Raw genomic sequence first — 109,330 nt, 5'->3', positions numbered from 1 at the left:
GCGTTGCCGCTTTTCTCTCCGTCGAGATAGCCTCCTGAGCTTATGATACTTATGCAGGGCTGATGCAAGCCGGGCAGGGGATGATTTTATTGCTGTCTCTACGCGAGGGCGGCAAAGACTAATTGGATTCGTCTTTCACTATCTTCCCGTTTTTCCTCATGCGATATATTTCATCATGGGTAGTAAAAGAAAGGCCCATGTTTTTACTGTCACTAACTGAGAAAACTCTGTTTTTTTCTATACAGTTTTTAGGTGGTTTCATATCTTCAAAGCAACGCCTGTCATATTTCCCTTCTTCTTTGTAGCCATCACCAAAATCCCAAAATACTATGGAGAAAAACCCGTCATCTGCAGGTTTTGGAATATTATATTTTACTTTTAAAATATCCTTATTTTTTAGCCACCAGCTTATTTTACCCCGATCAGTAAAAGGAAAGTTTCTTACAAGAACAGAGCTAAACTCCCCATCCTCATGAACCGCTACAACCTCTACCGAACGTAACGACAGCCACAGGAAGACGCCCAACAGGGCGCAGCCAATCAGTAACAGAGAATAAAGCATTTTTTTATTTATTACTGTCATTTCGCCCCCCTGTGATTTCTACGGTTGCTTCCATATTGGTCATAAAAGGTTTAAAACCGAACTGATTGTATCGCTGGAGTACAAACCAGATGCGGAAGAAATGAAACTGGCTGAATTTTGTTTTCAGTATATCATCGCTGTCGAGGCCGAAGTGATCCTGCACCTTGTAATGCACCACTGCCCGGTATCAATCATTTTCAATGTGCAGTGAATTTATAGTGATATGCGTTGCCCAGGTATCATGAACGGTAATACCCATGCCGTTGAAATTATCCTGGAACCTGTCAAATTTGGGTAATCTGCCATCCAGAATGACTTTTCTTAGCCTGTCTTTCTCCTCTGCTGGAAAGAATTTACGTTCCCAATCGATATAGGTATTAAATGCTTCTTTCAATAACAAACGTGTGCTATTTTTTGTCCTGTCATTAAGAATATGCTCTTTCAATGCCCTGTCCAGTGCCATATCCCGGAAGGGCGTACTATTGCCGTTCTGCATGTGAGTGATCATCTTTTCGTTCAGATGGCGGTATGGCCCATATACCGAAAACAGGCGGGATAGCTGACGAAACTCATCAAACAGGATAGCGGCACACTGCTGGCGGGTAATTTTCTCACCTGCTGGACGCAGATTACAGCAGAACATGGACTGAGGACGATCCATTGGAGAACGCCGGGTCAGTGTATAAGGGTCAACCCGGTCAGAAATGTAATCCAGGCGGTAATATGATTTTAACTGTGCCTCGGTCAGATCGCCGCAGCGCATATCACTGGCGCTGTAGTCGTCCATCCACTTCTGGGTTTTAAATAGGGTGCAGGGAAACTGTAGCCCGGTCATCGTGACACATTCCTTGTGTTATCGTCCGTGGAGTTCCTCACAGGGAATAATACGCGGTGAAAGGTCAGAGTGTAAACATTGTACAGCCTCTGCCCGTAATTTTTTTGCAGATTCCAGGCAGGGGGATAGTGGTCGCTTTACGCTCTCAGGCCAACATTAAAATACCATGTGGCATCTTTAAGATTTCCGGGAATCTCCTGCGCTATAACTTTCGCATCAGTGGCCTGCGTCTGGATCTCGATATTGTCGATCCGCACGCCGGTACGCTGTGAAACCTGCCGGGATGAATTGCTGATAGCGTTGCTGGTCATGGAGGCAATCGGATTGCTGGCCGCTGCCTGTAACTGCACCTGACCGCCATACGTCATATCCTGTGCTGGTGGCGCTGGCGTTCTACATCATTGCTATCCCCGCAGTATAGCTTCTTCAAAGTACTGATCGTGTCACTTGTTACATATTTTGAAATGGATGAGTAATCAGTCAGATGAGATTTATCCTGCATAAGCTAATCAACATACCCTTTGTTGAAATTCAGCGCGGCTGTTTCCGCACCTTTAACATTAGAATCGGCAAATGATAAAGGAGTAAAAAGCATTAATGCTAAAAGTATTTTTTATTTTCAATTGTGCCTTGGATTACATGGCTTACTTTTTATAAATTATAGCTTTATCATTACCGGTTTGAAGATAAGTTTTACCGTCTATTGTTATAAAAACTTTACCATTTAGGCTACCCCTAACGACTAACGCTATGCTGTTATAAACACATTTCTTATGCTCGCCATTAGTATCATTAAAGCAAGTATAGTCATCAATTGAACCATCTCTGGTTCCGGTTGGTAATTTTTCATAACCACCGAAATTCATGACGGTAACTGTGAAGTTATTAGGGGTATTGAAGATGTGATATTTATTCTCAAGTAACTCTCTGTTTTTCAACCACCAGTTTAGTTTCCCTTCTGTAGTCATCGGTAAATGTTCTACAAAAACCGCACCATTATCAATTCTGACTATTTTAGCTGGTCTTATAATAATCCATATGCAGTATGCTATTATTAAAGAAACTAAAATTACTCCAATCCTTTTATAGTTAAACATTGTTTTCTCCTGTCAATGTTATAGTGGCTTCGAAATTTGTGAAAAATGGCTTTTGAGTCAAATGCTTAGCCCTCTGTAAAACGAACCATATTCTAAAGAAAGTAATAGAGTTGAATTTAGCCTTTAATATATCTTCTTTATCTAAGCCAAAATGGTCTTGTGCTCTGTATTTGACAACCGCAGTATATTTATTTCCCTGGAAGGTCAAGCTTTCGATAGAAATTTCTGTGCTGTTTATGTCATGGACGGTAATCCCCATACCATTGATGAAATCTTTCCATCTTGTGTATTTAGGTAAATGGCTTTTAGATAACACAGCTGAAGAATGTTCTTTCGTCAATTCGGACTTGTTGAAATCAAATTGCTCGATAGTGTTTTTAATTATGGATAATGTGCTATCGGCAGAGTTGTCACTCAAAATGAGATTTCTGTAGGCATTGTTCATAGTCGGATGCTGATAATCTTTTCCATTACTGCGCTGCATATGATTGAAAAGATCTATGATCAAGCCCTGGTATGGTCCTCGGAAAGAAAAGACATAGCCCTGAGATCTCAGTTCATCGTATAACATCCCTATGGCTCTTTCTCTACTAACTGGCCGGATGGAGTTAGTAGCGGGATGCTGATAAGAGGGACCAAAAGTATTCCAGTCTATGAAAGTTGATACTTGTCCAAGATGATAATGCTTTTTCAGTGTATCAACATCCATGTCGCCACTTTGCATGTCATCGGCATTTCTGTCATTGAATCTTTTTTTTGTGGTGAAGATGATTAGTCTTTTATCGATTCCTTTCATTCCAAATCAATCCCTTTCAGTTAAATAAGTAACTATCATACAATTTTACCGCAATCCTGAAATTAATATTTTCCTTAACGTTCAGTTATTCGAAAAGGTTATGGCGTTTTTCCCATCAAAGTAGAGTGCCTTAACAAGTAAGCAACTATTCTTTATCAATTGCGCTTTGCTTTTGGACAAAGTGAATCAATAGATAAGAAATTTATTTAGAATGTAAATCTCAAGAAGTTCCTGTTTACAGGATAATTATCCGTCTCAAAATCCTGAACCTTTTGAAAAGGAGAAAGGTGTTAGTGCCCCTTTTTTACATGCTTCGAGGTAGTCAGCCCACCATTGCAACATAAGTCTCCGTTCTTCCAAATGCTCCGCTTGATGTATGTATGCAGCTCGGACACTGTTGCGTTCCTGGTGGCTGATTTGTCTTTCCACAGCATCTCTCGACCATAACCCCGATTCGATTAAGGCACACGCTATAGTCCTGACACCATGCCCGCAGGCTTCTGCTTTCGTATCGTAGCCCATCGTCCTGAGTGCTTTGTTGAGGGTGTTTGCACTGACAAGTTTGTCGTCCCTGGTAAAACTATTGAACATAAGTTCTTTATCACTACTGATCGAGTGAAGCTCTTCCAGGAGCGCTTTAGCTTGAGTGCTTAGTGGAGCCAGATGTGGGGTTTTCATCTTTGCCCCTCTTGCAGAATATTTTACCCCCTTCATAGGTTGTCGCTTTCCGGGAATGATGCATACCATTACCGTCTGTCAATTTGACAGGTTTATCAGAAGGCTTTGTATTTCTTATTGTTAACTCAGTGAGCGCCATACTAAAACCCATCTTCTGATGGTATCTGCATTTTCGAACTTAAAATACCAACACAGGTACCAACAAAACAGCGTGGGTTTTGAAATATGACGGTGTACGTTAACGGGCTACAAAAGGAAGGTAAGTATTTGAAGTTGAAGAGTTGACTGGACTTTAAAATACTTAGGTGGGCTAACATATGGCGCCCTGCAGGATTGAATAATAAAACATATGTATATGTTATATAATGTTTTTTATGCATTATATAATTCCACATACCCCCAAAAGTACCCCCAAATGTTTTTATGACCTCAAAGTCAGCCCATTTTTTAAACAGCGATTAATGACTGCGTCACACTTCTACTTTGACGCTGACCTAGATAGCTGATCCAGATGTTTTGATATGTCTTATAGATACTGAAAGATCTGGATCATCAAATAGGAAAGCGCATGATGAGCCTTAGGCCGCGCTTGCGTTATATATATGCAAAAACATGTAGTTCAGTTGGTTCAGTTGGTTCAATTTGTAAAGATTCTTGTTTTGTAAGGTTTATTTTGGAAAAAGTGAACCAACACAGCCCCCAATTGAACCAACAACGGGACAGTATGAACCAACAATTTTTCATGTCTTACACTGTCTTACGATGCTAAAATGCTCACTTCTCCCCTGATGCTGGTGACCTATGAGCAAATCCCTTTCCGTTACTTTCCGTGTACCAGCCGAACTAAGCGAAGCTTTTACTGATGCTGTTAGCGCTGCTGGTGGTGATAAAACAGCATGGCTGGTCGATGCTATTCGGCAGAAGATGAGCCTGCCAGAGACTAATCCTAACGCTCGCTTAATGTCGCTGGTGGAACGTATGGAAGTGGCCGCGGCTGCTCTTATCATCGGTAAGCAGGGTGTGCCGGGTTTGCCATACGATGAACAGGAGGTGATCCGCATCATTGCAGAGACTATCAATCAGGGCTTTGACAATGGTCGCATCATCGCAGAACGACTTAACGATGCAGGCTATCAGACGAAAGCTGGTAAGGCGTGGACTAAAGATATATATAGCGCATGGAAACGTCAGGCAGACCATAAAGCTAAAGTCGATGCGGCCATGCTCAGAAATTAGTAACCTGAACGGGTAGGCTTATTGATGTTGCATGGATGAAAAATGAAAAAACGCTTTTGGCTAGTTCCAGGTATTGTGTTTGTTACTGTGTTTTTTGGAATGAAAGCTTTATTGGGTGGTGGGTGTTCAGATGGCTGGCAGTCACCTTCAATTGGTATACAGGGAGCTTGCTCACACCATGGCGGCGTAGGAAGCGGAGGGGGAATATCGCTTATTTGTGCCTTAACTCTGGCTGGCTATAACTTTTACAGATTAGACAAAAAGGAAGCCGAGAAAAACCGCAGGAACTATCCATTATCAAAGCAGAATGAATGGCTTAGGCTTGATCTAACCTCGGCGCCATTCAATCAACAGGAATACTATTCAATTACAGGAAATGCCCTTTCATATACCTACGTAAGGCGCATTGGTTCTGAGCCTGAATCTTTAACGGTTACCATTAGCGATGCGGATTCAAGCAAAATAGAGAAGTTGTCCCTAGCTTTAGCTTCACAGAGCCATGCCACGTCTATGCTGGTTCTCGATGGTATTGATGTTTCCCTAACCATGAATATCGGCAAGTTAACAACCTTCCAAGCACACCAGATTTCAGATATTGGTTCCTTGGGGAACACAGCTGTCCTTCTAATTAAGACGCTCAATAATCATCTGCACCCTGACGCTTAATATTTCTTCTTCCAGCCGGTTTCTGCCATTTGAACTCTGACGCTGCCATCCTTTGACGGTGGCGCTCTTTCGCCTGTAGGGCCTGTGCTACTCCGTTTCGGATTGTGTAAAGCGTGTGCCTGTCCAACGGCTCTCCATTCTGGTGGGCAATCTGTAGCAGCGTCATCTCAATAGTACGTCGGTCAATCATTTCTAACCCGCCTGTTTACAGTAAACGTCAGGCCTTTTTTATGCTAAATGCTGCTGGTGGCGTCAATCTACTAGCGATCATTACATTCAGCTTTTGGTTGTGCAATCCGCTCCTGTAAATTAGGTTTTATGGGGTTCTGTATGCGATAATCGGTGCGGTCTTTTCACTGTAACCAGCCCGATAGCCGCTAGCGTGGCGTTCAAATCAATAGGGTGCTCGCGGCAGGACATCTCTTTGTATTAATGAGTTCCCTTCTATACTCTGATAAGGATGAGCGATGACTGATAAAAATCTTTTTGGCTTGTCTAGCGCCGGCCTAGAAAACATGCAAGCCATAATGGACAACATGAACAGGCTCCCAGTAATTCACCCACCTAAAAATCACAATCTTGCAGATGAGTTTCACCGTCGATTGATATGCTGGATAAACGACTTTCACCGTGACCTCGATAACGAGCACGAGGTAGGCGGCCAATTAGCTAGCTTTGGCAGAAGTATTGAATTCCACTTTACAGATATCGGCTACTGGAACCCCTCTCTTATTTCTTTCATAGGCCAACTTGAAGATGGTAGCCCTGTTGAACTAGTACAGCACGTCAGCCAGATTAATGTTTTGTTGATAAAGAAAAAGCGTTTAAATCCTGAGGAGCCCAAGAGACCAATAGGCTTTGCAGCATGGGATGAATACGATCTCTTTAAAGGAAAAAATTAGTACTACTGCCACACTGTCAGCGCAACTTTGCCATACGATGAACAGGCGGTGATCAGTGTGGTGAAAGAGACAATCGCACAAGGCTTTGACAATGATCGCATCATCGCTGAACGGCTTAATGAGGCTGGTTTACAGACTAAGACAGGTAAGGCATAGGATAAGGATATTTATAGCGCTTGGAAGAAAAAAAGCAGGTTTTGCCTCAAAATTACGAACCAATAATTTTTATTCCTTCTTGGCCGGCAATACGGAATTTGCAGCCTCATCTGCCCGATCTTGTTTCGAGACATGACGTTTAACCATGTCTGGACCGATTAAGCTAAACAAAACCGTTAAAAGCTGCCATAAAGTCAAAAAAACCAGCAGTCCATAGGATAGCCCTCGGAATATTTCTCGGTGCGACAATACCCAATCAAATTGTTTGAGCAAAGGTGCCACAACGCCTGTAACTAGAACTGTGGCTAGGATCGCAGTTGAGTGAACAATCGGAGTGAATAGTCTATGTATGCCTGGTCCACTATTTTCAGCTGTACCTCCCCGAAAAGATTTTTTTAACCTTTCAGGGTAGATGATTGCAAACCAAGCGCCTACCACAGCAAAAATAATTGATGCTGTCGTCCTAAGTGCTTCAAATAGCGGCCATTGGAGTACAAAGGCAACGTTTCTTCCTAGGTATCCCGCAAGAAGCACAATTGCTATACATGTTAATCCTATGACCGCTTTTAAATTCATAACAATCCGGCACCTTTTAAGATAGTATTTTTCTTCTTCACTAAATCGTTCAGCAGAGATTCCAGCTGTACAAATTCTACGTTTTCTCGCTCAAGCTCTAGCTCAAAATCCATACGGGCAAGCGATTTACTTAACCAGTATGGCTTATTGGTTTCACCTTCGAAATAGAAGCCGTAATCGTTAACCTCGCTTGGGTCAGCTTCCCAGTCGTCAATCATTGCGTTGACATCTTTGAGCGTGATGTCTGGTGCTACTGTATATCTGACTTTAGTACTGATCCCTGCACCTTGAGGGGCATCTAAATGGACAACCTGAAGCATTTTTTGCCATAAGCCAAGCTGCTCTGGTTTAGCTAAGTCAAGCTCAACAACCCTCTCAATTTTCTTAATTTTCTCGGCATTCTGTCGTATGACCTCATGCTTTCCTCCATTCCTAACCAAGCTGGAACTAAATCTGGGGTTGTAGTGCTTTTTCTCTTCATCAGGATCTGAAGGGTCGCTTTTGTATCCTGTTATCTGGACTTCAACGCTTCCGTCTTCATTCGTGAAGGGTTTAGACACAACATGCTGAGAGGACTGTTTAAGAAAACACTGAAGGTAATACTGCAGGGAAGCCTGCGAAGTTAGTTTGTTATGAAGTCGTACCGTTGCCAAAAGGTTCTTGTCTGGAAGCAACCAGAAATAAGTGGCGTAGCCGGGAATGCTGCCCTGCTGTAAAGGGTTCAGAATAACTTCAGGATCAGCTCCGAATTGAGCTGTTTCACTTATTGAAGGCACCTGTTGACCATTAGAAGGAATTTCATTCCACATCAGAAGAGCCCAGTCATCACCGTTCTTTTTCGCATCCACAAGATAGCAAGGATATCGTTCTTCATTAGCCTCGTAAGTTTTTGTCTGCTTTAACTTTTTAGGCTTCGCCCAGCGTTGCAAATCACTCAGCGTCTCCAACACACCGCCAAAAGCTGGTTGCTTACTACCTTGTGCGTAATAACCAGCTTTATTGATATTATAAAAAGTAATAACTGCCTTTTCCGATAGCATAGATAGACATCCGGTTTAATATGAAAAATCCTAATGTAATATCTTTTGCAGAGATTTGGTTACTGATCGTTTAAACAGTTAATACTGTTTAAATATACAGCATATAACTACGAACACAAGAGCTCATAGTCTGAATGGTAATCTGCTATGGTGCCATCTCGATCGTCTATCGTTCAAGGGTTGTGTACTCATCAGTTTACAGTGAATGTTCAGGCACTCTTTATGCTGAATGTGGCTACCAGTGTCAGCGCACTAACTATCCAAAAACTAGTAATTAACCTCGTAACTCATTGATATTCACTTATAAAGAAATTAATTAATCGTGTGGATTTTAAACACTCGTACACTTTAGCGCATTTTTATTTAGTATGAGTAAGGCGCTCTTACTCCCATGACACTCTCAACGAGGTGCTACCTATGAAAGTTAAAGAAAGTATCTTTTTCCATGGCAATGTTAATCGTATTGTTGAAATGGATGGCGAAGGAATGGGGGCAAACGCTATTGCCGGGACTTTTCAAGACAATGGGATTCCCCTGAATGCTGATGATGTTCGCTTCATCCTTAATCGCGTTCCTGTAATTGCTAGTAAGCCTCTGCCAAAAGCTAAAGCCAAAGCTGCGATTGCTGGCAATAAGGCTTTCAACGGTAAGCCAGCGTAATATATATGCGCCATCAACACCGATGGCGCTACCTTTTGGGTGGAGTGGTCATCTTGTTGCGTTTGTATTTTTCATGGCATCCCGAGAGCAACTGACTTCTTACGCAGCCTTGGCCAGCTTCCGTGCCTTTCGCTCGAAATAATCATCAGCTACCTGCTCGTACTCTTCCCGCGTAAAGCCCTTCTGATCAGGATACTTGGCCGCCAGCAGCATGGTGAACTCGGTCATGGTAAGCTGTTCCGCTTCATCTCTGCTCATACCAAAGTGATTACGAGCGGCGCTGATGTACTCGAATGCGTTGAATTCGCTGGTGGTCTGCCCGTCCTCATGGCGCTGAAGCCGGCGCACTTTAGCCTTGCCGATAATGCCGTGTATCATCAGGGACTGCGCAAAGATAATCATGTCTGTGGCTGGCATCTTTCCGCGACGATGCAGGAAGGTTCGCTTTTTGGTTTTGCTCGGCACCAGCACACCCACCAGCGGTGAAGCGTCACGATTACAGCAGGCGGTTAACACATCCATAGCGGCATATATTGCTGGCTTGGTGAACTCAGGCCGCTTAGCGTACTCGGTCACCCAGTGGGGAATGGCTCCATAAGCATCATAGGCTCGGCGCAGTAATGTCGTTGCCTCGTTGCTGTGTAGCGCATGGAACGTTGAAACAATCTCGCCGGGCTCACCAATACTCGACATGGCTATCAGGGACGGACGGAAAAAGTATTCATCATCGCCGTCAATTACCAGGCATTCGCCAATCTCTTTCAATGGTGTCATGTCAGTTAGAAATCCTCAGCTTCTGCGATCTCTTCGGCCACCAGCGCCAACGGCTTGCCAAATACCTCGATGCTCCATTGGTCAGTCGCCGCTCTGTAACCAACATGATCAAAGGTGCCATCCTCGCGCACATAGTCCGCTCTGACGGGTGGCTGTGGCCCGTCAATGGATTTGCTGCCTTTATCTCTAGCTACCTTCTCCAGCGCAGCCAGGCGAGCTTTAATGTTCATCGTTACCGCCCATTAGCAACACTCTCAGTTCTGGTGACTGCGGGAAGTTATGCCCGCGCAGTGACAGGCGCTCTATGGCCCTCTCATACACTCCTGCAGGGGCATTGCCTGCTAACTCATCCATCAGGGCTGAAATCACCTGTGTATCGCCATCCTTGGGCGTCATGGTCTTTTCCAGCCGGTTCAGTCGCGCCAGCAGGCTACCCATGATGATCCCACTGCAGGATAAGCTGATTATGTCGCTGTGCTTCTTCAGCTGTGGCGTTGCGGAAAAGCCCTTCATCCTTGACCCAGCCGCCCCTACACTCGCGTGAACCGTCAGGGCTAACACCGATTAACCATATTTCATCAGGGCCGCCGCTGTTGGTCTGGGCGCTGCTGGTGGCTTCCAGTGCTTCAATTCGTCTTAACAGGCTCATTGTCCGCTCTCCTGTGCTTTCTCCAGCTCAGCTACACGCTCAGCCAGTTCTGTAATTTCGATAATCTTCGCCATGTTCGCCAGGCCATCCAGAATCATTTTCCCTTGGTCGGCCGGCAGTTCTCCCGCGGCTATCGCCTTAATTACCGAACGGGCTGCTGCAGGTAAATCGCTGTCGTCCAGCTCAAACGAAACAGGCTGATAAACCGGCTTACTCGGCGGGACAACTCTGTCCAGGATGAGGCGACAAGCAGCCATATCGCCTTCTTTAGCCGCGTCCATGATGGTTTTCACAGCATCATCAGCGCCACCTTCCAGCACACGCCTCAGTTCAGCTGCTTTGCTGCTGCGCCCACCGGGATTACCCGATGCGCCTTTCTTCCATTTGCCGCCTTTATCACGGCTGGCCTGTTCTTTCGTGCTGTCAGGCATCTGTCTGCCACCTTTCGCTATTTCTCATACCCGTTTCACCTTGACCAAACTCAACATGATCGCGTCCCTGCGACCGTTCAATTACTTCCTAATCCGCTTTTGAAGAAAGCCCCCATCACGCGTGCTTTGCTCCCGCGCGACTTTCAGGGCAACTATTTCCATTTGCTGGGCCATTTGCTTCTGTGTGGCTTCATCAATACCGTTAGTGGTAGTGATGTTGAAATTGACTTCCAGGCTCACACCACCACTACCATTAGCGTTGCCAATATCCTTATTGCTGATAACAGAGCCGTTATCACCCGGGATCATGTACTGGCTGCCGTTAGACGCCTTGAAGATTTCGGGCTTACCGCCTTCACCTACCCGGTACATTGAGTTAGCCAGAACAGGCCCGCCATGCTCACGGGCTCCAGCTACTGCCAGCCCTTTGGAAGCCATCAATGCGGTTGAGTAGGCCGTTGTGCCAACAGTTGAGGCTGTACCCATAGTGGCGATAGAGGCGCTCACAGCTGCTGGTCCCCACATGCCCGCAGCGGCAGTAGCCTGAGTTGCTGTTGCTCCAAGTGCCGCTGATGCCGCCACCTGCCCCATAACCATGTTTTTCACATACTGTAGGCCCATCTCCACCAGCCCACTCACAACGCTGTTGAGGATCGTGCTTCCGATGTTGGCGAATGCTTCACTAAGGCTCTGAGTGCCATTCAGAAGGCCGGTAATGGCATTTGTCGCGCCACCTTGAAGAGAATCAACCGCGTCAGCCAGCAGGCTGTTAGCGGCGCTCTGGTTGCGGTATATCTCCCACTGAGCAGCGATGCGCTGTTGCTCATACTGCGTGTTAGCAGCATTCATCAATGCCAGACCATTGAGGGTGATTTGCCCCTTAGCGGTTTCGAACTCCTGTATTAATGCGAGCTTTTTGGCGTTCTCATTAGCCATTGCCTGAACAGGATCGATAGCGCCTTGTGCTTCCTGCAGTGGGGTAACTCCGACGTTCTGCGTGGCCCTTATTCGGGCTAAATTTACCTGGTGCTGTTGCTCCATCTGCTCGGCAGCCGTGTCGTGCTGCTTCTGTGTGATGGTCTTTTGTTCCAGGGCGGTTTTGAGATCGGCAACATCTTGTTTGTATCGAGTGTTCTCTGCCTGCTCCGGGATTAGCTTCATAGCCGCTGCCTGAGCGCGTATTGCGGCGGCTTTATCCCACGCTGCGCCAGCATCCTTCTCTACCTGCGCTATTTGAGCTGGTGTAGGGTTTACCAGTTTCTGACGTGCCTGAAGAACTGCCTGAGCACGGGATAGTCCATCAACCGAATCAGCAGAAAGCTCGGCCTTTTGCCGATACTGTTCCAGTACCTGAGCATTACGGGATGCCTGGCCGGCTGATTTCTTCTGCTCAGAGTTAAGCTGCTTCGTCGCTTCTAAATTTTTATAAGTGGCGGCCGCATCATCTTCCGTCTTTTTGGCGTGAGGGTCGTCTTTAGCAAATCCTGCATCTTCAGCAGCATATTGGGCTGCGAGTCGGGCGCGAGCTTCTCCCTGAAGTTTTGACAGCGAGAGGTTTCGTTCTGCCTGCTTTAACAGGTTTTTCTGCCCGTCAGTTAGGTTGTCAGTGGTGCGCTTGAGGCTATCCATGTTTAATTTAGCGTTGGTAGCTTCTACAGCTAATCCTACTAACGTCTTAGACAGACTGGTGATTTGTTCCTGTCCCTCCTTGCTAGATGAGGTCATATTTTGCAGGCGAATAGCTAAGGTAGTTAATGCCTGTGGAGAAGGGTTTTTACTTAGGTCATTCAGCTGTTTTGCCAGTTCAAAAGCAGCTTGATCAGTAATACCCAGCCGGGAAGATAATGCCCCAACGGTGTTTGTAAATGTTGAGATAGTCGCTTCGTTCGCAATGCTGCTTTTGCTTATCTCATTGAACGCATCGGTGAAGTTATTGGTTTTGACTTCAGCGGCGTCAAGGATAGTGCTAAGCAACTTAACACTGACTGTGCCGCCAGACAGTGCGGCTTTAGCTGTATCGCCAAAGGAGAAAAACTCGCTGGTGGTATCAGATATAGTCTTTGAAACCTTCGTCATTGCCTGGTTGTATTCCAGCAGCACCTGATTTCTCATCAGCGTGGCAACTTCTGCGTTTACCCTGGCAAGATTTGCATACTTATCTGACAGCGCGGCTACCCCATTTTGTGAAATGGTGATCACCTTATCCATTGCGTCTGCTGCTTCTCGGAGAGCATCCATTGCGTTTTTACCGCCGTTTAAAGCGGTAATTAACGTGCCTGCGATTACTGTACCCAAAGCAATCACCGCGCCCACAATGGCACCACCTGGGCCAAATGCTCCCGCCAATTGAGAACCTTGCTGACTGAAAGCGACCAGTGCAGATTGTCCGCCCTGAACCTGTACGATGAAATCCTGAATCTGATAACCGGCTTGCTGGAACTGGCTGCGGAAAGCGCCTCCTGCTTTAGTGGCTTGGTTGACCGCTGTGGCAGTGGTTTTGGCCTGTGTCTCAAGCGTTTTGATTCCACCTGCGGAGTTCTTGGCATTGTCACTTAGTGCCTTCAGCTCTCGCTTGAGTTGCTGATTTGCTTCAAGGGCCTTCTCCAGATCAATATCAACTTCGTAATAGACGCCCCCTAATTTGGTATCAGCCATTCATCCCCCTTAATGATTGACGCGGGGCGTGGCTTTAACCAGCGCTATGCGATGCATATGTTCGATTACGTTCAGGCCGTGGTCTGTTACCCGGTACTCTCTGCCGTCCAGAGAAATCATCTCCATTAGCATTGAGTATGCCTCCTGTTCATAATCGGCCTTGCCGCTATTTCGGGCAGCATAAACGCAGTTATCCACCAGCCCGGACGCCAGTAAATCACGGCGAATTTCACCTGTTTTTCCGTCATGCGAAAACTGAGTATTCCCATGCTCTCGGAGCCGATTACGAAGGTAAGCGTCCGCAACAGCTTCGGCCAGGCGTTGTAATTGTTCCATTACGCCTCCTGAGCAAGTTGAGCCAATGCCTTATCCATCAGGCCGCGAGCGATAACGTGAATTGTTGGGGCAACACCTAGAGGGGATTTTGCTCGCTCTTTTTCCTGTAATTTACGGAGTTCTTCATACTGTTCGACTTTAATGAGGACTGTTTTTACTGTGCACTTTTGCATAACCACCTCCTGATAAATATACAGTGATTATAATTGCAAAAAGTGAAACGATCTCTATTTATATGCCGATTTATGAAATGATGATTGGATCGTTTTGATCGAATATTTTGCTCATAAAAAACCTCGCCGGAGCGAGGTGTGGTTACAAAATTTTATAAGCGTTTATATAGCAATATAGAGGAAAGGTTTATAACGAGCTTTTCTTAGCTTCTTCAATTTCTGCGTTGCAAGCATCTATGTTGTCAAAGTCATACTGAAGGAAAACATATCCCTCGCTAGAGCCATTGGCTCTTGCTTCCATAGATACTGATGCAAGCTTGTTTTTAAGAGGTGTTGCGGGAGATCCTCCCCATTGGGCTGAGAGGAAACGTTCCTTTTTGTTCAGCGCCATCATCCAGTCTTGAGGTTCTTTCCAGATTGAGCCTGAAAGTAAAAAATCGGTACTTTTAGGTTTGCCATAGATTGAAGATAGAGAATCTAAGAGCTCTTTGAATTTTGATTGGAGCGCAAGTCCATAGCTGTCTGTATCAATGTTTTTACCTAACGCTCTAATTTGGCATAGGCCAGATTTTGGAGAAATGAGTAGACCAAAACCCTCAAATTCAGCGTTCTTTTTCGGTGGCGATTTTATCGTGTAGAGATTCGGCACGCCCTCATAAGGCTTAAGCTCTTCACCGGTCATATCTTCGATATTCTTTTTGCTTAAACCTGACTCCAGGCCAAATGGCCCATCTCCCGGCGGAAGCAATGGCTGGCTATTGCTAGCCTGGGCTGGCTTCTCGATTTGCTTTGCTTCAGCAACGTTGCTCTGCTTCAAATCAGATGGCATAGCGTTAGCAAGTCCATACTTGGCTGACAAATATCGTTGTTGAAGCATCGCCATGGTTTGCTCCTGAGTTGCGATTGCTGCCAGTTTCATCGCAAGAACCAGGCCACCGCTATATTGGTTGGCTTCTGCTTTAGCCTGAGAAATCTGAGCATTTAACGCATCTATTTCGCTCTTAACTGACTCAGCCGCCACCTCATCCGGCTTTGTTCCGGGTACATCCATTGTTATTTTTGCGCCTGACTCAATACCATCAATTCGCTGCTTAATCAGCGCCTGGTTTGTTTTGAGAATCTCAACTCTGGCGCTGATTAAAGTCTTGATCAGCCCGCCAGAGTAGTTCTGATTGGCGGCATTCGCAGATGAAATCTCACTTTCTGTTTGTGATAATTCCACCTTGAGTTGTTCTACTTTTTGTTTCTCTTCCGGAGAAAGCTCTTTTGGACCACATCCTGTCAAAATGAACACAGATATAAAACATGCCAGAATAGACTTTTTCATTTCCTTGCCCCCTAGAAAAAAGCCACCCGAAGGTGGCTTGCTATCAGATGTGGTTTTCACATCCCATCTGTGATTTGTCGATAATTTGCGTACCCTCAACACGGAAACCGTATGTGCCGAAGAGGAAGGCGTGGTTTAACTGGTAGATAACCACATCGCTCAAGCCAACTGCACACTTATCTTTCTCAATAGCGTGATCCATAGCCGTTTTAACGTTCGGAATACCTAAAGGGAAAATTACGATTGGCGCTTTATCTTCGCCGGTCACGCGAGCACCTTTCTCAAACTTAGCTGCGTTCAAGTTGTAGTTTTTGGTGCTTGCGACAGTCATATCAGCGACACGCACAGTACATCCTGAAAGTAACAACGCCCCAAGCGCCACTGCCAAAACCTTTTTCATTTTTTATATTTCCATTGATTGCAATCGGAAACATCCTATCAATAATTATTAACATTGCAATTGTTGTTACTTTCTTTGTTTTCCGACCTTCCTTGATTGATAACTCACTTCATCTTTCAACCTGAAGGCCTCGCCGTCTGGTTTGGCTAACCCCATTCTGCGCTGTGTATCGACTGCGGCCTTGGTCACATCTCCAAAGGTGTCAATAAGCACAGTGGGGCGAACACGCTTCGCCAGACACTGATTGCGGCGGGATCTGAGTCACTCTCGGCCTGCTTCTGAGTCGCAATTGTCGAACACCTCCAGCCAGCGAGAAGCTGCCCTGCTGTAGAGGCCTTTCGCCTCAAGTTCTTCAGCTATCTTGTCATTCACCATCTGTACCGTCTTGAAAAGCATGTTTTTCCGCTGAGGATGTTGGTTCAAAACAGCCCTTTGTTGGTTCAGTGTTGGTTCACTTTTAAATTTAAATTCCTTATAAATCAAAGGTGACGAGGAATTGAACCAACTGAACTAACTGAACCAACACTAAAATCCTCACATGTGAGGCTTACTCTTCCTGAGCCTCATCCTCTGGCCGGTACTGGATTACATAGACGTTGTACTGACGTTTGTTAATCCGCGGAGACTTACGCTGGAATCCTCTGCCGCTGGTCGGTGGTGTCAGCATGCCGCTCTCTGCCAGCACCCGGGCGAACTGCTTGGGGTTGAATCCACTGGCTATCTCCTGCTCGAACGTTGCCGGGAAGGTGTAAAAGACGATCGGATCATCGTCATGGTTGCCGCTGGCGCGATAGCCAGCCATATCGCGGATAGGAAGCGATTGAGGGTCATACGGGAAAGGGGCAAACCGGCTGTAGCCATTGGCGTTTAAAAACGCTTCACACTGGGCGATGATCTGCTGATGTTCTTTGTTGCCGGTACCAAACTCTCTCACCCAGGCGTTATAGCTGTGCTGAACGGCGTCGCGGCACGTCTGCTCGTCCCATCCAGTGATAACGCGGCCCAGCAGTAGCGCAGCCTCAAGAATGGCGAAGCGTGCGCCTACGCGATGAACCTGCTCGCCATATTCTGCCGGTATCAGACCGCGCCAGCGCGCCTCTGCCTCTCTGACTGTTTCAGTAGCCTGCTGTTGATTGCCGGCTAGCCATTTAATCCACTCCCGGCCTGCTACGCCGTGGTGATTCTGCCAGGCATCCTTCAGCGCGTCGGCGTGCTGCTTGCCGTTCTCGTGCTGGTGGAATCTCACAGCCTTACTCAGTGGGATATTCAGCAGCCTGACCAGTTGCCCGGCCTTCGCTTTACGGCCCGCCATAGCGATGAAGGTTTCTAAATCCATCTCGCCGGTGCTGATCGCCACTGTGCGCCAGCGCTTCAGGTCACGGTTACCGCCTTCTTTGGCTCCCTGCAGTTTCCCCACGCCGTTAAAGAGCGCATAGGCTGACTGTGAGACGCTAACCGGATCAGCGCCTTGCCCCACCTCATCCAGTGGCATCAGCGCATCATTATGGGCGGCAGCTTCGTTAGCCAGGCCTAACGCGGTGCCGTACCACGTCAGGCGCAGCTGGTCAGGATTACCGTAGAGGCTGCTGGCCACATTGGCGGTGGTGGTTTTACCGGCGCTTGATTGCTCGTAGAAGTGAATGCCGAAGCCATCAGCACCCGCCAGGCCAATCAGCGGGGCAGCCAGCGCCGCAGCAACGCCAGTCATCATTGAATAGTTACCGGCGGCCAGCGCTCCAACGCTTTGGCGCCAGCTTTCAGCGCTTCCCCTGCTGGTGTAACCGGCTGCGGCAGAACTGCGGCCATTGAACAGTACCGGCTTATCAGGCGCACCGATGATCTCCCCGTCAGGCATGATATAAGCGCCGCACTGCCACCCTGTAGCGTGCGCCACTCTCCAGACCTCCTTTGACCCGTTCCGCTGTAGCCAGTCCGCCAGAATTGCTCTCAGGCCGCTTTTAGTTGTTACGTTCACGCCACCAGCTTTGAGCGTTCTCCATCCTTCTCGCTCACCAATGTCAGCAAGCGGAATAGCCTGTGTGGTTTCGCTGTCTGAACCCCACGCCAGCCAGCGAAGTATCAGGTACTGGTCTTTGTCATCGCGCCCGGTACCGATCACCTGCAGAGGAGAGCACAACCAGCTTTCACGGTTGATGATTTCCCCGGTCTGCTTATCGGTGTTTGGCTCAACCCAATACACACCATCCTGACGGCTTTCAATCCGGGGTTTTAGCGAGTCGCGATCCGGCGCTGTTGCTTTGCCGCCTTCAATCACTTCCAGTTGAGCGCCCATGCTTTCCCCCTGCGGTTGGTACAATGATTCGTTAAATGCTGTAGTGGTGTTATCCAGCCCGTTTTGCTGGCGGTAATCATCCCAGTCAGCCTTGTAGCTGGTGGGGGGTAATGAGACAGAGCCATTAACGGCTTCAGCAGCTTTTAGGGCGAATATCTTTCCCCCGTTAACTTTCGGCCTGCCGTGGTCGTCGAGCTCACCCGGTTCATGCCAGTCGTTATCGCCGGCGATGATGATTGAGGCTTCCGGGTACCGCTGGCGCATAGCTTGAGCGACGGGCAGCAGGTTACCGGCATCAAGAGCCACGACAGCGAGCGCTGTGGGGCGTATCTGGTGAGCGGTGAGCGTCGTAGCCAGACCTTCACCAATGATGATTTCGCTTACGTCCTGCGGCTGGTTAACGAGGTGCCACGCCCCGCGCTTTGCAGAGCCATAGAGCACCTTTTTTTCGCCCTGAGGCGTAATGGTCTGAGCTGCTGCTACATCGCCGGATTCATCCACCAGCGAAAGCAGAATTGATCCATCGGGCAGGCACGGCAGGGTGAAGGCGTCGAGCCCTTTGGCAATCAGGTATTCGCTTTCACGTAGAGTGGATTGCTCTGCCAGCCTCTGGTAGTGGCTCACAAAATTATCGCGACGGTGTGCGGCCTCAGCTGACTCTTTCTGCTGGCGCTCCTGCTCCTGCTGGTGGCGCTGCTCATCAAGCTGCTGCCTTCTCTGGCTGGCTGCTTTCTGGTCAGTTTCTGTTGCCCGGTAATCAATACCCAGCACATCAGCAGCCATGCGTGCGGCCTCAGTTACCCCGCACTCGTTAACTTTCTGGATCAGGTCTAAGCCATCACCCGCACCGCATTGATTGCAGAAGAAGCTGCCACGCCCTTTGTCATCGAAGCGAAAGCGGTCAACACCACCGCAGGCCGGGCAGGGCGCGTGCTGGCGGGGCGAGCGGGGGACTTTAATTCCCAACTGGCTCAGCACCAGCGGCCAGCGGTTAGCCGCTGCGCTTGTCGTCTCCCGGATAAGGTCATAATTACGCATTGAAGTTACTCCCTTTATTCGAGAGGGTGGCGCTCATGTCGTTAATCATGCCTTGCCAGATATTTTCCCCTCGCTCGCTCAGTTCGGCGCCCTCTATACAGAGGGGCAACAGATTGACAGCCAGAGCCTCCCAGCGTGGATGTTCCTGCTTCAATGCCTCCAGCAGAAAGCTGTCCACCAGCAACCTGATACCGGATGAACCATCCACAATAGCAACCTCAATCCTCCGCCCGCTGATTTCCATCGGGAACCAGTCGCCCCCGTTCAGCTGCCTGACATGGTTATAAATGGCCGCTGAATACTGGTTGGCCAGCGCATTAAGTCGGAAGTTTTTAGTGATAATTGTCATGACTATCTCCCTTAGTGCGCTATCGGTGCGGCTGGCATACCTTCGGTATTCAGCATTTCGATAAATCCGTCGTGGAGCATTGTCATAGCATCACGGCCCCACGTGGATAACGTCATGCCGCCATCTGGGGCTGCTTCCAGCATGGATTGGTAAATCATCAGGGCTTTCTGGTGAGGGTTGTCATGGGTGAACTGCTCAAACGCCAGTTCCTCAATATTTCTCGTCAGAGAGAATCGCTCGGTTGCCGGATAAACTACGATGCCACCATGCTCACCCACGTAACGCACCGCATAAGCCGTTGTGCCGTCACCCTGATCCACTTCGACGGTGCCATTGGCTTGCATCTGCTCAACGATAAATACGCCTGCCACCATCCAGCGCCAGACGTTAACCTGCTGCTCTATGCTGGGTTGAAACCAGCCACGGATTTCAGCAAGAGATAACTCGGCAATCACACCAAAACCCTCCGAAATCGGCTTATCGAAGCGCCCTTCATCCAATTGTCGAATGATGGATGAGAAACCTATAAGCCGGCTGCCAATGCGCACCCCATCAGGGGTGGCCTCGGCTGAGAAAGAGCCGGATTTCTCCGGCATTTTCGAGAATTTAAGAATGTTATTCATGGTTTGGCCGGCGCTCCTTTACCACGAGAATTAAGATCGGCATCAACTGCTGCCTCCAGCGCCTTAATGGTGTCGTGAACGGTGCCGTGGGCGAGATTGATGAGCCAGGTGTAATCCTCGTTAACGTCGTTGCCTGGCATCGTCTCAAGCAGGATTGATAGAACGGCGCGTGCCTTCTTCAGATTGGCGGCCTGTGAGTCAATTTCAGCGAATGAAATAGCCATTACTTTTCCTCCATCTGCTGAGCAATAGCGTCAGGCAAGCCGTCCAGAATCGTGAGAACGGAATCAACCATATCGGGCACGAGGCCATCATCTGTGGTCATTGTTTTCAGCCAGACAGTAAGCACTGTTTGGGCTTGCTGGATGCGGCACATAACGTCACTTAATTCGATTAACTGTGCTTTCATGCCAACACCTCCCGTGCATGACTGATGTGAGGTTGCTTCAGCCCATCAAGGCGTGCTTTTTTCAGCGCGTGGGCTTTGGCATAAGCGCTTGAGGAGGTAATCACCTGATAATTTATCGCTACGGTATCGCCACGGCGGTTGAGTCCGCGCGCTTGAATCTGGAAGTAACTACGCATGGTCACCCTCCAGGCTCTTTTGAGCATTTCGGGCAATATCTTCGATGATGTTCAGCAGCTCGCTTTGCGTTTTACGCTCGTCGTCATTTGATGTGAGGAACTGCGCAGCAATGACCAGGCTCTCGATTTTATTCATGGCGTCAATGAGTTCGATCGGGTTACGCATTGCGGCTCTCCTCTTCAGCAACCATTTCAACGAGAAACGCGGCCACGTCACCTGTAAGTTGGCGCAACAGTGTTGAAATTGCTGTTAAATCACCTTCCCCGATCTCGTCTGAGCTGAGTTCGATTAAGCGGGAGATAATTTCTGCCTGGTGAGCACGCTCGGCGGCTTGCTTGAGGGTAATTTCATAAACGGGATTAAACATGCGCCACCTCCTGAACTGGCAGGCGTGCGGCTAATGACAGGATGAAATGAGGGGCCAGAACGCGGCGAGCTTCTTTCTCGCTGATGGCCTCAACAGATACGCGGCAAGGCTTGGCCTTCATGTCAGCGCGTGACAGAGCCAGAAAACGAAACTCAAAATTGGGTGTGACTTGGGTGAGGGCAGTAGCCATGATGGCAGCCTCCGATAACTGGTATTTGATACCACCACCGGAAACGCCAATTTCACTGGTGGTGGACTGAACAGGGTTGGCGTAACCGGCGTTATCGGAAACCGGCGCGGATTTCTCCGCCCCCATCCAGCCCACCATTACTTCGTGAGCGGCACGGATTATAACCGCATCGCTGAAAAATGGGTGAGTTAGATTAACGACATAAAAAAAGACGCTAGGCGCGTCATATGTCGCCGATAACATAACCAGGACGCCAATCCTGTCACCGGATTTTGCCGGTGAAGGTTGAGCATAGTCCGAATATTGTGACCTGAGCAAGCTGTTTTTTGACGGATTGTGATAGCAGGCATAACTAACGTAAGACCATGTCTTACGGCTCGGCATGTCAGGTTTTGACAGGTTTTCAGCCGAATCTATGGCTGAGTAGCCGTTAAGATTGGTTAAGGTCTGGCTAAGTTTGGCTAAGCCCAAATGCGGCTTTGCACGCAGCTGTGATCCACACCATGACGCAGCATTCATTGAGCCACCTCCGTGAACTCCCGGATGAAACGCTCAACTGAGTATGTGCATGGAGACTCATACCCGGTCCTATAGAACGTCACGCGATTAGATAGCACACTGTGTACTTTCACTATGGCGCCGCTGGCGTCCTGATAACGCTGATTGGGTTCTGGTTGGCTGGTTGGTTTAGTCATGTGCAGCCTCCAGACGTTTGGACAACCAACGCTGAGAAAGCCGCATTAGTTCTGCTTTGCGTTGGTCGTATGCCATGCCCATATCAATCAGCGTGATGTTGGTGCTTTCGAGATAGGTTAGGTGCTCGAGCTGGGCAGAATTCATGCCGTCACGTGGCTCACCATCTATTCCGTTAACCTGCGCCCACTGTTTGGCTGTTAGTCCACCCAGCACGATGCGGGCAATCATGTTGCTTTCGTTGCTGTAATGACGGTGTAAAGTCTGTTTACCCTGTTCAGCACGGGCAGCATCCAGAGCGGCGCACATCGGTTTAAACATATTCGCGGCACTCAGGCGAGCTTTAAGCTGGCGGCGATACTGTGCGGCAATTTCCGGCACGCTGAGCTGTAATGCCTCTTCACACTGGATGAAGTAACGGCGCACGGCGCGACCCTGCTCGCTGCGCTCTACCATTGCCAGCTCTTTGGCCATATTCAACGTGGTCAAATATTCATGGCTGACTTGTCGGCGAGATTTTGAGCTACTCAAATTTGAGGAGCGCAAAGTTTCAGCAATGATGTAATCCGTACCCTCCTTAAATCCATACTCACTGATGCGGCGCTTGATCCAGTCGGTCATTCTGGTTTCTACCCCCAGCGCTTTATGTAACGATGTTCCGCTCACAATATTGCTTTCTCGTCCGCCAATCTGGCCGGGAATCACCGGGACAATAGCGGCAAAGTCGTTGCCAGAAATATCGTTGATGCTGGTGGTGGGTTGAGGGGAGGCCTCAGAAATTAATCTGCTTTTTTCAGTTCTCATTTTTAGGCTCCGTTAAGCGGCGTTGAATGCGTCAGGGTAGAGAGAAAGAATGTCGTTAACCTCGAGCGTGGAAAGACCGGTATACCCACCAGCGGCAGCGTTTTGATTAACTAGCTGAATCACTCGCATCACGTCGGCGCGGCAGGTAATGCGATAGCGGAAGTGGCTACCAATGCCGTCGCCATTGGGCTCGTCGAGGCGCTCTAGGCGTATATCAAGCCTTCTTTCCAGCTCAGTCGCATAGTTTCTAGCGCTGGACAAGCGGCAATAACGGAGGATCTCATTCTCAGTGAAGCCGTTAACGCCCGTGCGCATCATGTAGACGCGAGCTCGGTGTTTCTTGGGTGATGGCTTAATGATTTTGGCTGGCTTAATATCAGGGCTGTCACCATCCTGATTAGCCGCCTGTAATTGGCGGTTTTTCATTTCCATCAGGCTACCTCATCACGTGAATCAGCGATGCGCTGATCAATCCACTCATCTATCTCACTTTCGACGAAGGCAATTGAGCGCGAACCAATCTTTACTGATGGAGGGAAACGGCCTTGTGAAATAAGTTTATAAATCCATGCTCGGCTGTAACCAGTTCTACTTAAAACCTCTGATAGACGAACTAACTTTTTAGATGGAGTCATGACATTTCCTTTTCTTTGGGCATAAAAAAAGCCCCATCTAATAAGAAAGGGCTTTTTTATTTCCAGATTTTATAAATGGTAAAAGCCACAACATGATAAACATGTGCGGTAATTTATTGATTTAGATTGATTTTTGGCGACTAATGCTGATTAGTTACCGATTGCGGTAGCTATTATACGAAGGGACGAAACATCCCAAACCATTTGGCAGCAGCTTGTATAAATGAAACCAAAGGGTTTCATAAATGTGCGCCATATTTTGAAGAACTAATACCCTCTCCGATAACAAATGGAGTCTCCAGAAGGGCGGAGAGCGGGCGCATGATTTTAAAGTGCATGGCTATGTTCTGACAGTGCCATTATTACTGTCCTTGCCCATTATCGGGTGAACATTGATCATATTTCGATGATCTTTCCGGTATTCCGGAGTGCCGCGGCTTTAAAAGAGCCTAAATTCTTTGCAGCATGAAGAAGCGTCTAAACCCATATTTAACATACAAAACGATATTCATGGATTTGGCCAGACACCTTTTCGGCATTAGGCAAAGAATTCAGATTATAAAAGAGCGAAGTGATGAACGTTTGAAGTCATATTCACGAAAACACGATTCGTTTTTCAACGACGTAGGCTAAAGCCTTTTTTAAAGAACAAAGCTCTTACTCAGAGCGAGCTTTTAAAGAACAATAAATCATCTACTGATGTGCAATATAGATCACTACTGTTTACTTTTCCAGTGTTTTTACGCTCGCTTACCAAACGTGCCATGAACCACATTTTCACCCTTTTCCAGCGCATCCATATAGTCGGCATACCATTGAAGCATTTCCCTGCGTCCGTCCAGATATTGGGCGTGGTTGTAGGTGCCGCGAATGCTGTTTTTATCAACGTGAGCAAGCTGCGTTTCAATCCAAGCTGTGTTGTATCCCTGTTCGTGCAGGATGGTACTCATGGTGTGCCGGAAACCATGCCCGGTGGCTTTGCCGTCATACCCGATACGTTTGATCACCTGATTGATGCTGGCCTCACTCATTGGCTTCCCGGCATCGTTTCTGCCAGGAAAGACATACTTCCCACGCCCGGTGAGCTGGTGGATTTCTTCTAAGAGTGATTTAGCTTGCCTGGAAAGGGGTACAAGGTGAGGGCGTCTCATCTTCATTCGTTCGGCGGGGATCTGCCAGACGCCTTTTTCGAAATCGATATCGGTCCACTCTGAGGCGCGTAGCTCAATCGTACGCAATCCGGTGAGCATCAACAAACGTGCGCCGTTACGAGTCAGCAAACTACCGCTGTAATCATTTAACGAGGATAGGAATGCCGGCATCTGGTCAACGTTAAGGTGAGGGAAGTGGTTTTGTTTTGGAGTTAGCAGCGCTCCAGACAAGTCAGAAACCGGGTTTAGCTGAGCCTTGCCAGTAATGATGGCAAAGGTGTAAATCTGCTTACACGCCTGCCTGACTTTTTTCAGCTTGTGAAGAACGTTGCGCGCTTCCATCCTTTGCAGCACACCAAGCATATCGGTAGGGGTAAGGCTGGTAATATCTGCTCTACCAATAAAAGGGAATACGTCCATTTCAAGACATGCCAGCATTGAATCGGCATACTCTTCCGTCCACTTGGCAGATTTATAAGCGTGCCATTCTAAAGCCACCGATTTGAAAGTAGTTACGACAGCCCGCTCCTTCTCTCGCTTTTCTTCCTGCTTTAATACCCCCGGATCGCCACCAGCAGCGATCACCTTTTTTGCTTCGTCGCGCTTTCTTCGCGCATCAGCAAGTGACACATCAGGATATACCCCGACGGCCAGAAGCTTTTCTTTGCCTGCAGCACGGTACTTTAGTCGCCAGTAACGGGAGCCATTGGGGTTAACCAGTAGATACAGGCCACCGCCATCAGAGAGCTTATAAGGCTTATCCTTTCCCTTGGCAGTATCCACCTGGCGGGCGTTGAGTTTCATATTGGGGGTATCTCTTTTCATTGAACAGGCATCTACCCCCAAATGTACCCCCATGTGTGAGTAGATTTCAATAGACGTTAATAGACGTTGAGATAATGAGTTTGGGCTAGGGTGGCTGTATTTACTGGGTTTTGTAGACTTGAGAAGACGGTGGGAGATGTTCGAATGGTGTCCCCTGCAGGAATCGAACCTGCAACTAGCCCTTAGGAGGGGCTCGTTATATCCATTTAACTAAGGGGACATCGTTTCGACGAGTTCAACGATGTTCGAACTGGTTTCTATACTACCGGAAAACCTGAGTTTTTAACAACCTTTACCTTTCACTTCATCTTACTTTGTTTCAATGTAAACCATCTTGAAATAGGTTCGTTCACTTGCCTTTGCGTACACATTGAGTACAGAATGCGTTAGACCAATGTGTACAGGACATAAGGTAGTGGCGCTCAGCGATACCAAACTCAGAAGCATTAACGGCAAACCCTATACCGGCCCAGCTGAAGTAACCGATGGGGATGGTCTGAGCGCACGCATTACACCTACCGGCACGATCTCATTTCAGTTCCGTTTTCGCTGGAACGGCAAGCCTGTACGCCTCACTGTTGGCCGCTATCCGGGAACCACACTCAAAGACGCGCGCGTCATTGTCGGCGAGATGCGCGGATTGTACACGAAGGGCATCCACCCTAAAACCTACTTTGCCAGTAGTAAGGGTGAGCTGACGCTTCAGGAGTGTCTCGATCAGTGGTGGGAAAAGTACGTCGAAGGGCTAAAACAAAACACCCGCATCTTGTACAAATCCGTCGTGTACAACACCATGTACACAGAATTTAAAGATATGCCTGTGGCCAATGTTCCTGTCTCACAATGGGTCCTGTTCTTCGATAAGCAGGAAAAGCTAAATAAGAAAAAGGCGCGCGTTCTTTTGCTTCAGCTGAGATCTGTCATCAACTGGTGCATCAGCCGGCAGCTGATTCCCTCATGTGAACTCACAAAGCTAAGCGTGAAAAACATCGGGAAAAAGCCTGATGTAGGTGATCGCGTGCTGACTTATACCGAGCTTGCAAAAATCTGGCTGGCGCTTGATAACAGCAAAATCGTGACCTCAAACCGCGTGCTTCATCAGCTGCTGTTGCTTTGGGGTGCGAGGCTATCAGAACTACGCTTGGCAACGGCGTCAGAGTTCAATATGGACGACCTGATTTGGACCACGCCGGCCGCACATTCGAAGATGGGGAATGTTATTCGGCGCCCAATATTCGAACAGGTGAGGCCTTACATCGAGCAGCTGCTGGCCACAAAAAATAACGTGCTTTTTCCGGGGCAGGAGTTAGATAAGGCGATAGACAGATCGTCATCTAACCTCTACATGAAGAAGTTACGCAGCGGGATTGAAATACCCGAATGGCGCACTCATGATTTCCGGCGCTCCCTTGTGACTAATTTATCCAGCGAAGGGGTGATGCCTCATGTTACGGAGAAGATGCTGGGGCATGAACTGGGCGGGGTGATGGCGGTATACAACAAGCACGACTGGTTAGAAGAGCAGCGTAAAGCCTATGAGCTCTACGCTGATAAGATATTCTGGCATGTCAAACAGCTCGGTTAACGCCGCCTGACTCGATCCAACGCTGCACAGCTTTGCGACTGTAACGCGCCGGATGGGTAAGAACTGGTGACGGGAAGCCGTGGCATTTACGTAGCCGCCAGAGTGCTGTCCGTGCTTTTCCGATCTCCTGCATCACTTCCTGCTCGCTCATAAAATCTGAATTCATTATTTTCTCCACTCCTGCTGCAACAGGTTAAGCATCCGTGACATGTCACGGCATGATGTTTAATTTTGTCTCAAGCCAGCCGCTGGTGGCCCAGCACTGCGAATCACCCTGGCAGGGGCACGCGCTGACAGGCAGACGATCCCCACACTTCCTGCACTGACGCTTCGCTAGCGCTTTCATCTGCTGCGCCAGCTCAGCCGCGTCCTTGCGGATAAGCATCGTGATGTACTCGTTCAGCTCATACGGCTCGCGGCCGGGGCGCCGAGCGGCGCAGTTCTGCGCCAGCATCTCCAGTTCCTGGCTATCCAGCACCAGTTCTAATTTCTGCTCACCGGCAGCGGCCTGTCTGGCACGCTGGGCGGCTTTGCGTTCTGCGGGGGATTTAGGCATCAGTCGATATCCTTCCCGTAGTCAGCCATCGCCTGGCGCAGAAGTGGTAACCCTTCGGTCCAGGGAAGTTCAATAGCAGCTTCGATAGCACGATAGAGACCGATAGCATCGCATTCCCAGCTTTCGGCATCGTTTCTCCAGTCTCCTTCCTCATCGAGCTGGCATTCCAGGTCATCTATTTGCCCTTGATAATCGCCGCGCACCTCTTCCTCAACCTCAGAGCGAACCCTTTCTTTAAGAACCTCCATCACCTCTTCAACTGACAGAGTTCCGAGCAGCTGGTCCGGCTCTGCATTACTAAATTTCAGGGCTAGAACGTTACTCATTGCTACACCTCCAGCGCCATTTGCAGCGAAATACGGTCTCGTTGCTCGCAATAGACGAGTGAGCCGGGGCTGTTATGCGATTCAATACGCTCAACCAACAATGCCGCGCGGGTCTCTTTGGATGCTGGCGCGTATGCTCCAGACCATGCTTTATCGATACCGATGTTGCGCGCGACGTTTGTACTGTCAGCGCTAGCCAGCGGGAGCTTTGTGAAAATCTGCGGGTTGAGCATGCGAAGCCCGTGCAATTTAGCGATTGGCTGACCGTGAGCGTCGGTCACATGGCGAATGAGGTCTTTCATCCGTGCGACAGCAAGGTTTGGCCGTTTAACGTCATACTCGCCGCAGCTGCCAATCGCTACCCGCGGATACTCATTGCAAAGTCGAATAAAACGTTCGTCGCTCTCGTTCATATGCCATACAGGTACGCCGTAGAAATCGCCATGTGGCCACTCATCCAGTAGCGCCTCGTTCTCCGCTTCTCCGCCGTCGATTACGTCAGGGATGATCGCAAAATCGAAGCCTGGATGATTTTTCCAGCGCGCTACGAACTCGTAATAATCGGCCCATTCTATTTTGTTGCGGCCAGCTGCTTTCCACGCCGTAAACGCGCCGTTGTCCAGCGCAAAGGACTGGCATGCTTCAGACGCCAGCCCAAGCTGCTCTGGATGGGCGAACGAGATAAAGGCGTGCCTGCCGCGCCAGGCTTTCAGCGCAGCAAGGTCAGGCGTGATAGGCCCGCCGTGATAGTGGATCATCACTCACCATCCTTACTGGCACTGGTGCGCAACATATCCATCTCCAGCTTCGAGATGAGGTTAATAACGTGAGATACGCCTGGCTGCTGGTGGTTGGTCATGGTCTGGACGTATTTCCGCGTCTGCACGACTGCTTCAGCCTGTAGCGCCTTAATCCACTCGTTAGCGGCTGGTGTCACCATGGCGGAGTTAAGGTTGGCAACGAGGCTCATATGGTTGCCGGTGGCATTCAGCGCGGCGATAGCGTCCGGCATGATGCTGTTAATGCGCAGGACTTCACCTGCCATCACACTGGCGCGCGCGTTCGCGACGTCGAGACGTGTAGCGAGCTCGCTTACCATCTTGGCCATATCCATCAGGCCGGTATCGGCTGAGAGGTTTTTGGCAAAGGAATGGCCAGCGGCAACAATTTCTTTATTCGATTTTGCGTTGAGCATGTTGGTCGCCTCAGTGGATGGTGATGTTTCGGTACATTTCCTCAGCCATGCGCTGAGCTTTAATCGGGTTCTTTACCAGCTCTCCATCCGGGGCGATCCAGCCGCGTAAAATGCTGGAGTAGGGAAAGATGATGATCCCGACTCTGATGTCGTCGTTAGGCTTCTGCATATGTTCTCCACACGATTTTTGATTGCATGAATCCCTTGCCAGTGACGGCAATAAAAAACTGAGGGATTCGCTTAAAGGGCTGGTGGGTTACTGCAATAACCCACAGCCTGATTTCTCCACACCGAAACATCGAAGGGTATTGTGGTGCCGGGTGCCTCCCGGTGCTCTGGCCAAGCTGGCGAACTCCAGAGCGGTGACCTTTAAACTCTGAGCATCGCACGATAATCAGGATGCCAGCTCTCCGCGTGCGCTAGCCGCATTCACCACAACGGAAAGAGCATTGATACGGCCGGCTTTTGCCTCCGGATCGGTTTACGGCTTGTGTGCTGGCCCGTTCACCGCCAATGCTCTTACCGTTGTGTGCTGACCTCCCAGCCAGCTTGGTTCGGGTAACACGCAATCACGTGGTTTACGAACTGGCAGACTTTTACGGTGCTGCCCCCGCTTGTTGTGTTCACAGGCCTATGCGATTCCCCGCCGTTCTATGGGTTCCTGTAGGCCATGCTGGCGCTTAGCGCCGAACTGTTCCGCATTAACTGTATCTCCACAACGAGAAGGGCATTCACTCCACGTCTCTAAAGCGTTCGAAAACACCCGCTTTGCAAACGCCCTTTTCGTTGTGAAAAAAGAGGGCGGTTAAATCAGATTGCGAACTGAAGAAACCGCCAAACAACACACCGTCTTCCATCAAAAAACCGGCTTCGCTGCCGGACTATCGACACAGCACTCCAACAACACGATCCCCACATCCCCATCGCAAACCAGTTCGGCATCCGGGAACAGGTAAAGAAAAGTGATCAGGTCCCAAAACTTAGTGTTGCTCATGTTCTTGACCATTCTCATCTCAAAATCCGTAAGTAACCGCTGATGAGGAAAACAATAATGCGGATATGCATATAACGCAAGTAATAAAATGCGCTATTTGCAAACGATAAATGTTAAAGACGCAAAAAAGCCCGGCAGAACCGGGCTTATCAGGTTTGTTAGGAAGGGTTAGCCGTGTCGTTTGAAGGATTGCGACTGGCTGATCATGACCTTGCCGAAAATATAAAAGCGGTGCTCATTCGATTCATCAATGAACCAGTCACGATATCGGGTATTGTCAGAAATGACGACGATTTTATCGGGAACCATCTGTAAGCGCTTTATGTGAATCTTTCCATCAAAACCAAACACATAAATCCCATCACCATCAAACTGATTCACTGAAACATCCACGAAAACCAGATCTCCTGGCTCGATAGTGCCCGACATACTGTCACCGCGGACATTAACCATCTTGACCGTAGTCGCAGGTTTACCGCCGAAGAAGTTCTTGGCGTGCTCTGTGTTGTACTCAATAGAGCGAATGATATCAATTATGTCACTACCAACAAAGGCTCCTGGGCCAGCACTTACATTTACATCAAGCAAATCCACACGATACACATCCCCCCCTTGTATAACCTTAACCATATCCTTACTGTTATTATATACAGTATTTTTTGGATCGGAGGGAATAAATAATTCACCGAGGCTCACATTTAGCGCATTAGCTATTTTATTAAGCGATTGCTCGGTAAAGGATTTTTGCTTTCCTGTCTCAAGGCGTGAAATGTTCGCCTGGTCAACGCCTACGGCATCAGCCAGATCGTTCATTGTAAGCCCGCGCGCAAGCCGCAGTTCTCTGATTCGATTTCCTATGTTCATGTGCCTATTTAATGGCTGGTTTGCATGAAACGCAAATTAACTTGCGCAATCCGCTAGCATGAAATAATATGCGAATTACGCAACTAAGGGGGTTAAAAATGTCTTCACCGTTACGAAACTTGCGTAAATCGCAAGGAAAAACACTAAGTGAAGTAGCCGGCGCCATCCATCTGGATGTAGGCAACCTGAGCCGTATTGAGCGCGGTCTGCAGGTGGCATCACTGGATGTAGCAGAGCGCCTGGCTTTGTTCTTTAAAGGCGAGATCAGCGAGCTGGAAATTCTTTATCCCAAGCGCTACCTGACCAGCACCGAGACTTTAACAGCTACGCCATCCGTAGCGAAACCACAGTAGAGAGGGCTTAGCCGTGGGTAAACCTGAGTGGCAAATAGAAAAGCAACCAGCCTGGCTTGTGGCTGCGATCCGTAAAACCATAACCAGTATGCCTGGCGGTTATGCAGAAGCAGCTGAATGGCTGGGCATCACAGAGAACGCGCTCTTTAACCGCCTGCGCCTTGAGGGCGACCAAATATTCCCTATGGGCTGGGCGATGGTTCTTCAACAGGCCAGCGGCACGAAATACATCGCTGACGCGGTTTCGCGGCAGTCGAACAGCGTAAATGTCCCGATGGTTGAGATCGAGGATGTTGATAACGCCGACATCAACGAGCGCCTAATGGAGTCGGTTGAGTGGATCGGCAAGCATTCCGCCTATCTGCGTAAAGCCACAGAGGACGGCGTAATTGATGCGGCTGAAAGGGAGCAGATTGAGGAGAACAGCTATCAGGTAATGGCTAAGTGGCAGGAGCATCTGACGCTGCTGTATCGCGTTTTTTGCCCGCCAGATAAGGCGAACGCCCCAGGTTGCAGCCCGGAGCGTTCAGTTGCGACCAAATCACTTGGTGTGGAGAAATAATCGCATGGTCAATTTAAACAGATTCCATCCTGTTCCGCAATTTAGGTGCCTGCCGTCGGCTGGTGGCCGTTTCAATCAGGAGCCGCTGCGGTATGTGCTTAATGTACCCGGATGCAGCGAAGAGGTGAACCACAGCTTTGTAGAGTGGGCTGTGGGTGAGTCACACCGTCAACTGGGGTTAACCAAATGCGCGAGCTCAACCGAAGGTTTAAAGACAAGCGCGGCGTTATCGTCCGTGTCGTTCGCTGGGAGCCTGAAACAAACCGCGTTATCTACCTGCGCGACAACTATGAACATGGTGAGTGCTTCAGTCCACTTGACCAATTTCAGCGCAATTTCAGGGAAGTAGGTGCCGAGCATGAGTCTACTTCTGAAAGTAAAGCCGCTAGTCATCAGCCCTGTGCTGGCATGCCGGATCGGCCTGAATGAAGCCATAGTGCTTCAGCAAATCTGTTACTGGCTGGAAGACACCAACTCTGGCGTAGAGCATGACGGTCGTCGATGGGTTTATAACACCATTGACGAATGGAATGAGCAATTCCCGTTTTGGTCTTCTGATACTGTTAAGCGCGCCCTGACTTCGCTTAAAAAGAGCGGTCTCATCTATGTTGAGCAATTGAAAAAGTCTCAGCACGACCGTACTAATTTTTACGCAATCAACCACAAAAACCCACTGCTCACCGATGAGGGCAATTTGCACTCATCGAAGGGTGCAACTTGCACTCATCGAAAAGGGCAGGCTGCACCAGTCGAAAAGGGCAACTTAAACCCATCCATAGGGGCAAATTGCACTGCTCTTACAGAGAATACAACAGAGATTACTACAGAGATTACAACAGAGACTGTTAGACAGGCTTCGCCTGCCCAGCCGCCTCTGGATTACCAGTCTGTTTTGGGCGCTTATCACCAAATCCTCCCAGAAATGCCACCGGTAGCTGACTTAACTAAAGGCCGCCGAGACAAGCTGCGCACGTTCTGGCGTAAGTTCGATTTCACTCAAGAACGCTGGGTTGCTTACCTGCGTTATATCGCGAAGAACTGCCGCTGGATGTGTGAAAACAGAGCAGATAACGCATCAGGGCGTACCTGGCGCAAAAAGAATTTCGATTACCTGATTACCGAGCGCTGCTATCTGGCCGTCAAGGAAGATCGCGCTAACGACCTACCCAAAGCTGGTGGACAGCGTGACATCACTGCCGTGCCATCTGCTGATTACGCAATCCCGCCTGGCTTCCGTGGCGCTTAACAGGAGACGCAACGATGAATACTGAGCAAATGATTCTGGCGTACCTGAAAGAGCATCCGGGCCTGACAGCTTCCGAACTGGCGAAGGGGATGAAGGCGAACGTGCGAACTGTACGCGAAGCAGGGAAAACTCTGCTAGCAATGGGCGAAGTCTACATGGACATAAAGTTCCGCTACTACCTGGTTGAAGAAGCAACAGCTGTAGACGCTGAATACGCGCGCCTGAGCAAACTGGCTATGTCCCTTCAGGCTCGCAACTGCTGGAGCCGAGCGGCAACGGTATGGCTGAACGCGATGGACGCCACGGCTAAGCCTCGCTTTCGTGATCAGGCTGTAGCGCGCCGGCGGATGTGCATGCAGAAAGCAAAGGCATTAAGGCCGAAGCCGAGCGCCGACGCATAGGGTGGCATCTGATGAAAGCCCGTGTGCTGCGCCATTACGAGCGCAACGTGATTTTTTACCAAAGCATTCGCACTGCGGCCCTGATGATCGCCGCGCTGATCGTTACCCTGTCCTGGGAGCTGGCAAACAAATGACTAACTTAGCAAGAATTTACGACAACAAAGCAAAGACCGAAACCAACATCACTACCCGCAAAACTTACCTGCTGGGCGTTGATGAGCTGTATGTCGAAAGTGGTTACAACATCCGTGAAATTGACCAGACGCACGTCGAAGAATTCCGCGATGCCTTCATCGCTGGCGAGCATGTGCCTCCGCTCGCTGTGCAGGTCACTGAGCAGGGCATTAAGATCATCGACGGTCATCATCGTTACCACGGCGCTCTGCTGGCGAAAGAAGCTGGCTATGACATCCGCCTGGAGTGCAAAGATTTCGTAGGGTCCGAGGCCGATCGCATCGCCTTCATGGTCACGAGCAGCCAGGGGCGCGCGCTGGAACCGCTGGAGCGCGCAGCAGCCTATCAGCGCATGAGCAATCAGGGTATGGAACCGGCAGAGATAGCGAAGAAGGTGAAGCGCTCTATTGCTGACGTGGAGCATCACCTGCAGCTGCTTACCTCCGGTGATGAGCTGATCGCCATGGTGAAAAACAGAGAGGTCGCGGCGACTACTGCAGTGGCGCTGGTGCGTGAGCATGGGGTGAAGGCTGGGAGTGTAGCCAGAACGCAGCTGGATAAGGCGAAGGCGACTGGCAAGAAGAAGCTGACCAAGGCCGATGCGATGCCGCAGTTCAGCGCCGCGCGCGCCCGCCGCCTGGTGGAACTGCTGTGTGACGCTCAGAAAGGAGAAGCCGAAGAGGGGAAAGGCGCGCTGCTTATCGACCTGAGCCGTATTGAAGAAGTTATGGCCATCATCACCGAATACCGCTCAGGAATCCCCGTCGGCGCGGCGCAGCCTGCCGTAAACGCTGATAGCCAGTATGACGAAAACATGCCGCTAACCCGCGCTGGCATCCTTGAGCAAAGCGGTATTGAGGTCTGGGCCTGCGCCGCTGCGATGTTTGGCGATAAAGACATTTACACGTTTCAGGAATCCCGATATGCCCACACCTGGGCTGCAGACTCTTTCGAAAATCCAGCTGTAGTGGTAGTGCCGACGGAGATTCTTGCCAAAGCACAGCGCCTGAAGCAGAAAAAGCTGGAAAACGCGGAGCTGAAAGTTTGGGTGGCCGCTAAGTATCCCGATCTGGACGATGCAGGGTTAATGGAGAAGTTCAATCGCTTCAGTTCAGTAGCTATAGAGACCCGTCTAAAGACGGAAATGACCATGGCAGAGTTTATCGCCCTGGTGGAACGTGCCGATAAATCAACTTGGGAAAACATCCGCATGCTCCGCGCCGCTGTCGCTGAACTGGCGGGACAGATGACGATCCCAGATATGGGAGAAACGGGGTAAAGTTAATTCTGCCGTTTCTGATAATGTACAATTAGTGATATTTTTTTTCAGTCTGCATTTAAGAAATTAGCGCCTTCGGGCGCTTTCAGGTTAAAATAAAGAAAATCAAAATTTGGGTTTCTTAGTAGGGGGGGAATGATGTACTGGTTTTAATGTTTTCTTGCCTTTGTTTAATGAAATCGTAGAGTCGAAATATACATATGGAAAACGTGTTTCATCATTTATGTAATGTTTCGATTCATCTTGGCAGAAGGTACAGTGCTCTAGAGATGAAAATTTCCTAGCCGCTAATGAAAATGCCTGATTCGGCGTGTAAAAACTACCAATAAAGGTGCGGAAATCTGAAGTGGGCAAATGTTTGCAATCTTCGCAATGTAAAAGGAGGTTATTTGACCTGTCCTTGCCAACGTAGTATTTCAAGGGTTTTAACATATAATCACCTGATTGCTGTGTGAGTCTTTGAGAATTTCAAAGATAAATTAAGTGCATTAAAGTTATTGTGATTGCAGAAGCAGATATTTTGAAATCGTTTTAGATTTATAATTTTATGTATTTAATGATATTCAAGTCAGAGCATCTTACTTCAGCCTCATATTCACTTTGACCTTGAGAGCGAATCAGAGTGAAAGGGACGATGACCCTTGTGCCTTGTTTGCCAATCGTTTCATTATGGAAGAGGATGGAATCAAGAGTAATAAATTCCTCTCCAAACAAGCTTGTGTCATGTCTGCCCAATAAGTCTCTTTCGACATTAGATACTGCATTGCTTGTATTTATAGTTGCACATGAACTAATTTCATTAATTGCGCTTTGCTTTTTCGAGTAAGCGTTAATACCCCCTAAAAGAAAAAAACACCCAGCACTGCTAAAGCTCCAACCTTTAAGTCCTGACTCATATTAAAGTTCCCTCTGTTAATATGTGGCTATTTTCAAGCATAACTCAAGATTAGACAAATATTTTTTTTACAGAACATATGCTCTAAGCTAAAGTGATAAAATTAAAAAATAGCGATAAGCTGGATTTGACGATTTTTACATTTCCATTTTTAGATACATGTGAAATAAACTAACAGCCAATAAATCAAAAAAATTGAACTTGGCGTGCAATGTTCTTCAGTGTGATTGCTCAATCCTTTAAATTTCCGTTAGTTAAAGCATTAATTAGTTAATGTTTCATTTTTTTAGTTTACCAAGAATGGTACTAGTTGAGTTAAAATACACACGTTGCATAATATTATGTATTCAAAAATTCAGCACTTTTTGGTAAGTGGCTCGGTCAGGTAACCCTTGTTTTGAAGAATGAGCGTCTTGATTGAAGAATGAGCGTCTTGATTAAGGTATAGCCTTGTTGCCTTAGGACGTTGGCTTCGCATATAAAAATCGGTGAATACACTTAAGTCGTGAAATTTATTTTTGAACCATTATGATGGTTATGCAGATAAGCGTTTGCAGACGCTGCCGGCAAAGGTTGGTCCCGTTCATTTGCAGATGAGGGGGCGGGACCGGATAAAACAAATGGTGTGGAGAGTAAAATATGCCTAATCAGGTACTGGGCGCAGCTGCGTCTGGCGTAAACCCCGTAGTTATCTCTTCGAACGCTTCAGTTAGCGTTCCCGTTCTCATGTATCGCGATCAGCGTGTGATCACCACTGAGCTATTAGCCAGAGGCTATGGCACTGACGAAGCCAACATCCGTAAAAACCTTTCACGCAACGTTGGTCGTTTTGTCGAGGGGATTCATATCTTCACCGTGGATGGTGACGAGCTACGCGATTTGCGAGTGACTAATAGTCACGCACAAATTTCATCCAAAGCCAGAAGCCTGACGCTATGGACAGAGAAGGGCGCCGCGCGCATGTCCAAAATCGTCGATACGGATGAGGCATGGACCTTCTTTGAAGGGCTGGAGGACAGTTATTTTCGTCTCAGAGCGGTCGGCGGGCTTCTGCTGCCGGACATGAACGATCCGATTAAGCTGGCGCGCGCATGGGCTGATGCTATGGAAGCGAAACAACAGGCGGAAGTACTGACCCATCGTCAGGCGCAATATATAGATCACCTTGAGAACCTGTTTAGCGATGGGCTTTCTCCTGTCCAGTTCTGCAAACGTCTGAACGGCGTGAACGCCAGCAGGGTGAGCGCATACCTGCAGGAGTCGAACTGGCTATATGACGACAACCCTAACGGGAATCATGCTCACTGGCGCGTACGTTCTCAGGCGCGCGATAAATACCTCACAGAGAAGAGCAGCCAGATAAACCCGTCATCGGCGGCCAGCTTCACCAGCTACCAGCCCGTTCTGCTGCGTGAGGGCGCAGTGTGGCTTTATCGCCGCTATCTGAAAGGGCAACTGCCAATGAAACAGTCCTGGAATGGTGAGTTTACCCATGACAAAGAACTGGCGGGCAACGCATGAGGGCGCTTCTCACACCGGAAGTGGCTCCGCGAACGGGGATAGTCCTGTTCAAGCCCGGCTCAGAACTGATGAGCCTGTTTCGTGGGCGCGTACTCATCAGTACGCCGACTGGTGATATGGCTGACCTGCCATCAGGGAAAATCAACGATGGCAATCAGCCCTTACTGGATGAGCCGCTGCTGAATTCTTTTTTCCGCCATGAGCGCGTTATTGCCGCAGCTGGTGGCTTTCCCGATCTTACTGTCTGGGTAGCCATGATTAACGCATGCCAATGCGATGACGGTGACGGCTTCCACTTCCACGAAATGACCACGCTTGAAACAGAAGACGGCGTGCTGTCGCTCTGTTACCACCATGACAACAAGCTGCGCAATAACGGCGTATCAGGTGAAATGGAGAAGGTTGCTGCCGCGAACGTCGCCGCGTGGATCATTCACAGCGCCTGTCTCGATATGGGCCTGCATGCTAACCATACGCTGACCTTGCCCGAATTGTGCTGGTGGGCATCCATCAAAGACGTAATCGACCTTATCCCCGAAGCGCCGGCGCGCCGCGTTCTGAAGATGAAGGCAGAGCAGGTGGCTACCGGCACGCTGAAGGAATCACTGATTACGCCAGAACGTCCGGGCCGGGAGGTTTTGCTAGAGGCCGGGGAAGTCGTGAAGAAGGTTATCAGCCTGGTGGCAGACCCAGAGTCGCCGGAATCGTTTATGCTTCGTCCAAAGCGTAAGCGCTGGGAAAGCGAGAAGTATACGCGCTGGGTAAAGTCGCAAAAGTGTGCATGCTGCGGAAAGCAGGCAGACGATCCGCACCACATCATCGGACACGGACAGGGAGGAATGGGAACGAAGGCGCATGACTTATTTGTGATACCGCTTTGCAGAGCGCATCACGATGAGCTGCACCGGGACATGAGGGAGTTTGAAAGCAAATATGGCAGCCAGATTGAGCTGCTGTTCAGGTTCCTCGATCACGCAATTGCAGTCGGCGTTATCGGGGCAGATAAAAAATAAAGGGTGTGGAGAAGGATTAGCATGAAAATTGAATCGGCGTTAAAGCATTTCAGCCCAAAGACTATGAACATCAGCGATACCTCGCGCGCTACGGCATCTGAAGCGCTGACGGGTACTGACGTGATGGGCGCCTTCGGCATGTGCCAGTCAAAATCCCCGTTAGGGGTGGCGGCCGTCCTGGCTAAAGCAGGGCTGGGCGAAGAGGACAAAACGCGCGCAGTTAATTATTTACTGGCTTATGCGCGTAGCTCGGTTCCCCGCCTGATCATTAAAGGTGCAGGCGCTAAGTTGCTTCCTTGCCTGACCGTGATGTGCAAGCTCGCCTTTGAAGAATATACCCGCTCCGCTGCTTCTCAGCACACCTGCCCTGATTGTGATGGCCGAGGCATTACCAACGGTCTGGCTAATGTGATGGTTCATCCTGGCTGCGGTGAAAATACCCCGCCTAAATACCGACTCGAGACAACAGAGCATCAGTGCGTGACATGTCACGGGAAAGGATTCATCAGCGCGCGCTGTCGTTGTAACGGAACTGGCCGCGTTCGCGACCTCGAACAGTCAAAGCTCAGCGGTTGCCCGGTTGAAAAAGAATGCGATCGCTGTAGCGGTAAAGGGTACAGGCGAAAACCATCCAGTAAGGCCTATAAAGTCGTCAGTGTGATCGTCCCGGATTTGCATGTCAGGACGTGGGAGCGCAACTGGAAACCTTTCTTCGACGCGCTGGTTTCAAAGCTGGAAATGGAAGAGAGCCACGCGGACGCAGCCTTCAAGTCAGTGACTCGATACTGATTATCCATGTGAGTAAATAAAAGAGTTGATTTTGTCGTAAAATGGATTAATATCTTTCCCATAGTGGGCTTTCTATACACGACGCTCACTACCATCATCAGTAAGCCTCGCCGCCCGGTGGGGTTTTTTATTTCCACACAATACCAAAGGCGCTGAGCGCAGACGCTTATAAGGTCTGTCCGGGACTGCAAACCCGTAGCGCCTTTCATATTGTGATAAGTACAGCAAGATTAACCCTGTTGCCGACGAGCAAGGCAGTTACCGCGATTTGCGTCAGGGGCCAAAAAAAAGCCCGCATACCGAAGGGGAAGCAACAGTAAGCGGGTAAAAATTCAAGTTTCACTCTGTCAACTTTCAAGGATTGACAGTGCTAATGTAGTAGTCATGACTTTTGGTTTTATGCAAAAAGTGCTAACCAATTAAATCGAAAAGCAAATTTACAAAGGCTCGCTTCGGCGGGCCTTTTTTATTCCCGCGCCACGCTCGGCGCATTACACCACAGAGCCTTTCAGGGGTGAGCCAGAGTGATGGTCAGTGTGACTATCTCTGTGGGCTGACTACTCCTGAGCGCTGGCTCACCCGCTAAAAGGAAAGTCACTATGTTTGGTTTCGGTAAAAAAGCACGTAAGGCAGTCAGCGATATTAAGAAGTTTGAGAAACGCGATCTTGCGCAGGCCGTAGTTAATGCTGCGTATCTGGTGGCGTATGCCGATGGTGAGTGTGAGGCCTCTGAGAAGGCGAAGATTGAGCAGGTACTTCGCAATCAGCCAGCTCTGGCGGCGTTCACTTCTGAAATCAACTCCATCAGCGCCACGATCGTCGGCCAGCTCGATACTAACTTCAAAATCGGGCGGCGCGCAGCACTTCGTGAAATCGAAGACGTTAAGCACGATACGCGCGAAGCAGAAGATGTGCTCGATGTCGCTGTAGCGATCGCTGAAGCAGACGGCGAAGTAGAGCCGGAAGAACGCAAGGTGCTGGAAGAGATCGCCAATGTTCTCGGCCTGCGATTGGAAAACCATCTGTAATGGCCCATTTGCGTTGGCTGGCGATAGCTGTACTGCTGTTTCTGGTTGTCGCCATCGACTTCACAAGTCGAATGATGTCTATCCTGGCTGATGGCGCAATCATCTTTGTGGTGATTGCTCTTCTCTGGCCGCTGTTTAAAGCCACCAAATAGCTTTGTGCAAAAGGCATCTGCGGGTGCCTTTGACAGAAAGAATTCTAATTAGCCGGAAATTCCCGGTCCTCTTTTGGCGTCCTCCCAAAAACTTTGATATTTCCCCGTTGCTGTGTGGGGAGGGTCGCCATTTTCTAATGACTACAGACAGCACCGACCGTAATCACGGAGGTGACCATGAGTATCAACCATATGAGCAAACTAGCATCAGGAGCGGCATACGGCGCGGCAGGATCGGCTGTAGCCAATGGCGTGCTAACGCGACTCAGCCCGGATGAATGGAGTGCGGTAGGCGTTATTGCCGGTATTGTTCTGGCCCTGCTGACGTTTGCTATCAACGCGTATTTTAAGCGCAAAGTATCTCTCGCTCAGATAAGGGCGCTGGAGCAGCGCGGCTATATCCCGTCCGATAAGCTGGGAGAGGAATAATTATGGCTATGTCAGCCAGCCTGCGTAACAAACTGATAGCCGCAGCGGGCGGCGGCTCAATGCTTATCGCCTCGCTCTTCATCGGTGGTAAAGACGGCGTAGAGGGACGCGTATACGAGCCTTACAAAGATGTGGCTGGTGTCTGGACGGTCTGTGATGGACATACAGGCAACGACATTATTAAAGGTAAGAAGTATACCGACCGCGAATGTGATCGCCTACTGTGGAATGACCTGAAGCCGGTAAAGCAAACGGTTGATGGTCTGGTTAAGGTTCCGCTGAATGAATATCAACGCGCTTCGCTCTACAGCTTCACCTACAACGTAGGCTCCGGCGCTTTCTCTAAATCGACACTTCTTAAAAAGCTGAATGCGGGCGATCAGGAAGGAGCATGCGAAGAGCTGCGTCGCTGGGTCTATGCCGGAGGCATGAAATTCAGGGGGCTGATGAACCGGCGCGACATGGAACGCTCAATGTGCCTGGCGGATGGTCCCTATGACCTTTAGCTGGCGAACATTAATTATCGGCCTGCTGCTGGTGGCGCTCATTGTGGTCTGCCGGGTAGCAATTCTTTACCACGGGAAATACGTTACTGCTGACAGCCTGGCTACCGAGCGCCAGCAGACGATTGACGATATGCAGGTCCGCCAGCGCGATGTTGCCGCGCTCGACGCCAAATACACAAAGGAATTAGCCAATGCTCAAGCAACTATCGACCAGCTTGAGCGTGACGTTGCTTCTGGCAAGCGCCGGTTGCAGCTCAACGCTACCTGCACGAAGCAATCCGCCACCGGCGCCGCCGGCATGGATGATGCAGCCAGCCCCGGACTTACTGACACCGCTGAACGGGATTATTTCATCCTCAGAAGTCGAATCGAACTCGCCGGAAAGCAAATAGCCGGTCTTCAGCAGTACATCAGAGAGCAATGTTTGAGGTAAGCATGGCATTACTGTTCGGCAGAGTTAAAAAGAGCGAGTGGGAGCACACTGGCCTGTTCGCCAATATCGTACCGGTTTACATCAGGGATATCGAATCAGGGGAGCCTGAAGTATGCGCGGCTAATGGCGTGCCTGAATGGTTCTTTGATCTCGTTAACTGGATGGTGTGTAACCTTCCGATGCCCTATGACGGCTTCATGTTCTCGCACGTGAAGCCTATTGAATCCTCCGACAAGGGATAACGGTTAGCCACGCAGTGAAGCGTCGCGAACCCGGCACTACAGAGAGAAAAAGCTATGAGCTATTTATCTGATGCAGAATTACGTCGCCGCGCGGAAAGTCGCCGCCGCCGTGATGAAGAACACCGTCGTCGCATGACTGGCACAACTGGCGCAGGCAGCGACCTGATGAATCCGCTTAACCCCATCAGCCCGATTTACGTGGGTAACGACTACAGCAGTTTAAGCAGATCTGATTCATGCAGTGGCGGCTACGACTCTGGCAGTTCGTCAGATAGCGGTGGTAATTGCGGTAGCGATTAATACAGGCCGCCTACGGGCGGTTTTATTTTGTTCTGAAAACTGAGCTTGCTGAGTTCAATTTTCAGCATAAAGACACTGAATCATCGGCTGGTGGTCTCACCATTGCCGAGGGATAAACACACCCAGCCAGCAGGAAACTCTGATGTCAGAGCCACGTATCTATAACAGCCGCTGGGACAAAGCCAGGCTCTCATTTCTGAAATCACATCCTCTCTGCGTTATGTGCCATCGGCAGGGCAGAGCGGTAGCCGCAACTGTCGTTGACCACATCAAACCACACAGGCTGAAAGAAGCCATCAATGGCGGCAAACAGGATGAGATAGCAAAGGCTCAAAAGCTCTTTTGGGATAAAGCAAACTGGCAACCCCTCTGTAAGCAGCACCACGACTCCACTAAGCAGCGCGAAGAAAAGCGCGGTCACGTGATTGGGTGCGATGAGAACGGCCTACCACTGGACCCACAGTCGCACTGGCGCAGGGGATAGAACTCAGACACACGGGGAGGGGCGGATAAAGAGTTCAAGGGCTATCGCCTTCCTGACCGCCCGCCCCCCTTTTTATGCACAACCGCGAAATGAAAAGTTTTTTTCTGGGAGGTTTTTATGGCCGGTAGACGACCAAAACCGACCCACCTTAAGGTCGTTACCGGCAATCCGGGCAAGCGAAAACTCAACGACAAAGAGCCTTCACCCGCAAGAGAAATCCCGAGCCCGCCGTCACATCTCACTGACTGGGGGAAGGTGGCGTGGGGAAAACTGACCGTTCTACTCGATGGAATGGGCGTGCTAACCGTCGCCGACGTTCTCGCGCTGGAAAGGCTCTGCGATATCTACGCTGATATTCTTCAGCTGCGGATCACAATTGTTGATGAGGGCAGAACCTACACGGTCCAGACTGAAGGTGGATTTCTGATAAAGGCCAATCCGGCTGTTTCAATGCTGGCTGATGCAGACCGGCGGTTTAAAAGCTACCTGGTAGAGTTCGGCCTGACTCCGGCTGCCCGGTCAAAGGTGAACGTGAATGGTGGAGAAAAAGAAGAAGACCCGCTCAACCAGTTCTTCGGTTGACCCGGCGACGCAGTATGCAATGGACGTTACCAGCGGCGCGGTTATTGCCGGGCCAGACATCCGCGCGGCATGCGCCCGCCACCTCCGTGATCTGGAAGAGGGTCCGAAGCGTGGACTGTTCTGGGATGTTGAAGCTGTAACGCGCGTCGTTAATTTCTTCGCTCAGGTTCTGAAGCTCAACGGCGGTGAGCATGAGGGAAAGCCTTTTATCCTGCTGCCGTGGCAGTGCTTCATCGTCGGTTCTCTGTTCGGCTGGAAGGCGGAAGACGGCACGCGCCGCTTTCGTATGAGTTATATCGAATCCGGCAAGGGTTCAGGGAAGTCACCATTAGCGGGTGGCGTTGGCCTGTACCTGCTAATGGCGGATAAAGAGCCCCGCGCCGAAGTGTACGCTGCGGCCACAAAAAAAGACCAGGCGATGATCCTGTTCCGCGATGCGGTAACAATGGTCGATCAGTCGCCCGCGCTGGCGCAGCGCATTACCAAATCCGGCACCGGCCTGAACGTGTGGAACCTCGCGTTCCTGCAGACGGGCTCTTTCTTCAAGCCCATCAGCTCCGATGATGGTCAGTCAGGGCCGCGCCCGCATGGCGCACTGATTGACGAAGTGCATGAGCACAAAACAAATGCCGTTGTTGAGATGATGCGCGCCGGTACAAAAGGCCGCCGTCAGGCGCTGATGTTCCTGATCACCAACAGCGGTCACGATAAAACAAGCGTCTGTTATGAATACCATGAGTACGGGCGCAAGGTTGCTGCGGGTGACCTGGAGGACGATAGCTTTTTCAGCTTCATCTGTTCTCTGGATGAGGGCGACGACCCGTTTAAGGACGAATCCTGCTGGGGCAAAGCTAACCCGTCGCTGGGACAGACATTCACTGATAAATATCTGCGGGAGCAGGTGACGCAGGCGCGGGGCATGCCATCGAAAGAGAGCATCGTGCGCCGTCTTAACTTCTGCCAGTGGGTGGAGGCGTCCGACCCGTGGATTGACAGCGACACATGGATGAACTGCGAGCAGGACTTTGATCCCGAAGATTTGGCGGGTGAAGAGTGCTATGGCGGTCTGGACCTGTCCGGTTCACGCGACCTTACGGCGCTGGCGCTTTACTTCCCGAAGTCCAAAAAGCTTTTAGTTGAATTCTGGACGCCAAAAGATTCTCTGCTTGAGCGCGCGAAGACTGACCACGTTCCCTATGATGCCTGGCTGCGTAACGGCTTCATTCACGCGCCGCCGGGCAAGGCGGTCAACTACGGTTTTGTCGCGGTGCGCATCGGTGAGCTGGCGGCCAGATACGATATTAAGTGCATTGCGTTTGACCAGTACCGCATTAAGTATCTGGAGCCCGAGCTGGAAAGCGAGTCTGTGAGCGTTGACCTTGTTCCGCACGGTCAGGGCTTTTACAAGGCTCAGGAGTCCGGGCTGTGGATGCCGCGCTCTATCGAACTGTTTGAGGAGCATCTTAATAACCGGGTGCTGGTTATCCGACCCAATCCCTGCCTGCGCTGGAATGCCGCCTCTGCGGTGCTTGAGGCTGACCAGAAGGACAACCGCATATTTGCCAAAAAGAAAAGTACCGGCCGCATCGATGGTGTTGTGGCTTCCGCTATGGCGATTGGTGCAGCAGAGGATGCGGTGCTGGTGGACAGCGGCGATCCTGATGACTTTTTTGATGATCCGATCATGGTAGGTATCTGATGAAGGAAAAAAAACGGCCGGGTCGCATTAAGAGCGCGATTGTTAACTGGCTTGGTGAGTCGATTGGACTTAATGATGCCGCGTTCTGGCAGGAGTGGTACGGAACAAGCAGCAGCGGCAAGGTCGTGACAGCAGAGAAAGCGCTGGCGCTGGCCTCGGTCTGGGCCTGTGTGCGCCTGCTGAGCGAGTCGGTTTCAACGCTGCCAATGAAGGTATACGAAAGGGCTGCTGACGGCTCCCGCAAACTGGCGTTGAATCACCCAGCTTATCAGCTGCTGTGCCGCCGGCCTAACAGCGAAATGACGCCATCACGATTCATGCTGATGGTTGTTGCCAGCATCTGCCTGCGCGGTAATGCCTACGTTGAGAAAAAGATGATCGGCCAGAAGTTGGTCTCTCTGGTGCCGCTCCTTCCTCAGTGCATGAAGGTGGAGCGGCTGGACAGCGGCGAACTACAGTACACATACACAGAGAAGGGCGTGCCGCGCATTATCCCGGTTAAAAACATGATGCACATCCGTGGGTTTGGTCTGGATGGCGTCTGCGGAATGATGCCGATGCGCACCGGGCGTGACGTATTTGGCGCGGCGATGGCGGTTGAGGAATCAGCCGCCAAAATTTTTGAAAACGGTATTCAGACGTCAGGCTTCTTTCTCTCAAAGAACCTGCTGACCAAAGAGCAGCGCCAGAAAAACCGCGAAAACCTTAACCGGTTCGTCGGTTCGAAAAACGCCGGTAAGGTGATGGTGCTTGAGGGTGATATGTCCTATCAGGGTATTACCCTTAACCCCGAAGATGCTCAGATGCTGGAGTCACGGTCATTCAGCATTGAGGAAATCTGCCGCTGGTTCCGCGTGCCACCATTTATGGTCGGTCACGTTAACAAGCAGAGCAGCTGGGCCTCAAGCGTCGAAGGCATGAACCTTCTGTTCCTGACCAATACGCTGCGCCCGATGCTGGTGAATATCGAGCAGGAGATTTCACGCTGCCTTCTCAACAGTGATGAAGAACTATTTGCTGAGTTCTCCGTAGAAGGTCTGCTGCGTGCTGACAGCGCCGGACGCTCAGCCTACTACACCACTGCCCTGCAAAATGGCTGGATGTCTCGCAATGACGTGCGCCGCCTGGAGAACCTGCCGCCTATTGAGGGTGGTGATATTTATACCGTACAGCTGAACCTGACCCCGCTTGAGGACCTGCGAAAAAACAGTAAAGCCGTAAACGCTAGGCTGCTGCGCGAAGTCCACGATGCTGTTTTCCCGGATATCCCTTTCGAAAAATCACCGCTTAAACAGGCGGCGTAGGAGCAACCCCAATGACAGTAAAAAGTCTTCCGGCAGCGCCGGAGGGGCGGCCTTTTGCGCGTGAAAATCGCGATCTGCCGTCCTCTGCCATGCAGCGCTGGAACGGCGGCATAAAAGCCGCAAAGAGTGATGACAACAGTATTTCAGTCTTTGACGTTATTGGCGCTGACTGGTACGGCGACGGCGTTACCGCCAGTCGTATCGCTGCCGCGCTGCGCGCAATTGGCGGTGCTGACGTGACCGTGAATATCAATTCGCCTGGCGGAGACATGTTTGAAGGCCTGGCGATTTACAACCTGCTGCGTGAATACGACGGGAAAGTCACCGTAAAGGTGCTTGGCCTGGCTGCTTCCGCTGCGTCGATTATCGCGATGGCCGGTGATGAGGTCCAGATTGGTCGGGGTGCTTTCCTGATGATCCATAACTGCTGGGTGTATGCGATGGGCAACCGTCACGACCTGCAGCAGATTGCGGCCGACATGGTGCCTTTTGATAAGGCAATGAACGATATCTATGGCGCGCGTACCGGTCTGGATGCCGCCACCATCGACGCGATGATGAATGCTGAAACCTATATCGGCGGCAGCGATGCGGTTGAAAAAGGTTTTGCGGATCGCCTGCTGACGGCAGATGAGATTTCTGACGGCGACGACAGTCCCGAGGCTGCGCTGCGCAAGCTGGACGCGATGCTGGCAAAAACCGATGCGCCGCGCTCCGAACGTCGAAAACTTCTTAAAGCATTAACCGGCGGCAAGCCTGGCGCTGCTGCCACCCCTGAAGGTATGCCGGGCGCTACCGACGAAATCAACCCTGAAAATATTGCACAACTTAAAAACGCGCTGGCCGCGTTCGGCAAATAAGGATTAACAATGTCTGAAGTAAATGAAGTACTGAAGCAGGTTACTGCCAGCATCAACGAAGCCAGCGGAAAGTTTAACGCTAAGGCTGAAGAAGCGCTGACCGAGGCAAGAAAATCAGGTTCGCTGTCCACGGAAACCAAAGCGGTAGTGGATAAAATGGCGAGTGAGCTTAACGCCATGCGTGAAGCAGAAAAAACGCTTAAGGCGGCGCTGGGCGATCTGGAGCAGCACGTTGCACAGATGCCGCTGGCGAATGCGAAAAACGTTATCGAAACAGTGGGCGGCCAGGTTGTCTCTTCCGAAGCTCTCAAAGCTTTTTCAGCGAGCATCGAAGGCAACAAGCGGCTGAGCATCCCTGTTAAGGCTGCGCTTCTGTCCGTCAACGTGCCGGGCCAGATTGTTGCGCCTGACCGCCTGCCGGGCATCGATCAGCAACCTAAACAGCGCCTGTTTATTCGCGATCTGATTGCGCCGGGCCGTACTGAGTCCAATACCATTTACTGGGTTCAGCAAACGGGCTTCACCAATAACGCCGCGACTGTAGCTGAGAACACCACCAAGCCGTACAGCGGCATCACTTTTGCGGAAAAAATTACGCCGGTCCGTACCATTGCGCACCTGTTCAAAGCCGCCAAGCAGATTCTGGACGATATGCCGCAGCTGCAGTCGACGATTGACGCCGAGCTGCGTTACGGCCTGAAGTACGTTGAAGAGCAGGAAATTCTGTTCGGTGACGGCACCGGCACGCACCTGAATGGTATCGTGCCGCAGGCATCTGCATACGCTGCCGCCTTCACCGTGGCGAATCAGAACGGTATCGATGATCTGCGATTGGCTATGCTGCAGGCGCAGCTGGCACGCTTCCCGGCCTCCGGCCATGTTCTGCACTTCATCGACTGGGCGAAGATCGAACTGATTAAGGATTCGCTGGGCCGTTATATTCTGGCGAACCCGGCAGCGCTGACCGGTCCTACCCTGTGGGGTCTGCCGGTTGTCGCGACCGAAGCGGCTGCGTTCCAGGGTAAATTCCTGACCGGCGCATTCAATGCCGGTGCGCAGATTTTCGATCGCGAAGATGCCAACGTGGTCATCTCCACCGAAAACACCGACGACTTTGAGAAAAACATGATCTCAATCCGTTGTGAAGAGCGTCTGGCGCTGGCCGTTAAGCGTCCTGAAGCGTTCGTTTACGGTTCCTTCACCGCACCTGCTGCAGCTGCGTAACAGCAACGGCGGCCTCCGGGCCGCCTTCCCGGGAGTTATATATGAAACTGCTTCTGATTAAACCGAACTACTTCGGCGGCACGGTCGTTTCTGAGGGCAATACCATCGAGACCACCGAGCAGCATGGTCGCGAGCTGATTAAGCTGGGCTATGCCAGTGAGGTCGATGACAGCGCAGAAGAGAAAGCGGCAGCTGAGGCGAAGGAAAAAGCCGAAGCCCAGGCGCTTGCAAAGGCTGAAGAAGAGGCCAAAGCAAAGGCCGCTGCTGAAGCGCAGGAAAAAGCGGAAGCTGAAGCCAATGCGAAAGCGGCAGCTGAGGCGAAGGAAAAAGCCAAAAAATAAGGCGTTGTCATGCTGCTGACACTTGAAGAAATCCGGCTGCAGTGCCGCCTTGAGAGCGACTTTACGGAAGAAGATCGACTGCTTGAGCTTTTCGCTCTGGCCGCCGAGGCAAAGGCGGTGACCTACCTGAACCGTAATCTCTATAAAACGGTGGCAGATATTGCACCGCTTGATACCGATGGCATGGTGATTACCGAAGATATCCGGCTTGCGCTGCTGATGCTGGTCAGTCACTGGTATGAACACCGCAGCTCAGTGTCAGAGCTGGAGATGACGGAGACGCCGCAGGCGTTTGAGTTCCTGCTCTATTCGCGGCGTCTGCCGGTGTCGGGGTATTAGCATGCAGCGACGCTCATCAAATACCAGCGCCGTATTTACTTTGCCCGACCCTGGTGAGCTCAACAAGCGCATTCATCTGCGGCAGCGCATAGATCAGGCTGCCGCAGATTATGGCGTGGAGCCGGTTTATCAGAATGAAAAGGATGTGTGGGCAAAGGTCCGTCAGGTGGGGGCCACTACCTATCACGAATCCATTCAGGCTGATGACATCATTACCCATTACATCACGATCCGTTTTCGCCAGGGCATCACTTCGGATTTTGAGGTGGTGTATGGCGGCAACATCTACCGGGTCAAGCGCCTTCGCGATCTCAATTCAGCTGGCCGTTATCTGCTGATGGAGTGCGAAGAATTGGGCGCGGTAGAGCGTGATGGAGAGATGTATGGCTAAGCCGCTGCTGCACGTCGATTTCGACCAGCCAAAAGAGCTCGTTTTTAACCGAGCCAAAATGCGTAAGGCCTTCGTGAAAATAGGCCAGGTTCATATGCGTGACGCCCGCCGGCTGGTGATGCGTCGTGGTCGTTCATCACCGGGCGAGAATCCGGGATATAGCACTGGCCGGCTGGCGCGCTCAATCGGTTACTACGTTCCCCGGGCATCAAAAAATCGTCCAGGCATGATGGTTCGAATTGCGCCCAACCAGAAGAGGGGCGAAGGCAACCGGCTCATTGACGGCGATTTCTATCCGGCGTTTCTCTTCTATGGGGTCAGGCGCGGAGCCAAGCGCGCTAAAAGCCATCATAAAGGTAAATCAGGCGGTAACGGATGGCGTATTGCACCGCGCAAGAACTATATGGCGGAAGTGCTTGAGTCCCGAAAGAGCTGGACGAGTTACGTCCTCAGAAGGGCGCTGCGCACCTCCCTCAGGCCTGAAAGGAAAAAGAAATGAAGCTGTCTCTTGTTATAGCTGCGCTTCGCGCGCGATGTCCGCGCTTTGCAGGCAACGTGGCCGGCGCGGCGGAATTCAAAGCCATTCCTGAAACCGGAAAAATGAAGTTACCCGCGGCTTACGTGGTACCCACTGAAGACGTTACTGCCGAACAAAAGTCACTGACCGACTACTGGCAGAACGTGACCGAAGGTTTTGCAGTTGTCGTTGTGCTGGACAATACCCGCGACGAACGCGGGCAGGCATCAGGCTATGACGCGGTGCATGATGTCCGGGGCGAAATCTGGAAAGCCCTGCTGGGCTGGGAGCCGGATGAGGACGCGGGTCCGGTGGCGTATTCAGGTGGCCAGCTTCTGGATATGGATCGTGGCCGCCTCTATTACCAGTTTGAGTTCATGCTGACGCGTGAAATTACTGGCGAGATGACGCGCCAGCAGGACGATCTCAATGCTCTGGATGAATTCAGAGAAATTGGTGTCGACGTGGACTTCATCGGCAAAGACCAGAAACCAGACGGCATCATCGAACACAAACTTCTGGTCAACCTCAGCGAGTAACCAATGAAACTAAAACCTGTTGCCGGGCGATCAGTTCCTGATCCAGCCCGTGGCGACCTATTGCCCAAAGAAGGGCGAAACGTCGAGATGAGCACTTACTGGCTCCGCCGTATCAAGGCAGGAGATGTTACGGAAGTCAAAGCAGAAAGCAAAACCTCTGCAAAAGACGCAATTAAACAAGGTGGCGAGTGATGACTGTCAGCTTTAATCAGGTGCCTTCTGATATCCGCGTGCCGCTGTTCTGGGCTGAGATGGATGCCAGCCAGGCGAACAGCGCGAGTTCAGGCGGCCCGGCGCTGCTTATTGGTACCGTGGCGACCACGGGCACGATTGTCAAGAACACGCTCACTATCATGCCATCAGCCGATCTTGCCGGTAAAATCTGCGGCTTCGGCAGCCAGTTGCACCGTATGGTCAAGCGCTATCGTGCCATTGACCCCTTTGGTGAGTTGTGGATTCTGGCTGTGGGTGAATCAACGGGGGCGCAGGCTGCAGGCTCAGTAGTGATTGCAGGTACCGCGCAGGCGTCAGGGACGCTAAGCCTGTATATCGGGGTTGAGCGCGTGCAGGCCGCCGTGGTTATCGGCGATGAGGCTGCTGATGTTGCCACCACGCTGGCAGCCGCTATCAACGCGAATGCCAGCCTGCCTGTAACCGCGACAGCTACTGACGGCACAGTTGCTGTCAAAGCGCGCCATAAGGGGCTGACCGGGAACGACATCCCGCTGATGCTGAATTATTACGGCACAGTTGGCGGTGAAACTACACCTGACGGCATTACCGTGACCATCACCGCGCTGGCTGGCGGCACTGGTTCACCGGACCTTACCGACACCATTGCTGCTATGGGCGATGAGCCATTTGATTTCATCGGGCTTCCGTTCAGCGATTCAGCTTCTCTCGCTACGATGGCGCTGGAGATGAATGACGGTTCAGGCCGCTGGAGCTATGCGCGTCAGCTATATGGTCACGTTTATACGGCTAAAACCGGTACGTTGTCCGAGCTGGTTGCCTTTGGCGACACCATGAACAACCAGCATATCACCGTTGCAGGTTATGAAGTGGCCACGCAAACCTGCTGCGATGAGCTGGTGGCGATGCGTACAGCACGCAATGCAGTATTTATCCGTAACGATCCTGCGCGCCCGACGCAAACCGGTGAGCTGACCGGGGCATTGCCGGCACCAAAGGGGAGCCGCTTCATTCTATCTGAGCAGCAGTCTCTGCTGACGCACGGGATTGCTACATCCTATGCCGAAGGCGGTGTGCTGCGCATTCAGCGCGATATCACAACCTATCAGCAGAACAGTTACGGCGTGGCTGATAACAGCTATCTCGACAGTGAAACCCTGCATACCAGCGCTTATGTACTGCGCGAGCTGAAGAGCGTGATCACTTCTAAGTACCCGCGCCATAAACTGGCCAATGACGGAACCCGCTTCGGTGACGGTCAGGCCGTGGTGACGCCAGCGGTTATCAAAGGTGAGATGTGCTCCGTTTACAAACAGATGGAGCGGTCAGCCATCGTTGAAAACTTTGACCTGTTCAAAATCTATCTGGTGGTTGAGCGCAATGCGGATAATCCAAACCGCGTAGATGTGCTGTTCCCGCCTGACTACGTTAATCAGCTGCGTGTGTTTGCGCTGGTTAATCAGTTCCGTCTGCAATACAGCGAGGAGAGCGAATAATGGCCCGTATTGCTGGTACCACGTATTTCAAACTCGACGGCCTTCAGCTTTCTTTGACTGGCGGTATTGAAGTGCCGATGAACACTAAGGTAAACGATGATGTGATCGGCCTTGATGGTTCTGTTGACCGTAAGGAAACGCACCGCGCCCCGTACATCAAAGGCACTTTTAAAGTGCCGAAGGGTTTTCCGCTCAGCAAAATCACAGAGTCCGACAGCATGACCGGTACTGCGGAGCTGGCGAACGGTCAGGTGTATGTCCTGACCGAAGCCTGGTTGTTTGGTGAGGCCAACCACAACGCTGAAGAGGGCACGGTTGACCTTGAATTCCACGGCTCAGAAGGGTTCTACCAGTGAAAGAATTGATGCTTTCTAAACCTATTGTGGCGGCAAATGAGACGCTGCATGTGCTGGAAATTCGCGAGCCAACTTACGACGAAGTTGAGCAGTTTGGTATCCCTTTCAGCTACAACGAGTCCGGTGAAATGAAGCTGGATTCACGCGTCACGCTGAAATATATCCCGGTGCTTGCGGCCATCCCTCGTTCTTCGGCGGCCAAAATGGCGCTTAAGGATATCTTTATGGCGTCAATGACGATCGTGGGTTTTTTTACGGGGTCGGAAGCGGGAGAGAGTTCAGGAAGCGACTCTACAACACCGCCCACTTCTGGCGCATAAATCCGCTTGAACTGAAAAATGTCAGCCTCAGCAAGTTTCTGGAAATGGAAGCTGAGGCTGTCCGCATCTCTGAGGAAATAAACCGTGGCAGATAGTTTTCAGCTGAAGGCGATCATCACGGCAGTAGACCAGCTTTCAGGTCCACTGAAGGGGATGAGCAGAAACCTTAAAGGCTTTCAGAAGGAAGCCAAAAATATCATGGTCAACGCGGCGGCTATGGGCGTCGCGCTAACCTCCGCGTTTGCAGTACCCATCAGCCAGGCGATGGATTTCGAATCGCAGATGGCAGACGTTCGCAAAGTCGTCAACTTTGACACCCCGCAACAGTTTAAAGAGATGAGTGAGGATGTGCTCAAACTCTCGACTCGGTTACCAATGGCTGCAAACGGCATTGCGCAGATCGTAGCGGCTGGCGGCCAGGCGGGTATTGCGCGTAATGACCTGATGCAGTTTGCAAGCGACGCGGTGAAGATGGGCGTGGCATTTGACCAGACTGCAGAAGAGTCTGGCCAGATGATGGCACAGTGGCGAACCTCGTTCAAAATGACGCAGGATGGCGTGGTGGTTCTTGCCGATAAAATTAACTACCTGGGTAACACTGGCCCTGCCAATGCACAAAAGATTTCCGACATCGTTACCCGCATCGGTCCTCTTGGTGGCGTTGCAGGCGTGGCGTCAGGTGAAATTGCCGCAATGGGCGCGACTATCGCGGGTATGGGCGTTGAGTCTGAGATAGCCGCAACGGGCATTAAAAACTTCATGCTTTCACTTACCTCCGGCAAGTCAGCCACGGCGTCACAGAAGAAAGCGCTGAAGTTTATAAAGATTGATCCAGGCCAGTTAGCGGCTGACATGCAGAAGGATTCCCGCGCCGCGATGCTGAAGGTACTGGATTCTCTGGCCAAGGTACCAAAAGACAAACAGGCAGCGGTCATGAATGCGCTGTTTGGCAAGGAGTCGCTTGGTGCGATCGCACCTCTGCTGACGAACCTGGACTTACTGCGCACCAACTTCAATCGCGTTGCGGATGCGCAGCAGTATGCAGGGTCGATGCAGAAGGAGTATGAGTCGCGCGCGGCCACAACGGCGAACTCTGTTCAGTTGCTTAAAAACCAGTTCAGTGCTGCCAGCATAACCATTGGGGATATGTTTCTGCCCGATATCGTGAGGCTGACCCAGAAAGTTCAGCCAATGGTCGAACAGTTCAGGCAGTTCACCAAAGCCAACCCCGAGATGGTTCGCGGTACCTTTAAGTTTGGCCTGACATTGCTGGGTACTGCCTCTGCTGTGGGAATTGCCGTTAAGGCGGTGAAGATGTTTGAAACCGTGCTGAAGATGTCCACCATGGGCAAGCTGGTTTCGCTGCTGGTGCTGGGTGGGAGCCTTATTGTCAGCAACTGGGACCAGGTTGGTCCGGTTATTAAAGCGGTATGGCAAGACGTGAATGATGTCGTGGAAGCGATGGGTGGCTGGAAGAGCACAATTGAGGGTGTCAGCGCCGTTATGGCAGGCGTATTCACCGTGCGCACCGTTGGCACTCTGAAAACCGCGCTCACAACAGCAACTTCACTTTCCGGCGTGCTGGCGCAGATTGCATCACTCGGTGCGCTGACAGTGTCCATCGGCGTTGCGATTTACATCTTCAAAAAGCTGAACGATATCGCTGATGCAGTTACTGAAAAGGACGGCACAACATCCTTCTGGCAATCCCTCAAAAACCGCTGGAATGCCGGGGGCTGGTATAACAATCAGCAGGGTGGGCCGGGCTATCAGTCAGCGGTGCCACTTTCGCGGCCACAGCAGGGTGAGCTCAAGGTAACATTCGATAATGCGCCGCCCGGCATGCGCGTTGCGCCAGCGGGTAACTCACTACCCTGGCTTAACTATGATGTCGGATATAACCGCTTCTCTAACCAGTAACCCGCTCCGGCGGGTTTTTTATAGCCCGGAGATCGCATGAGCTGGATTGATAATCTGCAGGATGCCTCGTTGCGGGGTGTCCCGTTTAAGGTAGATGAGGATGAAGCTACTTTCGGCAGACGCGTGCAGGTCCATGAATACCCCAACCGCGATAAGCCATGGGCTGAAGATATAGGGCGTGCAACGCGACGCTTTAGTGTTCAGGCGTATCTTGTCGGTGATGACTATTTTGAGCAGCGCAACAGGCTGATCGAAGCGGTCGAGAAGCCCGGAAGCTGCACACTCGTTCATCCTTTTTACGGCGAAATGACCGTCACCGTTACGGATGAAGTCCGCGTAAGCCATACCAGAGACGAAGGCCGCATGTGCCGCGTCAGCTTCAGCTTCATCGAGTCGGGCGAGTTGTCATTCCCCAAAGCTGGCATTGCAACCGGAGCGAAGCTGACGGGCGCCGCAGCGCTGATGGATGATTTCCTGTCATCAGCATTTGAAGCGTTTGGGCTGGACGGCCTGCCAGATTTCACACAAAACGGCGTACTGGATGATGCAACGGAGATGTTCGATACCGTTACTGACGCCATGCAGTACGTAGATTCTGGTATTAGCGCAGCATCTCGTCTGATGCAGGGTGATTTGTCTGTATTGCTGATGCCACCGTCCAGTGGCATGAATTTCGTTAATCAGCTTCAGACGATGTGGCGGGCAGGCACAAAACTGACTGGTAATGTCACAGACCTGATCACAATGGTTAAAGGTCTCAGTGGTATTAGCCTCGACACGGGACTTGCCCCGCGCGGGGTGTGGAAAACAGACAGTACCAGTACACAGGCCAGAACGGAGCAGCGCAATTACGTTGCGCAGGCCATTCGCACGTCAGCACTCAGCGAGGCGGTGAATACGGTAACGAACCTTCCCAAATCCACCTCATCAACAACGAAGTTAGCAGACCAGCAAGCGTCAGCAACCGTCATTGTTTCACATCCTGCCGTTAATGATGTGCTTGAAGACGATACAGCCGTGGGGGTAACCACCTCTACAGCAACTGATACGGTCCCATCCTGGGATGATTTAACTGAAGTTCGCGACACGCTCAATACGGCCATCGATCAGGAAATGGTGCGTGTAACCGATGACGGACTGTTTCTCGCACTCCGTCAGGTGCGCACTGCGCTGAATGAAGATATCACTGCGCGCCTTGAGCAAACTTCCAGAACGGTTGAGCGCATACCGCCCGAAGTTTTACCTGCAGTCGTGCTTGCTGCTGACTGGTACGACGATGCCGGGCGTGAATATGACATTACCGCGCGCAACGCCATTCGGCACCCCGGCTTTGTGCCGGTTAAAACCCTGAGAGTGCCCGTCCAGTGAATACAACCGTACTTCTTCGCGTTAATGGCCGTGAGTGGGGCGGATGGACCTCTGTCCGTATTGCCGCCGGCATTGAGCGTATCGCAAGGGATTTTAACGTCCAGATTACCCGGTTATGGCCGGGTGATGAATCGCAGGTAAGCCGGCGCAGCCGCATAAAGAAGGCAGATAAGGTTGAAGTGCTGATCGGTGATGATCTTGTTATCACCGGATGGGTGGAGGCAACGCCTGTTCGGTATGACGCTAACAGTATCTCAATGGGTATTGTTGGCCGCAGTAAAACGGCTGACCTGGTTGATTGCTCAGCTGCGCCCTCGCAGTACAACGGACGATCAATCGTTCAGGTTGCCGCAGACCTCGCCAAACCGTTCAGCGTAAACGTTGTGGATGCGGGCGGCGTGTCCGGCGTACTGCAGGGCGTGCAGGCAGACCGGGGTGAATCCGTTATGGATGTGCTGAATAAGATGCTTGGCCTGCAGCAGGCGCTGGCCTATGACAACGCAGCGGGTGATTTAGTTATTGGCGGGATAGGTACCGTCAAAGCTACAACCGCGCTGGTGCTGGGAGAAAACATTCTGACCTGTGACAGCGAGCAGAGTATTAAAGACCGCTTCAGTAGTTATCAGGTATCAGGCATGCGCGCCGGAAACAACAATGATTTTGGCGAAGCAACCACAACAGCCATTCGCGGTACGGCAACAGATACAGGCATTGCACGTTACAGGCCGCTGCTGGTCAGACAGACCGGTAATGCCACGTCAGCAACCTGCGCAGAGCGCAGCGAGTTTGAGATGCGCCAGCGCGCGGCCAAAACTGACGAGGTGACTTACACCGTTCAGGGGTGGCATCAGGGAGACGGTAAGTTGTGGCAGCCCAACATGCTGGTGAACGTATTCGACCCCGTACTGGGTTTTGATAACCGTGAAATGGTGATCGCGGAGGTAACTTATCAGCAGGATGAGAACGGCACCATCAGTGAATTACGTGTTGGCCCTGCAGATGCTTATCTGCCCGAGCCAGCCAAGCCCGGCAAGCGTAAGAAAAAAGCCGCAGCGGAGGATGATTTCTGATGGCTGGTCCACTTAATGCGATTAATCGCGCTATTTCAAATGTTATCGCCCGCGCGGTATTACGCGGTATCGACACCGCCAGTAAATGCCAGATGCTGGAAATCAGCATGCCGGGCAATGAAGGAAAAAGCGATATCGAACATCTTGAGCCTTATGGGTTTACGTCAGCTGCACTGAGCGGCGCGGAGGCCGTTGCGGCTTACTTCGATGGTGATCGCTCGCATGGTGTCGTGCTGGTGGTGGCGGACCGTCGCTATCGCCTCAAAGGATTAAAGAACGGTGAGGTTGCCATTTATGACGACGAAGCCAAGTCAGTAACACTCACCCGGTCAGGAATTGTTGTTGATGGTGGCGGGAAACTTATCACCCTCAAAAATGCCCCTAAAGCCCGTTTCGAAATGGACATTGAGGCCACCGGAAATATCACCGACAACTGTGATTCTGGTGGCGTTTCTATGGCCCAGATGCGCGTGACTTACAACGGTCATAAGCATAAAGAAAACGGTGATGGTGGCGGCACAACGGATGCAACCTTGCAACAAATGGGCGGATCATGATCCTTACGATAAATGGTAAGCAGCAGGCGGTGTACCAGTTGACTGACCCGCTTACTCGCGCGGTAGTCATCTCACTTTTCACCTGGAGAAAAGCAGGTCAAGACGATGCGCCTGAAGAGGTCAATGGCTGGTGGGGTGACACGTACCCAACCGTACAGAATGACCGAATCGGTTCACGCCTTTATTTACTTAAGCGCTCAAAACTGACCAATCAGACACCGCTGAAGGCCCGCGAGTACATCACAGAAGCGCTGCAGTGGCTAACGGCTGATGGTGTGGCCGCGCGGGTGGATGTGACAGCGCAAAGGCTCGGCATCAACGCAATGTCAGCTTCGGCGGTTATCCAGAAACAGGACGGCACAACCCTGACGCTTTCCTTTGATGACTTATGGAGTGAACTCAATGGCTGACAGCGGATTTTCCCGCCCGACACTCCCGCAGCTGATCACCGCAGTACGCAGCGATGTTCTTACCCGCCTTGCGGCTGATTCAACCCTGGCCGAATTACGCCGGACAGACGCCGAGGTATACAGCCGCGTTATTGCCGCATCGGTTCATACCGTATATGGCTACATAGATTATCTTGCCCGGAATCTCCTTCCTGACCTTGCGGACGAAGACTGGCTTATACGGCACGGGAACATGAAGCGCGCTCCGCGCAAGGCAGCAACATATGCGAGCGGCTATGTTCGCTGGGACGGCGTAACGGGCAGTGCCGGCATTGATGCTGGCGTAACCATCCAGCGTGATGATCTGGTGTCATTCACCACGACTGCCAGCGTTACGCCTTCTGGTGGCGTACTTCGTGTTCCAGTCACCTGCGATACGGCAGGCGTCACCGGAAATACTGATGACGGCATCACAATGCGCCTCACCAGTCCGGTAACGGGTCTGGCTTCGGCTGGAGTAGCGGACGCCATTCAGGGCGGTACTGATATCGAAGACCTTGATGTATGGCGCGCCAGAATCATTGAGCGCTGGTATTACACACCACAGGGTGGAGCAGACGCCGATTATGAGGTATGGGCAAAAGAGGTATCAGGCGTAACCCGCGCATGGACCTACCGGCACTGGTCAGGTCGCGGCACTGTGGGCGTCATGCTGGCAAACAGCGACCTCTATAACCCGATACCTGATACGTCTGTTGTGGCCGCAGTTCAGGCGCACATCGAACCGCTTGCCCCGATAGCAGGATCGGACGTGTACGCCTTCGCCGCAACGCCGCATGTCGTTGATTATCACATCCGACTGACGCCCGACACCGAAGAAATCAGGCTGGCCGTAGAAGCGGAGATAAGGGCGATGAATCTTCGCGATGGTGTGCCTGAAGGTGCGCTTGAGCCATCCCGAATAAGTGAAGCCATCAGCCTGGCGACCGGGGAATACAGCCACGTTCTGGTTAGTCCAACCGATGAGGTGTTAATCGCAAAAGGTGAAGTGGGCGTAGTGGGAGACTTCACATGGACCTGACAGCGCAGTACGAGCAGATGCTGGGCGCGCTGCTGCCGCGTGGGCCAGCGTGGGACGGAGAAGACCAGCTGCTGCTGGGATTCGCTCCCGTTATGTCTCGCGTACACCAACGCGCTGATGCACTGATGCTGGAAACTGACCCGCGCTCAGTGACTGAACTCATAGACCGCTACGAGGGCATCACAGGCTTGCCTGACAGCTGCACTCCCTCGGGAACGCAGACGCTGCCGCAGCGCCGCCAGCGGCTTGATGCAAAGATAAATCTGGCTGGTGGCATAAACGAAGCATTTTATCGGGCACAACTGGATGCGCTGGGTTATACAGACGCTACGATAACGCGCTACCCCAAAAGTAGTTTCACCTGTGTATCTGACTGCACAGAATCCTTATATAGCGATGAGTGGCGTTATTACTGGCGCGTTAACATCCCTGCAGCAGCGCAAATCAGCCCGATGACCTGCATCAGTAACTGTACGGACTCCATCCGCACATGGGGCGAAACCGTGGTTGAGTGCGTGCTCAACAAGCTTGCCCCGTCTCACACTTACGTAATCTTTTTATACACGGAGTAATCCATGCATCGTATTGACACGTCTACTGCTCAGGTGGACAAATTCGGCTCGGGTAAAAATGGCTTCACGGGCGGTAACCCGCAAACCGGCGTCCTTCCAACAGCGCTTGATGCGGATTATTTCGATACCCTTCAAGAAGAACTCGCAGGTGTCATTGAAGCCGCTGGAATCACACTTAAAAAGGATACGAACACGCAGTTGTTAACTGCCATGAGGGCCTTATTTACAGGTCGCCAGATTGGCGCACCGATCGTCATGACCTCAACTGGAACATACACCCCGAGCTCAGCAGCAGTAAAATTTGTTGAAGTCGAGCTTTATGCGCCTGGGGGAGGTAGTTCTGGGGTTCCTGCTTACTCTGGAGGCACTGCATCAATTGCAGGAGGCGCCTCGGCAGGGACGTGGGTTAGATTCCGAATCCCGGTCTCTTTGATTTCCTCCGGGGTTCTTGTAACGATCGGCGTGCCAGGTGCTGCTGGCTCATCTGGTGGCGGGATTGGAGGAGCAGGTGGCAACTCATCATTTGGGTCGTTGGTTGTATGTCCCGGTGGACTTGGAAGCGGTTATTCGTCTGCTACAAGTGCAATCAATGCAGGGGGTGCAAATTCTCCTGCCGACGCTACGATTTCTTCATCAGTAACTGTTGTAGCCAAATCAAGGGGCCAAGCAGGCTCTCCAGGGTATTTATCTAACAATACCAGTGGTTCACCTGGGCTAGGAGGCGCCTCGCCAGTTGGCTCATCTGGAGCTGACTCAGTGGGGAATGGTTCTGGAGGAAGTGGCGTAAGAAGCACATCTGGAGACACAGCTGCCAAATCAGGCATAGCTGGAGGCCCGGGCCTTTGTATTATCAGAGAGATGGCATAATGACTAAAGCATACGCATTAATCGAAAAGGGCATTGTAACAAATACGATCCTATGGGCAGGGCCTGATGCCGAACCGGTTGAATTTGGCAAAGGCGTTACCTACGCAGAGATTCCAGATGAAGACGGAAACCTACCTTCGATTGGCTGGAGCTATGATGGAACGGCTTTTGCAGCCCCGCCTTTAACTGATGAGGAGATTGAAGAACAAAAATCCCAGAAGATTGCTAATAACATAGCCACAAAAGCAAGCCTTATTGCGCAAGCTACGATTGCGATTGCTCCACTTCAGGATGCAGTAGATTTGGACGAAGCAACCGATTCGGAAGCCGCATCTTTGAAAGCGTGGAAACAATATCGTGTTGCAGTTAACCGCATTGATGCGAACACGGATGCAGCCATAACCTGGCCGGAACAACCTTCAACATGAAATAAAAGCCCGCTTCGGCGGGCTTTTATTCATCGGTTATAGGGGCTTAGCCGATCAGAAAGCTTAACAATTACTACGCCATTAACCATTGATACAGAACCTCTATTTGGCCACGATGGTAATGTTGAACCGTCCCTCCTAGCCATCTCAACCTGATTTGAATCAGGTTTTTTTAGGTTTGCAATATTTGCAGCTGAAAAATATCTATACATCCTTTTATTGTTACCACCATCCCAAGAAAAAAATGAAACTCCAAAAATATCGAAATCTGATGTTCTAAAGTTATTAGGAGGTGTGTAGCTGCCGTAAAAAAACACAGGGGTGTTCATGACATCAAATTCTGGATATTTATTATAAATGGTCTGCACAATTTGAGTCGCCACTATTTTGTCTGACTCTCTTGCCATGTAATCACTATAAAATAACTTACTTGATGCGCAAGCGCCTACGCATAGAAAAATGATTGAAATACCAATCTCAGCATGTCGGCTTTTTATCACATAAGCCATGCATGCAAACAATCCTGCAAAAATAACAGGCATTTGAATCAGGGTTCGTGGTGCCATAACTGAACCTAATGCTATGCTCAGAAGGAAGGCAGACAGTATGCTTACCAAAGATAGAGTTACCACCAAAAGAACGTTTTTTTTGCATTTAACGGCATGTGCAGTGAGTAAGACAACAGGCACCAATGTAAATGCAAATGAGTTCAGACCATGCTTAGCTGTTCCATTAAAAAAGCTTTTTATGAATATCAGAATGTTTACTATAACTTCATGGGGCGTTTTTCTACCCCACCCAACCATTTGAGATAGGTTTGAAACCTGAAAACCATAATGGTTCGCTATCGCTTTTGCCAAAAAAGAGTTTATCAGAATACTAATTACTGCAAGCATAGTATATATAATTATAATTGTTATGCTTTCCCTGAAGTTCACTTCGCCCTTTACTGCACGTAAAGTGAGAGATATAAGAAGTAAAGATGCAGAGTAAAGAAATACGGACTGGTAAATAGAAAGAGATATTATGTTTAGTACTATAAATGCAATAGCTTTAGATGTTGTTATAGAGTTAAGCATAAACAAAGATGAAACCGAAAAAAGTATTGCAAGAGAAATGGTTTCAGCTTGATTACTAAATTCAAATTGGTATGCCATCTGAGGGAAGCCGGAAAGCATTATAACAAATGATATGGCCAGAGTTTTTTCAAGCTTTAAGAATTTTGACGCTAAAAAAGAAGATGCAGATAAAAATAAAATGCCTAGGGCAAGGGAATAAAAAGGTACATATGGTTCAGGAAATACAATATCCTTTAGGTATGCATGCCCCCACCTACCAAACCTTATAGTTTGGTCAAAATTGTTTACATCTTCCTCATCGATTGAAAGTGTAAAGTGAGTGAGTTCAAAACCATAAACGAAGATATATGAAAATAGAGCAGATAAAAAAACATACGCATTCGATCGGGTGTAATAACGACTAGAGTCAAACTTTCTAAAAAACATCCCTTTTACCATCCTTAATGTTTGATGAGCTAAATCCTAACATAAAAAAGCCCCGGCGACGGGGCAGAGATGTACCGCGCCCATCTTCAGTGAACTACGGGGTGGGGTGTATAAAGCTTAGTCACTCACCCTAACACCTTCCAAAAACCTGCTTCATAAAGCCTATCGCAAAACCGAACCACCCTAACTTGATAAAAACCCCTGCTGATATTACTGTATGCATATACAGTTTTTTTGGAGGGAATCTGGCATGCCGCGCGAGTATGAAAAAGAAACAGCTTTTAGAAATGCCATTAAGCGAGACCAACAAGGTCGGTACACAGTAACCACCGTTGATTTTGTCACAGAGCTGGAGCGCCTGAACTGGCACCTCACGCTGAAGGAGGCGAACCGCTGGGTTGAGATTTACACGTCAACCTTTCGAGACGTCTCTACAAAAGAGGGTGAAGAGAGAACATTCCAGGTATTCAATCCGAATGGAGGAATCTGACCATGGGGTTTCAGTCTCCAGCCCAAGATTATATTGAGCGTCGGCTAACTGTTAGCGATCTTGTCGTGCATAACCCAGCCTCAACTCTGTTCATCGAACGGGATGAAGGCATGCTGGTTGTTGACCAGTCTGCGCCGGTTAGAAAGGGTGATAGGGTGGCCCTGGTGCATGAAGGGATATCTATGCTGGCAAGAACGGGCGATCGGTGCGTCATCACTGATGATGGACAGAAGATAGCAGGTGAGGCTCTTGATGATGTTATTGTGCTTGGCAAGGTGACATATGAAATCATGAGCGTTTGGCGTGACGAAGGGCCGGTTTAAAAAGAGATTTCAGATAATGGTCATACTGGAATTGGTGGACATAAAAAACCCGGCTATCGCCGGGCTTGTACTTAGGCTTCCGCTTCTTCTTTTCGCTTCGCTTCCGCGTCACGAATATGCTGAATAGCTCTTTTAAGCTTTTCTTTAGAAGTTTCATCCCAAGGTTTCGCACCTTTACCAACAGGTGCTGATGGGGTCAGTGCTCCATTAGCAAGCAACTGGCGTACTTCAGCAACTTCCTGAGCACTTATTGATACTGGGGCAGCACCTGGCTTTTTAGTGTCCATAATAAATCCCCTCTCTAACATGATGTTCACAACTTCCTGAATGGTTTCGAGGCGCGTTTCGATGTCATTCTTACCGCTTGCAAAATCTACAAACCTGACAGTCCCGCCTGAATAATGGTCTATGCGTTTAGCATAGTCTATCGCAGTTCGTGCGCATGTGGATTCGATCCAATTATCTGCAGCATAAGAGCTACCGGACCCAGAAAAGGCTGCTAAAACTTCATTAGCTTCCTGATCAAAGATAGTGTGCTTATGCCCTTCATCAAAGAGAACCTTGTTGGTTGACATCTCAATGATGTAGATGGTGAACGGCATCTGTCCTTCGATATGAGTAGGGGGCATCTCTGCTTCAGGATCAAGCTCAGAAACAAGGAGCCACTTTTTCCACAACTCAATCAGATAGCCATGCCCAGCCAAAACCATAACGGTATCTTCGCGAAGGGCTAACTTACCAAATCCCACATCATCGACATAAAGAATGTGACCTTCATACCCGATGGGATCCAGTATACACGACCATCTTGAATCACTTGTGACAGCTTTTGCCATCCTGTCATAAACTGTTGTAGTCATAAATGACGCTCACCATGCATCAAGGTTAGACGAATCTACAGCAAGTGTATGCTGTTAGCTAATTGGTAATACTTATCGGTAAACTTGAAATTTACTTTAAGGATCGCCGATACGATTTGCTCAGGTCCGTCTCAAGCAGGAGGAGTTTTTCATTTATATCTGGAGGGTAAGATGATGTCATTTGAGTACATATGAGTGTACTTTTATGGTGATGATATTCTATTTTTTGTATTTAAAAACAAAGTATTATCCATTACTCTATTTATATCCATTTAACTAAGGGGACGGCGGCGCGCAGTATAGCGCAAATGCGCCGCAAGAATAACCCAACTGCGGCGCGTTTGCTCATTTCCTCAACAGCTTAGCGCTGTTTTTCCTGCTGCTTCGCTTCGCGCTGTTTCGCTTTCGCCTCCTCTTTCGCCGCCTCGCTCATATCGTTGCGAATCTGCGCATGGCTGATTAACGCGAAAATTAGCGTGCCGCCGGTGATATTGCCCAGCAGCGTCGGCAGCGCGAACGGCCAGATAAACTCATACCAGCTGATCTGCCCGGTGAAGACCAGGTAGAGGATCTCCACCGAACCCACCACGATATGCGCCAGATCGCCGAGCCCGACCAGCCAGGTCATCATCACGATCACAATCAGCTTGGTGGCGCCCGCCTGCGGCATCATCCAGACCATCGTCGCGATAATCCAGCCGGAAATCACCGCATTGGCGAACATTTCGCCGGGCGTATTTTCCATTACTTTCTGGCTGATGGCGCTAAAGGCCTGGCGCGTCGCGTCGTCGAAAATCGGCATCTCGGCAAAGGCGAGGGAGGCGAGGGCGGTGCCGATCAGGTTGCCGAGCAGCACCAGCCCCCACAGCCGCAGCAGCAGGCCGACATTGCCCAGCGTCGGTTTGTGCATCACCGGCAGCACCGCCGTTACCGTATTCTCGGTAAAGAGCTGCTGGCGCGCCATAATGACGATAACGAAGCCGAAGGTGTAGCCCAGGTTTTCCAGCAAAAAGGCGCCGGGCAGGCCGTCAAGATGCACCTGAAAGATCCCCTTCGCCATCAGCGAGGCGCCCATCGACAGGCCGGCCGCAATCGCCGACCAGAGCAGCGCCATGCCGTCGCGCTCTAACTCCTTTTCGCCATCCTGACGAATCTCTTCATGTATCGCCGCCGCGCGCGAGGGCAGGGCTTCTTCGTTTACCTCAATTTCCGTTCCTTGCTCTTTCTCTTCGCTGTCGACATCGTTTTCATCCTGGTGACTGGATGGGGAAGGTTTCATGTTTGCTCCTTGTTATAATTGCTGCGCGTAATAAGCGTAGCCTGTTTTAGCAAGGGCGAAATGTAACTATCTTTCAGATTAAGCGTAACAAAATTTTAACTTTGAGCGTTTTTTATCCATATTCGCCGCGAAAGAGGCATAACCATCATGCGAGGCGCGCCGCGCCGCACGCCATGGGCTTCGGCCCACCGCAACCTTGTGCTATCATCCTGGCCACTTTTTACCTGGCGCGACTCCTCCGGCATGCTCGAAGTCATTAATCTCTCTTGCGTTCGCGACGAACGCACGCTGTTCCACGGCCTCTCTTTCGGCGTGGCGGCGGGCGATATCGTACAGATCGAAGGGCCGAACGGCGCCGGTAAAACCTCGCTGCTGCGCCTGCTGGCGGGACTGAGCCGCCCGGAAGAGGGCGAGGTGCGCTGGCAAAGCGAGCCGATACGCCAACAGCGCGAACAGTGGCATCAAAGCCTGCTTTTTCTCGGCCATCAGCCTGGCGTAAAAGCGGTACTATCGCCGCTGGAAAATCTGCGCTTCTACCATCCGAACCGCGACGCCTCGCAGATATTCGACGCGCTGGAGTGCGTCGATCTGCTGGGCTACGAAGAGGTGCCGGTGGCGCAGCTCTCGGCGGGACAGCAGCGGCGCGTGGCGCTGGCGCGGCTCTGGCTCAGCGACGCCGCGCTGTGGATCCTGGATGAGCCGCTGACGGCGATAGATAAAGAGGGTGTGGAGAAATTAATGAAGCGCTTTACGCAACATGCCGAAAATGGCGGCCTGGTTATTCTCACCACCCATCAGGATCTGCCAGACAGCCATGCGCGCGTGCGTAAAATACGGCTGACTGGCGCGGAGCTGCTCTGATGTCGCTGCGCGTGATTCAGCGCGAGCTGCGCATCGCCTTTCGCAGCGGCGCGGAGGTGGTTAACCCGCTGTGGTTCTTTCTGATCGTGATTACGCTGTTCCCGCTTGGCATTGGACCGGAACCGCAGCAGCTGGCGCGCATCGCGCCGGGCGTAGCCTGGGTCGCCGCCTTGCTCTCATCGCTGCTGGCGCTGGAGCGCTTGTTCCGCGACGATTTTATCGACGGATCGCTGGAGCAGCTGTTGCTGCTGCCGACGCCGCTGCCGGTTACCGTGCTGGGCAAAGTGATCGCCCACTGGCTGGTTACCGGACTGCCGCTGATCCTGCTGTCGCCGCTGGCGGCGCTGCTGCTGTCGCTCGATTTCAACAGCTGGCTGGCGATGGCGCTGACGCTGCTGCTCGGCACGCCGACCTTTAGCTTTCTCGGCGCTATCGGCGTCGCGCTGACGGTTGGGCTGCGGCGCGGCGGCGTGCTGCTAAGCCTGCTGGTGCTGCCGCTGGCGGTGCCGGTACTGATTTTCGCCAGCGCGGCGATCGACGCGGCGGGCCAGGGATTGCCGATCGGCGGTTATCTGGCGATCCTCGGCGCGATGCTGGCGGCCAGCGCGACGCTGGCGCCGTTCGCCGCTGCCGCCGCGCTGCGTATCGCGCTGCACTGATCCGCACATGCGTCAGACATGTCGGGAATGATTTTTTAACCTGTGAGCAATGCAACATGTGGAAATGGTTACATCAGCTGGGAAGGCCGGAGCGGCTTTATCAGCTCTGCGGGCGTTTAATTCCCTGGTTTGCCGTGGCGGGCGCGGCGACGCTGCTGCTCGGCTGGATCTGGGGCTTTGGTTTCGCGCCGGCCGACTATCAGCAGGGCGATAGTTTCCGCATTATGTATATCCACGTTCCGGCGGCGATGTGGTCGATGGGCGTCTACGCCGCGATGGCGGTCGCCGCGTTTATCGGCCTGGTATGGCAGATGAAGATGGCGGATCTGGTCTCTGCGGCGATGGCGCCGGTCGGCGCGGTCTTTACCTTTATCGCCCTGATCACCGGCTCCGCCTGGGGCAAGCCGATGTGGGGCACCTGGTGGATCTGGGACGCGCGCCTGACCTCGGAGCTGGTGCTGCTCTTCCTCTATATGGGCGTGATAGCGCTCTATCAGTCGTTTGACGACCGCCGCACGGCGGGACGCGCGGCCGGCATTCTTATCCTGGTCGGCGTGGTCAATCTGCCAGTCATTCACTTCTCGGTGCAGTGGTGGAACACCCTGCATCAGGGCTCGTCAGGCATTCTCCAGCAGGCGATCGCGCCGAGCATGCGCACGCCGCTGCGCTGGGCGATTCTCGGCTACCTGCTGCTGTTCGTCACGCTGACGCTGATGCGCCTGCGCAACCTGATCCTCTACACCGAACGTCATCGTCCCTGGGTGGCGAATCTCGCCAACGGAGGCCGTAAAGCATGACGCCCGCTTTCTCTTCCCTCTCCGCCTTTTTCGCCATGGGCGGCTACGCCTTTTACGTCTGGCTGGCGGTGATCTGCACGCTTATTCCGCTTGGCGGCCTGCTGCTGCATACGCTGCTGCAGCGCCGTCGTCTGCTGGCTGAGATCCGCCAGCGTCAGTCCAGGGAGCGCCGTATCCGTTCGGCGAAAATGAAACAAGCCGCCGGTGAAGCGGCAGGAGATCCAATGTGAATACCCGTCGTCGTCAGCGCCTGTACGTTGTTGTGGCGATCCTGGTGGGGCTGGGCCTCGCCACGTCGCTGGTTATGTATGCGCTGCGCTCCAATATCGACCTGTTTTACACGCCGAGCGAAATCCTCTATGGCAAAGGCGAGGATCATCAGAAGCCGGAAGCGGGGCAGCGTCTGCGCGTCGGGGGCATGGTGATGCCGGGCAGCGTGAAGCGCGACCCGAATACGCTGGCCGTCTCCTTTAAGCTTTACGACGCTAACGGCGTGGTCAGCGTCAGCTTCGAAGGTATTCTGCCGGACCTGTTCCGCGAAGGGCAGGGCGTCGTTGCGCAGGGCGTGCTGGAAGAGGGCAACCTGGTCAACGCCAAAGAGGTGCTGGCGAAGCATGACGAGAAGTATACGCCGCCGGAAATCGAGGATGCGATGAAGAAGAATCACAAGAGCCCGCAGGCGCTGGCGGAACAGGCGAGAACTCAGTCATGATGCCAGAAGTTGGAAGTTTTCTGCTCTGCCTGGCGCTGGGCGTCGCGCTGCTGTTGAGCGTCTATCCGCTGTGGGGCGCGGTGCGCCAGGACGCGCGTTTGATGGGGCTGGCGCGTCCGCTTGCGAGCGGCCTGTTCCTCTGCATCGCCGGGGCGTTCCTCGTGCTGGTGCACGCCTTCGTGGTCAACGACTTTACCGTCGGCTACGTCGCCGCTAACTCCAACACGCTGCTGCCGGTCTATTACCGCATCGCCGCGACCTGGGGCGCGCACGAAGGCTCGCTGCTGCTCTGGGTGCTGCTGCTCAGCAGCTGGACGCTGCTGGTGGCGATTTTCAGTCGCGGCATGCCGCAGGATGCGCTGGCGCGCGTGCTGGCGGTGATGGGCATGATCAATCTCGGCTTTCTGCTGTTTATTATTCTCACCTCGAATCCCTTTACCCGCACGCTGCCGGACTTCCCCATCGACGGGCGCGACCTCAATCCGATGCTGCAGGATATCGGCCTGATCTTCCATCCGCCGCTGCTCTATATGGGCTACGTCGGCTTCTCGGTGGCCTTCGCCTTCGCCATCGCCTCGCTGATGGCGGGGCGGCTGGATACTGCCTGGGCGCGCTGGTCGCGGCCCTGGACCACGGCGGCCTGGGTGTTTCTGACCATCGGCATCGTGCTCGGCTCAGCATGGGCCTATTACGAACTCGGCTGGGGCGGCTGGTGGTTCTGGGATCCGGTCGAGAACGCCTCCTTTATGCCCTGGCTGGCTGGCACCGCGCTAATGCACTCGCTGGCGGTGACGGAAAAGCGCGGCACCTTTAAAGCCTGGACGGTGCTGCTGGCGATCACTGCCTTTTCCCTCAGCCTGCTCGGCACCTTTCTGGTGCGCTCCGGCGTGCTGGTGTCGGTGCACTCCTTCGCCTCGGATCCGGCGCGCGGCATGTTTATCCTCGCCTTCCTGGTGATCGTGATCGGCAGCTCGCTGCTGCTCTACGCCATTAAGGGCGGGCAGGTGCGCAGCCGCGTGCAGAACGACACCTGGTCGCGCGAATCTTTCCTGCTCGGCAACAACGTGCTGCTGATCGCCGCCATGCTGGTGGTGCTGCTCGGCACGCTGCTGCCGCTGGTGCACAAGCAGCTCGGCCTCGGCAGCATCTCCGTAGGCGAGCCTTTCTTTAACACCATGTTTAGCTGGCTGATGGCGCCTTTCGCGCTGATGCTCGGCATCGGGCCGCTGGTGCGCTGGCGTCGCGACGAGCCGCAGAAACTGTGGAAGCGTCTGGCGCTGGCGCTGGTGGTGACGCTGGCCAGCGCGATTCTGCTGCCCTGGCTGCTGCAGGATCGCATTGAGGCGATGACGGTAGTGGGACTGCTGATGTCGGTGTGGATCCTGGTGCTGACGCTGATGGAGCTGCACGAGCGCGCCACTCACCGTCACTCTTTCTTCCGCGGCCTGCGCCATCTGTCGCGCAGCCACTGGGGCATGGTGCTGGGTCATATCGGCGTCGGCGTCACGGTGATCGGCATCGCCTTCAGCACCCAGTACAGCGTCGAGCGCGACGTGCGCATGAAAGCGGGCGACAGTATTGATATTCACAGCTACCACTTCGTGTTCCGCGACGTGCATAACCTGCAGGGGCCGAACTACAGCGGCGGCGTCGGCATCATCGACGTCAGCCGCGACGGCAAGCCGGAAGCGGTGCTGCACGCGGAAAAACGTTTCTACACCGCGGCGCGCACCATGATGACCGAGGCGGCGATCGACGGCGGCTTCACGCGCGATCTCTATGCCGCGCTGGGCGAAGAGCTGGACAACGGCTCCTGGGCTGTGCGCATTTACTACAAACCTTTTGTGCGCTGGATCTGGTTCGGCGGCGTCTTTATGGCGGTCGGCGGCCTGTTGTGCCTGCTCGATCCGCGCTACCGCTCGCGGAAAAAAGCCGCGCGTGAGGAACGGGCATGAACAAGAAAATTCTCTTTATTCCGCTGATCCTGTTTTTGCTGCTGGCGGCGGCGCTGCTGTGGCAGCTGTCGCGCAACGCCGGCGGCGACGATCCAACCCGCCTGGAGTCGGCGCTGATCGGCAAGCCGGTGCCGCTGTTTAAGCTGGAAGCGCTCGATCGGCCCGGCAAGATCTACGACCAGAAAGTCCTCAACGACGGCAAACCGATCCTGCTGAACGTCTGGGCGACCTGGTGCCCGACCTGCCGCGCCGAGCACCAATATCTCAACCAGTTGGCGGAGCAGGGCATTCGCGTCGTGGGCCTTAACTATAAAGACGATCGCACCAAAGCGGTGACCTGGCTCAATACGCTGGGCAACCCCTATGCGCTCAGCCTCTATGACGGCGACGGCATGCTTGGGCTGGATCTGGGCGTCTACGGCGCGCCGGAAACCTTCCTGATCGACGGCAACGGCATTATCCGCTACCGCCACGCGGGCGATCTCAACGCGCGCGTCTGGCAGCAGGAAGTGCTGCCGCTGTGGCGGAAATACAGCAAGGAGGGCGTATGAAGCGCCTGTTTTTTATGCTCTGCGGCCTGCTGTTCAGCGTCAGCCTGTGGGCGGCGATCGACACTTACCAGTTCGACTCCGTGGCGCAGGAAGAGCAGTACCGCGATCTCACCGCCTCGCTGCGCTGTCCGAAATGTCAGAACAACAGCATCGCCGACTCAAATGCGATGATCGCGGCGGATATGCGTCTTAAAGTCTATGAGCTGATGAAGCAGGGCCAGAGCCGCCAGCAAATCATCGACTATATGGTGGCGCGCTACGGCAATTTCGTCACCTATGAGCCGCCGGTGACGCCGTCGACGCTGATCCTCTGGGTCGGCCCGGCGCTGTTCGCCGTGCTCGGCGGGCTGGTGATCGTTCTGCGCAGCCGCCAGCGAAAAACGCGCAGTGAGCTGGACGATACCGATCAACAGCGCCTTGCGGCGATACTGAAACGCGACGGGAAGCTGAAATGAGCGCTTTGTGGATAAGCATTATTATTCTGCTGGCGGCTGCCAGCGCCCTGTTTCTCGGCGCGGGCTGGCGTCAGCGCCAGGCGAGCGAGGCGGATCGCGATCGCCTGAATACCGACTTCTATCATCAGCGCCTGCGCGAGCTGGAAGAGGATGAGGCGCAGGGCGTTATCGGCGAGCGCGCCACCATGGTGAGCGAGCTGCAGCAGACGCTGCTGACCGATATTCCGCCGCAGAACGCCGCGCCGTCGCGCGCCAGCAGCCGTCTGGCGCTGCTGCCCGGCGTGGTAGCGCTGATTGCCGTGTCGCTCGGCTTCTATCTGAAAAGCGGCGGCCTGACGCAGGTCGCCGGATGGATGCAGGTGCAGCAGGATTATCCGGCGCTGCGCGCGCGGGTGATGGATCCGCAGGCGAAGCCGCTGACCATGGAGGAGCTGGCGCGACTCCAGCTTGGGCTGCGCACCGCGCTGCAGGCGCAGCCGGACAACCTGAACGACTGGACCATGCTGGGACGTCTCGGCATGGTGCTCAACAATGCCGCCATCGCCAGCCAGGCGTTCGAGCATGCGCTGCAGCTCGCGCCCAACAACCTCGCCCTGAAACAGGACTATGCTGAAGTGCTGACCCGCTCCAGCGATCCGCAGGATAACCGTCAGGCGGGCCTGATGCTGCGAGATATGCTGAAAGAAGAGGGCGGCAACCTGCGCACGCTCGGCCTGCTGGCGTTTAACGCCTATGAACAGCAGCAGTATGACGAGGCGATTAGCAGCTGGCAGGCTATGCTGAAACAGATCCCGGCCGACGATCGCCGCCGCGCGATGATCGAGCGCAGCATTGAACAAGCAAAAACCGACGCCGGTCAGCAGAATACGCAGCTGGCGCTGACGGTGACGCTAACGCCGGAGGCAGAAAAAATGTTACCGCCGGGCGGAGTCATGTATATTTCTGTTTCTGACGGTGTTTCACCGGTGCCCGTGGCCGTTAAGCGCTTGCCGCTGAGCCACTTTCCGTTATCGCTTACGCTGGATGACAGCAACGCCATGATGCCGGAGCGCCTGCTTTCGGCGCAGCATCAGGTGCAGGTTCGGGTGCGTATTTCCCGCGACGGCAACGCCAGTCCCCAATCCGGCGACTGGTTTGGTCTGAGCGCGGTGACGCCCTGGGATGGTCATCAGCACATGGCTGTAGAGATCAATCAACAGCAGCCCTGAAGCGATACCCTATTAAACCGCACAGGGAGATAACAATGGCTTACCGCCTGACCAGCCTGGTTTTGGCCAGCGTCATTCTGGCTGGATGCGCCAGCTCTAAGCCGGACAGCGAGGCGCCTGCGCAGCGCAGCGATCCGCTTGAAGGCTTCAACCGCACGATGTTCAACTTTAATTACAACGTGCTGGATCCTTACGTGCTGCGTCCTGTCGCGGTGGCGTGGCGCGACTACGTGCCGGTGCCGGCGCGTACGGGCTTAAGCAATTTCCTCGGCAACCTGGAAGAGCCGGCCAGCATGGTGAACTCGATTCTGGTCGGCGAGCCGCGCCAGGCGGGGATTCACTTCACCCGTTTCTTCCTGAACTCGATTCTGGGTCTGGGTGGTTTTATCGACGTGGCGGGCAAGGCGAACCCGGAGCTGGCGCGTGAAGTGCCGCACCGTTTCGGCAGCACGCTCGGCCACTACGGCGTCGGCTACGGTCCCTACGTGGAGCTGCCGGCCTACGGCAGTTTCACCATCCGCGAGGATGGCGGCGACTACGTCGATACGCTCTATCCGGTGCTGGGCTGGCTGACCTGGCCGATGTCTATCGCGAAGTGGACGCTGGAAGGGGTTGAGACGCGCGCGCAGCTGCTTGATTCGGATGCGCTGCTTAAGCAGCAGTCGGATCCCTACGCCTTTATTCGCAACGCCTATTTCCAGCGTCATGATTTCCTGGCGAACGGCGGCCGTCTTAAGCCGGAAGAGAACCCGAACGCCAGCGCGATTCAGGACGATCTTAAAGATATCGACGCGCAGTAACGGCGGTAAAATAGCAATGGCGACCCAGGGGTCGCCATTTTTTTCAGCTAAGGTGCCTACGCGCGTGGCATGGGCCGATCGCAAAGACGCAAAAAGCGGCATCCCTGCCAGCTCGGCCCGCGCCATCCCTGGCGCGGGACGCTTTGCTCTTCTGCCCATGCCACGCGCGTTTTACGATTAGTGCATACCATTAAAAATAGCGACCCAGGGGTCGCCATTTTTATATCCCAACCTCAGCATCAGAACTTGTAGTTAAAGTTCGCGCCGTACAGCCAGGCTTTGCCCACCGAGTTAAAGGTATAGGGACCTTCTTCCACCGTGACGTGCTGGCCGTGCATATAAGAGACGCCCACATCGACCGAAGCGTCGTCGTTAAAGGCATACGAAGCGCCGGCGCTCAGCCAGAGACGATCCTGATCGGGAATGGAGATAGAACGCTTGTCCGCCGGAACCGGACTGTCATCAAAGGCGATGCCGGTACGGAAAGTCCAGTTCTGATCGTAATAGTAAGTGGTGCCCAGCGCGATGCGGTAAGCGTCCTTGAAACTCTCATCTTTATAGAACAGAGTCTGACCGCTGGAACCCGTGGCTTTCAGCTCCTGGAACTGGCTCCAGCTGGTGTAGGCCATGCTATAGTGCACTGCCCACTGCGGCGCCACTTTATGCCAGCCGGAGATTTCCCACATCTCCGGCAGGTTCAGCGTCAGCGCGCCCGGAATGGTGGAACCGCCGGTGGCGTAAGGAAGACCTAAATTGGCTGCCTGATTGATGCGGTTAATTGAGGTCGGCAGGCTGCTCTTATAGTCGCCGTCGAAATCGACCTTCACTTCCGAGCGATAGCTCAGGCCAAAGCGGTTATTTTTATCCACCTCGTACAAGATACCCGCGTTCCAGCCGTAGCCCCACTCGTCGCCTTTCAGATGAGCTACCTGAGTATCGGCGGGAATGCCGAGCGCCGCGCCTGCTTCGCCCGCGTAGCGCTCAATCTTGGCGCGCGCGTAAACCGCGTCGAAGCCGACGCCGAAGCTGAAGTGCTCGTTAAGACGATAGGCGGTGCTGAGGTTAAGGTTGCCGGTCATCAGATCGGTCTTGCCGCCGTAGCCGCCAGCGGTATAGCCGTCGTTGAATTCCGTCGCCAGACCATAATTTGAGGTTGCGGACGCGCCGATCCACCATTGATCGTTAATCGGCTGCACATAGTGAATATTAGGCACCCACTGTGTCGGCGCGATATTGCTGGCGTCGAGGCTGCGGCCGGTCGGGCTGTTGCCGGTAATATCGACATCGGGATCGATAAAGACCGCGCCGACAGAAAACATCGGACGATCCATCAGCGCCATGGTCGCCGGGTTGCGGCTGGCAGAGGCGGCGGTATCGCCCATCGCGCCTTCGCCGGAATAGGCGCGACCCAGACCGGCAGAGGAGAATTCGTTAAGCTGAAAGCCCGCTGCGTATACGTGTGAAGAGACAAGCGCCACTGCAGCCGCCACGGCTGACTTTGCGAACAGGTTTTTATGGCTCATGACCACAACCTCATGTGAATTATTATTAAACTGTAATTGTTACATCGCGTAACAAGGGTCGGCGGATTGTAGGGACTGACCAGAAGCTGACAAATCAGACCAGTGCGGCAAGTATAGGTCTGACCTGTGTATATGTTGCAATATTGTTTTTAAAATATTTCTGAATTGATCTGCAAAATTTCGATACGCTTAACAAAAAGAGCGGAGCAGCGCCTAGCATACCGACTCTAATTTGTTTTGGATCAAATTTTATTGTGATATTCGTCACTTAGCGCGTCTGACATAGCGCATTTTAAACCGGAAGCGTAAAATTCCGGGCGTTAATCCAGATCGCTCACAGATTTATTCCCAGGAGAACGCAATGACCAATACCATGAATAAATGCAGCGCTAATGAAACCGCTGCCTGCTGTTGCGTGGATGTCGGCACCGTGATGGATAACAGCGACTGCACTGCCAGCTGGTCTGAGTGGTTCGCGCAGCGCAGCGAGGCCGAGGCCAAACTGGCGAGCCTGACGGAAAAAGCGCGACAGATAGAGTCGGACCCTTGTCAGATCGACGCCCGCTTCGAAGAGCGCGATAACGGCGTGCAGCTGAATATCGATTTCACCTTCGCCTGCCAGGCCGAAACGCTGATTTTTCAGCTGGGCCTGCGCTAAGCCACTGAACGCCGTTGCTTAACGGCGTTCTCTATTTTCGTGTTTCCCCTCGCACTTTTTTTCTTTCCTGATTGGCGGCGCGCCCGCTTGTCGTTAACACTGTGGATCAGGTCAGACCTCTCAGGGCAATGACGCCCGGTCAACATTCACAGGTGAAACAGATGAGCAAAGCGCAGCCGTTGCTGACGCGTGCGGGCGATCGCATCGCCATTACTCACGGACTTCGCACGCCGTTCCTGCGTCAGGCGACAGGCTTTCATGGCATTCCTGCCGTGGAGCTGGGCCGGATGGTGGTAAGCGAACTGATGGCGCGCAGCGAACTGCCGGTCGACGCGATAGAGCAGCTGGTGTTCGGCCAGGTGATCCAGATGCCGGAAGCGCCCAATATCGCGCGGGAAATCGTGCTCAGCAGCGGGCTGAGCGTGCATACCGACGCCTACAGCGTCAGCCGCGCCTGCGCCACCAGCTTTCAGGCGGTCGCCAACGTGGCGGAAAGCTTGATGGCGGGCACCATCCGCGCGGGTATCGCGGGCGGCGCGGACTCCTCATCTGTGCTGCCGATCGGCGTCAGCAAAACCCTGGCGCGCGCCTTGCTCGATCTCAGCAAAGCGCGCAGCCTGGGGCAGAAAGCGCAGATTCTGCGTCGCCTGCGGCCGCGCGATCTGCTGCCGGTGCCGCCTGCCGTCGCCGAGTACTCCACCGGCCTGCGCATGGGCGATACGGCGGAGCAGATGGCGAAAACGCACGGCATTAGCCGCGCGGCGCAGGATGCGCTGGCGCTGCGGTCGCACCAGCACGCCGCCAGCGCCTGGCAATCCGGCGTGCTGCAGCAGGAGGTGATGCCCGCTTTCGCGCCGCCGTGGAAAGCGCCCATTGAGCAGGACAACAACGTGCGCATGGCGGCAAAAATCGAAGACTATGCGCGGCTGCGGCCGGCGTTCGACCGCCAGCACGGCAGCGTCACGGCGGCCAACAGCACGCCGCTTACCGACGGTGCGGCGGCGGTCGTGTTGATGAGCGAAGGACGCGCGCGCGAGCTAGGCATTCCGCCGCTGGGCTATCTGCGCAGCTACGCCTTTACCGCTATCGACGTGCAGCAGGACATGCTGCTCGGTCCCGCCTACGCCTCGCCGCTGGCGCTGGATCGCGCCGGCGTCGCTCTGAGCGATCTGACGCTGATCGATATGCACGAAGCCTTTGCCGCCCAGACGCTTTGCAACCTGCAGTGCTTCAACGACGAACGTTTCGCGCAGGAAAAACTTAACCGCCCGCAGGCGCTGGGCGAGGTCGACGAGGCGCGCTTCAACGTGCTCGGCGGCTCTATCGCCTACGGCCACCCTTTCGCCGCCACCGGCGCGCGCATGATTACCCAAACACTGCATGAGCTGCGACGTCGCGGCGGTGGGCTGGCATTGGTCACCGCCTGCGCGGCAGGCGGCTTAGGCGCGGCCATGGTTCTGGAGGCGGAATAATGGAGCAGAACGCTTTCTCTTTACAGGTGCGGCCGGATCACGTCGGCGTTATCGTCATCGACGTGCCGGGCGAAAAGATGAATACGCTGCGGGCCGCCTTCGCGCAGCAGCTGACGGCGGTAATTGACGAGGCGCGGCGCGATACGCAGCTGGCCGGCCTGGTGCTTATCTCCGGCAAGCCTGACAATTTTATCGCTGGCGCCGATATCAGCATGATCGCCGACTGCCGCAGCGCCGAGCAGGCGGAGTCGCTGGCGCGACAAGGCCAGGAAGCGATGGCGGCGCTCGCGGCGCTGCCGTTTCCGGTCGTGGCGGCGATCCACGGCGCCTGCCTGGGCGGTGGGATGGAGCTGGCGCTCGCCTGCGATGCGCGCATCTGTAGCCTGGATGATAAAACCCGGCTCGGTCTGCCGGAGGTTCAGCTGGGACTGCTGCCGGGATCGGGCGGCACCCAGCGCCTGCCGCGGCTTGTCGGGCTGCGGCAGGCGCTGCCGCTGATACTCACCGGCAAAACCCTGCGGGCGAAGCAGGCGCGCAGAATGGGGCTGGTGGATGACGCGGTGCCGCAGGCGATCCTGCTGGAAACCGCAGTGGCGCGCGTGCTGAAGGGCAGGCATGCCGCGCGCGAACTGCCGCTGCGCGATCGCGTAATGCAGGCGCCGCTGGCGCGCCACGCGCTCTTTGCGCTGGCGCAGCGCGAAACCGCGCGCAAAACGCACGGCAACTATCCGGCCGCGCAGCGCATTATCGACGTGGTTCGCATCGGCATCGAGCAGGGCAGCGAAGCGGGGCATCGGGCGGAGGCGCGCGCATTCGGCGAACTGGCGATGACGCCGCAATCCGCCGCGCTGCGTAGCCTGTTCTTCGCCAGCACGGCGATAAAAAAAGAGACCGGCGCCGCAGCCGAGCCGCGCACGCTGCGGCAGGTCGGCATACTGGGCGGCGGGCTGATGGGCGGCGGCATCGCCAGCGTCACGGCGATCAACGCCGGGCTGCCGGTCCGCATCAAAGATATTCACCTGCAGGGCGTCAACCATGCGCTGAAAGCGAGCTGGGAAGGCCTGAGTAAAAAGGTCAAACGACGTCATATCAGCGCGGCGCAGCGCCAGCAGCAGATGGCGCGTATGACCGGCGGCACTGATTATCAGGGCTTCGCGCAACGCGATCTGGTGATTGAGGCGGTGTTCGAAGATCTGCCGCTCAAACAGCAGATGGTGCGCGAAGTGGAAAGCCACTGCGCGCCGGACACCATTTTCGCCTCGAATACCTCATCGCTGCCGATCGCGGATATCGCCGCGCAGGCGCAGCGGCCGGAAAACGTTATCGGCCTGCACTACTTCAGCCCGGTGGAAAAGATGCCGCTGGTAGAGGTGATCCCGCACGCCGGCACCTCGCAGCAGACGCTGGCCACCACCGTCGCGCTGGCGAAAAAGCAGGGCAAAACGCCCATCGTCGTGGCGGACCGCGCCGGCTTCTATGTGAATCGCATTCTCGCGCCCTATATAAATGAAGCGATGCGCTGCCTGCTGGAGGGCGAACCGGTGGAGCATATCGATCGTGCGCTGGTCCGGGCGGGCTTTCCCGTCGGTCCGATACAGCTGCTGGACGAAGTGGGCATCGACGTCGGCAGCAAGATCACGCCGGTGCTGCAGCAGGCCTGGGGCGAGCGATTCGCCGCGCCAGCCGCTTTTGAGGCGGTGCTGAAGGACGATCGCAAAGGGCGTAAAAACGGCAAAGGCTTCTACCTTTATGGCGGCGGTCGGCGCGGCGGCAAAAAGCCCGATCCGGCCATCTATCCGCTGCTTGGCGTGCAGCCCGCGATGAAGCTGAGCGAAGCGCAAATCGCCGAGCGCTGTATGATGATGATGCTGAACGAGGCGGCGCGCTGTCTCGACGAAGGCGTGATCCGCAGCGCGCGCGATGGAGACGTCGGCGCGGTATTCGGCATCGGTTTTCCGCCGTTTCTCGGCGGGCCGTTCCGCTATATTGACCAGCGCGGCGCAGCGAATATCGTACAAACATTACGCGCCTTAATGCAGCAATATGGCGAGCGCTTTGCTCCGTGCGAGGCGCTGCTGGCGGCGGAACAGCAGGAGAGGAAATTTTACATTTCCTGACCGAATGGAATATCCGCACCGATTCAGCGGGTTAGAAAAGCGCCGTCAGAGCAGGCGGCGCGGCACGATTCTGAGAAGCGCTTATTTAATAAACAACCGGTTGACTATACTCAAGTCATTGGGGTACAACACAGCGTTCATTCGCAGAATGAAGAGTCAGACGCTTCCGCGTCGGGCGATATCGACAAACAACAGCGGTGCTTTATGCAAGTTTTTATCATGCGTCACGGCGATGCTGCTCTTGAAGCCGCCAGTGATTCGGTCCGACCTCTCACCCATTGCGGCTGTGATGAATCACGCCAGATGGCGAGCTGGCTTAACAGCCAGACGGTGGATGTAGAACGTGTGCTGGTCAGTCCCTATCTTCGTGCCCAGCAGACGCTGGCGACGGTACGCGAAGCGTTAAAACTGCCGGAAGGGCAGGAGATTTTGCCGGAGCTGACGCCTGGCGGCGATCCCGGGCTCGTGGCCTGCTATCTGCAGGCGCTGGGAAATCAGGGCGTGAAATCGGCGATGGTGATTTCGCATCTGCCGCTGGTCGGCTATCTGGTTTCAGAGCTCTGCCCGCAGGAAGCGCCGCCGATGTTCGCCACCTCCGCCATCGCCTGCGTCGATTTCGATCCCGCCAGCTGCGAAGGCAAGCTGTTGTGGCAGGTCAGCCCCTCTAAACTGGCGAAAGCCATATAACGCCCGCGGGCCGCGCAGACGGCCCATCCCTTCTTAAGGCAGCTCGGGCGGTTGCCACTCCTCTACCTCAATCAACACCAGCAGCGCCGCGTCGCCGCCGAACATTTTCGGCGCCTGATGAAACGCCATCACGTACGGATGCTGCGCCAGCCAGAGCGGCGTCTGCTGCTTGAGAATATGCTTGCCGTGGCCGGTCATGACGCTGGCGCAGAACAGATGCTCGCGACGACAGGCGGCGATCAGCGCGCCCAGCTCCTGTTTAGCCTGCTGCTGCGTCAAGCCGTGCAGGTCGAGGAAGATCTCCGGCGTATAGTCGCCGCGCCGCAGCTTTTTCAGCTCGTAGTGGCTGACGTCGGCGCGCACGTAGCGCGTCGCGCCTTCGGTCGCCAGCAGCGGTTGAAACTCGTCGGAAAAGTAGTGGCTGTTGTCCACCTGTTCGGAGATTAACCGCTTCAGCGGCAGCTCGCGGCTTTTCACCGCGGGCTTATGCACCACGGTATCCTGCTTTATTTTGCGCGTGCCGCTCATTAGCTGGCGAAACAACGCTTTGTCGTCGTCGTTAAGAGATGTTTTTTTACTCATGGCAGGCGAATCTTGTCTGATAAGGCTGGAAAACAGCGAATGGCGTTACCTTACCGTCCGATCCGCTAATTGTCAGCTTTTTCACCTTGCTGCGCTGAATTCTCCCCGGCTTCATGGCACACTATCGGCCGATTTAGCAATTGGGCCTGCGGAGGGCTACGTGGACAAAATTTTCGTCGATGAGGCAGTCAACGAACTGCACACCATTCAGGATATGTTGCGCTGGGCGGTCAGCCGTTTTTCCGCCGCCGGGATCTGGTACGGTCACGGCACCGACAATCCCTGGGACGAAGCGGTGCAACTGGTCCTGCCCACGCTCTGGCTGCCGCTGGATATTCCGGAAGATATGCGCAGCGCGCGCCTTACCGCCAGCGAGCGTCACCGCATCGTCGAGCGCGTTATCCGCCGCGTCAACGAGCGTATCCCGGTCGCCTACCTCACCAACAAAGCCTGGTTCTGCGGCCACGAGTTCTATGTCGACGAACGCGTGCTGGTGCCGCGCTCGCCGATCGGCGAACTGATTGAAAACCGCTTCGCCGGCCTGGTCGCCGAGACGCCGCGCCATATCCTTGATATGTGCACCGGCAGCGGCTGCATCGCTATCGCCTGCGCCTGGGCCTTCCCGGAAGCGGAAGTCGACGCGGTGGATATCTCTTATGATGCGCTGGCGGTCGCCGAGCAGAATATCGAGGATCACGGTTTGATCCATCATGTGACGCCGATTCGCGCCGATCTCTTTCGCGAGCTGCCGCCGGTGAAATATGATCTGATCGTCTCCAATCCGCCCTACGTGGACGCGGAAGATATGGAAGATCTGCCGAACGAATATCGTCACGAGCCGGAGCTCGGCCTGGCAGCGGGCAGCGACGGCCTGAAGCTGGTGCGCCGCATCCTCGCCTGCGCGCCAAATTACCTGAGCGAAAACGGCGTCTTGATCTGCGAAGTCGGCAACAGCATGGTGCATATGATCGAGCAGTATCCCGACGTGCCCTTTACCTGGCTGGAATTCGACAACGGCGGCGACGGCGTCTTTATGCTGACGCGCCAGCAGATCGTCGACGCACAACATCACTTCTCTATTTATAAAGACTGAGCGAACGCTTCGTAACAAGGAATCCCCATGGCCGGAAACAGCATCGGACAATTCTTTCGCGTAACCACTTTTGGCGAGTCGCACGGCATCGCGCTGGGCTGCATCGTTGACGGCGTGCCGCCGGGCATTCCGCTGACCGAAGCGGATATCCAGCACGATCTCGACCGCCGCCGTCCCGGCACCTCGCGCTATACCACCCAGCGCCGCGAGCCGGATCAGGTGAAAATTTTGTCCGGCGTCTTCGAGGGGGTCACTACCGGCACCTCGATCGGCCTGCTGATTGAAAATACCGACCAGCGTTCGCAGGATTACGGCGCGATTAAAGATCTCTTCCGTCCCGGCCACGCCGATTACACCTACGAGCAGAAGTACGGCCTGCGCGACTATCGCGGCGGCGGCCGCTCGTCGGCGCGTGAAACCGCTATGCGTGTCGCTGCGGGCGCGATTGCCAAAAAATATCTGCAGATGAAGCATGGCGTCGTGGTGCGCGGCTATCTGGCGCAGATCGGCGACGTGGCGTGCGAGCTGAAAGACTGGAGCATCGTGGAAGAGAACCCTTTTTTTCTGTCCGGACGCCAGCAAGCTGGAGGCGCTAGACGAGCTGATGCGCGCCTTGAAAAAAGAGGGCGACTCAATCGGCGCCAAAGTCACGGTGATGGCGGAAAATGTGCCGCCGGGCCTCGGCGAGCCGGTTTTCGATCGTCTTGACGCCGATCTGGCGCATGCGCTGATGAGCATCAACGCGGTGAAAGGCGTCGAGATCGGCGACGGCTTTGCGGTGGTGAACCAGCGAGGCAGCCAGCACCGCGACGAGATCCGCGCCAGCGGCTTCGAGAGCAACCATGCCGGCGGCATCCTTGGCGGTATCAGCAGCGGCCAGATCATCAGCGCCAACCTGGCGATGAAGCCGACATCCAGCATCACCGTGCCGGGCCAGACCATCACTCGCAGCGGCGAAGAGGTGGAGATGATCACCAAAGGGCGGCACGATCCCTGCGTGGGCATTCGCGCCGTGCCGATCGCCGAAGCGATGATGGCGATCGTGCTGATGGATCATCTGCTGCGCCAGCGCGCGCAGAACGCAGACGTCAACAGCACCGTGCCGCGCTGGTGACGCGATGAAATCACTGCTTATTCTCATGTCGGCGCTGCTCTTCAGCGCCTCAGGGCTGGCCGCGACGCCGTGGCAGCGTATTCAGCAGCCGATCCCGGGCAGCGCGCAGTCTATTGGCTCTTTCGCCAACGGCTGCATCGTCGGCGCACAGGCGCTGCCGCTCAATGCACCCGATTATCAGGTGATGCGCCAGGATCAGCGGCGCTATTTCGGCCATCCCGATCTCATTCTGTTTATTCAGCGTCTCAGCGCCCAGGTGCATAACCTGCAGCTGGGCAACGTGCTGATTGGCGATATGGGCATGGCGGCGGGCGGGCGCTTCAGCAGCGGACACGCCAGCCATCAGACCGGGCTCGACGTCGATATCTGGCTGCAGCTGCCGAAAACCCGCTGGAGCGCGCAGCAGCTGCTGAAGCCGCAGCCGCTCGATCTGGTGACGGCGGATGACAAAAGCGTGGTGGCGCGCCACTGGCGGCCGGAGATCGACAGCCTGATTAAGCTGGCGGCGAAAGATAACGATGTCACGCGTATCTTCGTCAATCCGGCGATTAAAAAGCAGCTTTGCGCCGACGCAGGCGCAGATCGCGACTGGCTGCGCAAGGTGCGCCCGTGGTTCGCGCATCGCGCCCATATGCATGTGCGTCTGCGCTGCCCGGCTAACAGCATCGGCTGTGAAGATCAGCCTGCACCGCCGCCGGGCGACGGCTGCGGCGCCGAGCTGGAGAGCTGGTTCCTGCCGAAGAAACCCGGCAGCGGCGCGCCGGTGAAGCGGGAGCCGCCGCCGCTGCCGCAGGCGTGTCAGGCGCTGCTGGATAAACATCTTTTATAAGGGATTTCCATGGAGTGGTTCGTCGTCAGCCCGATAGTGGTCGGGGTACTGTTTCTGGTCGCCGTGCTGGCGGCCTTTATCGACTCTATCGCCGGCGGCGGCGGGCTGCTTACCGTGCCCGCGCTGCTGGCGGCCGGTTTCTCGCCCGCGCAGGCGCTGGCAACCAATAAGCTGCAGTCCGTGGGCGGCTCGTTCTCCGCCAGCCTCTATTTCATCCGCCGCGGCGCGGTGAATCTGCGCGAGCAGCGGCTCAATATCGCCATGACCTTTATCGGCGCGGTGCTGGGCACCATCCTGATCCAGCACCTGAACGCCGATGCGTTGCGCCAGGTGCTGCCGCTGCTGCTGATCGCCATCGGCCTGTGGTTTCTGCTGATGCCGCGCCTCGGCGAAGAAGATCGCGCGCGTCGCCTTTACGGGCTGCCGTATGCGCTGGTGGGCGGCGGCTGCGTCGGCTTTTACGACGGCTTCTTCGGCCCGGGCGCCGGATCCTTCTACGCGCTCGCTTTTGTCACGCTCTGCGGCTTTAACCTCGCCAAAGCCACCGCGCATGCCAAAATTCTGAATTTCACCTCGAATTTCGCCAGCCTGCTGTTCTTTATGTTCGGCGGCAAAGTGATTTGGGGAACCGGCTTTATTATGCTGCTCGGCGCCTTCTGCGGCGCACGGCTTGGGGCGAGGCTGGTGCTGAGCCGCGGACAGAAACTGATCCGCCCGATGGTGGTGATCGTTTCTGCGGTAATGAGCGCGAAGCTGCTGTGGGACGCTCACGGCAGCGCGCTGCTGGCGTGGATCGCCACGCTGTAATACATTCATTCTCGGCGCCGCGATAATGACGCCGATTTTACGATGACACCATGAACACGACGCACCATTACGAACAACTGATCGCGATTTTCGATAGCTGCTTTCGCGACGAGTTTCAGACCCGTCTAATTAAAGGCGACGACGAACCCATCTATCTTCCGGCAGACGAGAGTTCGCCGTGGCATCGCGTGGTGTTCGCCCACGGCTTTTACGCCAGCGCGCTGCACGAGATTTCTCACTGGTGCATCGCCGGCGAGGCGCGGCGCAAGCTGGTGGATTTCGGCTACTGGTACTGTCCGGATGGCCGCGACGCTCAGACGCAAAATCAGTTCGAGTCTGTGGAGATTAAGCCGCAGGCGCTGGAGTGGATGTTCTGCGTTGCGGCGGGCTTCCCGTTCAACGTCAGCTGTGACAATCTCGATGGAGATTGTGAGCCGGATCGCGTCGCGTTTCAGCGCAAGGTCCATGCTCAGGTCATGTCTTATCTGGATAACGGCATTCCTGCGCGGCCCGCGCGTTTTATCGCCGCTCTGGCGGACTTTTATGGCACGCCTGCACTGACGTCAGCACAGTTTCCCTGGCCAGACGATCTGTGATGAGTGCAGACATTATTAAAGAGGAATTGAGATGATCGCAGAATTTGAAGCGCGTATTCTGGCCCTGATTGACGATATGGTCGATCACGCCAGCGATGACGAGCTGTTTGCCAGCGGCTATCTGCGCGGTCACCTGACCCTCGCGGTCGCGGAAATCGAACAGTCGGGCGACCACACGCCGGAAGCGCTGCAGGTCCAGGTCGCCAACAGCCTGCAAAACGCCATTGCCGCCGGCGAGCTCTCGCCGCGCGACCAGGTGCTGGTGGTGGGCATGTGGGACAATCTGTTCCAGCAGGCGCGTCAGACCGCCTGATCCAGCGGGGCGGCCCTGTTGCCGCCCCGGTGCTATTTCCCCGCTTTTTTCCCTTTCAGCAGCTTTCTTACCCAGTAGCGGTTCGGGTTGAGCGCGGCCAGCGTCTCGCTATCCAGCGGCTGCGGTTCGCCGCTCATTTGAGCCGCCAGCGCTTCGGCGGCGAGCGGCGCGCTGCACAGCCCGCGCGAACCGAGCGCGCCCAGCACGAACAGACCTGCGTGATGCGGTGCCTCGGCGACAGCTTCGCCGCGCGCGCGCTGGCCGGCGAGATCCTGATAGCATGCCAGCGTTGCCTCATAGTCGGGCAGCGCGCCCGCCATCGGCAAATGGTCGCGCGTGGCGCAGCGCACGCCGATGCGCGCCTCGCCCGCGCTGACGTCCACTTTTTCCGCCCAGCGGCGGCCCGGCAGCGAGTGGAGCAGCCGCGCGCGATTCTGCTGTTGATCCTCTTCGCGCCAGGCGGTGGAGGTATCGCCGCGATGATAGCTGGCGCCGATGCAGTGCGTGCCGAACTGTGGGCTTACTGGCGTGAGATAGCCGTCGTAGCAGAGCACGGTTTGCAGCGCATCAAGGCCGGGCGTGCTGGGCACGTGGCTCACCTGACCGGAAACCGCGTAGGTCGGCAGCTGCGCGCTTTGCGGCAGGGCGCTGAGCGCATGGCCGGTCGCCAGCGCCACGTTTTGATGCGTCGCTGCTTTGCCGTTGTCGAAGTGCAGCGTCCAGCTCTGTTCTGCCGGGGCGAGCTGCGTCAGGCGATGCAGCCAGTGGATGCGCAATCCTTGCGTTTCACCGTGCGCCAGCAGGCCGGCGGTGAGTTCAGCGGGCGAAAGCCAGCCGCCGTGCGGATAGAAAATGCCGCCGACGCCGAGATCGACCTGCGCCAGCGCCTCTGCCTCTTCAGGCGTAACGCCGTGCGCGATCGCCGCCGGCAGCGCCATCGCCAGCATCTGCGCGATTTTGTCGGCGCTTTTCTCATCCCAGCCGAGCTGAAGTACGCCGCTCCAGCAGTGCTCATAGCTCACCGGCGCCGCGTCATAGAGCCGGCGCGCAAAGCTAAAGGCGGCAGGAAAGAAGCGCGCCAGCGCCGGATCGTGCTGGTTAAGCAGCGGATAGAGCGCGCCCTGGCGGTTGCCCGACGCGCCCAGCGCGGCAGCCTCGTCGGCGCAGTAGAGCGTGACGCGCCAGCCGCGGCGCAGCAGGGCGAGCGCCAGCACCGCGCTCGCCACGCCTCCGCCGATAATCGCCGTCTCTTTTTCCCGCGCGGAAGGGCGCGCGAACCAGGGCTGCGCGGCAGGCAGATCCGGTGCGTGCGTCAGGGTGCCGCACAGCATCTCGCGCTTAGGGCCGAAGCCTTTGCGGCGTTTGACCTCAAAACCTGCCTCCTGCAGTCCGCGACGCACGAAACCGGCGGCGGTGAAGGTGGCGAAGGTGCCGCCGGGCCGGGCCAGCTTCGCCATGGCGTCGAAGAGGCGCGGCGTCCACATGTCGGGATTTTTCGACGGCGCGAAACCGTCGAGAAACCAGGCGTCTACCTGGCGGTGCAGGCTGTCATCAAAAGTCTCTATAAGGGTATTAATATCGCCGAGCCAGAGATCGAGCGTTACGCGTCCGCCGTCGAACAGCAGACGCTGGCAGCCGGGCAGGGCGACCGGCCACTGCCGCTGAAGCTGCTCGGCCCAGGGGCGAAGCGTCGGCCAGCGCTGATGGGCCGCCGCTAAGTCGGCCTGCGTCAGGGGAAATTTTTCAACGCTGATAAAGTGCAGCCGCCGCAGCGCGGCGTCGGGATGGCTCTGCTGGAAGGCGTCGAACGCCTGCCACAGCATAAGAAAATTAAGCCCGGTGCCGAAGCCGCTCTCCGCCGCGATAAAGAGATCGCGCGGATGACGCGCGAAGCGATCGGGCAGATCGTTGCCGCCGAGAAACACGTAGCGCGTCTCTTCCAGACCGTTGTCATTGGAAAAATAGACGTCGTCAAAGGCTCGGGAAACAGGTGTACCCTGTTCATTCCAGCTTAGCTGGGCATGTTCGACCGGGGATAATTTCACGGCAAAGGCTCATTTTTCAGGCAGTGGCGCGATTTTAGCGACCCGTATCACATGACGCAAATTTACAAAAGGAAATGGCTGATCGGACTTGTTCGGCGTACAAGTGTAAGCTAGAGTGCACGTCAATCCAAAAAGAAGTGGAATGAGGACAACTGAATGAAACGTGCAGTGATTACTGGCCTGGGGATTGTTTCCAGCATTGGTAATAACCAGCAGGAAGTGCTCGCTTCTCTGCGTGAAGGCCGTTCCGGCATTACCTTCTCTCAGGAGATGAAGGATTCCGGCATGCGTAGTCACGTCTGGGGTAACGTCAAACTGGATACCACCGGCCTTATCGATCGCAAAATTGTGCGTTTTATGAGTGATGCGTCCATTTATGCCTACCTCTCCATGGAAGAAGCGATCAAAGATTCCGGTCTGACCGACGAACAGTATCAGAGCAACCCGCGCGTGGGTCTGATCGCTGGCTCCGGCGGCGGTTCACCGCGCTTCCAGGTGTTCGGCGCTGACGCGATGCGCAGCCCGCGCGGCCTGAAAGCAGTCGGCCCCTACGTTGTGACCAAAGCGATGGCGTCCGGCGTTTCTGCCTGTCTTGCCACGCCGTTTAAAATTCACGGCGTAAACTACTCTATCAGCTCCGCCTGTGCGACCTCCGCGCACTGTATCGGCAACGCGGTTGAGCAGATCCAGCTGGGCAAACAGGACATCGTCTTTGCTGGCGGCGGCGAAGAGCTGTGCTGGGAAATGGCGTGCGAGTTCGACGCCATGGGCGCGCTCTCTACCAAATACAACGACGCGCCGGAAAAAGCGTCCCGCACCTATGACAGCGAGCGTGACGGCTTTGTTATCGCCGGCGGCGGCGGCATGGTGGTCGTGGAAGAGCTGGAGCACGCGCTGGCGCGCGGCGCGCACATCTATGCTGAGATCGTCGGCTACGGCGCGACCTCTGACGGCGCGGACATGGTAGCGCCATCGGGCGAAGGCGCGGTGCGCTGCATGAAGATGGCGATGCACGGCGTGGATACGCCGATCGACTATCTCAACAGCCACGGCACCTCCACGCCGGTAGGCGACGTGAAAGAGCTGGGCGCTATCCGTGAAGTTTTCGGCGACAACACGCCAGCTATCTCCGCCACCAAAGCGATGACCGGCCACTCGCTGGGCGCGGCGGGCGTACAGGAAGCGATCTACACCCTGCTGATGCTGGAGCACGGCTTTATCGCGCCGAGCATCAACATCGAAACGCCGGACCCGGCGGCGGAAGGCATGAATATCGTCACTAAACCGACGGAAAAAGCGCTGACCACCGTGATGTCCAACAGCTTCGGCTTCGGCGGCACCAACGCCACCCTGACGATGCGTAAGTTTCAGGCGTAATTGCTAAAAATGTTTTATAAAGGGCCGGTCTGACCGGCCCTTTTTCTTTTTGTGGACCGGGTGCAGACGCGTTTGACATCAGGGAGCTACGTCCGTTATGACCACTACTGCAACAGAACCGCAGGCCGCCTCTACCTTGCCGCTGGCCTGCTCCTCGCTGGCCGTCTTTATTACCTATCTGACCGCCGGGCTGGCGCTGCCGGTTATTCCGCTCTATGTGCATCAGGAGCTGGGCATGAATAACGTGATGGTCGGCGTCGCGGTGGGCATGCAGTTTTTCGCCACCCTGCTGACGCGCGGCTTTGCCGGTCGCCGCGCCGATCGGCACGGGGCGAAGCGCACCACCCAGCAGGGGATGCTGGCGATCGTGCTGGTGGGCGTCGCCTACCTCGCCGCCGCGCTGCTGCCGGCTCCGGCGCTGATTAAATTCGCGCTGCTGGCGCTGGGGCGTCTGCTGCTCGGCTTCGGCGAAAGCCTGTTGCTTACCGGCAACCTGACGTGGGGGCTGGGGCTGGTGGGCGCGAAGCGATCCGGCCTGGTCATGTCGTGGAACGGCATGGCGATCTACGGCGCGCTGGCGGCCGGCGCGCCGCTCGGTCTGCTGCTGCATCAGCACGGCGGCTTCGCGCTGCTGAGCGCGGTGGCCGCGGCGCTGCCGCTGGTGGCGCTGGCGCTCAACAGCGGCATCCGGCCGGTGCCGGCTGTGGGCGGCGAGCGGCCTTCGCTGGTCAGCGTGATCCGCACTATTTTCCAGCCGGGCCTCGCGCTGGCCCTGCAGGGCGTCGGCTTTGCCGTGATCGGCACCTTCACCTCGCTCTACTTCGCCGCGCAGCAGTGGGGCAACGCGGGCTTTACCCTGACGGCGTTCGGCATCGCCTTTGTGCTGGTGCGTCTGCTGTTCGGCGGCACGCCGGATCGGCACGGCGGCATCCGCGTCGCGCTGATTTCGCTGCTGGTGGAGGCGGCAGGTCTGCTGCTGTTAGCCTTCGCCACCGAAGGCTGGATAGCGCTTATCGGCGCGGCGCTGACCGGCTGCGGCTGTTCGCTTATTTTCCCGGCGCTGGGCGTGGAGGTGGTGAAACGTGTTTCGCCGCAGGTGCGCGGCACGGCGCTGGGCGGGTTCTCCGCCTTTCAGGATGTCGCCTATGGCGCCAGCGGGCCGGTGGCCGGATTGTTGGCGACCGCGCTTGGCTACGGCTCCGTCTATGTGGCCGGCGCCTGCTGCGCGCTGCTGGGCATCTTCATTACGTGGCGTTTTTCCCGCCGCGCCTGAAGCGCGCGGCGGCTCACTCAGATCACCAGCCAGAGCAGCAAGAAGAGGACCATCAGCGCCGCGGCGATGCCCAGCATCGGGCGCTGCGCCAGCGGCTGGGGCAGCGCGGCGATAAAAGGCGCCCAGATTGGCTGCGGACGCAGCGCGCTGGCGGCCAGCGGCTGTTCCTGATGCCTTTCGGCGCGGCGCGCGAAAAGATGGTTGAGCAGATCCTGAGTCTGCGCCTGCGTCAGCATCGTCTGCGGCGTCGCCTGGAAGCGCTGCAGGCTGTAATCCTCCAGCTGCTGGCGTTCGCTGCTGTCGAGCGGCTGCTTCAGCGAGGCCTCGAGCACCTGCAGAGTAGGCGCGCTGTGCTGGCTCAGCGTCTGACGCACCTGCAAATATTGCGTCAAAAGCGGGAAATGGCGCGACGGAATGGGATCGCCGCTGGTGAGGTTGGCCAGCTTAAGCGCCGAAGCCCAGATCTTGCCGGTGGACTCGCCGGTCGCGGCGGCCAGTCGGGCGATCTGCTGATTCAGCGTCTGGTGCTCGGCGGGCAGCAGGGTGCGGTCGGTGGTACGCGACTGCTGCGGCTGCGGGATCGCCATCTGGCCGTTCTGCAGCATGGTCAGCACCTGACGCAGCTGATCCTGCGACAGGGAACTCAGCACCGTCTGGCCGAACTGCTGACGAATAAAATCGCTTACCGCCTGACGGTTATTGCCCTGCGGTAACAGGTCGGTGAGCTGGGTCAGCAGCTGGCGCGTGGCGCGTCCGGTCTCCGCCTGCGTCAGACGGCTATTGAGATACTGCTCCGCCGCCGGAAAATGGCGCGACTGCAGCTCCGCCTCGCTTTTTACCCCCACTTCGCGCTGCACGCCCGCCCAGAGTTCAGGCGCTTTTAGGGTGCTGAAGGAGATAATGCGCACGATCAGGCGTTCCAGCGTGGTGCGCTGGGCCGGCGAGAGTGGCTGATCGCCAGGCGTCGCGCCGGGACGGGACGCGCCGGTTGACGGCGTGACAGTGGAACGATCGCCCATCGGCGCACCGGGGCCGCTAAGAGGTTGCATGGCGGAATCCTTGAAACAAGACAGCGTGGGGTGCGCCGGAAAAAAGATGCGCCATGATAGCAAAAGCCCCCGGGAAATCCCACGGGGGCCTGTGTTTATTCAGCCGGGCGTCGGCGCCGCCTTAGGACGCCTGAGCGGAGTCTTCAGGCGCTGCGCGAGGATCACACCCACCAGCGTCATGGCGCCGCCGATCCAGTGACAGGCGCGCAGCTGTTCATGCAGAAACAGCACCGCGATCACGGCGGTAAAGGCCGGAACGAAATTCATAAAAATGCTGGTGGTGCTGGCGCCCAGACGCTGCACGCCGAGGATCCATAAAAAGGGCGCGATAATCGAGGCGAACAGCCCGGCGAACAGCACCAGCGGAATATTGCGCGTATTCAGCGCGACGTCGGGGGCGTGCAGGAAGCCGGGCAGCAGCAGCAGTACGCCGAAAAAGACCTGCACGTAGAGGCTCTGCCAGGTTGGCAGCGGGATCGCCCAGCGTTTGGTCAGCACGCCGTAGAGCGCGTAGGAGGTAGAGGCGGCCAGCATCATCAGTTCGCCGCTGCCGAGACGCTGGTGCAGCAGCTGGGCGGGATGGCCTTCGCTCACCAGCCACACCAGCCCCGCGAAAGAGAGCACGCCGCCGATAAGAATGCCGCGCGTTGGCGCCAGCCGCAGCACCACCAGACTCAGCAGAATGGTGAGCAGCGGAATGGTGGCGCCCAGAATGCCCATCATCACCGCCGAGACGCTGTGCGCCGCGTAGTAGGCCATGCTTTGATAGAGCACCATGCCGAGCAGGCCGAGGATCAGCAGGCGTCCCAGGCTGGCGCGGATGGCATGGCGATGCCGCCACGCGCCCGGCAGCGCGAAAGGCGTGAGCACCATCAGCGCCAGCAGCCAGCGGTAAAACGAAATAGCGGCGGGATCGATGCTGCCGGCAGAGAGCTTGCTGACGATGGTATTCACCGACCAGATCAGCACCGCCAGCAGCGGAAAAAGTAAGTTCATGGTCTTCTCCTGCGGATGTAGGCGGCTAGTTTACTTTTGACCGCTTTTAAGGAGATAGTAAAAAACAGACAAAAAACCTTGCTGACCGGACAGAATGAATTTACAGGTTGAATACCAGCCGCCCGAGGATGCGCTGCGGCTTCGCTATTTTATGCGCTATGAACAAACCAACGCGAAAACCGAATATCTCCCGCACGCCCACGAATGGGGACAGGTGATCTTCGTGACGCGTCACGTGCTGGAGATGAACGTCGAGGGCGAACGGCTGCTGACGCCCGCCAGCATCCCCATCTGGATCCCGCCGCGACAGCGGCACGCCAGCTACAACCATCAGCAGGCGCAGTTCCGCACCTTCAATCTCGCCGCCGAGCTGTGCGACGGCCTGCCGCAGCAGGCGTGCCTGCTGAACGTCGACGCCATCGTGCATGCGATTATGGACGAGTTCGCGCGCCTCGGCCTCGAACAGCCAGCGCGCGCGGAGCAGTGGCGGCTGTGCGAGGTGCTGCGCGATCGGCTGCGGCTGGCGCCGGTGCAGGAGAGCTATTTGCCGGGCTCTCAGGATAAGTTTCTCGCGCCGGTGCTGCACGCGCTGGAGGCGCATCCCGGCGACAACACCACGCTGGCGGAATGGGCGGCGCGGGTCTTTACCACCGAGCGCACCCTGGCGCGCCGCTGTCGTCAGGAGCTGCACATGTCTTTCGGCGAATGGCGGCAGCGGCTGCGTTTTCTGCATGCCGTCGCGCAGCTGGGGCAGGGCAAAAGCGTGCAGGCGATTGCGCACGATCTCGGCTATAGCTCGGCGTCGGCGCTGATCGTCATGTTCCAGCAGCAGGCGGGCACCACGCCGGATCGCTACCGCGCACGCCTGGGTTAACAGGCGCGTTTGTGCCACAATAACGCATCTCAATAACGCAACCAGCAGGAAAGCCGTGGTGAAGATTCTTGTCGATGAAAATATGCCCTATGCGCGTGAACTGTTCAGCCGTACCGGCAAGGTGCTGGCGGTGCCGGGTCGTCCGCTGCCGCAGCAGGAACTGGATGATGCCGACGGCCTGATGGTGCGCTCGGTGACGCAGGTCAATGAAGCGCTGCTGGCGGGCAAGCCGGTGAAGTTCGTCGGCACCGCCACGGCGGGTACCGACCATATTGATGAAGCCTGGCTGCGCCAGGCGGGCGTCGCGTTCTCCGCCGCGCCGGGCTGTAACGCTATCGCGGTGGTGGAGTATGTCTTCTCCGCGCTGCTGATGCTGGCGGAGCGCGACGGCTTTGCGCTCCGCGACCGTACCGTCGGCATCGTCGGCGTCGGCAACGTCGGCGGCCGGCTGCAAAAACGGCTGGAAGCCTGGGGCGTGAAAACCCTGCTGTGCGATCCGCCGCGCGCCGATCGCGGCGACGCAGGCGACTTCCGCTCGCTCGACGCGCTGGTGGCGGAGGCGGATATCCTGACCTTCCATACGCCGCTGTTCAAAGAGGGTCCCTATAAAAGCTGGCATCTCGCCGATGCGGCCCTGCTGATGGCGCTGAAGCCCAACGCTATTCTGATCAACGCCTGCCGTGGGCCAGTGGTGGATAACGCCGCGCTGCTGGAGGTGCTGAAGATGCGCAACGATCTCAGCGTGGTGCTCGACGTCTGGGAGCCGGAACCGGCGCTGTCGCTCGATTTGCTGGATCGCGTGGATATCGGCACCGCCCATATCGCCGGCTATACGCTGGAGGGGAAAGCGCGCGGCACCACCCAGGTATTCGAAGCCTGGTGCGACTTCCTCGGCCAGCCGCAGCAGGTGCCGCTCAGCGAGCTGCTGCCGACGCCGGAATTCAGCAGCGTCACGCTCAACGGCCCGCTCGATCAGGCAACGCTGAAACGTCTGGCGCATCTGGTGTATGATGTGCGCCGCGACGACGCGCCGCTGCGTAAAGTGGCGGCGAAACCAGGCGAATTCGACCGCCTGCGCAAAACCTATCAGGAGCGCCGGGAGTGGTCATCGCTGGAGGTGATCTGCAACGATGCGGAAAGCGCCAGCCTGTTGAACGCCCTGGGTTTTTGCGCGCGTCTCAACAACAGCTAAATTAATCTTCTCGCCGCGCCGGACGCGGCGGGGGATAATTCCGAAACCTGGGCGGTGAATATCACCGCCTTCTGTTTTTATGTCATTGTCTGGAGTAAACCAACATGTCTGACGGCTGGAATATTGCGCTACTTGGCGCGACAGGCGCAGTAGGGAACGCTGTACTGGAGCTGCTGGCGGAACGCCAGTTCCCGGTTGGTGAATTGTATCTGCTGGCGAGCGAAAACAGCGCCGGCGAGACGCTGCGTTTTGAGGGACGCTCGCTGCGCGTCGAAAACGCGGCCGATTTCGACTGGTCGCAGGCGCAGCTGGCCTTTTTCGTCGCCGGACGCGACGCCTCGGCGCGCTATGCCGACGAGGCCGCCAGCGCCGGTTGTCTGGTGATCGACAGCAGCGACTGCTTCGCGCTGTCGCCGGACGTGCCGCTGGTGGTGCCGGACGTCAACCCGCAGGTGCTGGCGGACTACCGCAACCGCAATCTGGTGAGCGTCGCCGACAGCCTGACCAGTCAGCTGCTCAGCGCCATCAAGCCGCTGGTTGACGCGGCGGGCCTGGGCCGTTTGCAGGTCACTAACCTGCTCTCCGTCTCCAGCCACGGCAAAAGCGCGGTCGACGGCCTGGCGGGCGAGAGCGCGCGACTGCTTAACGGCGTGCCGGCGGAAGAGCACTTTTTCGGCCGCCAGCTGGCGTTTAACCTGCTGCCGCAGCTGGCCGACGCGGAGGGCAGCGTCGCCAGCGAGCGGCGTCTGGTCGAGCAGGTGCGTAAGGTGCTGCAGGACGACGGGCTGCCGATAGCGGTCACCAGCGTGCAGGCGCCGGTCTTTTACGGCAACGCGCAGATCGTGCACCTGGAGAGCCTGCGTCCGCTGTCGGCGGACGAGGCGCGCGCCGAGCTGGCGCAGGCGGTCGATATCAATCTGAGCGACGAGGAGAGCTATCCGACGCAGGTCGGCGACGCCTCCGGCAACGAACAGCTCAGCATCGGCTGCGTGCGTAACGACTACGGCATCCCCGAACTGCTGCAGTTCTGGTCGGTGGCGGACAATATCCGCTTCGGCGGCGCGCTGATGGCGGTGAAAACGGCTGAGAAGCTGGTGCAGGAGTATCTCTGGTAATGTCGGAAGGTCAGACCTATAAGCTGGCGCTGGGCGTCGAGTATGACGGCAGCCGCTACTACGGCTGGCAGCGTCAGCAGGAAGTGCGCAGCGTGCAGGAGAAGCTGGAAAAAGCGCTGTCGAAGGTGGCGAACCATGAGGTGAACGTGTTCTGCGCCGGGCGCACCGACGCCGGCGTGCACGGCACCGGTCAGGTGGTGCACTTCGAAACCACGTCGCAGCGCGCCGACGGCGCCTGGACGCTGGGCGTTAACGCCAACCTGCCGGAGGATATCGCGGTGCGCTGGGTAAAAGCGGTGCCGGACGAATTCCACGCGCGCTTCAGCGCGACGGCGCGGCGCTACCGCTACCTGATTTACAACCAGCGGCTGCGCCCGGCGATCCTGGGACGCGGCGTCACGCATTTTTATCATCCGCTGGATGCCGAGAAGATGCACCGCGCCGGACAGTGCCTGCTGGGCGAAAACGACTTTACCTCGTTCCGCGCCGTGCAGTGCCAGTCGCGCACGCCGTGGCGCAACGTGATGCACCTGAACGTTACGCGGCAGGGGGCGTTCGTTATCGTCGATATCAAGGCCAACGCCTTTGTGCATCACATGGTGCGTAATATCGTCGGCAGCCTGATGGAGATCGGCTGCGGCAACCAGCCGGAGGAGTGGATGGCGACGCTGCTGGCGGCGAAAGATCGCACCCTGGCGGCGGCGACGGCCAGAGCGGAAGGGCTCTATTTAGTGGCGGTGGATTATCCGTCGCATTTTGCGTTACCCGAACCGCCAATGGGACCCTTGTTCCTGGTGGATTAATTAGCAGGTCATTTCAGAGAGGCGTTATGGAGTTCGTCCATTTTTTGGTTGATTTTATTCTGCATATTGATGTGCATCTGGCCGAGCTGGTTGCGCAGTACGGCATCTGGATTTACGCCATTCTGTTCCTGATCCTGTTTTGCGAAACCGGCCTGGTGGTAACGCCTTTCCTGCCTGGCGACTCGCTGCTGTTCGTGGCGGGCGCGCTGGCGGCGCTGCCGGGCAACGACCTCAATGTCCACCTGATGGCGGCGCTGCTGGTCGTGGCCGCCGTGCTGGGCGACGCGGTGAACTACACCATCGGCCGTCTGTTCGGCGAGCGTCTGTTCAGCAACCCGAACTCGCGCATCTTCCGCCGCAGCTATCTCGATAAAACCCATGCGTTTTACGATCGCCACGGCGGCAAGACCATCATCCTGGCGCGTTTCGTGCCGATTGTGCGCACCTTTGCGCCTTTCGTCGCCGGCATGGGGCATATGTCCTATCGCCATTTCGCCCTGTTTAACGTCGCCGGCGCGCTGGCGTGGGTGCTGCTGTTCTCCTACGCGGGCTATCTGTTCGGCGACCTGCCGGTGGTGCAGGAGAACCTTAAGCTGCTGATCGTGGGGATCATTGTGGTGTCGGTACTGCCCGGCGTCATTGAAGTGTGGCGTCACCGCCGCCAGGCGAAACAGAGCAAACAGCCGTAACGGGTTCGGTCGCGCCGCGGTTAGACCAGATTTTTATCCACAGTCGGAATGGGTTGTGGTTTAATGAGCGACATTTCATGTCTGCTGAAGCGGTTTTCAGCGGCAAATAAGATGACTGGACCAGGTCAGTTTTAAACAAAAAGGTCTTCAATGAGCTGGATTGAACGCATTCTTAATAAAAGCAACGTTACGCCTGCACGCCGTGCCAGCATCCCGGAAGGGGTCTGGACCAAGTGCGACAGCTGCGGTCAGGTTCTGTACCGCGCCGAGCTGGAGCGTAATCTTGAGGTCTGCCCGAAGTGCGACCATCACATGCGCATGCACGCCCGCGAGCGCCTCAACAGCCTGCTCGATCAGGGCACGCAGACCGAGCTGGGCAGCGAGCTGGAGCCGAAGGATATCCTGAAATTCCGCGACTCCAAGAAGTATAAGGATCGCCTTGCCGCTGCGCAGAAAGAGACGGAAGAAAAAGACGCGCTGATCGTGATGAAAGGTCAGCTGCACGGCATGCCGGTTGTGGCCGCCGCGTTCGAGTTCGCCTTTATGGGCGGCTCGATGGGTTCGGTGGTCGGCGCGCGCTTCGTGCGTGCGGTCGAGCAGGCGCTGGAAGACAACTGTCCGCTGATCTGCTTCTCCGCCAGCGGCGGCGCGCGTATGCAGGAAGCGCTAATGTCGCTGATGCAGATGGCGAAAACCAGCGCCGCGCTGGCCAAAATGCAGGAGCGCGGTCTGCCCTATATTTCGGTGCTGACCGACCCGACCATGGGCGGCGTTTCCGCCAGCTTCGCGATGCTGGGCGACCTTAACGTCGCTGAGCCGAAGGCGCTTATCGGCTTCGCCGGTCCGCGCGTTATCGAGCAGACCGTGCGCGAAAAACTGCCGCCGGGCTTCCAGCGCAGCGAGTTCCTGATTGAGAAGGGCGCGATCGATATGATCATTCGCCGCCCGGAAATGCGTTATAAACTGGCGAGCCTGCTGGCGAAGATGATGAATCTTCCCGCGCCGCTGCACGATGGCGAACCGACCGCGCCTGCGGAAGAGCCGGAAAGCAACGAGGCCTGACAGGAGAGAGAGGCGCGCGCGCCGCGCCTTTCACCAATGCACCGTCGAACCGGCTGAACCGGGTCAAAATCTGTTAAACGGGACATATGGACACTCTTCACCTTCCTCAAGCCACGTCGCCTTTGGCCACGTGGCTTTACTATCTTGAGCATCTGCACACGCAGACCATCGAGCTGGGCCTGGATCGCATTCGCTGCGTCGCGCAGCGCCTCGACCTGTTAAAACCCGCGCCTTTCGTCTTCACCGTCGCCGGCACCAACGGCAAAGGCACCACCTGCCGTACGCTCGAAACGCTGCTGATAGCGGCGGGCTACCGCGTCGGCGTCTACAGCTCGCCGCATCTGGTGCGCTATACCGAACGCGTGCGCGTGCAGGGCGAAGAGCTTGACGCCGCGCTGCATACCGCGAGCTTTGCGAAAATCGAAGCGGGACGCGGCGACGTTTCCCTGACCTATTTTGAATTCGGCACGCTCTCCGCGCTGAACCTGTTTCAACAGGCGCAGCTCGACGTGGCGATCCTCGAAGTCGGGTTGGGCGGCCGTCTGGACGCCACCAATATCGTCGACGCCGACGTGGCGGTGGTGACCAGCATCGCGCTGGACCATACCGACTGGCTCGGCCCCGATCGTGAAAGCATCGGCCGCGAGAAAGCGGGGGTGTTTCGCGGCGGCAAGCCTGCGGTGGTCGGCGAGCCGGATATGCCCGCCAGCATCGCCGCCGTCGCGGCGGAGAAGGGCGCGCAGCTGCTGCGGCGCGACCGCGACTGGCGCTATAGCCAGCAGCCGGAAAGCTGGGCTTACCGCGACGCGCAGGGCGAGCTGAACGATCTGCCGCTGCCGCAGGTGCCGCTGCCCAACGCGGCCACGGCGCTGGCGGCGCTGCGCGCCTCCGGCCTTAAGGTCAGCGAAGCGATTATCCGCCATACCCTGCCGCTGGCGATCCTGCCTGGCCGTTTTCAGACGGTAAGCGAATCGCCGCGCGTTATCCTCGATGTGGCGCATAACCCTCATGCGGCGAGCTATCTGGCGTCGCGTCTGGCGCAGCTGCCGAAACAGGGCCGGGTGCACGCGGTAGTGGGGATGCTGCATGACAAAGATATCGACGGCACCCTGGCGGCGCTGGCGCCGCAAATCGATCGCTGGTACTGCGCGCCGCTTGACGGACCGCGCGGCGCTACCGCCGATGAGCTGATGGCGCATCTGCCTCGCGACGCGGCCACCGCCTTTGCCGACGTGGAGAGCGCCTGGCAGGCGGCGCGCGGCCAGGCCGACGCGCAGGACATCGTGCTGGTATGTGGATCTTTCCATACCGTGGCGCAGGTCATGGAATCGACAGAGACGGAGAAAGGTCGTGGCAAGTAAGTTTCAGAACCGCCTGGTCGGCACCATTATTCTGGTGGCGGTCGGCGTGATTGTGCTGCCGGGCCTGCTGGACGGCAAAAAGAAGCATTATAAAGAGGAGTTCGCGGCGATTCCGCTGGTGCCGAAACCGGACGATCAGCAGGATAGCGAGATGGTGCCGCCGGTGACGCAGCCGCTGCCGTCGCAGCCGCCGCAGGGCGCGGGCAGCGCGGTCAGCAGCAGCAACAGCGCCGCCGGCAATCCTGTCGCCGAGCAGGGCAACGCCGCGCCGCAAAGCGAAAGCGAACCCAGCGTGGTGACGCCGCCGCCGGTGCATCAGAATACGCCGGCGAAACCGCGTCAGGCTGAGCAGCCGAAAACCCGGCCGACCGAATCGTCGAAAGCGAAACCGGTCGAGCAGCCGAAAGCGCAGCCGAAACCGGCCGAGCAGCCGAAGACGGTTGAGTCAAAGCCGGTAGAATCTAAGCCGGTGGAAACCAGGCAGAGCGAACCCGCGAAGACGGTGGAAACGCCGAAGGCCGCAGAGCAGAGCGCGCCTGCCGGTCAGGCTTACGTGGTGCAGCTCGGCGCGTTGAAAAACGCGGCGAAGGTGAGCGAAATCGTGGCGAAGCTGCGTCTGTCGGGCTATCGCGCCTTTACCGTGCCGTCGACGCCGGTGCAGGGACAAATCACCCGTATCTATGTCGGCCCGGACGCCTCAAAAGCCAAACTGCAAAGCTCGCTTTCAGAGCTGCAAAGCGTTTCCGGCCTCGGCGGGGTGGTTAAGCCCTACAGCGCGCGCTAAGGCATCGATTGGCGCCGCCTATGGCATAAAAAGGCGGCGCCGCACGCAGTGTTAAAGCCACGCGGCGCAATATAAATAGTTAAGATTCAACCGTTTGAACAGTTGAATCTCCAGAGGGCGAGGAAAGTTTTTTTCATCGCCCTTTTTATGGAAGGTGAAAAGGAAAAGCGCTACGCAAACGTTTTCTTTTTCTGTTAGAATGCGCCCCGAACTGGATGCAGGGGTGCAGACGCACTGGCGCTGGAAGAGTTCATGATCTGGATTGATTACGTCATTATTGCGGTAGTTGGTTTTTCGGCTCTGGTCAGCCTGATTCGAGGGTTTGTCCGCGAAGCCTTATCTCTCGTTACCTGGGGATGCGCGTTTTTTGTCGCCAGTCATTACTACGCCTACCTTGCAGTCTGGTTTACAGGTTTTGACGACGAACTGGTGCGTAACGGCATCGCCATCGCGGTGCTGTTCGTCGCGACGCTGATTGTCGGCGCGATAGTCAACTATGTGATCGGCTCGCTGGTTGAAAAGACCGGCCTGTCGGGAACCGACAGGGTTTTGGGGGTCTGTTTCGGGGCGTTACGCGGCGTGCTGATCGTTAGCGCGATCCTTTTCTTCCTCGACACATTCACCGGCTTTTCCAAAAGTCCGGACTGGCAGCAGTCCCAGCTCATTCCCCAGTTCAGTTATATAATCAGATGGTTTTTTGACTACCTGAAAAGCACGTCGAGTTTTTTGCCCCGGTGACGCCACCGGGAGTGCGGCTAATGAGGAAATGACAACATGTGCGGTATTGTTGGTATCACCGGGTTTATGCCGGTCAACCAGTCGATCTATGATGCGTTAACGGTGCTGCAGCACCGCGGGCAGGACGCCGCAGGCATTTGTACTATCGATGCGCTGAAGTGCTTCCGTCTGCGTAAGGCGAACGGCCTCGTCAGCGATGTCTTTGAAGCTCGCCACATGCAGCGTCTGCAGGGCAATATGGGGATCGGCCACGTTCGCTACCCGACCGCAGGCAGCTCCAGCGCCTCTGAAGCGCAGCCGTTCTACGTTAACTCGCCGTACGGTATTACGCTGGCCCATAACGGCAACCTGACTAACGCGCATGACCTGCGCAAGCACCTGTTCGAAAAGGGCCGCCGTCACGTCAACACCACGTCAGACTCTGAAATCCTGCTGAATATCTTCGCGCAGGAGCTGGACCGTTTTCAGAACGACCCGCTGGAAGCGGATAACATTTTCGCAGCGGTGGCGGCGGTGCATCAGCAGGTGCGCGGCGCTTACGCCGTTGTCGCCATGATCATCGGCCACGGCATGGTCGCCTTCCGCGATCCCAACGGCATTCGTCCGCTGGTGCTGGGCAAGCGCGTGCTGCCTGACAGCCGCGTCGAGTATATGGTCGCTTCCGAGAGCGTGGCGCTCGATACGCTGGGCTTTGAGTTCCTGCGCGACGTCGCGCCGGGCGAAGGCGTCTATATCACCGAGCAGGGCCAGCTGTTTACGCGCCAGTGCGCCGAGAACCCGAAAAGCAACCCGTGCCTGTTCGAGTACGTCTACTTTGCGCGTCCCGATTCGTTCCTCGACAAGATCTCCGTCTACAGCGCGCGCGTGCGTATGGGCACCAAGCTGGGCGAGAAAATCGCTCGCGAGTGGGAAGACCTTGATATCGACGTGGTGATCCCGATCCCGGAAACCTCTACCGATATCGCGCTGGAGATCGCGCGCATTCTCGACAAGCCTTATCGCCAGGGCTTTGTGAAAAACCGCTACGTCGGCCGCACCTTTATCATGCCGGGCCAGCAGCTGCGCCGCAGCGCCGTTCGCCGCAAGCTCAACGCCAACCGCGCCGAGTTCCGCGACAAGAACGTGCTGCTGGTGGATGACTCTATCGTGCGCGGCACCACCTCCGAACAGATTATCGAGATGGCGCGCGAAGCGGGCGCGAAACGCGTTTATCTGGCGTCCGCCGCGCCGGAAATCCGTTTTCCGAACGTCTACGGCATCGATATGCCGAGCGCCACCGAGCTGATCGCGCACGGCCGTGAAGTAGATGAGATCTGCCAGCTGATTAAAGCCGACGCGCTGATCTTCCAGGATCTGGACGACCTGATCGAAGCGGTGCGCGAAGAGAACCCCGATATCGCCCAGTTCGAATGTTCAGTGTTCAACGGCGTCTACGTCACCAAAGATGTCGATCAGCAGTACCTGGAGTATCTCCAGTCGCTGCGCAACGACGACGCCAAAGCGCTGCAGCGTCAGAACGAAGTCGAGAACCTCGAGCTGCATAACGAAGGCTAAACGCGTTCTCTGCGATGACAGGAAAAGCACGGGGCGGAGAAATCCGCCCCGTTTGTTTTCCTGTTCTGGCCCGCGCTATCATAGCGTCTCTCTGAACCCGCAAGGAACACGCATGAAACGACTCATCATTGGCATCTCTGGCGCAAGCGGCGCGATCTACGGCGTGCGGCTGCTGCAGGTGCTGCAGCAGGTCAGCGAGGTGGAAACCCATCTGGTGATGAGTCCGGCGGCGCGGCAGACGCTCAGTCTGGAAACCGACTACACGCTGCGCGAAGTGCAGGCGCTGGCCGATGTGGTGCACGACGTGCGCGATATCGCCGCCAGCATCTCGTCGGGATCGTTCAAGACCCTTGGCATGGCCATCCTGCCATGCTCGATGAAAACCCTCTCCGGCATTGTGCACAGCTACAGCGACAGCCTGCTGACGCGCGCCGCCGATGTGGTGCTGAAAGAGCAGCGCAAGCTGGTGCTGGGCGTGCGCGAAACGCCGCTCCATATTGGTCATCTGCGCATGATGACCACCGCCGCCGAGCTGGGCGCGGTGATTATGCCGCCGGTGCCGGCCTTTTATCATCGCCCGCAGTCGATTATGGAGCTGGTGGATCAGACAGTTAACCGCGTCGTCGATCAGTTCGATATTACGCTGCCGCAGGATCTTTTTACGCGCTGGAACGGGGCATAACCGTCATATTTTGCACTATTCAGGTGCAAATGCGCGCTGGCGATCACTCTTCGTGCATTTGGTGCACCAAAAGTTAACAAGGTCGCTTTTTCTCTCTTACATCACTGATATATTCCCCTCACAAACCCGGCGGCAACGCCTTGCTGACGCGCTGCCGGGCGCGCGAATGGCTTGCATTGCTGGCATGAAATATGCAAGAAATATGTGGCTTAACAAGCGCAAACACATCACGCACCCATAACAAAAAGCACTTCACTGAGGGTAATCTATGAAAAAGCGAGTTCTGGCTCTTTCTCTCATGCTGGGCCTGACCAGCGCCGCCAGCGTTTTTGCCGCGGTGCCGTCGTCGATTCGCATTGGGACTGACCCGACTTACCCGCCGTTTGAATCGAAAAACGCGCAAGGACAGCTTGTTGGCTTTGATATCGATCTTGCCAACGAAATCTGTAAACGCATCAATACGAAGTGCACCTATGTGGAAAGCGATTTCGACGCGCTGATCCCGTCGCTGAAGGCCAAGAAGATCGACGCCATCATCTCCTCGCTCTCCATTACCGCCAAACGTCAGGAAGAGATCGCCTTCTCCGACAAACTCTATGCGGCGAACGCCCGCCTGGTGGCGCAGAAAGGCTCGCCGATTCAGCCGACCATCGAGTCGCTGAAGGGCAAAAACATCGGCCTGCTGCAGGGCACCACGCAAGAAACCTACGCTAACCAGAACTGGCGCCCTAAAGGCGTCAACGTGACGCCTTACGCGAACCAGGATCTGGTTTATCAGGATCTGAACGCGGGTCGTATCGACGCGGCGTTTCAGGATGAAGTGCAGGCGAGCGAAGGCTTCCTGAAGCAGCCAGTAGGCAAGAACTACGCCTTCGCCGGTCCGGCGGTGAAAGACGACAAGATTTTTGGCGTCGGCACCGGCATGGGACTGCGTAAAGACGATAGCGAGCTGAAGGCGGCCATCGACAAAGCGTTCGAGGCGATGCGCAAAGATGGCACCTACGACAAGATCGCGAAAAAGTATTTTGATTTCAATGTGTACGGTGACTAACCCTGTCGACCTTTACCTGATCCTCCTGCGTTGAGCCGCGCGGCGCAACGCGCAATCTGGTCAGGACTGCCCGCTGGCGCGCCCGCGGGCAGGACATTGATGTTTTCTCCACGACAGGATCGATTAAATGTTGTACGGCTATTCCGAGGTTATTCTCAAAGGCACCCTGGTGACGCTGGAGCTGGCGCTCAGCTCGGTGCTGCTGGCTGTTGTGCTCGGCCTGATTGGCGCGGGCGCGAAACTCTCCCGCAGTCGCCCGCTGGCGATGCTGTTTGAAGGCTATACCACGCTGATCCGCGGCGTGCCCGACCTGGTGCTGATGCTGCTGATTTTTTACGGCCTGCAGATCGCCCTTAACGCGCTGACCGACGCCATGGGCCTCGCCCAGTTCGATATCGACCCGATGGTGGCCGGTATTATTACGCTCGGCTTTATCTACGGCGCCTACTTTACCGAAACCTTTCGCGGCGCGTTTCTCGCCGTGCCGAAAGGGCAGATCGAAGCGGCAACCGCCTTCGGCTTTACCGGCTCGCAGGTTTTTCGCCGCATTCTGTTCCCCGGCATGATGCGCTACGCGCTGCCCGGCATCGGCAATAACTGGCAGGTGATCCTTAAAGCCACGGCGCTGGTGTCGCTGCTGGGGCTGGAGGATGTGGTAAAAGCGACGCAGCTGGCGGGTAAAAGCACCTGGCAGCCGTTCTACTTCGCCATCGTCGCCGGCGCCATCTATTTAATCTTTACCACGCTGTCCAACGGCGTGCTGTGGTGGCTGAATCGCCGCTATTCGGTCGGCGTAAAAAGGGCGGAGCTATGATCGATATTATTCAGGAGTACTGGAAATCCCTGCTCTGGACCGACGGCTATCGCTTTACCGGCGTCGCCATTACTCTGTGGCTGCTGATCCTGTCGGTGGCGATCGGCGGCTGCCTGGCGGTGCTGCTGGCTATCGCCCGCGTCTCGCCGAACCGTTTCGTCAGCACCCCGGTCTGGCTCTTTACCTACATCTTTCGCGGCACGCCGCTCTATGTGCAGCTGCTGGTGTTCTACTCCGGCATGTATACGCTGGAAGTGGTCAAAGGCTCGGAGCTGCTTAACGCCTTTTTCCGCAGCGGGCTGAACTGTACGCTGCTGGCCTTTACCCTTAATACCTGCGCCTATACCACGGAGATTTTCGCCGGGGCGATCCGCGCCGTGCCGCACGGCGAAATTGAGGCGGCGCGCGCCTATGGCTTCTCTACCTTTAAGCTCTACCGCTGCATTATCCTGCCGTCCGCGCTGCGTACCGCGCTGCCCGCCTACAGCAACGAGGTGATCCTGATGCTGCACTCCACGGCGCTCGCCTTTACCGCGACGGTGCCGGACCTGCTGAAGATCGCGCGCGATATTAACTCGGCGACCTATCAGCCCTTTACCGCGTTCGGCATCGCGGCGGTGCTCTATCTGATTATCTCTTATGTGTTGATTAGCCTGTTCCGTCTGGCGGAGCGCCGCTTCCTCGCACACATCAAACCTTCGTCATCGCATTGAGTAGAACTATGGCTGATAACAAGTTAAGCGTGACCGAACTGCATAAGCGTTACGGTGACCATGAAGTACTAAAAGGGGTCTCTTTACAGGCCGATGCAGGTGACGTGATCAGCATTATCGGATCGTCGGGATCGGGGAAAAGCACCTTCCTGCGCTGCATAAATTTCCTGGAGAAGCCGAGCGAAGGCACCATTTCCGTAACCAGCGAGCCGATCAACCTGGTGCGCGACACCGACGGTCAGCTCAGGGTGGCTAATAAAGAGCAGCTGCGTTCGCTGCGCACTCGACTCACCATGGTATTTCAGCACTTTAACCTGTGGAGCCATATGACGGTGCTGGAGAACGTGATGGAGGCGCCGATTCAGGTGCTGGGACTGAGCAAAGCGGACGCCCGCGCCGTCAACTATCTCAATAAGGTCGGCATCGACGAGCGCGCGCAGGCGAAATATCCGGTGCACCTTTCGGGCGGTCAGCAGCAGCGCGTCTCAATCGCGCGTGCGCTGGCGATGGAGCCGGAGGTGCTGCTGTTCGACGAACCGACCTCGGCGCTCGATCCTGAGCTGGTGGGCGAAGTGTTGCGTATCATGCAGAAGCTGGCGGAAGAGGGCAAAACCATGGTGGTGGTGACCCATGAGATGGAGTTCGCGCGCCACGTCTCCAGCCACGTGATCTTCCTGCATCAGGGCAAGATTGAAGAGGAAGGGCCGCCGGACGCGCTGTTCGGCAATCCGAAAAGCCCGCGGCTGCAGCAGTTTCTTAAAGGCTCGCTGAAATAGGCAACAGATTTGTAGCGGCGCGGTTCATTGCGCGTTGGCCAGCCATGCGGCGCTATGGTCCGCGCGATAAATCGCGCCGCGCTTTTTAATCACTCACGCAGCAACTTCAGCGCGGTGTCTTCATCGGTCACCAGCCCGGAAACCCAGCCCCCGTTTAGCGCGGCCTGAATTGCCGCGTATTTGCGCGCGCTGCCGGCAAATCCGATAATGTTGCGCTGCGTCTGGCTCTCCAGCAGCACGCTGGTCAGCAGCTCATCGGTTTCGCCGAAAACGCGTTCCCCTTGCTGATTGAAAAAGTGCCCCAGCATTTCGCCAGCCACGCCGCGCGCGTTGAGCGCCTTGACCTGCGCATCGGTAATAAACCCTTCGGCATTGAGCGGGCAGCCCGGCATCACTTCACCAATGCCGACAAACGCGACATCCGCCAGTAACGCACGCTGGGCTACGCGCTGGTACACCTGATGCTGAACCCACATGGCTTTGTCCTGCGGCGTATCCGCGTAAAGCGGTGCCGGAATGAAGAAATACTTGCCCTGCATTTTTTCCGCCATTTTCAGCGGCACGTCGTAGCGGGTGCCGGAATCGTCGCGCGCAATCGCGCCAATCATCGATACGCACTGATGCTGCGGGCGTTCAACCCAGGGTAGCGCATCAATGATTGAGCGCAGCGTTTTGCCGGAACCGATGCCAAATACCTGGGGTGTCTCTTCGTTAATAAACTGCGCCATCACCGCCGCGCCCTCTACGGCCAGCATTTGCTGAATCGCCGCATCATCCAGCCCGGCTGACGGCACCACGCGACACAGCGTCAGGCCAAACTTTTGCGCTATCTCGCGCGCCAGATGCAGGCAGTGGGTGACTGGGTGGTCAATCTTCACGCTAACCATCCCCATCTCACGCGCGCTTGAGATCAGCCGCTGCGCCACCTGGCGCGATAAGCCCAGCGCGCGCGCAATCTCCTGTTGCGTCAGGCCCGCCACGTAATACATCCAGGCTGCCCGTGCCGCCAGCTCCTGCTTCTTCTCTTCTCTGCTCATCGCATTGTTCCGTCAAAAACCGATACGCCAGTTTATCGCGTCTTGCATCTAAAGCGCTAACTGAGCAAAAGCCCTGAAAAAGAGCAAAAGTATTAATTGTGATGAATCTCTCAGAACGATCGCCCCGGCGGCGACTATGCTACGCCGTATCGGGCAAATGCCCTTAACTTTGGCAAATGTTTAATTCGAGGCGGCTATGACGACGAAATCAGTATGGATGCATATCGGTGCAGGCTCTTTTCACCGGGCGCATCAGGCGTGGTATCTGCATCAGCTGCGCCAGCAGGGCGACGACAGCTGGAGCATCGCGCTCGGCAACATCCGTGGCGACGCGGTAGCGCTACTTGACCAGCTTGAGGCGCAAAACGGCGAATATGTGCTGGAAACCGTCACGCCGGAGGGCGAGCGCGCGTATGAAACCATCACGTCGCTGCGCACCATTTTGCCGTGGGACGCGGAAATCAGCGCGCTGGTGGCGCAGGGCGCCAGCGCCCGCACCAAAGTCATTGGGTTTACCGTGACCGAAGCTGGCTACTATCTGACGCCCGGATATGAACTCGATCTCAGTCAGCCGGATATCCAGGCCGATCTTCGCGGTGAAGTCCGCACTATTTACGGCGCGCTGGCACGCATTCTGCGCCAGCGCGTGGCCAGCGGCGGCGCGCCGGTCACGCTGCTCAACTGCGATAATCTGCGCCACAACGGCGAACGTTTCCGCCACGGCCTGCTGGCGTTTCTAGCCGCGCAGGGCGACAGCGCGCTGGCCGGTTGGGTGCGTGATAACACCACCTCGCCCAATACGATGGTTGACCGCATCACGCCGCGTCCGACGCCGGATGTTGCCGAACGCGTCAAAGCGGCTACCGGCAAAGACGATGGCGCAGCGGTAATGGCGGAATCCTTTATCCAGTGGGTAATTGAGGATGATTTCATTGCCGGGCGCCCGGCGCTGGAGCAAGTGGGCGTGGAGCTGGTGACCTCGGTGCTGCCGTGGGAAGAGGCGAAAATACGCATTCTTAACGCCACGCACGCAGCCATAGCCTGGGCCGGCACACTGGCAGGGCATGATTACATTGATGACAGCACGCGCCAGCCTGCGATTTACCAGCTGGCTTATAACTACATCACCCAGGATGTGATTCCGTCGCTGTCACCCAGCCCGCTGGATTTGGCGGATTATCGCGACGTGGTGCTGGCACGCTTTAGCAATCCCTACATCAAAGATACCAACCAGCGCGTCGGTGCCGACGGGCTATCGAAAATCCCGGGCATGGTGACGCCCACGCTGCGCGAGTGCTATCAGCGCGGCGCAGAACCCACGGCCACCGCCATGCTGCCGGCGCTGTTTTACCTGTTTCTGCAACGCTGGGCCCGCGGTCAGCTGCCGTACGCTTATCAGGATGGCGTGCTCAAGGCCGACGCGCTGCGCCAGCAGCTGGCCGGTGAAAATGCGCTGCAGACGTTTCTCAGCGACACGTCGCTGTTTGCTGAACTGGCTGACGATCGCGCCTTTCATGCACTGGTGGCGCGCAGCGTAAACGCCATAGAGCAGCAGTTGCTGCAGCCAGCGACGGTGTAAGGAGCGCACATCATGTATCTCGGTATTGATATTGGTACCTCTGAACTCAAAGCGCTGATCCTGAACCCACAGGGCGAAATCGTGGCGTCGAATCACGTCACGCTCAGCGTGCAGCGCCCGCATCCGCACTGGGCGGAACAGGATCCCGAGCGCTGGTGGCAGGCCTGTGGCCATGCGATCGCCGGGCTGCGCCAGCAGGTACCGGAAATATGGGGCGCGATTCGCGCCATCGGTCTGTCGGGGCAGATGCACGGCGC

131 protein-coding genes, 1 tRNA gene and 5 pseudogenes are annotated in these 109,330 nt (G+C 54.9%); 87 read left to right on the top strand and 50 right to left on the bottom strand.

Going from position 1 to position 109,330, the window contains the following annotated elements; all coding sequences use genetic code 11:
- Positions 1-118: 118 nt before the first annotated feature.
- The 6 genes and pseudogenes from HA46_RS05800 to HA46_RS05775 form a co-directional block, all read right to left on the bottom strand.
- Positions 119-583, bottom strand: coding sequence for a DUF943 family protein (locus HA46_RS05800; protein WP_084882861.1), 465 nt, complete (start codon positions 581-583; stop codon positions 119-121).
- A pseudogene (locus HA46_RS05795) lies at positions 567-1,418 on the bottom strand (YPO3983 family protein). Before HA46_RS05795 ends, HA46_RS05800 begins: the two are co-directional and overlap by 17 nt.
- A gap of 137 nt (positions 1,419-1,555) precedes the next feature.
- Positions 1,556-1,786: a hypothetical protein gene (locus HA46_RS05790; protein WP_084882856.1), complete on the bottom strand. Its 231-nt coding sequence runs from the start codon at positions 1,784-1,786 to the stop codon at positions 1,556-1,558.
- A gap of 276 nt (positions 1,787-2,062) precedes the next feature.
- Positions 2,063-2,515: a DUF943 family protein gene (locus tag HA46_RS05785; protein WP_084882852.1), complete on the bottom strand. Its 453-nt coding sequence runs from the start codon at positions 2,513-2,515 to the stop codon at positions 2,063-2,065.
- Complete coding sequence (locus tag HA46_RS05780; RefSeq protein WP_084882848.1) at positions 2,508-3,311, bottom strand: DUF3289 family protein; 804 nt, start codon at positions 3,309-3,311, stop codon at positions 2,508-2,510. The genes HA46_RS05785 and HA46_RS05780 overlap by 8 nt, the downstream gene beginning before the upstream one ends.
- Positions 3,312-3,566: 255 nt before the next feature.
- A pseudogene (locus tag HA46_RS05775) lies at positions 3,567-4,046 on the bottom strand (tyrosine-type recombinase/integrase); the annotation flags it as partial.
- Positions 4,047-4,790: 744 nt separating this feature from the next.
- Between HA46_RS05775 and HA46_RS05765 the strand changes: the two are divergent.
- From HA46_RS05765 to HA46_RS05755, 3 genes are all read left to right on the top strand, one after another.
- The gene (locus HA46_RS05765; RefSeq protein ID WP_084882845.1) at positions 4,791-5,225 is read left to right on the top strand and encodes a hypothetical protein; all 435 of its coding nucleotides are present in this window, start codon (positions 4,791-4,793) and stop codon (positions 5,223-5,225) included.
- A 42-nt stretch (positions 5,226-5,267) separates the two neighbouring features.
- Positions 5,268-5,891 carry a hypothetical protein gene (locus HA46_RS20725; RefSeq protein ID WP_143807593.1) on the top strand — a complete coding sequence of 208 codons (624 nt, stop codon included), beginning with the start codon at positions 5,268-5,270 and terminating at the stop codon, positions 5,889-5,891.
- 467 nt (positions 5,892-6,358) lie between these two features.
- Positions 6,359-6,793: a DUF6173 family protein gene (locus HA46_RS05755; protein ID WP_244277508.1), complete on the top strand. Its 435-nt coding sequence runs from the start codon at positions 6,359-6,361 to the stop codon at positions 6,791-6,793.
- A 225-nt stretch (positions 6,794-7,018) separates the two neighbouring features.
- Here the strand turns inward: HA46_RS05755 and HA46_RS05750 are convergent, their stop codons facing one another.
- Together HA46_RS05750 and HA46_RS05745 are read right to left on the bottom strand one after the other, a co-directional pair.
- A complete protein-coding gene (locus HA46_RS05750; RefSeq protein ID WP_084882835.1) occupies positions 7,019-7,525 on the bottom strand; it encodes a hypothetical protein in 507 nt (168 codons plus the stop codon).
- Positions 7,522-8,565, bottom strand: a complete 1,044-nt coding sequence (locus HA46_RS05745) for a hypothetical protein (RefSeq protein ID WP_084882830.1) — start codon at positions 8,563-8,565, stop codon at positions 7,522-7,524. The genes HA46_RS05750 and HA46_RS05745 overlap by 4 nt, the downstream gene beginning before the upstream one ends.
- A gap of 417 nt (positions 8,566-8,982) precedes the next feature.
- On the opposite strand from HA46_RS05745, the gene HA46_RS05740 reads away from it, so the two are divergent.
- Positions 8,983-9,225 carry a hypothetical protein gene (locus HA46_RS05740; RefSeq protein WP_084882826.1) on the top strand — a complete coding sequence of 81 codons (243 nt, stop codon included), beginning with the start codon at positions 8,983-8,985 and terminating at the stop codon, positions 9,223-9,225.
- A gap of 99 nt (positions 9,226-9,324) precedes the next feature.
- Here HA46_RS05740 and HA46_RS05735 read toward each other — a convergent pair whose 3' ends face one another.
- The 26 genes and pseudogenes from HA46_RS05735 to HA46_RS05625 form a co-directional block, all read right to left on the bottom strand.
- Positions 9,325-9,999, bottom strand: a complete 675-nt coding sequence (locus tag HA46_RS05735; protein WP_084882822.1) for a DUF6246 family protein — start codon at positions 9,997-9,999, stop codon at positions 9,325-9,327.
- A 5-nt stretch (positions 10,000-10,004) separates the two neighbouring features.
- A complete protein-coding gene (locus tag HA46_RS05730; protein WP_084882819.1) occupies positions 10,005-10,229 on the bottom strand; it encodes a hypothetical protein in 225 nt (74 codons plus the stop codon).
- Entirely contained in the window at positions 10,219-10,437 is a 219-nt protein-coding gene (locus HA46_RS05725) for a hypothetical protein (RefSeq protein WP_143807592.1), read from the bottom strand. The genes HA46_RS05730 and HA46_RS05725 overlap by 11 nt, the downstream gene beginning before the upstream one ends.
- Positions 10,430-10,648, bottom strand: coding sequence for a hypothetical protein (locus HA46_RS20720; RefSeq protein WP_143807591.1), 219 nt, complete (start codon positions 10,646-10,648; stop codon positions 10,430-10,432). Before HA46_RS20720 ends, HA46_RS05725 begins: the two co-directional genes overlap by 8 nt.
- On the bottom strand, positions 10,645-11,079 hold the full coding sequence (locus HA46_RS05720; RefSeq protein ID WP_084882809.1) for a hypothetical protein: 435 nt from the start codon (positions 11,077-11,079) through the stop codon (positions 10,645-10,647). Before HA46_RS05720 ends, HA46_RS20720 begins: the two co-directional genes overlap by 4 nt.
- Before the next feature lie 81 nt (positions 11,080-11,160).
- On the bottom strand, positions 11,161-13,734 hold the full coding sequence (locus HA46_RS05715) for a tail protein (tape measure) (RefSeq protein WP_084882806.1): 2,574 nt from the start codon (positions 13,732-13,734) through the stop codon (positions 11,161-11,163).
- Between the two features lie 9 nt (positions 13,735-13,743).
- Positions 13,744-14,070, bottom strand: coding sequence for a hypothetical protein (locus tag HA46_RS05710; protein ID WP_084882802.1), 327 nt, complete (start codon positions 14,068-14,070; stop codon positions 13,744-13,746).
- Entirely contained in the window at positions 14,070-14,243 is a 174-nt protein-coding gene (locus HA46_RS21130) for a hypothetical protein (protein ID WP_167626699.1), read from the bottom strand. The genes HA46_RS05710 and HA46_RS21130 overlap by 1 nt, the downstream gene beginning before the upstream one ends.
- Positions 14,244-14,430: 187 nt before the next feature.
- A complete protein-coding gene (locus HA46_RS05705) occupies positions 14,431-15,570 on the bottom strand; it encodes a hypothetical protein (protein WP_084882798.1) in 1,140 nt (379 codons plus the stop codon).
- Between the two features lie 43 nt (positions 15,571-15,613).
- On the bottom strand, positions 15,614-15,970 hold the full coding sequence (locus HA46_RS05700) for a hypothetical protein (protein ID WP_033752613.1): 357 nt from the start codon (positions 15,968-15,970) through the stop codon (positions 15,614-15,616).
- Between the two features lie 66 nt (positions 15,971-16,036).
- A pseudogene (locus HA46_RS05695) lies at positions 16,037-16,345 on the bottom strand (PerC family transcriptional regulator).
- A 172-nt stretch (positions 16,346-16,517) separates the two neighbouring features.
- Positions 16,518-19,301 carry a TOPRIM and DUF927 domain-containing protein gene (locus HA46_RS05690; protein WP_084882794.1) on the bottom strand — a complete coding sequence of 928 codons (2,784 nt, stop codon included), beginning with the start codon at positions 19,299-19,301 and terminating at the stop codon, positions 16,518-16,520.
- Complete coding sequence (locus HA46_RS05685) at positions 19,294-19,650, bottom strand: hypothetical protein (RefSeq protein WP_084882790.1); 357 nt, start codon at positions 19,648-19,650, stop codon at positions 19,294-19,296. Before HA46_RS05685 ends, HA46_RS05690 begins: the two co-directional genes overlap by 8 nt.
- Positions 19,651-19,661: 11 nt before the next feature.
- Positions 19,662-20,273 (bottom strand): hypothetical protein, encoded by a 612-nt coding sequence (locus HA46_RS05680; RefSeq protein WP_084882787.1) that lies wholly within the window; start codon positions 20,271-20,273, stop codon positions 19,662-19,664.
- Entirely contained in the window at positions 20,270-20,497 is a 228-nt protein-coding gene (locus tag HA46_RS05675; protein WP_084882784.1) for a hypothetical protein, read from the bottom strand. Before HA46_RS05675 ends, HA46_RS05680 begins: the two co-directional genes overlap by 4 nt.
- Positions 20,497-20,682 (bottom strand): hypothetical protein, encoded by a 186-nt coding sequence (locus HA46_RS05670; RefSeq protein WP_084882780.1) that lies wholly within the window; start codon positions 20,680-20,682, stop codon positions 20,497-20,499. Before HA46_RS05670 ends, HA46_RS05675 begins: the two co-directional genes overlap by 1 nt.
- A complete protein-coding gene (locus tag HA46_RS05665) occupies positions 20,679-20,858 on the bottom strand; it encodes a hypothetical protein (RefSeq protein WP_084882775.1) in 180 nt (59 codons plus the stop codon). Before HA46_RS05665 ends, HA46_RS05670 begins: the two co-directional genes overlap by 4 nt.
- Positions 20,851-21,024, bottom strand: coding sequence for a hypothetical protein (locus tag HA46_RS21030; RefSeq protein WP_158086839.1), 174 nt, complete (start codon positions 21,022-21,024; stop codon positions 20,851-20,853). Before HA46_RS21030 ends, HA46_RS05665 begins: the two co-directional genes overlap by 8 nt.
- The gene (locus tag HA46_RS05660) at positions 21,017-21,226 is read right to left on the bottom strand and encodes a hypothetical protein (protein ID WP_084882772.1); all 210 of its coding nucleotides are present in this window, start codon (positions 21,224-21,226) and stop codon (positions 21,017-21,019) included. The genes HA46_RS21030 and HA46_RS05660 overlap by 8 nt, the downstream gene beginning before the upstream one ends.
- A complete protein-coding gene (locus HA46_RS05655) occupies positions 21,219-21,935 on the bottom strand; it encodes a host cell division inhibitor Icd-like protein (protein WP_143807590.1) in 717 nt (238 codons plus the stop codon). The genes HA46_RS05660 and HA46_RS05655 overlap by 8 nt, the downstream gene beginning before the upstream one ends.
- The gene (locus HA46_RS05650) at positions 21,932-22,111 is read right to left on the bottom strand and encodes a DUF4222 domain-containing protein (protein WP_084882767.1); all 180 of its coding nucleotides are present in this window, start codon (positions 22,109-22,111) and stop codon (positions 21,932-21,934) included. Before HA46_RS05650 ends, HA46_RS05655 begins: the two co-directional genes overlap by 4 nt.
- Positions 22,104-22,913 carry an antA/AntB antirepressor family protein gene (locus tag HA46_RS05645; protein WP_084882763.1) on the bottom strand — a complete coding sequence of 270 codons (810 nt, stop codon included), beginning with the start codon at positions 22,911-22,913 and terminating at the stop codon, positions 22,104-22,106. The genes HA46_RS05650 and HA46_RS05645 overlap by 8 nt, the downstream gene beginning before the upstream one ends.
- A 12-nt stretch (positions 22,914-22,925) precedes the next feature.
- Positions 22,926-23,345 (bottom strand): hypothetical protein, encoded by a 420-nt coding sequence (locus HA46_RS05640; protein ID WP_084882759.1) that lies wholly within the window; start codon positions 23,343-23,345, stop codon positions 22,926-22,928.
- Positions 23,345-23,548 (bottom strand): helix-turn-helix transcriptional regulator, encoded by a 204-nt coding sequence (locus HA46_RS05635; RefSeq protein WP_084882754.1) that lies wholly within the window; start codon positions 23,546-23,548, stop codon positions 23,345-23,347. Before HA46_RS05635 ends, HA46_RS05640 begins: the two co-directional genes overlap by 1 nt.
- A gap of 740 nt (positions 23,549-24,288) precedes the next feature.
- Entirely contained in the window at positions 24,289-25,503 is a 1,215-nt protein-coding gene (locus HA46_RS05630) for a tyrosine-type recombinase/integrase (protein ID WP_084882750.1), read from the bottom strand.
- A gap of 166 nt (positions 25,504-25,669) precedes the next feature.
- Positions 25,670-25,744 (bottom strand) — tRNA-Arg (locus HA46_RS05625).
- A gap of 195 nt (positions 25,745-25,939) precedes the next feature.
- On the opposite strand from HA46_RS05625, the gene HA46_RS05620 reads away from it, so the two are divergent.
- A complete protein-coding gene (locus tag HA46_RS05620) occupies positions 25,940-27,109 on the top strand; it encodes a tyrosine-type recombinase/integrase (protein ID WP_084882745.1) in 1,170 nt (389 codons plus the stop codon).
- A 211-nt stretch (positions 27,110-27,320) separates the two neighbouring features.
- Here the strand turns inward: HA46_RS05620 and HA46_RS05610 are convergent, their stop codons facing one another.
- From HA46_RS05610 to HA46_RS05585, 7 genes are all read right to left on the bottom strand, one after another.
- Positions 27,321-27,665 carry a hypothetical protein gene (locus tag HA46_RS05610; RefSeq protein WP_084882740.1) on the bottom strand — a complete coding sequence of 115 codons (345 nt, stop codon included), beginning with the start codon at positions 27,663-27,665 and terminating at the stop codon, positions 27,321-27,323.
- Complete coding sequence (locus tag HA46_RS05605; RefSeq protein ID WP_084882735.1) at positions 27,665-27,991, bottom strand: hypothetical protein; 327 nt, start codon at positions 27,989-27,991, stop codon at positions 27,665-27,667. Before HA46_RS05605 ends, HA46_RS05610 begins: the two co-directional genes overlap by 1 nt.
- A 2-nt stretch (positions 27,992-27,993) precedes the next feature.
- Positions 27,994-28,749: a hypothetical protein gene (locus HA46_RS05600; protein ID WP_084882730.1), complete on the bottom strand. Its 756-nt coding sequence runs from the start codon at positions 28,747-28,749 to the stop codon at positions 27,994-27,996.
- The gene (locus tag HA46_RS05595) at positions 28,749-29,186 is read right to left on the bottom strand and encodes a hypothetical protein (RefSeq protein ID WP_084882728.1); all 438 of its coding nucleotides are present in this window, start codon (positions 29,184-29,186) and stop codon (positions 28,749-28,751) included. Before HA46_RS05595 ends, HA46_RS05600 begins: the two co-directional genes overlap by 1 nt.
- 10 nt (positions 29,187-29,196) lie before the next feature.
- On the bottom strand, positions 29,197-29,355 hold the full coding sequence (locus tag HA46_RS05590; protein WP_084882725.1) for a DUF1317 family protein: 159 nt from the start codon (positions 29,353-29,355) through the stop codon (positions 29,197-29,199).
- A 687-nt stretch (positions 29,356-30,042) separates the two neighbouring features.
- A complete protein-coding gene (locus HA46_RS21110; RefSeq protein ID WP_162287535.1) occupies positions 30,043-30,180 on the bottom strand; it encodes a hypothetical protein in 138 nt (45 codons plus the stop codon).
- A 168-nt stretch (positions 30,181-30,348) separates the two neighbouring features.
- Positions 30,349-31,044, bottom strand: coding sequence for an XRE family transcriptional regulator (locus HA46_RS05585; RefSeq protein ID WP_084882722.1), 696 nt, complete (start codon positions 31,042-31,044; stop codon positions 30,349-30,351).
- Positions 31,045-31,142: 98 nt separating this feature from the next.
- On the opposite strand from HA46_RS05585, the gene HA46_RS05580 reads away from it, so the two are divergent.
- The 41 genes and pseudogenes from HA46_RS05580 (at position 31,143) to HA46_RS05400 (ending at position 61,263) form a co-directional block, all read left to right on the top strand.
- Entirely contained in the window at positions 31,143-31,397 is a 255-nt protein-coding gene (locus tag HA46_RS05580; protein WP_084882942.1) for a helix-turn-helix domain-containing protein, read from the top strand.
- A gap of 13 nt (positions 31,398-31,410) precedes the next feature.
- Positions 31,411-31,959 carry a YmfL family putative regulatory protein gene (locus tag HA46_RS05575; protein ID WP_033749696.1) on the top strand — a complete coding sequence of 183 codons (549 nt, stop codon included), beginning with the start codon at positions 31,411-31,413 and terminating at the stop codon, positions 31,957-31,959.
- Positions 31,960-32,145: 186 nt separating this feature from the next.
- Positions 32,146-32,322 (top strand): annotated as a pseudogene (locus HA46_RS05570) (DUF4222 domain-containing protein); the annotation flags it as partial.
- The gene (locus tag HA46_RS05565; protein ID WP_084882716.1) at positions 32,318-33,205 is read left to right on the top strand and encodes a hypothetical protein; all 888 of its coding nucleotides are present in this window, start codon (positions 32,318-32,320) and stop codon (positions 33,203-33,205) included. The pseudogene HA46_RS05570 and the gene HA46_RS05565, both read left to right, overlap by 5 nt.
- A gap of 14 nt (positions 33,206-33,219) precedes the next feature.
- Positions 33,220-33,606 (top strand): PerC family transcriptional regulator, encoded by a 387-nt coding sequence (locus HA46_RS05560; protein WP_084882712.1) that lies wholly within the window; start codon positions 33,220-33,222, stop codon positions 33,604-33,606.
- An 11-nt stretch (positions 33,607-33,617) separates the two neighbouring features.
- The gene (locus HA46_RS21445; protein WP_255351571.1) at positions 33,618-33,740 is read left to right on the top strand and encodes a hypothetical protein; all 123 of its coding nucleotides are present in this window, start codon (positions 33,618-33,620) and stop codon (positions 33,738-33,740) included.
- Positions 33,737-35,059, top strand: coding sequence for a ParB/RepB/Spo0J family partition protein (locus HA46_RS05555; protein ID WP_084882709.1), 1,323 nt, complete (start codon positions 33,737-33,739; stop codon positions 35,057-35,059). The genes HA46_RS21445 and HA46_RS05555 overlap by 4 nt, the downstream gene beginning before the upstream one ends.
- Positions 35,060-36,593: 1,534 nt before the next feature.
- The gene (locus HA46_RS05550; protein ID WP_208857393.1) at positions 36,594-37,475 is read left to right on the top strand and encodes an ORF6N domain-containing protein; all 882 of its coding nucleotides are present in this window, start codon (positions 36,594-36,596) and stop codon (positions 37,473-37,475) included.
- On the top strand, positions 37,472-38,488 hold the full coding sequence (locus tag HA46_RS05545; RefSeq protein ID WP_084882706.1) for a DUF968 domain-containing protein: 1,017 nt from the start codon (positions 37,472-37,474) through the stop codon (positions 38,486-38,488). Before HA46_RS05550 ends, HA46_RS05545 begins: the two co-directional genes overlap by 4 nt.
- Before the next feature lie 21 nt (positions 38,489-38,509).
- The gene (locus tag HA46_RS05540) at positions 38,510-39,277 is read left to right on the top strand and encodes an antitermination protein Q (protein ID WP_084882702.1); all 768 of its coding nucleotides are present in this window, start codon (positions 38,510-38,512) and stop codon (positions 39,275-39,277) included.
- 599 nt (positions 39,278-39,876) lie between these two features.
- Positions 39,877-40,305 (top strand): tellurite resistance TerB family protein, encoded by a 429-nt coding sequence (locus HA46_RS05535; protein ID WP_033749683.1) that lies wholly within the window; start codon positions 39,877-39,879, stop codon positions 40,303-40,305.
- The gene (locus HA46_RS20715; protein ID WP_143807589.1) at positions 40,305-40,457 is read left to right on the top strand and encodes a DUF3927 family protein; all 153 of its coding nucleotides are present in this window, start codon (positions 40,305-40,307) and stop codon (positions 40,455-40,457) included. The genes HA46_RS05535 and HA46_RS20715 overlap by 1 nt, the downstream gene beginning before the upstream one ends.
- A gap of 177 nt (positions 40,458-40,634) precedes the next feature.
- Entirely contained in the window at positions 40,635-40,886 is a 252-nt protein-coding gene (locus tag HA46_RS05530) for a phage holin (RefSeq protein WP_084882698.1), read from the top strand.
- A 2-nt stretch (positions 40,887-40,888) separates the two neighbouring features.
- Positions 40,889-41,392, top strand: coding sequence for a lysozyme (locus HA46_RS05525; protein ID WP_051905598.1), 504 nt, complete (start codon positions 40,889-40,891; stop codon positions 41,390-41,392).
- The gene (locus HA46_RS21440) at positions 41,382-41,825 is read left to right on the top strand and encodes a lysis protein (protein ID WP_084882694.1); all 444 of its coding nucleotides are present in this window, start codon (positions 41,382-41,384) and stop codon (positions 41,823-41,825) included. The genes HA46_RS05525 and HA46_RS21440 overlap by 11 nt, the downstream gene beginning before the upstream one ends.
- Positions 41,826-41,827: 2 nt before the next feature.
- Positions 41,828-42,067 (top strand): hypothetical protein, encoded by a 240-nt coding sequence (locus HA46_RS05515; protein ID WP_033749676.1) that lies wholly within the window; start codon positions 41,828-41,830, stop codon positions 42,065-42,067.
- 54 nt (positions 42,068-42,121) lie between these two features.
- Positions 42,122-42,367 (top strand): hypothetical protein, encoded by a 246-nt coding sequence (locus HA46_RS20710; RefSeq protein ID WP_143807588.1) that lies wholly within the window; start codon positions 42,122-42,124, stop codon positions 42,365-42,367.
- A gap of 142 nt (positions 42,368-42,509) precedes the next feature.
- A complete protein-coding gene (locus HA46_RS05510) occupies positions 42,510-42,851 on the top strand; it encodes an HNH endonuclease (RefSeq protein ID WP_084882689.1) in 342 nt (113 codons plus the stop codon).
- Between the two features lie 117 nt (positions 42,852-42,968).
- Positions 42,969-43,433, top strand: a complete 465-nt coding sequence (locus HA46_RS05505; RefSeq protein WP_084882686.1) for a phage terminase small subunit P27 family — start codon at positions 42,969-42,971, stop codon at positions 43,431-43,433.
- The gene (locus HA46_RS05500) at positions 43,387-45,132 is read left to right on the top strand and encodes a terminase large subunit (RefSeq protein ID WP_084882683.1); all 1,746 of its coding nucleotides are present in this window, start codon (positions 43,387-43,389) and stop codon (positions 45,130-45,132) included. Before HA46_RS05505 ends, HA46_RS05500 begins: the two co-directional genes overlap by 47 nt.
- Entirely contained in the window at positions 45,132-46,436 is a 1,305-nt protein-coding gene (locus tag HA46_RS05495) for a phage portal protein (RefSeq protein ID WP_084882680.1), read from the top strand. Before HA46_RS05500 ends, HA46_RS05495 begins: the two co-directional genes overlap by 1 nt.
- An 11-nt stretch (positions 46,437-46,447) precedes the next feature.
- The gene (locus HA46_RS05490) at positions 46,448-47,296 is read left to right on the top strand and encodes a head maturation protease, ClpP-related (RefSeq protein WP_084882677.1); all 849 of its coding nucleotides are present in this window, start codon (positions 46,448-46,450) and stop codon (positions 47,294-47,296) included.
- Between the two features lie 9 nt (positions 47,297-47,305).
- On the top strand, positions 47,306-48,520 hold the full coding sequence (locus tag HA46_RS05485) for a phage major capsid protein (protein WP_084882673.1): 1,215 nt from the start codon (positions 47,306-47,308) through the stop codon (positions 48,518-48,520).
- A 41-nt stretch (positions 48,521-48,561) separates the two neighbouring features.
- The gene (locus HA46_RS05480; protein WP_244277507.1) at positions 48,562-48,861 is read left to right on the top strand and encodes a DUF7210 family protein; all 300 of its coding nucleotides are present in this window, start codon (positions 48,562-48,564) and stop codon (positions 48,859-48,861) included.
- 9 nt (positions 48,862-48,870) lie between these two features.
- A complete protein-coding gene (locus tag HA46_RS05475; RefSeq protein WP_084882670.1) occupies positions 48,871-49,200 on the top strand; it encodes a head-tail connector protein in 330 nt (109 codons plus the stop codon).
- 1 nt (position 49,201) lies between these two features.
- Positions 49,202-49,591, top strand: a complete 390-nt coding sequence (locus tag HA46_RS05470; protein WP_084882666.1) for a phage head closure protein — start codon at positions 49,202-49,204, stop codon at positions 49,589-49,591.
- Positions 49,584-50,090 carry a hypothetical protein gene (locus HA46_RS05465; protein ID WP_084882663.1) on the top strand — a complete coding sequence of 169 codons (507 nt, stop codon included), beginning with the start codon at positions 49,584-49,586 and terminating at the stop codon, positions 50,088-50,090. Before HA46_RS05470 ends, HA46_RS05465 begins: the two co-directional genes overlap by 8 nt.
- Positions 50,087-50,647, top strand: coding sequence for a phage tail terminator protein (locus tag HA46_RS05460; protein ID WP_084882660.1), 561 nt, complete (start codon positions 50,087-50,089; stop codon positions 50,645-50,647). The genes HA46_RS05465 and HA46_RS05460 overlap by 4 nt, the downstream gene beginning before the upstream one ends.
- 3 nt (positions 50,648-50,650) lie before the next feature.
- The gene (locus HA46_RS05455) at positions 50,651-50,839 is read left to right on the top strand and encodes a DUF2635 domain-containing protein (RefSeq protein WP_084882656.1); all 189 of its coding nucleotides are present in this window, start codon (positions 50,651-50,653) and stop codon (positions 50,837-50,839) included.
- On the top strand, positions 50,839-52,335 hold the full coding sequence (locus HA46_RS05450) for a phage tail sheath subtilisin-like domain-containing protein (protein WP_084882652.1): 1,497 nt from the start codon (positions 50,839-50,841) through the stop codon (positions 52,333-52,335). Before HA46_RS05455 ends, HA46_RS05450 begins: the two co-directional genes overlap by 1 nt.
- On the top strand, positions 52,335-52,691 hold the full coding sequence (locus HA46_RS05445) for a phage tail tube protein (protein ID WP_084882649.1): 357 nt from the start codon (positions 52,335-52,337) through the stop codon (positions 52,689-52,691). Before HA46_RS05450 ends, HA46_RS05445 begins: the two co-directional genes overlap by 1 nt.
- Before the next feature lie 8 nt (positions 52,692-52,699).
- Complete coding sequence (locus HA46_RS05440) at positions 52,700-53,011, top strand: phage tail assembly protein (RefSeq protein WP_167626700.1); 312 nt, start codon at positions 52,700-52,702, stop codon at positions 53,009-53,011.
- Between the two features lie 84 nt (positions 53,012-53,095).
- The gene (locus HA46_RS05435; protein WP_084882640.1) at positions 53,096-54,931 is read left to right on the top strand and encodes a phage tail tape measure protein; all 1,836 of its coding nucleotides are present in this window, start codon (positions 53,096-53,098) and stop codon (positions 54,929-54,931) included.
- Positions 54,932-54,967: 36 nt separating this feature from the next.
- Complete coding sequence (locus HA46_RS05430; RefSeq protein WP_084882635.1) at positions 54,968-56,299, top strand: DNA circularization protein; 1,332 nt, start codon at positions 54,968-54,970, stop codon at positions 56,297-56,299.
- Positions 56,296-57,369: a phage baseplate assembly protein gene (locus HA46_RS05425; RefSeq protein WP_084882630.1), complete on the top strand. Its 1,074-nt coding sequence runs from the start codon at positions 56,296-56,298 to the stop codon at positions 57,367-57,369. Before HA46_RS05430 ends, HA46_RS05425 begins: the two co-directional genes overlap by 4 nt.
- Positions 57,369-57,926, top strand: a complete 558-nt coding sequence (locus tag HA46_RS05420) for a phage baseplate assembly protein V (protein WP_084882625.1) — start codon at positions 57,369-57,371, stop codon at positions 57,924-57,926. Before HA46_RS05425 ends, HA46_RS05420 begins: the two co-directional genes overlap by 1 nt.
- Positions 57,923-58,336: a phage GP46 family protein gene (locus tag HA46_RS05415; RefSeq protein ID WP_084882621.1), complete on the top strand. Its 414-nt coding sequence runs from the start codon at positions 57,923-57,925 to the stop codon at positions 58,334-58,336. The genes HA46_RS05420 and HA46_RS05415 overlap by 4 nt, the downstream gene beginning before the upstream one ends.
- Positions 58,329-59,396, top strand: a complete 1,068-nt coding sequence (locus HA46_RS05410) for a baseplate J/gp47 family protein (protein ID WP_084882616.1) — start codon at positions 58,329-58,331, stop codon at positions 59,394-59,396. Before HA46_RS05415 ends, HA46_RS05410 begins: the two co-directional genes overlap by 8 nt.
- A complete protein-coding gene (locus HA46_RS05405; RefSeq protein WP_084882612.1) occupies positions 59,387-59,968 on the top strand; it encodes a YmfQ family protein in 582 nt (193 codons plus the stop codon). The genes HA46_RS05410 and HA46_RS05405 overlap by 10 nt, the downstream gene beginning before the upstream one ends.
- Positions 59,969-59,971: 3 nt before the next feature.
- The gene (locus HA46_RS20705) at positions 59,972-60,835 is read left to right on the top strand and encodes a hypothetical protein (RefSeq protein ID WP_143807587.1); all 864 of its coding nucleotides are present in this window, start codon (positions 59,972-59,974) and stop codon (positions 60,833-60,835) included.
- Entirely contained in the window at positions 60,835-61,263 is a 429-nt protein-coding gene (locus HA46_RS05400; protein ID WP_084882608.1) for a tail fiber assembly protein, read from the top strand. Before HA46_RS20705 ends, HA46_RS05400 begins: the two co-directional genes overlap by 1 nt.
- 29 nt (positions 61,264-61,292) lie before the next feature.
- On the opposite strand, the gene HA46_RS05395 is transcribed toward HA46_RS05400, so the two are convergent.
- A complete protein-coding gene (locus HA46_RS05395) occupies positions 61,293-62,768 on the bottom strand; it encodes a glucosyltransferase domain-containing protein (protein ID WP_158086838.1) in 1,476 nt (491 codons plus the stop codon).
- A gap of 250 nt (positions 62,769-63,018) precedes the next feature.
- On the opposite strand from HA46_RS05395, the gene HA46_RS05390 reads away from it, so the two are divergent.
- Both HA46_RS05390 and HA46_RS05385 read left to right on the top strand, forming a co-directional pair.
- Positions 63,019-63,258: a DNA polymerase V gene (locus tag HA46_RS05390; protein ID WP_084882599.1), complete on the top strand. Its 240-nt coding sequence runs from the start codon at positions 63,019-63,021 to the stop codon at positions 63,256-63,258.
- A gap of 2 nt (positions 63,259-63,260) precedes the next feature.
- Complete coding sequence (locus tag HA46_RS05385) at positions 63,261-63,581, top strand: S24/S26 family peptidase (RefSeq protein WP_084882595.1); 321 nt, start codon at positions 63,261-63,263, stop codon at positions 63,579-63,581.
- Positions 63,582-63,652: 71 nt separating this feature from the next.
- Here HA46_RS05385 and HA46_RS05380 read toward each other — a convergent pair whose 3' ends face one another.
- Together HA46_RS05380 and HA46_RS05375 are read right to left on the bottom strand one after the other, a co-directional pair.
- Entirely contained in the window at positions 63,653-64,441 is a 789-nt protein-coding gene (locus HA46_RS05380; protein ID WP_084882590.1) for a hypothetical protein, read from the bottom strand.
- 361 nt (positions 64,442-64,802) lie between these two features.
- Complete coding sequence (locus tag HA46_RS05375; RefSeq protein WP_084882585.1) at positions 64,803-65,720, bottom strand: formate/nitrite transporter family protein; 918 nt, start codon at positions 65,718-65,720, stop codon at positions 64,803-64,805.
- A gap of 243 nt (positions 65,721-65,963) precedes the next feature.
- Here HA46_RS05375 and ccmA point away from each other — a divergent pair, with 243 nt between their 5' ends.
- Genes ccmA through mlaA form a run of 10 tightly spaced genes read left to right on the top strand, consistent with a single transcriptional unit; the run spans position 65,964 to position 73,718 of the window.
- Positions 65,964-66,581, top strand: coding sequence for a cytochrome c biogenesis heme-transporting ATPase CcmA (ccmA, locus tag HA46_RS05370; protein WP_033791690.1), 618 nt, complete (start codon positions 65,964-65,966; stop codon positions 66,579-66,581).
- Complete coding sequence (ccmB, locus tag HA46_RS05365) at positions 66,581-67,240, top strand: heme exporter protein CcmB (RefSeq protein WP_084882581.1); 660 nt, start codon at positions 66,581-66,583, stop codon at positions 67,238-67,240. The genes ccmA and ccmB overlap by 1 nt, the downstream gene beginning before the upstream one ends.
- Before the next feature lie 56 nt (positions 67,241-67,296).
- On the top strand, positions 67,297-68,037 hold the full coding sequence (locus tag HA46_RS05360) for a heme ABC transporter permease (RefSeq protein ID WP_084882578.1): 741 nt from the start codon (positions 67,297-67,299) through the stop codon (positions 68,035-68,037).
- On the top strand, positions 68,034-68,267 hold the full coding sequence (gene ccmD / locus HA46_RS05355) for a heme exporter protein CcmD (protein WP_033791687.1): 234 nt from the start codon (positions 68,034-68,036) through the stop codon (positions 68,265-68,267). The genes HA46_RS05360 and ccmD overlap by 4 nt, the downstream gene beginning before the upstream one ends.
- Positions 68,264-68,749 carry a cytochrome c maturation protein CcmE gene (ccmE, locus tag HA46_RS05350; protein WP_033750634.1) on the top strand — a complete coding sequence of 162 codons (486 nt, stop codon included), beginning with the start codon at positions 68,264-68,266 and terminating at the stop codon, positions 68,747-68,749. Before ccmD ends, ccmE begins: the two co-directional genes overlap by 4 nt.
- Entirely contained in the window at positions 68,746-70,704 is a 1,959-nt protein-coding gene (locus HA46_RS05345; RefSeq protein WP_033791685.1) for a heme lyase CcmF/NrfE family subunit, read from the top strand. The genes ccmE and HA46_RS05345 overlap by 4 nt, the downstream gene beginning before the upstream one ends.
- Positions 70,701-71,255 carry a DsbE family thiol:disulfide interchange protein gene (locus tag HA46_RS05340; RefSeq protein WP_033750630.1) on the top strand — a complete coding sequence of 185 codons (555 nt, stop codon included), beginning with the start codon at positions 70,701-70,703 and terminating at the stop codon, positions 71,253-71,255. Before HA46_RS05345 ends, HA46_RS05340 begins: the two co-directional genes overlap by 4 nt.
- Complete coding sequence (locus HA46_RS05335; RefSeq protein ID WP_033791684.1) at positions 71,252-71,710, top strand: cytochrome c-type biogenesis protein; 459 nt, start codon at positions 71,252-71,254, stop codon at positions 71,708-71,710. Before HA46_RS05340 ends, HA46_RS05335 begins: the two co-directional genes overlap by 4 nt.
- Entirely contained in the window at positions 71,707-72,918 is a 1,212-nt protein-coding gene (gene ccmI / locus HA46_RS05330) for a c-type cytochrome biogenesis protein CcmI (protein ID WP_084882574.1), read from the top strand. The genes HA46_RS05335 and ccmI overlap by 4 nt, the downstream gene beginning before the upstream one ends.
- A 35-nt stretch (positions 72,919-72,953) precedes the next feature.
- Positions 72,954-73,718: a phospholipid-binding lipoprotein MlaA gene (mlaA, locus tag HA46_RS05325; protein ID WP_033750623.1), complete on the top strand. Its 765-nt coding sequence runs from the start codon at positions 72,954-72,956 to the stop codon at positions 73,716-73,718.
- Positions 73,719-73,957: 239 nt separating this feature from the next.
- On the opposite strand, the gene fadL is transcribed toward mlaA, so the two are convergent.
- A complete protein-coding gene (gene fadL, locus HA46_RS05320) occupies positions 73,958-75,241 on the bottom strand; it encodes a long-chain fatty acid transporter FadL (protein ID WP_084882571.1) in 1,284 nt (427 codons plus the stop codon).
- Positions 75,242-75,602: 361 nt separating this feature from the next.
- Between fadL and HA46_RS05315 the strand changes: the two genes are divergently transcribed.
- From HA46_RS05315 to sixA, 4 genes are all read left to right on the top strand, one after another.
- Positions 75,603-75,899 (top strand): YfcZ/YiiS family protein, encoded by a 297-nt coding sequence (locus HA46_RS05315; RefSeq protein WP_084268179.1) that lies wholly within the window; start codon positions 75,603-75,605, stop codon positions 75,897-75,899.
- 161 nt (positions 75,900-76,060) lie between these two features.
- Positions 76,061-77,371 (top strand): acetyl-CoA C-acyltransferase FadI, encoded by a 1,311-nt coding sequence (gene fadI, locus HA46_RS05310; RefSeq protein ID WP_084882567.1) that lies wholly within the window; start codon positions 76,061-76,063, stop codon positions 77,369-77,371.
- The gene (gene fadJ, locus HA46_RS05305) at positions 77,371-79,488 is read left to right on the top strand and encodes a fatty acid oxidation complex subunit alpha FadJ (protein ID WP_084882564.1); all 2,118 of its coding nucleotides are present in this window, start codon (positions 77,371-77,373) and stop codon (positions 79,486-79,488) included. The genes fadI and fadJ overlap by 1 nt, the downstream gene beginning before the upstream one ends.
- A gap of 204 nt (positions 79,489-79,692) precedes the next feature.
- Positions 79,693-80,175, top strand: coding sequence for a phosphohistidine phosphatase SixA (gene sixA / locus HA46_RS05300; RefSeq protein ID WP_084882560.1), 483 nt, complete (start codon positions 79,693-79,695; stop codon positions 80,173-80,175).
- A gap of 33 nt (positions 80,176-80,208) precedes the next feature.
- On the opposite strand, the gene smrB is transcribed toward sixA, so the two are convergent.
- Positions 80,209-80,757: an endonuclease SmrB gene (gene smrB, locus HA46_RS05295; protein WP_033791677.1), complete on the bottom strand. Its 549-nt coding sequence runs from the start codon at positions 80,755-80,757 to the stop codon at positions 80,209-80,211.
- Between the two features lie 160 nt (positions 80,758-80,917).
- On the opposite strand from smrB, the gene prmB reads away from it, so the two are divergent.
- The 6 genes and pseudogenes from prmB to HA46_RS05265 all read left to right on the top strand — a co-directional run bounded on the left by prmB (position 80,918) and on the right by HA46_RS05265 (position 85,509).
- Positions 80,918-81,850 carry a 50S ribosomal protein L3 N(5)-glutamine methyltransferase gene (gene prmB, locus HA46_RS05290; RefSeq protein WP_084882556.1) on the top strand — a complete coding sequence of 311 codons (933 nt, stop codon included), beginning with the start codon at positions 80,918-80,920 and terminating at the stop codon, positions 81,848-81,850.
- A gap of 27 nt (positions 81,851-81,877) precedes the next feature.
- Positions 81,878-82,964: pseudogene (gene aroC, locus HA46_RS05285) on the top strand (chorismate synthase).
- 4 nt (positions 82,965-82,968) lie between these two features.
- Positions 82,969-83,793, top strand: coding sequence for a penicillin-insensitive murein endopeptidase (gene mepA / locus HA46_RS05280; protein ID WP_084882553.1), 825 nt, complete (start codon positions 82,969-82,971; stop codon positions 83,791-83,793).
- Positions 83,794-83,802: 9 nt separating this feature from the next.
- Positions 83,803-84,600 (top strand): sulfite exporter TauE/SafE family protein, encoded by a 798-nt coding sequence (locus HA46_RS05275; protein WP_084882550.1) that lies wholly within the window; start codon positions 83,803-83,805, stop codon positions 84,598-84,600.
- A 50-nt stretch (positions 84,601-84,650) separates the two neighbouring features.
- Positions 84,651-85,196 (top strand): elongation factor P hydroxylase, encoded by a 546-nt coding sequence (locus HA46_RS05270; RefSeq protein WP_033791672.1) that lies wholly within the window; start codon positions 84,651-84,653, stop codon positions 85,194-85,196.
- Between the two features lie 31 nt (positions 85,197-85,227).
- Positions 85,228-85,509: a YfcL family protein gene (locus HA46_RS05265; RefSeq protein ID WP_033791671.1), complete on the top strand. Its 282-nt coding sequence runs from the start codon at positions 85,228-85,230 to the stop codon at positions 85,507-85,509.
- Positions 85,510-85,541: 32 nt separating this feature from the next.
- Here HA46_RS05265 and mnmC read toward each other — a convergent pair whose 3' ends face one another.
- Positions 85,542-87,554: a bifunctional tRNA (5-methylaminomethyl-2-thiouridine)(34)-methyltransferase MnmC2/FAD-dependent 5-carboxymethylaminomethyl-2-thiouridine(34) oxidoreductase MnmC1 gene (gene mnmC, locus HA46_RS05260; protein ID WP_084882546.1), complete on the bottom strand. Its 2,013-nt coding sequence runs from the start codon at positions 87,552-87,554 to the stop codon at positions 85,542-85,544.
- 156 nt (positions 87,555-87,710) lie between these two features.
- Here mnmC and fabB point away from each other — a divergent pair, with 156 nt between their 5' ends.
- Both fabB and HA46_RS05250 read left to right on the top strand, forming a co-directional pair.
- Positions 87,711-88,931: a beta-ketoacyl-ACP synthase I gene (gene fabB / locus HA46_RS05255; RefSeq protein WP_033750590.1), complete on the top strand. Its 1,221-nt coding sequence runs from the start codon at positions 87,711-87,713 to the stop codon at positions 88,929-88,931.
- 97 nt (positions 88,932-89,028) lie between these two features.
- Positions 89,029-90,204 (top strand): arabinose transporter, encoded by a 1,176-nt coding sequence (locus tag HA46_RS05250; RefSeq protein WP_084882542.1) that lies wholly within the window; start codon positions 89,029-89,031, stop codon positions 90,202-90,204.
- 17 nt (positions 90,205-90,221) lie between these two features.
- Here HA46_RS05250 and flk read toward each other — a convergent pair whose 3' ends face one another.
- Entirely contained in the window at positions 90,222-91,253 is a 1,032-nt protein-coding gene (gene flk, locus HA46_RS05245; protein WP_084882536.1) for a flagella biosynthesis regulator Flk, read from the bottom strand.
- A 99-nt stretch (positions 91,254-91,352) separates the two neighbouring features.
- Entirely contained in the window at positions 91,353-92,249 is an 897-nt protein-coding gene (locus HA46_RS05240) for a DMT family transporter (protein ID WP_084882533.1), read from the bottom strand.
- A gap of 94 nt (positions 92,250-92,343) precedes the next feature.
- Here HA46_RS05240 and HA46_RS05235 point away from each other — a divergent pair, with 94 nt between their 5' ends.
- The 15 genes from HA46_RS05235 (at position 92,344) to hisP (ending at position 106,457) form a co-directional block, all read left to right on the top strand.
- The gene (locus tag HA46_RS05235; RefSeq protein ID WP_084882530.1) at positions 92,344-93,123 is read left to right on the top strand and encodes an AraC family transcriptional regulator; all 780 of its coding nucleotides are present in this window, start codon (positions 92,344-92,346) and stop codon (positions 93,121-93,123) included.
- A gap of 58 nt (positions 93,124-93,181) precedes the next feature.
- On the top strand, positions 93,182-94,315 hold the full coding sequence (pdxB, locus tag HA46_RS05230) for a 4-phosphoerythronate dehydrogenase PdxB (protein WP_033791664.1): 1,134 nt from the start codon (positions 93,182-93,184) through the stop codon (positions 94,313-94,315).
- Positions 94,316-94,419: 104 nt separating this feature from the next.
- The gene (locus HA46_RS05225) at positions 94,420-95,430 is read left to right on the top strand and encodes an aspartate-semialdehyde dehydrogenase (RefSeq protein WP_033791663.1); all 1,011 of its coding nucleotides are present in this window, start codon (positions 94,420-94,422) and stop codon (positions 95,428-95,430) included.
- Positions 95,430-96,233, top strand: coding sequence for a tRNA pseudouridine(38-40) synthase TruA (gene truA / locus HA46_RS05220; protein ID WP_084882526.1), 804 nt, complete (start codon positions 95,430-95,432; stop codon positions 96,231-96,233). The genes HA46_RS05225 and truA overlap by 1 nt, the downstream gene beginning before the upstream one ends.
- A gap of 26 nt (positions 96,234-96,259) precedes the next feature.
- Entirely contained in the window at positions 96,260-96,922 is a 663-nt protein-coding gene (locus tag HA46_RS05215; RefSeq protein WP_084882521.1) for a DedA family protein, read from the top strand.
- Between the two features lie 150 nt (positions 96,923-97,072).
- Positions 97,073-97,984 (top strand): acetyl-CoA carboxylase, carboxyltransferase subunit beta, encoded by a 912-nt coding sequence (gene accD / locus HA46_RS05210; protein ID WP_033791660.1) that lies wholly within the window; start codon positions 97,073-97,075, stop codon positions 97,982-97,984.
- 86 nt (positions 97,985-98,070) lie between these two features.
- Positions 98,071-99,345: a bifunctional tetrahydrofolate synthase/dihydrofolate synthase gene (folC, locus tag HA46_RS05205; RefSeq protein WP_084882513.1), complete on the top strand. Its 1,275-nt coding sequence runs from the start codon at positions 98,071-98,073 to the stop codon at positions 99,343-99,345.
- The gene (gene dedD / locus HA46_RS05200; RefSeq protein WP_084882509.1) at positions 99,335-100,129 is read left to right on the top strand and encodes a cell division protein DedD; all 795 of its coding nucleotides are present in this window, start codon (positions 99,335-99,337) and stop codon (positions 100,127-100,129) included. The genes folC and dedD overlap by 11 nt, the downstream gene beginning before the upstream one ends.
- A gap of 252 nt (positions 100,130-100,381) precedes the next feature.
- Entirely contained in the window at positions 100,382-100,867 is a 486-nt protein-coding gene (cvpA, locus tag HA46_RS05195) for a colicin V production protein (protein WP_021509181.1), read from the top strand.
- 36 nt (positions 100,868-100,903) lie between these two features.
- Positions 100,904-102,421: an amidophosphoribosyltransferase gene (gene purF, locus HA46_RS05190; RefSeq protein ID WP_033750546.1), complete on the top strand. Its 1,518-nt coding sequence runs from the start codon at positions 100,904-100,906 to the stop codon at positions 102,419-102,421.
- Positions 102,422-102,533: 112 nt separating this feature from the next.
- Positions 102,534-103,103 carry a UbiX family flavin prenyltransferase gene (locus HA46_RS05185; RefSeq protein ID WP_033750543.1) on the top strand — a complete coding sequence of 190 codons (570 nt, stop codon included), beginning with the start codon at positions 102,534-102,536 and terminating at the stop codon, positions 103,101-103,103.
- A 268-nt stretch (positions 103,104-103,371) separates the two neighbouring features.
- Positions 103,372-104,154 carry a lysine/arginine/ornithine ABC transporter substrate-binding protein ArgT gene (gene argT / locus HA46_RS05180; RefSeq protein ID WP_033791657.1) on the top strand — a complete coding sequence of 261 codons (783 nt, stop codon included), beginning with the start codon at positions 103,372-103,374 and terminating at the stop codon, positions 104,152-104,154.
- 127 nt (positions 104,155-104,281) lie between these two features.
- Positions 104,282-104,968, top strand: coding sequence for a histidine ABC transporter permease HisQ (locus HA46_RS05175; RefSeq protein WP_033791656.1), 687 nt, complete (start codon positions 104,282-104,284; stop codon positions 104,966-104,968).
- Positions 104,965-105,681 carry an ABC transporter permease gene (locus HA46_RS05170; RefSeq protein ID WP_033791655.1) on the top strand — a complete coding sequence of 239 codons (717 nt, stop codon included), beginning with the start codon at positions 104,965-104,967 and terminating at the stop codon, positions 105,679-105,681. The genes HA46_RS05175 and HA46_RS05170 overlap by 4 nt, the downstream gene beginning before the upstream one ends.
- Before the next feature lie 8 nt (positions 105,682-105,689).
- The gene (hisP, locus tag HA46_RS05165; RefSeq protein WP_084882505.1) at positions 105,690-106,457 is read left to right on the top strand and encodes a histidine ABC transporter ATP-binding protein HisP; all 768 of its coding nucleotides are present in this window, start codon (positions 105,690-105,692) and stop codon (positions 106,455-106,457) included.
- An 89-nt stretch (positions 106,458-106,546) separates the two neighbouring features.
- On the opposite strand, the gene HA46_RS05160 is transcribed toward hisP, so the two are convergent.
- A complete protein-coding gene (locus tag HA46_RS05160; protein ID WP_033791654.1) occupies positions 106,547-107,494 on the bottom strand; it encodes a sugar-binding transcriptional regulator in 948 nt (315 codons plus the stop codon).
- 196 nt (positions 107,495-107,690) lie between these two features.
- Here HA46_RS05160 and dalD point away from each other — a divergent pair, with 196 nt between their 5' ends.
- Complete coding sequence (dalD, locus tag HA46_RS05155) at positions 107,691-109,073, top strand: D-arabinitol 4-dehydrogenase (RefSeq protein ID WP_084882501.1); 1,383 nt, start codon at positions 107,691-107,693, stop codon at positions 109,071-109,073.
- A gap of 12 nt (positions 109,074-109,085) precedes the next feature.
- The coding region (locus HA46_RS05150) for an FGGY family carbohydrate kinase (RefSeq protein ID WP_244277506.1) at positions 109,086-109,330 on the top strand (245 nt) is incomplete at its 3' end.

Source organism: Pantoea septica, from assembly GCF_002095575.1.
Classification (GTDB): Bacteria; Pseudomonadota; Gammaproteobacteria; order Enterobacterales; family Enterobacteriaceae; genus Pantoea; species Pantoea septica.
This window is presented reverse-complemented; position numbering and strand designations above follow the sequence as displayed.

Bases quoted from the DNA above. Each gene is read 5' to 3' on its own strand.
- HA46_RS05800 (WP_084882861.1), bottom strand. From the start codon at position 583: ATGACAGTAATAAATAAAAAAATGCTTTATTCTCTGTTACTGATTGGC.
- HA46_RS05790 (WP_084882856.1), bottom strand. From the start codon at position 1,786: ATGACGTATGGCGGTCAGGTGCAGTTACAGGCAGCGGCCAGCAATCCG.
- HA46_RS05785 (WP_084882852.1), bottom strand. From the start codon at position 2,515: ATGTTTAACTATAAAAGGATTGGAGTAATTTTAGTTTCTTTAATAATA.
- HA46_RS05780 (WP_084882848.1), bottom strand. From the start codon at position 3,311: ATGAAAGGAATCGATAAAAGACTAATCATCTTCACCACAAAAAAAAGA.
- HA46_RS05765 (WP_084882845.1), top strand. From the start codon at position 4,791: ATGAGCAAATCCCTTTCCGTTACTTTCCGTGTACCAGCCGAACTAAGC.
- HA46_RS20725 (WP_143807593.1), top strand. From the start codon at position 5,268: ATGAAAAAACGCTTTTGGCTAGTTCCAGGTATTGTGTTTGTTACTGTG.
- HA46_RS05755 (WP_244277508.1), top strand. From the start codon at position 6,359: ATGACTGATAAAAATCTTTTTGGCTTGTCTAGCGCCGGCCTAGAAAAC.
- HA46_RS05750 (WP_084882835.1), bottom strand. From the start codon at position 7,525: ATGAATTTAAAAGCGGTCATAGGATTAACATGTATAGCAATTGTGCTT.
- HA46_RS05745 (WP_084882830.1), bottom strand. From the start codon at position 8,565: ATGCTATCGGAAAAGGCAGTTATTACTTTTTATAATATCAATAAAGCT.
- HA46_RS05740 (WP_084882826.1), top strand. From the start codon at position 8,983: ATGAAAGTTAAAGAAAGTATCTTTTTCCATGGCAATGTTAATCGTATT.
- HA46_RS05735 (WP_084882822.1), bottom strand. From the start codon at position 9,999: ATGACACCATTGAAAGAGATTGGCGAATGCCTGGTAATTGACGGCGAT.
- HA46_RS05730 (WP_084882819.1), bottom strand. From the start codon at position 10,229: ATGAACATTAAAGCTCGCCTGGCTGCGCTGGAGAAGGTAGCTAGAGAT.
- HA46_RS05725 (WP_143807592.1), bottom strand. From the start codon at position 10,437: ATGGGTAGCCTGCTGGCGCGACTGAACCGGCTGGAAAAGACCATGACG.
- HA46_RS20720 (WP_143807591.1), bottom strand. From the start codon at position 10,648: ATGAGCCTGTTAAGACGAATTGAAGCACTGGAAGCCACCAGCAGCGCC.
- HA46_RS05720 (WP_084882809.1), bottom strand. From the start codon at position 11,079: ATGCCTGACAGCACGAAAGAACAGGCCAGCCGTGATAAAGGCGGCAAA.
- HA46_RS05715 (WP_084882806.1), bottom strand. From the start codon at position 13,734: ATGGCTGATACCAAATTAGGGGGCGTCTATTACGAAGTTGATATTGAT.
- HA46_RS05710 (WP_084882802.1), bottom strand. From the start codon at position 14,070: ATGGAACAATTACAACGCCTGGCCGAAGCTGTTGCGGACGCTTACCTT.
- HA46_RS21130 (WP_167626699.1), bottom strand. From the start codon at position 14,243: ATGCAAAAGTGCACAGTAAAAACAGTCCTCATTAAAGTCGAACAGTAT.
- HA46_RS05705 (WP_084882798.1), bottom strand. From the start codon at position 15,570: ATGAAAAAGTCTATTCTGGCATGTTTTATATCTGTGTTCATTTTGACA.
- HA46_RS05700 (WP_033752613.1), bottom strand. From the start codon at position 15,970: ATGAAAAAGGTTTTGGCAGTGGCGCTTGGGGCGTTGTTACTTTCAGGA.
- HA46_RS05690 (WP_084882794.1), bottom strand. From the start codon at position 19,301: ATGCGTAATTATGACCTTATCCGGGAGACGACAAGCGCAGCGGCTAAC.
- HA46_RS05685 (WP_084882790.1), bottom strand. From the start codon at position 19,650: ATGACAATTATCACTAAAAACTTCCGACTTAATGCGCTGGCCAACCAG.
- HA46_RS05680 (WP_084882787.1), bottom strand. From the start codon at position 20,273: ATGAATAACATTCTTAAATTCTCGAAAATGCCGGAGAAATCCGGCTCT.
- HA46_RS05675 (WP_084882784.1), bottom strand. From the start codon at position 20,497: ATGGCTATTTCATTCGCTGAAATTGACTCACAGGCCGCCAATCTGAAG.
- HA46_RS05670 (WP_084882780.1), bottom strand. From the start codon at position 20,682: ATGAAAGCACAGTTAATCGAATTAAGTGACGTTATGTGCCGCATCCAG.
- HA46_RS05665 (WP_084882775.1), bottom strand. From the start codon at position 20,858: ATGCGTAGTTACTTCCAGATTCAAGCGCGCGGACTCAACCGCCGTGGC.
- HA46_RS21030 (WP_158086839.1), bottom strand. From the start codon at position 21,024: ATGCGTAACCCGATCGAACTCATTGACGCCATGAATAAAATCGAGAGC.
- HA46_RS05660 (WP_084882772.1), bottom strand. From the start codon at position 21,226: ATGTTTAATCCCGTTTATGAAATTACCCTCAAGCAAGCCGCCGAGCGT.
- HA46_RS05655 (WP_143807590.1), bottom strand. From the start codon at position 21,935: ATGAATGCTGCGTCATGGTGTGGATCACAGCTGCGTGCAAAGCCGCAT.
- HA46_RS05650 (WP_084882767.1), bottom strand. From the start codon at position 22,111: ATGACTAAACCAACCAGCCAACCAGAACCCAATCAGCGTTATCAGGAC.
- HA46_RS05645 (WP_084882763.1), bottom strand. From the start codon at position 22,913: ATGAGAACTGAAAAAAGCAGATTAATTTCTGAGGCCTCCCCTCAACCC.
- HA46_RS05640 (WP_084882759.1), bottom strand. From the start codon at position 23,345: ATGGAAATGAAAAACCGCCAATTACAGGCGGCTAATCAGGATGGTGAC.
- HA46_RS05635 (WP_084882754.1), bottom strand. From the start codon at position 23,548: ATGACTCCATCTAAAAAGTTAGTTCGTCTATCAGAGGTTTTAAGTAGA.
- HA46_RS05630 (WP_084882750.1), bottom strand. From the start codon at position 25,503: ATGAAACTCAACGCCCGCCAGGTGGATACTGCCAAGGGAAAGGATAAG.
- HA46_RS05610 (WP_084882740.1), bottom strand. From the start codon at position 27,665: ATGCCTAAATCCCCCGCAGAACGCAAAGCCGCCCAGCGTGCCAGACAG.
- HA46_RS05605 (WP_084882735.1), bottom strand. From the start codon at position 27,991: ATGAGTAACGTTCTAGCCCTGAAATTTAGTAATGCAGAGCCGGACCAG.
- HA46_RS05600 (WP_084882730.1), bottom strand. From the start codon at position 28,749: ATGATCCACTATCACGGCGGGCCTATCACGCCTGACCTTGCTGCGCTG.
- HA46_RS05595 (WP_084882728.1), bottom strand. From the start codon at position 29,186: ATGCTCAACGCAAAATCGAATAAAGAAATTGTTGCCGCTGGCCATTCC.
- HA46_RS05590 (WP_084882725.1), bottom strand. From the start codon at position 29,355: ATGCAGAAGCCTAACGACGACATCAGAGTCGGGATCATCATCTTTCCC.
- HA46_RS21110 (WP_162287535.1), bottom strand. From the start codon at position 30,180: ATGAGCAACACTAAGTTTTGGGACCTGATCACTTTTCTTTACCTGTTC.
- HA46_RS05585 (WP_084882722.1), bottom strand. From the start codon at position 31,044: ATGAACATAGGAAATCGAATCAGAGAACTGCGGCTTGCGCGCGGGCTT.
- HA46_RS05580 (WP_084882942.1), top strand. From the start codon at position 31,143: ATGTCTTCACCGTTACGAAACTTGCGTAAATCGCAAGGAAAAACACTA.
- HA46_RS05565 (WP_084882716.1), top strand. From the start codon at position 32,318: ATGAGTCTACTTCTGAAAGTAAAGCCGCTAGTCATCAGCCCTGTGCTG.
- HA46_RS05560 (WP_084882712.1), top strand. From the start codon at position 33,220: ATGAATACTGAGCAAATGATTCTGGCGTACCTGAAAGAGCATCCGGGC.
- HA46_RS21445 (WP_255351571.1), top strand. From the start codon at position 33,618: ATGAAAGCCCGTGTGCTGCGCCATTACGAGCGCAACGTGATTTTTTAC.
- HA46_RS05555 (WP_084882709.1), top strand. From the start codon at position 33,737: ATGACTAACTTAGCAAGAATTTACGACAACAAAGCAAAGACCGAAACC.
- HA46_RS05550 (WP_208857393.1), top strand. From the start codon at position 36,594: ATGCCTAATCAGGTACTGGGCGCAGCTGCGTCTGGCGTAAACCCCGTA.
- HA46_RS05545 (WP_084882706.1), top strand. From the start codon at position 37,472: ATGAGGGCGCTTCTCACACCGGAAGTGGCTCCGCGAACGGGGATAGTC.
- HA46_RS05540 (WP_084882702.1), top strand. From the start codon at position 38,510: ATGAAAATTGAATCGGCGTTAAAGCATTTCAGCCCAAAGACTATGAAC.
- HA46_RS05535 (WP_033749683.1), top strand. From the start codon at position 39,877: ATGTTTGGTTTCGGTAAAAAAGCACGTAAGGCAGTCAGCGATATTAAG.
- HA46_RS20715 (WP_143807589.1), top strand. From the start codon at position 40,305: ATGGCCCATTTGCGTTGGCTGGCGATAGCTGTACTGCTGTTTCTGGTT.
- HA46_RS05530 (WP_084882698.1), top strand. From the start codon at position 40,635: ATGAGTATCAACCATATGAGCAAACTAGCATCAGGAGCGGCATACGGC.
- HA46_RS05525 (WP_051905598.1), top strand. From the start codon at position 40,889: ATGGCTATGTCAGCCAGCCTGCGTAACAAACTGATAGCCGCAGCGGGC.
- HA46_RS21440 (WP_084882694.1), top strand. From the start codon at position 41,382: ATGACCTTTAGCTGGCGAACATTAATTATCGGCCTGCTGCTGGTGGCG.
- HA46_RS05515 (WP_033749676.1), top strand. From the start codon at position 41,828: ATGGCATTACTGTTCGGCAGAGTTAAAAAGAGCGAGTGGGAGCACACT.
- HA46_RS20710 (WP_143807588.1), top strand. From the start codon at position 42,122: ATGAGCTATTTATCTGATGCAGAATTACGTCGCCGCGCGGAAAGTCGC.
- HA46_RS05510 (WP_084882689.1), top strand. From the start codon at position 42,510: ATGTCAGAGCCACGTATCTATAACAGCCGCTGGGACAAAGCCAGGCTC.
- HA46_RS05505 (WP_084882686.1), top strand. From the start codon at position 42,969: ATGGCCGGTAGACGACCAAAACCGACCCACCTTAAGGTCGTTACCGGC.
- HA46_RS05500 (WP_084882683.1), top strand. From the start codon at position 43,387: ATGGTGGAGAAAAAGAAGAAGACCCGCTCAACCAGTTCTTCGGTTGAC.
- HA46_RS05495 (WP_084882680.1), top strand. From the start codon at position 45,132: ATGAAGGAAAAAAAACGGCCGGGTCGCATTAAGAGCGCGATTGTTAAC.
- HA46_RS05490 (WP_084882677.1), top strand. From the start codon at position 46,448: ATGACAGTAAAAAGTCTTCCGGCAGCGCCGGAGGGGCGGCCTTTTGCG.
- HA46_RS05485 (WP_084882673.1), top strand. From the start codon at position 47,306: ATGTCTGAAGTAAATGAAGTACTGAAGCAGGTTACTGCCAGCATCAAC.
- HA46_RS05480 (WP_244277507.1), top strand. From the start codon at position 48,562: ATGAAACTGCTTCTGATTAAACCGAACTACTTCGGCGGCACGGTCGTT.
- HA46_RS05475 (WP_084882670.1), top strand. From the start codon at position 48,871: ATGCTGCTGACACTTGAAGAAATCCGGCTGCAGTGCCGCCTTGAGAGC.
- HA46_RS05470 (WP_084882666.1), top strand. From the start codon at position 49,202: ATGCAGCGACGCTCATCAAATACCAGCGCCGTATTTACTTTGCCCGAC.
- HA46_RS05465 (WP_084882663.1), top strand. From the start codon at position 49,584: ATGGCTAAGCCGCTGCTGCACGTCGATTTCGACCAGCCAAAAGAGCTC.
- HA46_RS05460 (WP_084882660.1), top strand. From the start codon at position 50,087: ATGAAGCTGTCTCTTGTTATAGCTGCGCTTCGCGCGCGATGTCCGCGC.
- HA46_RS05455 (WP_084882656.1), top strand. From the start codon at position 50,651: ATGAAACTAAAACCTGTTGCCGGGCGATCAGTTCCTGATCCAGCCCGT.
- HA46_RS05450 (WP_084882652.1), top strand. From the start codon at position 50,839: ATGACTGTCAGCTTTAATCAGGTGCCTTCTGATATCCGCGTGCCGCTG.
- HA46_RS05445 (WP_084882649.1), top strand. From the start codon at position 52,335: ATGGCCCGTATTGCTGGTACCACGTATTTCAAACTCGACGGCCTTCAG.
- HA46_RS05440 (WP_167626700.1), top strand. From the start codon at position 52,700: ATGCTTTCTAAACCTATTGTGGCGGCAAATGAGACGCTGCATGTGCTG.
- HA46_RS05430 (WP_084882635.1), top strand. From the start codon at position 54,968: ATGAGCTGGATTGATAATCTGCAGGATGCCTCGTTGCGGGGTGTCCCG.
- HA46_RS05420 (WP_084882625.1), top strand. From the start codon at position 57,369: ATGGCTGGTCCACTTAATGCGATTAATCGCGCTATTTCAAATGTTATC.
- HA46_RS05415 (WP_084882621.1), top strand. From the start codon at position 57,923: ATGATCCTTACGATAAATGGTAAGCAGCAGGCGGTGTACCAGTTGACT.
- HA46_RS05410 (WP_084882616.1), top strand. From the start codon at position 58,329: ATGGCTGACAGCGGATTTTCCCGCCCGACACTCCCGCAGCTGATCACC.
- HA46_RS05405 (WP_084882612.1), top strand. From the start codon at position 59,387: ATGGACCTGACAGCGCAGTACGAGCAGATGCTGGGCGCGCTGCTGCCG.
- HA46_RS20705 (WP_143807587.1), top strand. From the start codon at position 59,972: ATGCATCGTATTGACACGTCTACTGCTCAGGTGGACAAATTCGGCTCG.
- HA46_RS05400 (WP_084882608.1), top strand. From the start codon at position 60,835: ATGACTAAAGCATACGCATTAATCGAAAAGGGCATTGTAACAAATACG.
- HA46_RS05395 (WP_158086838.1), bottom strand. From the start codon at position 62,768: ATGTTTTTTAGAAAGTTTGACTCTAGTCGTTATTACACCCGATCGAAT.
- HA46_RS05390 (WP_084882599.1), top strand. From the start codon at position 63,019: ATGCCGCGCGAGTATGAAAAAGAAACAGCTTTTAGAAATGCCATTAAG.
- HA46_RS05385 (WP_084882595.1), top strand. From the start codon at position 63,261: ATGGGGTTTCAGTCTCCAGCCCAAGATTATATTGAGCGTCGGCTAACT.
- HA46_RS05380 (WP_084882590.1), bottom strand. From the start codon at position 64,441: ATGACTACAACAGTTTATGACAGGATGGCAAAAGCTGTCACAAGTGAT.
- HA46_RS05375 (WP_084882585.1), bottom strand. From the start codon at position 65,720: ATGAAACCTTCCCCATCCAGTCACCAGGATGAAAACGATGTCGACAGC.
- ccmA (WP_033791690.1), top strand. From the start codon at position 65,964: ATGCTCGAAGTCATTAATCTCTCTTGCGTTCGCGACGAACGCACGCTG.
- ccmB (WP_084882581.1), top strand. From the start codon at position 66,581: ATGTCGCTGCGCGTGATTCAGCGCGAGCTGCGCATCGCCTTTCGCAGC.
- HA46_RS05360 (WP_084882578.1), top strand. From the start codon at position 67,297: ATGTGGAAATGGTTACATCAGCTGGGAAGGCCGGAGCGGCTTTATCAG.
- ccmD (WP_033791687.1), top strand. From the start codon at position 68,034: ATGACGCCCGCTTTCTCTTCCCTCTCCGCCTTTTTCGCCATGGGCGGC.
- HA46_RS05345 (WP_033791685.1), top strand. From the start codon at position 68,746: ATGATGCCAGAAGTTGGAAGTTTTCTGCTCTGCCTGGCGCTGGGCGTC.
- HA46_RS05340 (WP_033750630.1), top strand. From the start codon at position 70,701: ATGAACAAGAAAATTCTCTTTATTCCGCTGATCCTGTTTTTGCTGCTG.
- HA46_RS05335 (WP_033791684.1), top strand. From the start codon at position 71,252: ATGAAGCGCCTGTTTTTTATGCTCTGCGGCCTGCTGTTCAGCGTCAGC.
- ccmI (WP_084882574.1), top strand. From the start codon at position 71,707: ATGAGCGCTTTGTGGATAAGCATTATTATTCTGCTGGCGGCTGCCAGC.
- mlaA (WP_033750623.1), top strand. From the start codon at position 72,954: ATGGCTTACCGCCTGACCAGCCTGGTTTTGGCCAGCGTCATTCTGGCT.
- fadL (WP_084882571.1), bottom strand. From the start codon at position 75,241: ATGAGCCATAAAAACCTGTTCGCAAAGTCAGCCGTGGCGGCTGCAGTG.
- HA46_RS05315 (WP_084268179.1), top strand. From the start codon at position 75,603: ATGACCAATACCATGAATAAATGCAGCGCTAATGAAACCGCTGCCTGC.
- fadI (WP_084882567.1), top strand. From the start codon at position 76,061: ATGAGCAAAGCGCAGCCGTTGCTGACGCGTGCGGGCGATCGCATCGCC.
- fadJ (WP_084882564.1), top strand. From the start codon at position 77,371: ATGGAGCAGAACGCTTTCTCTTTACAGGTGCGGCCGGATCACGTCGGC.
- sixA (WP_084882560.1), top strand. From the start codon at position 79,693: ATGCAAGTTTTTATCATGCGTCACGGCGATGCTGCTCTTGAAGCCGCC.
- smrB (WP_033791677.1), bottom strand. From the start codon at position 80,757: ATGAGTAAAAAAACATCTCTTAACGACGACGACAAAGCGTTGTTTCGC.
- mepA (WP_084882553.1), top strand. From the start codon at position 82,969: ATGAAATCACTGCTTATTCTCATGTCGGCGCTGCTCTTCAGCGCCTCA.
- HA46_RS05275 (WP_084882550.1), top strand. From the start codon at position 83,803: ATGGAGTGGTTCGTCGTCAGCCCGATAGTGGTCGGGGTACTGTTTCTG.
- HA46_RS05270 (WP_033791672.1), top strand. From the start codon at position 84,651: ATGAACACGACGCACCATTACGAACAACTGATCGCGATTTTCGATAGC.
- HA46_RS05265 (WP_033791671.1), top strand. From the start codon at position 85,228: ATGATCGCAGAATTTGAAGCGCGTATTCTGGCCCTGATTGACGATATG.
- fabB (WP_033750590.1), top strand. From the start codon at position 87,711: ATGAAACGTGCAGTGATTACTGGCCTGGGGATTGTTTCCAGCATTGGT.
- HA46_RS05250 (WP_084882542.1), top strand. From the start codon at position 89,029: ATGACCACTACTGCAACAGAACCGCAGGCCGCCTCTACCTTGCCGCTG.
- flk (WP_084882536.1), bottom strand. From the start codon at position 91,253: ATGCAACCTCTTAGCGGCCCCGGTGCGCCGATGGGCGATCGTTCCACT.
- HA46_RS05240 (WP_084882533.1), bottom strand. From the start codon at position 92,249: ATGAACTTACTTTTTCCGCTGCTGGCGGTGCTGATCTGGTCGGTGAAT.
- HA46_RS05235 (WP_084882530.1), top strand. From the start codon at position 92,344: ATGAATTTACAGGTTGAATACCAGCCGCCCGAGGATGCGCTGCGGCTT.
- HA46_RS05225 (WP_033791663.1), top strand. From the start codon at position 94,420: ATGTCTGACGGCTGGAATATTGCGCTACTTGGCGCGACAGGCGCAGTA.
- truA (WP_084882526.1), top strand. From the start codon at position 95,430: ATGTCGGAAGGTCAGACCTATAAGCTGGCGCTGGGCGTCGAGTATGAC.
- HA46_RS05215 (WP_084882521.1), top strand. From the start codon at position 96,260: ATGGAGTTCGTCCATTTTTTGGTTGATTTTATTCTGCATATTGATGTG.
- accD (WP_033791660.1), top strand. From the start codon at position 97,073: ATGAGCTGGATTGAACGCATTCTTAATAAAAGCAACGTTACGCCTGCA.
- folC (WP_084882513.1), top strand. From the start codon at position 98,071: ATGGACACTCTTCACCTTCCTCAAGCCACGTCGCCTTTGGCCACGTGG.
- cvpA (WP_021509181.1), top strand. From the start codon at position 100,382: ATGATCTGGATTGATTACGTCATTATTGCGGTAGTTGGTTTTTCGGCT.
- purF (WP_033750546.1), top strand. From the start codon at position 100,904: ATGTGCGGTATTGTTGGTATCACCGGGTTTATGCCGGTCAACCAGTCG.
- HA46_RS05185 (WP_033750543.1), top strand. From the start codon at position 102,534: ATGAAACGACTCATCATTGGCATCTCTGGCGCAAGCGGCGCGATCTAC.
- argT (WP_033791657.1), top strand. From the start codon at position 103,372: ATGAAAAAGCGAGTTCTGGCTCTTTCTCTCATGCTGGGCCTGACCAGC.
- HA46_RS05175 (WP_033791656.1), top strand. From the start codon at position 104,282: ATGTTGTACGGCTATTCCGAGGTTATTCTCAAAGGCACCCTGGTGACG.
- HA46_RS05170 (WP_033791655.1), top strand. From the start codon at position 104,965: ATGATCGATATTATTCAGGAGTACTGGAAATCCCTGCTCTGGACCGAC.
- hisP (WP_084882505.1), top strand. From the start codon at position 105,690: ATGGCTGATAACAAGTTAAGCGTGACCGAACTGCATAAGCGTTACGGT.
- HA46_RS05160 (WP_033791654.1), bottom strand. From the start codon at position 107,494: ATGAGCAGAGAAGAGAAGAAGCAGGAGCTGGCGGCACGGGCAGCCTGG.
- dalD (WP_084882501.1), top strand. From the start codon at position 107,691: ATGACGACGAAATCAGTATGGATGCATATCGGTGCAGGCTCTTTTCAC.